The sequence below is a fragment of the Pseudomonas sp. P116 genome (assembly GCF_020149425.1).
Classification (GTDB): Bacteria; Pseudomonadota; Gammaproteobacteria; order Pseudomonadales; family Pseudomonadaceae; genus Aquipseudomonas; species Aquipseudomonas anatoliensis.
The window spans coordinates 575,389-690,731 of record NZ_JACVHB010000003.1; the positions used below are offsets into that span (position 1 = coordinate 575,389).

Genomic DNA, 115,343 nt, shown 5'->3' on the forward strand with positions numbered 1-115,343 from the left:
AAGCGGCCCCAAAAACTGCAATCGCAATGTATCCGGTACACCGCGCCGAATGGTTTTGCGACTGCTTCGCAGCCGATCGGGGATAAATCCCCTCGCCACAGGGTTTGCGTCAACAGAAAAGCAGTTCCCGCACAAACCCGGCACCGGTAACGCCGGGTGTTTCAAAGCTTCGTTTCGTCGCTTGCACCACTACCGTGCAGACGGGCGCGCCACTGATCGGTATAGTGCCGCCCCTCTTCGCGTGAGCGGTCGTCGATAACGAGGCCATAACCCATGCGAAACCCGAACTAATAACAAACCCGCGAAATGGATCCGGGACGAAACCTTCGCCTCACCTGTTGTGCCGCGCGCAAACCGGTGTAACGCGATGTTTCAGAACATCCAGCATTTGCTTACACAAAAAACAGCGAGGAAAAATCCATGCTCGAAGTCATTAACGACTTCCTCTCAGGGAAAGTACTGATCGTGCTCATTGTCGGGCTCGGTAGCTACTTCACGATTCGCTCGCGTTTCGTTCAATTGCGGCACTTCTTCCACATGTTCGCGGTGTTCCGCGACAGTCTCAAAAGCAGCGCCGGGCAGCTCAGCTCGTTCCAGGCCCTGATGCTCAGCCTCGCCGGCCGTGTCGGTGCAGGTAACATCGCCGGTGTCGGCATCGCCGTGACCCTCGGTGGGCCAGGTGCGGTGTTCTGGATGTGGGTAACCGCACTGGTCGGCATGTCCAGCAGCTTCTTCGAGTGCTCGCTCGGCCAGCTCTACAAACGCACCGACTCTGATGGCACCTTCCGTGGCGGCCCGTCCTACTACATCCAGCACGGTTTGCAGAAACGCTGGTTGGGTATGGTCATGGCGTTCCTGTTGCTGGTGACCTTCGGTTTCGCCTTCAACGGCCTGCAAGCCCACGCGGTGACACACTCGCTGAACGACGCTTTCGGCCTCGACACCACTTACACCGGCCTCGGTCTGGCGGTGCTGCTGGGTCTGGTGTTCGTCGGCGGGATCAAGCGTATCGCCAAGGTCGCTGACCTGTTGGTGCCGGTGAAAACCCTGGTGTACATCGGCGTGACCCTCTACGTGATCGTGCTGCAATTCGACCACGTCCCAGCCATGTTGATGACCATCGTCAAAAGCGCATTCGGTCTCGACCAGGCATTCGGCGGTCTGATCGGTAGCGCCATCGTCATGGGCGTGAAGCGTGGCGTGTTCGCCAACGAAGCCGGTTTGGGCAGTGCGCCGAACGTGGCGGCTGTGGCCTCGGTCGAGCACCCGGTCGCACAAGGTGTGGTTCAGGCGTTCAGCGTGTTCCTCGACACCTTCGTGATCTGCACCTGCACCGCGCTGCTGATCCTGCTGTCGGGCTTCTACACCCCGGGCTTCGAAGGCGATGGCATTGCCCTGACCCAGAACTCGCTGGCCGCTGTGGTGGGTGAATGGGGCCGGATGTTCATCTCGGTCGCCCTGGCGTTGTTCGTGTTCACCTCGATCCTCTACAACTACTACCTGGGCGAGAGCAACCTGCGCTTCCTGATCGGTGAAAACCGCAAGGCGCTGATCGGCTACCGCGCACTGGTATTGGTGTTGATCTTCTGGGGTGCGGTCGAAAACCTCAGCACCGTGTTCGCTTTCGCCGACATCACCATGACCATGCTCGCGTTCGTCAACCTGATCGCGCTGTTCCTGCTGTTCAAGATCGGCATGCGCATCCTGCGTGACTACGATGACCAGCGTGCGGCCGGCATCAAGACGCCGTTGTTCGATTCGAGCAAGTTCCCGGATCTGGACCTGGACCGCAAAGCCTGGCCGGCCAACCCGCCTGCTGCCGCTGGCAAGACCGAAGTCGAGCCGCAAGGCGTCCCTGCAGCGCAACGCTGACGGGAGATGACGGGCGCATCTCCTGCGCCCGTCAGTTATTGTGATGCAATACCTGTAGGAGTGAGCCTGCTCGCGATAGCCATCTATCAATCAGCATCTATGTTGAATGAATGACCGCTATCGCGAGCAGGCTCACTCCCACAATGTCATCTCTTGTGGAGACCTTCAGATGATTGCCAATTCCTATCCAGCCGCGCAGAACGTCATGGTGCTCTACACCGGTGGCACCATCGGCATGCAAGCCAGCGCCAATGGCCTGGCCCCGGCGTCCGGTTTTGAAGCGCGGATGCGCGACTATCTGCACAGCCAGCCAGAACTGGTCGTGCCGCAGTGGCGGTTTCGCGAGATGTCGCCGCTGATCGACAGCGCCAACATGACCCCGGCCTATTGGCAGCAACTGCGTGAAGCAGTGGTCGATGCGGTTGATGTACAGAACTGCGACAGCGTGCTGATCCTGCATGGCACCGACACCCTGGCGTACAGCGCCGCGGCCATGAGTTTCCAGTTGCTCGGCCTGCATGCTCGGGTGTGTTTCACAGGCTCCATGTTGCCGGCCGGCGTCACCGATAGCGATGCCTGGGAAAACCTCAGCGGCGCGCTGATCGCCCTCGGTCAGGGTCTGGCGCCGGGTGTGCATCTGTACTTCCACGGTGAACTGCTCGCGCCAACCCGTTGCGCGAAAGTGCGCAGCTTCGGTCGTCATCCGTTCAAACGCCTGGAGCGCCAGGGCGGCGGCGTGAAAGCTACTTCGATTCCTGAAGCGTTGAACTACAACCAGCCCAAGTTACTGGCGAACGTTGCGGTTCTGCCGTTATTCCCCGGAATCGGCGCCGCGATCCTCGACGGGTTGCTCGACAGCGGCATTCAGGGTCTGGTGCTGGAGTGCTACGGCAGCGGCACCGGGCCGAGCGACAATCCAGAGTTCCTCGCCAGCCTCGGCCGTGCGCGGGACAACGGCGTGGTGGTGGTCGCGGTGACGCAATGCCATGAAGGCGGGGTTGAGCTGGACGTGTACGAGGCTGGCAGCCGCCTGCGCGGGGTTGGCGTGCTGTCCGGTGGCGGCATGACCCGTGAAGCGGCGTTCGGCAAATTGCATGGGCTGCTGGGGGCGGGTCTTGAAACTGCTGAAGTCCGCCGACTGATCGAACTCGACCTGTGTGGCGAACTGATCTGACACCACACAACTCCCCTGTAGGGGTGAGCCTGCTCGCGATAGCCATCCATCATTCAACACTTATGTTGGCTGACTGAACGCCATCGCGAGCAGGCTCACTCCTACAGTTTGATTTTCGCTCGGCACATAACTTGCTCTCTTTTCCAGCATCCCAAGGCTGGAAGATCTTATGCTCCACTCCCACCTCACAACCCTTAACGCGGTCTCTCTGGTGCTCAACACCTTCAGGGATCAAGGCTTATCCAGCGAGGCGCTGCTGGCCGGCAGCGGCATCAGTGCAGCGGATCTGGCCCGGGCCGACACGCGCATCACCACCAATCAGGAGATGCAGGTGTGCGCCAACGCGGTCGCGCTCAAGCACGATATCGGTCTGGAACTGGGCCGACGCATGCACGTTTCCTGCTACGGCATTCTCGGCTACGCACTGCTGACCTGTGCCACCTTCGGTGACGCTTTGCGCTTGGCGATTCGCTATCCGGCGCTGTTGGGAACACTTTTCGAGCTGAGTCTTGAGGACGACGGCGAACGCGTCTGGTTTGTCGCCGCGGATTACCGCGAGAGCCCGGCGATGGCAGTGTTCAACGCCGAATTTTGCCTGGTGTCGCTGAAAGTCATTTGTGATGACCTGCTCGGGCATCCACTGCCCTTGCTCGCCACCCGATTCGAGCACACCGCGCCGGACTACCGCGACAGCTATGCCGAACACTTCGCCAGCCCGCTGCATTTTGCAGCCAAGGACAACGCGTTCGCCTTCGACCGCCACTGGCTGGACCAGCCGCTGCCGCTGGCAGACGCCATCACCCATCAAGCCATGGCTGAACGCTGTCGCAAGCAGAACCTCGAATTCACCGGACGTCAGGCCTGGCTGGGCCGTATCCGGCAGTTGCTCAGTGCCCAGTTGAACGCCGCACCGGGACTGGAAGGTCTGGCCCAGCAAATGAAATGCTCGCCGCGCACCCTGCGCAGGCATTTGAAGGACATGGGCAGCAGCTATCAGGAACTGCTCGATGAACTGCGCTTCGAGCGGGCCAAACAGATGTTGTGTGAGGATCAATTGCCAATCTACCGCATCGCCGAAACCCTGGGCTTCAGCGAGACCGCGAGCTTTCGCCATGCGTTTGTGCGCTGGAGCGGCGTCGCGCCGAGCCAGTTCCGACCGCATTGATATTCCAATGTGGGAGCTGGCTTGCCAGCGATGACTTCGGCATCGGCAACATTAATGTTGCCTGACACGCCGCTATCGCTGGCAAGCCAGCTCCCACAGGGTTTGTGTTTCATGTCTGTTGCTTGGACGGGCCTTTTCCAGCAAGGGGCGAATAGCGGTCAGAGGTTCTGGCCATATCGATCCCCTTTTGGCCTCTCCTGCCGTTTTCCAATTCGTCTCGCGCCGCAACACTGAAAGCAACCGAATCAGCCCCTGCGGAGAACAACAAATGCTGACGATCTACTCGGACGATCACCACCTTCACCATGGCCGCTGCGAATTGATCGATGGCCAGCTCAAGCCTTGCTTCGAGATGCCGTCGCGTGCCGACCATGTGCTGCAACGCGTGCAGCATCAACATCTGGGCCCGGTTGAAGCACCGCAGGACTTCGGCCTCGAACCGATCGCCCGCATTCACAGCCGCGACTATCTCGAATTCTTCAAAGACGCGTGGGCTCGCTGGACAGAATTCAACACCGACGGCGACTTGCTGCCCTACACTTGGCCAGCCCGCACACTGCGCGCCATCAAACCGACCAGCCTGCACGGCCAACTCGGTTACTACAGCTTCGACGGCGGCGCACCGATCACCGCCGGCACCTGGCAAGCAGCGTACAGCTCGGCGCAAGTTGCACTGACCGCGCAAGCGGCGATCCAGCGCGGCGCACACAGTGCCTTCGCGTTGTGTCGTCCACCGGGACATCACGCTGCCGGCGATTTGATGGGCGGTTATTGCTACCTCAACAATGCCGCCATCGCCGCCCAGGCCTTCCTCGATCAGGGCCACAGAAAAGTCGCAATCCTCGACGTCGACTACCACCACGGCAACGGCACCCAATCGATTTTCTACGACCGCAGTGACGTGTTGTTCACCTCGATCCATGGCCATCCGGAGGCCGAGTTTCCGTTCTTCCTCGGCTACGAGGACGAGCTCGGTGAAGGCGCCGGCGAGGGCTTCAATTTCAACTATCCATTGCCCGCCGGTTCCGGCTGGGACGCCTGGAGTGCGGCGCTGGATCAGGCCTGCAACGAGATCGACCGTTATGGCGCCGACATCATCGTCGTGTCGCTGGGTGTCGATACGTTCAAGGATGATCCGATCTCGCAATTCAAGCTCGATAGCCCGGATTACCTGGCGATGGGCAAGCGTATCGCCGCGCTCGGCAAACCGACGCTGTTCGTGATGGAAGGTGGCTACGCGGTGGAAGAAATCGGCATCAACGCGGTGAACGTGCTGGAAGGTTTTGAAGGCGCTCACTGAAGCAAGACCAGCCCGATCGACCCGCCCACGCGGGTCTTTTTTGCTCGCCAGATGTATGTACCGCACGCCGCTGCAACGCGATCCCTACCTTGCTCTGACCAGCCACCGCTCCCGGTGCGCCCCAACAGTCAAAGCAGGTATTGCCCATGTCCGAAATATCCCCACCCAGTTCGGTTGATGTACTGACCCAACTGGTCACCGGCCCTTCACTGCGAGAAGTCGCAACAGCGGCATTGCGTCCGGCACTCAAGACGCTTTACCCGCATCTGGACATCGACCCGCAACTGGCCATGGTCGTGACGCCGACCTGGGTCATCAGCGGTAAGCATGTCATCGCTGGCGTTGATAAAATCGAGTCGCTTACCGATGTGCTGGTGCGGCTCGGCCTGTCCGGTACGACAGTGACGTACCTCGACGAAGAACACTTCCTGACTCTTCAACCATACGTCACGCTGGCCATCCACTTGCCGGTGAAGATCGGTGCCATCGCCAGCCTGATCAACGAGCTCGCGCCGCTGCTGTTTGTTGCGTTCAAAGAACAGCAGATCGAGTACTGGAATAAAAACAGATCTGCGGATCAACCTCGCTGGTATGAGCTGTCGGATGCCTTGCGCAACCTGTGGAATGTACCGGCCAGCCTGGACTGGACTGCCGATGAACAAGCCATGGCCCTCGCCGTCTTCAACCACCCGGACAAGAAAGATCGAGCCGCGGACAAGTACAAGACATGCGCATACCTGATTGACCTTGATCGCGAAAAAGGAGAAGCCCCCAAACACCTGACGTTGCTCACCACCAGCGTGCTGATCGGGACGCTCGCAGAGCGCACGCTGATCATTACGCATTCGGTGGGTCGAGGCTTCCGGCGTTTCAACTCGGTGGACGATATTGGCAAGGCCTTGCCACAAAGATATCGGGATGAGGCCGCCGGTGATGGTCTGAGCTGGCGGTTGGTCGAGCCCGAAGGCAACTTCTTCGACCACATGGCCTGCACACTGGTTGCGATTGAAGCCGACGCCGTGGGTAAGCTCGATTTCTTTAAAGACTCGTCCGTCAGCAGGTTCTATCCCCACCCTGGCACGGAAGGTAATCATCAGCAGCCGCCTGCACGCCTCAAGCCGCACATCGATCAGTTGCGGCCCATGCTGCCCGAGTGGCTGGACACTGCCTCACCCGCTGATCAGACGTGCTACAGCCGACACTTGCTGGATCTGACCGTGGTGCAGCATGAAAACAATGGCAAGTCGTTTCAGAGCGAAGTCAAAGACCTGCACACGTTCACCCGTGAAGCGCTGACCACGCAGATCCTCAAAGATCACCCGAAAGCGACCGACGTGAAGATCGACGACATCGAGTTGACCATCGTCAGCCTGGTGATCTGGGGCACCTTCGTGGTGCCGTTCACCACTCAGACCCTTACCATGTCGCTCCCTGAACTCGCCCTGCAAAACCTCGCGGGCCTGCCCCTGGGCAATAAATCCGTGCGCTACAAGGATGGCAGCGCACTCCCCGCCTGGATGAGCGCTGCTTACCTGGAAAAACTGGTAACAACAGTCGATATCGGCAGCACCTACCCCGCCTACCTGAAAAAACAACTGGTCGACGACGCGACCCAGGCGCCCGCCCTGCGAGATCTCTACACCAGTCAGTTGCCTGTCGAGTTGCCGCTACTGGCGCTGCAACGCAAGATCCTTGGCGAAGCGGGAATCACTGAACAGGGTTACCGCTATGTCGTTGCGGCCTTGAGCAGCAATCCCTCGGAACGGCGGGTCGACGGGGAAGAGATCGTCATCCGGCCTCTGGCGTTCGTTGCTCACCGTAGCAGTGCCCACGCCGATACCGTGGTCAACATGTTCGTCATCGGTCCGCGTCAGTCGGAAAAGGGACCGTGCCTGCTCTATCGGCCGCTGTTCGAAAAAGTACTGATTCAATACCCGGGGCCGACCAACCTGCTATACGCGATCAGGCATGGGCGGGCACTGCGCGAATCGGTCCTGGCCTGGCTCCCGGATAGCGTACGGCTCAATTACAGCCAATACGTATTTACTGGCGAGCTGCCCTCGGCGTGGATTATTCCGGAACTGATTGTGCACCCGAGCAACGCCATTGATATGACGGGGCCCGTCGCTCTGGGCAGCGAAATCATCGAAACCGATACCCTGCCGACCCTGCACAAAACCAACGTGCAGGCGCTCATTACCCAGGCTGACCGGCAATCGGTTTCCAATGCAGAAGGCCGCTGGGCGACGCTCAAGCGCGGCGGCTGGATGCTCTTCAATGCGGCACTACCGTTTCTGGGACGCAGCCTGGGCGCAGCGGCCTGGATCTGGCAGATCATGGACGACCTGCAGGAAGTCACCGACGTGGCCAATGAGTCGGACAAGATCGCCTGGTCGGCGATTGCCGATATTCTGCTGGCGCTGGGCATGGCACTCGCCCATCGTGCAGCGGTCGGCCACAAACCGATCGAAGCAATCAACACGCTGGCAGAGGAAAAACCGTTAGAAGCTATCAGCCTGATTGAAGAGGAAGTTTCGAAGCCATCGTTACCCACTCCCGAGCCCGTAAAGACAGTGCGCTTACCTGATCTCACCCTGGCCGAGATTCCCACCGCCCACGCTTCCTCGGTCAACCATTTCGCGGCTCTGAAACGCTCGCCCGCTGGACTTGCAGCATTGCTGGACCGTCTGAAAACCGCCAAACCGCAGGGTATCGGTGTGGCAGCTGTCGAAGGGCGGCATCAACACCTCTATGCCCATGAAGGCAAATGGTACGCGCCAGTCGGTCAACGCTGGTTCCAGGTGCAGATCACGGAACATGAACACGTACAAATCATCGACTCGCGTGTGCAACCGCCAGCCGCAGGTCCATTTTTGACCTGCACCGCCGGCGGTGAATGGGTGCCCGACCTGCGATTACGCCTGCGTGGTGGCGGCTTGAGCGCTCGCCGCGAAGTGGAGAAAAAAAGGCGACGCGAGCAAGCGGACCAACTGAACAAAGATATTTCCACATTCGAAGAAACCATGGAGACCCGGTTGAGCGATCTCCAAAAAGCTCACTCGAACCTGATGGCGGCCAACGACGAGAACCGCGCAGAACTGACCCGCCTCTATCTCATCGAACTCGATTCGCAGCACAAGGAATACGGCGCGAACATCGAGAAAATCAAGGCACTGCAAATCGTCGAGGCATCACCCAGCTATCGCACGAGCATGATTCAAAACCTGCAGATGCAGCTGTTCTTCGGGCAGGAGTGGCTCGCCCTGCACAGCAGGGTCCAGGCAGCCGACGTGGCCACGGCAATGGCAATAGAGAGGTTTGGCAGCCCCGCCAATACCGACCGGCCGGCGTTTATCCAGACCTGTGAAAATCTGACCGATCAATGTCAGGCCATTATCGAAAAAATCGAGTCTGCCCATACCCGGTTTGCCGAACTGGAACGGCTCGGCAAAGGCGCCGTGGCAATTCTTAACGAATATCGACAAAAACTGCCCGACTACGATCTGAACAACCTGAAGCTGTTGCAAATCTTTCTCGGCAAGGAAATCTGCGTCAAGCCGGGCTCGGCAGCGATCGATGCCAAAGCGCAGGAAGCACTGGAGCTGCTCATTGAAGATGCCGATCTGAATGCTCAGAGTTCGCTGAACCTGATCGACGACGAAAGCCTCGACGACCTGCGCGACCGCCTCAAAGCCCTGAACAACGTCTCCAAGCAGTTTGGCGCAGTGGAGCAACGCTTTGACGATTTCGCCCTCGAGTTTGCCGAGCAACTTCAGACCGAGCGTCTCAAGAAGGTCCGAACGCGGGTGATCGAGTTCAAAAAGCGAACCGCTGAACGACTGGCCGACCTGCTGCGCAATAAACACCTGCTGGCGCCACAGTCTGGCCCGTCCAGACCGGCATCGAATCGGCGGATCATCCATACCAAATTCAAAGGCACGCAGGTCGGTGAGCGCAAGACGAGCACAGATGGCAAAGATACCCATCTGGTGGAAGTGCGCGGTGAGCTGACCGGGGTGATCGCAACCTTCCATGAGAAGTCGCCAGGTGAATGGGTCGAACATATCACCTCGACAGAGCCGGCGCCTGTGCCGGTGCCCAAGCCCAAAATGACCCTCAAGCAAAGCACTGCGGCAGGTCAGGCGCTGCTCGACGGGTTGGCAGAATTCAACCGACACACCGAGGCTTACATCGAACGAGCGCAACGGATTCCGGTCGAGGTTGAGGAAATCTACCATCGGCAAGCCACCCGCCTGCGCAATGCCAGTGAAGCGATCGATCAAGCATTGACCGCCAGCAATGAAACCACCAACCCGGCGAATCCGACGCTCAGCCACAGCTTGTCTGCATCGGCACAGGACCTATATGAAAAAGGTACCAGTGAACGTATCCGCCTCATCAAGCGACAACCGCCGACGGAGGCTGGCGTGCAGTGGCTGAACAGCAAGAATGAGGTGCGGATATCGCAAACCGTCACCCGGCGCAGGCTCAAGAGTCAGGCCAAAGACTTTCTCGACGAGTATGCGGTCAGCGATGCGAAGACCAATAAAGTGCTGTGGTACGCGCATTTCCACTACGCCCACGTCGACGACGCGGTCAACCTGTTTACCGCAGGACACCTGAAAACGGTGGCGCAGCAGCGCCTGGGTGGTGCCTTCACCACCCTGGGCGCCAGCAATCAGGAGCTCACCGCGATTTATCGCAGCGAAATCGGCAGTACATTGGCTCAGAGTCTGTTCTTCACAACTGCCACGCCTGGCGCAAGCGTGCCAACGCCGCTCTGATCGCCGGTTCAGGCACGGCGGCAAACCCCAGGACCAGTCCGGCGCGCTGATCCTGGGTAGTCACGGAGTCCGGCAACCAGTAATGGCTCAAGCCGCTGATTTCCACCTCCACGCCGGCGGCTTGCTCGATCAGTTGCTGCTCACGCTCGATGCTCTCCACCCTCACGGTCAGGTGCAGCCCGGCAGACACCGCCGGCAGGTCACCGACGCCGGGGATTGCCATTGGCCAGCCATCGAGCAACGTATTGCGCCGGTTTAACGCGGCGCGACGCATCCGGCGGATGTGCCGCTGGAAATGCCCGGCCGCCATGAACTCGGCCATCACCGCTTGCGTGCTCACCTCGGAATGCCGGACGTCCACCGCCCGGCGTTGCGAGAACGCTGGCACCAGCGCCGGTGGCAACACCAGATAACCGAGGCGCAACGCCGGGAATGCGACCTTGCCGAAAGTGCCGACATACAGCACGCGGCCCTGTCGATCGAGTGCCGCCAAGGGAGCCAATGGCGCGCCGGTGTAACGGTACTCGCCATCGTAGTCATCCTCGACGATCCAGCCTTGAGTCCGTTCAGCCCAGGCGAGCAATTCAAGACGCCGCGCCAGGCTCATCACCACGCCTGTCGGGTATTGATGCGAGGGCGTCACGTAGGCCACGCGACAATCACTGGCGGCCGACAGTGCCGAGCAATCCATGCCCTCCTCGTCCACGCCAATCCCGCGCAGAAGGCCACCCGCCACAGCGAATGCGTGGCCGGCCGCACGGTACCCCGGATTTTCGATCGCAACGCCATCGCCAGGCTCCACCAGCAGCTGTGCACAAAGGCTAATGGCCTGCTGCGCGCCACTGGTGATCACAATTTGCTCAGCCGAGCACTGCATCCCTCGCGAACTGCGCAGATAGGCCGCAATCAGGCTGCGCAGACGCGCATCGCCGGCCGGGTCGCCGTAGCACATCTGCTGAAGATCCGGTTTTCGCCAGAAAGCCCCGTTGAGCTTGGCCCAGACGTCAAACGGAAACAGATCGAAGGCCGGCACGCCGACCCGAAATGCCCGTGGCGGACCCGTGGGAGGCGTGGGTAAATGGTTGTACTCCAACCGCTGAAAAGCACCGCTGTGGATAACTTTACTGGATGAAATTACAGTGGAATTTGCCAAATTTGTGGATAAGGCTGTGGGTAAGCCTGTTGAAAACCCTGTGGATACTTTTGTGGATAGTTTTTTTGCCTTGAGCTGGTCTCGGGGCAGTTGCGCCACGTAAGTACCATCGCCCACCCGCCCTTCAATAAAGCCTTCGGCATAGAGTTGATCGTAGGCGCGAACCACACTGTTGCGGGAAATCGCCAGCGCTGCGGCCAGATCACGGCTGGCCGGCAAGCGCGTACCGCTAGCGAGCCGCCCGTCCAACACCCGCAGGCGCAGCGCCTGATAAAGCTGACGGCTCAAGCCCTGACGGCGATCAAGCTCGATTCCCGCCGGGTTGAAGGGCATGGACAACGTGGACGATTCAGGCATGACAATGGACCTATGAAATTGGTCATCAATGGCTCTTACAACAGACCAATAGCCTGCCTAGGATGCAGGCATTCGCCAAGGAAAATCTCTCCATGTACACGCCGCGCGCCTTTGCCATCGATGAGCTGTCCCAACTTCACGAACTGATCCTCGCCACTCGCCTCGCCATCCTGGTGACCCACGGCGAAAACGGTCTGCAAGCCAGCCATGTGCCGGTGCTGCTGCATTGCGAGCAAGGTGAATACGGCACGCTTTACGGGCACCTGGCCAGGGCCAACCCGCAATGGAAGGACCTGCGCGACGGCGCCGAAGCGATGCTGATTTTTGCCGGGCCGGATGCCTATGTCAGCCCGGGCTTTTATCCGAGCAAGGCCGAGCACGGCAAAGTCGTGCCGACCTGGAACTACATTGCCGTGCACGCCTACGGCCACGCCGAGACCTTCAGCGACGGCGGGCGGCTGCTCGACATCGTCAGCACCCTCACCGACCGCCATGAGGCTGGCCGCGCACAGCCTTGGTCCGTCGCCGACGCGCCCGCCGATTACATCGACAGCATGCTCAAGGCCATCGTCGGTTTCGCCATTCCCATCGACCGTCTGGAAGGCAAGCGCAAGCTCAGCCAGAACCGCAGCGCCGAAGACATCAAAGGCGTGCGCGAAGGGCTGGCCGCCAGTCCCGAGATCAATGATCAAACCCTCGCCCAATTGATGCGCTAAGGAAATCACCATGAATCAGATCGAGATCCGTCAGGTCACCGCCGACGACCACGCCGCCTGGCTGCCGCTGTGGCAAGCGTACCTGCGCTTCTACAACACCGAACTGCCGGAGGCGGTGACGAACAGTACCTGGCAGCGCTTCCTCGACCCGAGCGAACCGACGCACGCCGCCCTCGCCTGGGCTGACGGTAAAGCGCTGGGCATGGTGCATTACATCTACCATCGCTCGAACTGGAGCATCGAAAACTCCTGCTATCTGCAAGACTTGCTGGTGGCGCCTGAAACCCGCGGCACCGGCGTCGGTCGTCAGTTGATCGAGCACGTCTACGCGACCGCCAAGGCTGACGGCTGCTGCAAAGTCCATTGGCTGACCCACGAATCCAACGCCACGGCGATCCAGCTCTACGAGCGCATCGCCGAACGCCCAGGCTTCATCCAGTTTCGCAAAGCCCTTTAAGGAGACGCGCTCATGACCACCTCACCTGCCGACTGGAAAGGCGTGCCCGCGCCAACTACCACGTTGCTCGAAGGCCGCTTCATCCGCCTGGAAAGGCTCGACCCGGCGCGCCACGGTGACGACCTGTTCAATGCCCTCGAAGGCCCCGGCGCCGACCCGAAACTCTGGGATTACTTGCCCTACGGCCCGTTTCCCGAGCGCAGCGTCTTCAACGACTGGCTGAACAATCACGCGGCCAGCAGCGATCCGTATTTCTTCAGCGTCATCGACCGCGCCAGCGGCCAGGTACAAGGCATGCTCAGCCTGATGTCGATTGTCCCGGCCCATGGCCGTATCGAAATCGGCCACGTTAGCTTCGGCGCGCCAATGCAGCGTTCGCCAAAAAGCACCGAGGCTGTTTACCTGTTGGCCAAGCACTCCTTTGATCTGGGCTACCGTCGCCTGGAATGGAAGTGCAACAACGGTAACGCCCGCTCCAAATACGCCGCTGAACGCCTGGGCTTCAGCTTCGAAGGCGTGTTCCGCCAGCACATGGTGGTCAAGGGCCAGAACCGCGACACGGCGTGGTACTCGATTTTGGATTCGGAATGGCCGGCGATTGCGGTGGGGTTCGAGCGCTGGTTGAGTGATGAAAACCAAACCGCATCGGGGCAGGTGAAGGGTTTGGTCGAGTGCCGTACTTGAGCCTTTAAAAGCAAAAGATCGCAGCCTTCGGCAGCTCCTACACGGGAAAAAATGTAGGAGCTGCCGCAGGCTGCGATCTTTTGATCTTTAACTGATATCTCGCCGAATTCGCACAACGCCCATCTTCATCCCAAACGGACGAAACACGGCGTTCAACGATTTCAGCGTTTGATTACCCTCACCGTGTTCGATATGCACCAACGTGCGAACAGAAATTTTGCACATTTTCGCAAACTGGGTTTGGTGCAAACCCGTCACTTCCATACGCAAGCGGCGAACGGCTTCGCCGATCTCAAGCGTTCCCTGCGCCAGCGCTTCTCGTATGTTTTCAATAAGCACAGTGCGTTCGGCAACGGTCAGGCTCATTTCAGGTCCCACTCTTTCAATCGTTGCTCCAGATTTTTCAATGCAATGCCTGGGTGATTCATGGTTCGGTCCGGCAAGCCGCTCTCAGTCAAAATATCGGGAAGCGCCGCGAGGCGATGTGCGTCCTGACGCAGACGCTCGAACAAATCCGGCGCGCCAGCCAAAGCAGCCAAGGGGTCATCCGGATCAGCAATATCAGACAATGCGCGACAAACACCTCGCCAATCGACATCACCCGCTCTTTCCAACGCTTTCGGCCACTTTGTCGTCCGGGTAATGCCTTCATCGTCCATGACCATCGGCGCCAAATCATAAATTGGAGCAAGCCGAAACGAACTTATCCCACGAATAATCGCGGTATTGCGGCCATGGTTATCCGAGTTACCGAGAATTTTGTTGATCAGATCCCGACGCAAGTAGTCCGCCACCAGATCGGGAATCTGATTCGCTTGCCCTGCCTCACGCCAAAGACCGGCAAGCATGCGAATCACGTCCAAATGGTCCATCGCGCTGCCTGGTGTTGTCACGTTAGCCAGCGAATAAATCGATTCGACTGCGTAACGCTCAACACCTTGAGCGGTTACCCGACGGTCAAAACGCTGCATCCACAAGCTGGGTTTGGTCGCCTCTTCCAGTGCCAGCCCCTGTGATGCGACCGTTTCGATGCCTAACGTCTGAAGGGCTCTGTAGTAGTGGAACTCACTTCGCAAAATGTCCTGATCGGTCCGGTTACCTTTGTTGCGGGCAAATTTCACAAACCAGTGCTGACTGACGTCTGAATCCTCAAGGACTGCGTCGGGGAACAGGAGACCGGACTTGTCCTCTGCCAACAGAAGCTTCGGTGCTTCCCCCCCCGCCCCCGTCGCACCGCCAATGGCGGCACCCAGTTCATAGGCGTACTCGAGAAACCGGTTGTCACGCAGGATCACGTCCTGACGCTGAAACCCAATGGGCTCTCGCTCATCCACAGATTCGGCAGACTCCTTTATCCGCATGTTGCCGATCGGTGCCGCTGTACTTCGACCCAACAGATAAAGATCGGCGCTGATGCCTGCGGGTTTTTCTTGCCCCACGCGAGCGAGAAGAAAACGTTTCGCCGCACCGGCAGGAGCGATGTCATGGATGAAGGCTGGCACAGCGGATCGCCGGCTATCCCATTCCAATGGGAACCGTACACTCACAGCTTTTGAGAACGGCGACCCTATCTCGTCGAAGTTATCGAAGAGATAGGTGGTTTGATAACCGAAATCGCAGCGACTTTCGAAACCCTTTTCGGGGTCAGCGAAACTCAGAATCATCGCGTCATGCCATTGCCCTGCCGTGAATATCTGTAATGTCAGGTCGTACATGCGCTTTTCACCTGCATTTAAATGCACTTTAGCGAAGAGTTTTTCGTAATAACTGCAATATAGTGCATATTTAATTGAGAGCCACGAATACATCTGCAACAAAATGCAGAAAAGCACCCACAACGTCTTTCCCTATCCATGTGCTGGCGGACATGCGCATACACCGCCAGCGCGTTGATCACTCCGTTGGCACTAACCTGTCCAGCACCCGATTAACCGCCAGCTTTGCCAGCATCACCACCTGAGCGATGCCTTGCAGGGTTTTGCGGTGGGTACCTTCAACCTGCGCGATATGGTTGTTGATGATGACGGTGGCCGAGCCGAGGGTTTCACTGGCATCTGCCAGCAGCGACTCGTTGTCGGCCTCGGGACTTGCCATGTACAGCGTGTTGGGTTTGTAAGGCGTGGCCATGATGTCGGCCGCCGATGGGCGGAGATAGTGGTCGAGGGCGCGCTCGGCGGCTTCGTGAAGTTTCTTTGAATCGGGCGATTCGTAGGGGGATGCCGGATCTGTGACCGGCGGGTTAGGCGTTACTTTGAACATGGGGACTAACCTCTGGTAAGGCTGCGTCCTTCTCGCTGCTAAACGATTGGGTGGCAGCTGTGCGCAAGTTAGCAGACCGGTAGTCACCCAAAACCCGGCGCACCCGAAGGTGCCATGCGCACAGCCACCATCGAGCGCAGGCAAATGCCTGACTGGATGAGACTCGTACGACTGGGCAACTGCCGGGCTGCTAAACCCGATCACTGGGAATCAGTGACCCGATCAAGTTACGCAGCCCGCCCAGGGCGCACAAGCCGGCGGATTCTGGTGCATGCGTAGGCAGCGGCGCAAGGTTTTGTAGGTCGCAAGACGTAAAGCCAACAGGCTTTAAACAAGAGCGACGACAGAGGTTTACCGCACAAGAATAATTGGCGATTTATCTGTCTTGTTTCACCTACATGCCGATAAGGCACAGACTCAAGGAGTCGCAATGCGTCCGTCATGTGGGCTGGCTCCTACACCCTGTAGGAGCTGCCGCAGGCTGCGATCTTTTGATTTTGTCTTAAGCGAGTTTCTGCGCCAGCACCGCAATGTGCTCCGGGCCGATCCCGCAGCAACCGCCCAGGTGACTGGCACCACGCTGCTGCCAATCACGCGCCCAATGCAGATAACCCGGCGGATCGAGATCTTCGCGCAACGGATCGAGCCCGTCGTTGGCCGTGGCTTCTTTAGGCTGCGGCGGGAACGCATTGGCATACGCGCCGATGTGAATCTTCACCCCCAGACGTTCGAAGGTTTCACGCGCCGCATCAATCGCCGCGCCAATCACTTCCGGCTGGCTGCAATTGAATAGCAACGTTTCAACGCCCAACTCCGCTGCTACCGCAGCCGCTTCGGCCACAGGCTCGCCAGAACGCAAACGCGGTACGTCGTCAGTGTCTTCATCCTTCAAGGTAAACGACAGCCAGAACGGCTTGCCGTCCTGCGGCAGTCCGGCGTGGATGGCCCGCGCCTCGACAATCGAGCTCTGGGTTTCCGCCAGCCACAGGTCAACGTGCGGTGCCAGACCGTTGACCAATGGATTCAACAGTTCCGTGACCCGGGACGCGTCAAACAGATCAGGACGATATGAGCCGAACAACGGCGGCAACGAGCCTGCCACCCGCACGTTTTTGCCCGATGCCTGCACTGCACGCCACGCCAGTTCGCCGGCCAACGCTGCCAAAGCCTGACCTTCAGCGGCAAAACGCGCTTCGCCGATATGAAACGGCACCACTGCATAACTGTTGCTGGTGATCACATTGGCACCGCTGTCGATGTAGGCGGCGTGTACCGCTTCCACCGCTTGCGGCGCTTCGCTCAGCGCCAGTGCCGACCATTCGGGCTGCCGAAAGGGCGCCCCGGCTCGTTGCAACTCACGGCCCCATGCCGCCATCAAGAATAACCGTGCTCGCTGCGCCCATATGCTTTTCACTCATATGCTTATGAAAATAACTCACTATCAGAGTCGTTCTTATAACTATTTAATACGCACCAATCGGTTAATAACAACTTCTTTTTTATTCAGGGATCGCCTGTGAAACTGCAACCACTACTGGCCCTCGGCCTGACGATTCTGGCCGCCTCAACCCAAGCCTTTGGTGGCACCACGCTGGATCGCGTCGAGCAGAAAAAAGAAATGGTCGGCGTGTTGATGGAAAGCTATCCACCCTTCTCATTTCTCAACGATCAGAACCAGCTCGACGGCTTCGACGTTGATGTTGCCAAAGCCGTGGCGGACAAACTGGGCGTGAAACTGCGCCTGGAAACGCCGTCCTGGGACGTCATCGCCGCCGGCCGCTGGAGTGGCCGCTACGACATCTGCATCTGCTCGATGACCCCAAGCAAGGCCCGTGCTGAAGTGTTCGATTTCCCGGTCGAATACTATGCCTCGCCAGCCGTGATCGTGGTCAATGCCAAGGACGATCGCATCCACGGCGCCAAGGATCTGAGCGGCAAGAAAGTCGGCCTTACCAGCGCCTCCAGCTACGAAAGTTATCTCAACAAAAATCTGGTCATCGAAGGCGCGGAAGACACGCAGTTGCAGTACCCGTTCGAGGATGTGCAGATCGCCCCGTATGACACCGACAACGTCGCCTTCCAGGACTTGGGCCTGGGTGCCGGCGTGCGTCTGGATGCGATCCTCACCAACCTCGTCACTGCCCAGCCGCGCCTGAATGAAGACAAACGCTTCAAGCTCGCCGGCGAAGCGCTGTACTCGGAGCCGAACTCGGTCGCCATCGAGAAGGGTGATGCGCAGTGGGACGCCAAGGTCCGCGAGGTCTTTGCCCAACTCAAACAGGACGGCACCCTGAGCAAGCTTTCGCAAAAATGGATCGGCGCCGACATCAGCCAATGACTTCTTTCCCGGTACCTCCCAAGCCACCGCAACCGGTGGCTGAATCACGCCTGTGTCGGCTGTTCGGTTTTCGTACGCGGCTGTACCTGACCTGGGCGGTGATGTTCTGCCTGTTCGCGGGATTCTTTCTGAGCTTCGACCTGAAGTTTTCGATCATCCTCGACAAGCTGCCCAACCTGGTCGGCCTGAAACTGGCACCTAATGGTTTCTTGCAGGGGGCAGCACTGACGCTGTTTCTGTGCCTGTGCTCAATCGTTGCTTCGGTGCTGCTGGGTTTCGTGACTGCGCTGGCGCGACTGTCGAAAAGTGCGGTGGCCTTCGGCATCGCCAGTTTCTACGCCTCATTCTTTCGCGGCACGCCGCTGCTGATCCAGATACTGCTGATCTATCTCGGCTTGCCGCAACTGGGCATCGTGCCCGGCGCCATCGTCGCCGGGATCATCGCCCTGTCACTCAACTATGGCGCGTACCTCAGCGAGATCTTCCGCGCCGGTATTCTTGGCGTCCCGTACGGCCAGCGAGAAGCATCGCTGGCGCTGGGAATGCGCGACTCAGTCATTCTCTGGCGCATTACGCTGCCTCAGGCCATGCGCACCATCATTGCGCCGACCACCAATCAATTCATTTCGATGCTGAAAGACTCGTCGTTGATCTCGGTGATGGGCGTCTGGGAAGTGATGTTTCTTGCGCAGTCGTATGGACGTTCAAGCTATCGCTACATCGAAATGCTGACCACGGCGGCCATTATTTACTGGTTGATGTCGATTGGGCTGGAGCTGATTCAGGCGCGGATGGAGCGGCATTACGGCAGGGCATACGTTCGCCGTACTTGAAGTGATCAATAACGCGTCAGGAGTTGATTGGGCAGTGGCATCTGAGCTTTTGACTGCTGAACAGTCGGCGACGTCCCGATAGATTGTAGGAAAAGGAAGCGCTGGATTCGGGTAAAACCACCGGCTGCGGATCTGGTGGAAATTTTCCACAAAATGATGCGACGTCGCCTGCAACGCTTCGGGAAGCAGCCGACATCGGATTCTTCGGTGCATCAATAGAGTTGGGTCTTCTTTCAGCAGAGACTTTACTTGATGGATGCTCAACACAAGTACCAAGCAAAAAAACTCGCGTTGGCAATCGCGCTGACGCTGGGGTGCACGCCCTTCACTTTTGCAGAACTCGCCCCTGATCCAGTACCGAGCGCTGAAGAATTGATCGGTATGCTCGACCACTTCGTCGCTGATCCTGACACCGTCAAGCATGACCCCATCAAAGCAAAGGTCGCTGCAATCGACGGTGTTTCCCTGACGCTTGATGACCGTAATGATCTGCTTACTATAGGCAGCCGCGGCAATTTTGCCGGGCTGGTTGATGGCGCGGGCGGAGTGAATGTCCTACAACTCGATGGCGCGAGAGGAACGCTGGGGAAAACTGTTAACTTCAACGGTTTGCACGTCAAGCAAGGCACCTGGACTCGCAGTGGAGATGGCGATTTCGATCTTGGCGTTCTGGTCAGGTCAAAAGCATCATTGACCAATGATGGGAACATATTGGGGCAGGCAGTGACCGCGGGAATTCTGATCAACAAAGGGGCCATAGTTGGCGGAGCCACAGTATTGGGCGGCGGAGACCTTACCAACAAGGGACTGATTGACGGCACCGTCACCGTTCACGAAAAGGGACATTTCGCGGGTGGGGGCGCGTTGAGAAACCTGAACGTCCACGGGCGGCTTTCGGTTGATGAGGTGTATCACGCCCCGAAAGTGAGTGGAGACCTGAACCTGTCGCAAACAGCGGTTTTGTCCTACGCCGTTAATGCTGCGGGTAACAGTCCGACGATAGAAGTCGGCGGAACCGCCCGGCTTGGCGACGCAACCCTGAAACTCGTCACTGCCGGTCATTACCCTAAAAGCTCCGAGCACACCATTCTCAATGCAAAAAAAGTCGAAGGGCGTTTTGTCAGCATCGAGAACAACCTGGCCTTCATGACGCCAGAGGTGCATTACGAAGATCAAAAAGTCGGGCTGACTTATTCCCGCAATGAAGTAGAAATTGAAAGTCTTGCGAATACAGAAAACGGTCGTGCGGTTGGCGGAGCTATAGATGCGCCAACCGAACCAACGCCATCCGCGATACCAACACCAACACCAACACCAACACCAACACCAACACCGTTGACCACCTCGACACCAATATCATTGCCGGCACCAGATGTAGCTTCAGTGCCAGATTCCGTCACAGCTTTAGCTCCCGCTCCTGCGTCAGTTGCTGTTCCTGTTGCTGAGGTTGATGTTGATGTTGATGTTCCATCCGTAGTTGCAACATCGTCGACAACGCACTCTCCAGTGCCGGTTGAATCCTTTGTCGAGCGCGCCCCCCAAAACGTCGAACAACCGGCAGCTCAACCGCAAAAACCGGTAAATGCTGCGGTCACCGCGTTACTGGCCAGCGATAAAACTACTGCCCCCGTCGCCCTCGAACAACTCGCGGCCGGCAGCAACGCCAACCTCGCAAAAGCCACGTTAAGCAGCATCAACCCCGTGAGCGCTAGCATGCTGTCAGCCATGCGCCAACTCGACCATCGCACGGGCGCAGCTTACGGCTCGGGCAATTCACCTCGCGAAGCTGCCGGCAGTGCAGATTCCGGGCGAGTCTGGGTTCAGGCATTGGGCCATGGCGGCAAGGTTGATCGCGAGTACGACAGCACCCTGAAACACGCCACCCAAGGCTTGGTCATGGGCGCTGACTGGCGGCTCAATGAGCAATGGCATATCGGTCTGCTGGGTGGCAAATCCCAGACCAAATTCGATGCCCGCCAATACGATGGCGACCTCGACAGCTGGCACGTTGGCGCCTACGCCGTGCGCCAGGATGGTCCACTGGCCCTGCGCCTGGGTGCCACTTACGCCAACCATGACGGCAGCAGCAAACGTCGGGTGGCGTTCAACGGATTCAGCGATCGCCTCAAAGGCAACTACAACGCCAACACCCAGCAAGCCTTCGCCGAGCTGGGCTTCAACTTCGGCCGCAACGACGTGACACTCGAACCGTTCGCCAGCCTCGGCTACCAACGTTATCAACGTGACAGCCACAGTGAAAAGGGTGGTGATGCGGCGCTGAAAGTCTTTGGGCAAACCCGCGACAATCTCAGCAGTACCTTCGGCCTGCGCACGGCAAAAATCCACACACTGGACAACGGCATGAGCCTGACGCCGCGATTGAGCGCCGGGTGGAAACACACCTTTGGCGAACTCGACAGCGACACCGGCCAGCAACTGGTCAAGGGCGGTAAACGCTTCACCGTGACCGGTGCAGAACTGGATCGCAACAGCCTGGGCGTCGATGCGGGTCTGGACCTCGGACTGTCGACCAACCACACACTGGGCGTGGCAGTCACGGGCGAGTTCGGCAGCGAAAGCCGCAATCGCGGCGTGATGGGCCAGTGGCGCATGGCGTTCTAAGTCGCTTCCTGTAGGAGCTGCCGGAGGCTGCGATCCTTTGATCTTCGCTTTAAAAGATCAAAAGATCGCAGCCTGCGGCAGCTCCTACAGGTGAAAAATCAGAAAAAAAAGGGGAGCACATGCCCCCCCGAGGTTTAAAGCGTTGGATCGCGGCGGTTATCTCAGCCTTCGATCTCGATCAGGATTTCGCCCGGGTTCACCCGGTCGCCCTTGGCCACATGAATCGCCGTAACCTTACCGGCGATGGCGGCCTGAACTTCGGTTTCCATCTTCATGGCTTCGGTGATCAGCACAGCCTGGCCCGCCTTGACGGTGTCGCCTTCCTTGACCAGCACATCGACGATGTTGCCGGGCATGGTGGTGCTGACGTGGCCCGGTGCCGAGGCCTGTTTGCGCTTGCTGCTGCCGCCGCCGACGAATTCGTTAAGCGGTTCAAACACCACTTCTTCCGGCATGCCATCGATGGACAGGTAGAAGTGGCGCTTGCCTTCAGCCTTGACGCCGACACCCGTGATATCGACGCGGTAAGTCTCGCCGTGGACGTCGATGACGAACTCGGTCGGTACACCTTCGCCACCGGCCGACGTCACTGCGCCCGCCTCTGGAATCGGCAGCAGCACTTCCGGCACGAGAGTACCGGCGGCACGCTCTTCGAGGAACTTGCGACCGATGTCCGGGAACATGGCGAAGGTCAGCACGTCTTCTTCCGACTTGGCCAATGCACCGATATCGGCACGCAGCTTGGTCATTTCCGGTTTGAGCAGATCGGCCGGACGTACATCGATCACTTCTTCGCTGCCAATGGCCTGACGACGCAGTTTTTCGTTCACCACGCCCGGCGCTTTGCCGTAGCCGCCCTGCAGGTAGAGCTTCACTTCGTTGGTGATGGTTTTGTAGCGCTCGCCGGCCAGCACGTTGAAGAACGCCTGGGTGCCGACGATCTGCGAAGTCGGGGTGACCAGCGGCGGGAAGCCGAGGTCTTCACGCACGCGCGGGATTTCCGCCAGCACTTCAGCCATGCGGTTCAACGCGCCCTGCTCTTTCAACTGGTTGGCCAGGTTGGAAATCATCCCGCCCGGCACCTGGTTGACTTGCACGCGAGTGTCGACAGCAGTGAATTCGCTTTCGAACTGGTGGTACTTCTTGCGCACGGCGTAGAAGTACAGGCCGATCTCTTGCAGCAGTTCAAGGTTCAGACCGGTATCGAACTCGGAGCCCTTGAGCGCAGCCACCATCGACTCGGTGCCTGGATGGCTGGTGCCAGAGGCGAAGCTGGAGATCGCGGTGTCGATGTGGTCAGCGCCGTTTTCGATTGCCTTGAGTTGGCACATCGTCGCCAGACCGGCGGTGTCATGCGAGTGAATGAACACCGGCAGCGACTGTTCGGCTTTCAATGCCCGAACCAGTTCGCCAGTGGCGTACGGCGTCAGCAGACCGGCCATGTCCTTGATCGCTACCGAGTCGCAACCCATGGCTTCCATTTGTTTGGCTTGCGCCACGAAAGCGTCAATCGTGTGCACCGGGCTGGTGGTGTAGGCGATGGTGCCCTGAGCGTGCTTACCGGCAGCTTTCACCGCTTCGATGGCCACGCGCAGGTTACGCACGTCGTTCATCGCGTCGAAGATGCGGAACACGTCGATGCCATTGACCGCTGCCTTGGCGACGAACGCTTTGACCACGTCATCGCTGTAATGGCGATAGCCCAACAGGTTCTGGCCACGCAGGAGCATTTGCAGACGCGTGTTAGGCAACGCGGCGCGCAGTTGACGCAGACGCTCCCACGGATCTTCTTTCAGAAAGCGGACGCAGGCGTCGAAGGTCGCGCCGCCCCAGCATTCCAGCGACCAGTAGCCGACTTTGTCGAGCTTGTCGCAGATCGGCAGCATGTCTTCGGTGCGCATGCGGGTGGCGAGCAGCGATTGGTGAGCGTCGCGCAGGATGGTGTCGGTAACGAAGATCTTTTTGCTCATTGTTGTATTCCTCACAGGCCTGCGTGGGCGGCGATGGCGGCGGCGATGGCCAGGGCCAGCTCTTCGGGTTTGCGCTTGATCGAGTAGTTGGTCAGTTCAGGGTGGCTTTCAACGAAGCTGGTATTGAACTGGCCGCTACGGAATTCCGGATTGCGCAGGATTTCCTGGTAGTACGCGGCGGTGGTCTTCACGCCTTGCAGACGCATGTCGTCGAGAGCACGCAGGCCACGGTCCATCGCCTCTTCCCAGGTCAGTGCCCAGACCACCAGTTTCAGGCACATCGAGTCGTAGAACGGCGGAATGGTGTAGCCGGTGTAGATCGCCGTGTCGGTGCGCACGCCCGGCCCACCGGGGGCGTAGTAACGGGTGATCTTGCCGAAGCTCGGCAGGAAATTGTTTTTCGGGTCTTCGGCGTTGATGCGGAACTGCAACGCGAAACCACGGTGCTGAATGTCTTCCTGCTTGACCGACAGCGGCAGGCCGGACGCAATGCGGATCTGCTCGCGGACGATGTCGATCCCGGTGATTTCTTCGGTGATGGTGTGTTCCACCTGCACCCGGGTGTTCATCTCCATGAAGTACACCTCGCCCTCGGCGAGCAGGAACTCCACAGTGCCGGCGTTCTCGTAGCCCACGGCTTTGGCTGCACGCACCGACAGGTCGCCGATGTAGGCGCGCTGTTCCGGGGTCAGTTGCGGGCTCGGGGCGATTTCGATCAGCTTCTGGTTACGACGCTGGATGGAGCAGTCACGCTCGAACAGATGCACGACGTTGCCGAAGCTGTCGCCGAGGATCTGCGCTTCGATGTGCTTGGGATTGACGATGCATTTTTCCAGGAACACTTCCGCCGAACCGAAGGCCTTGGTGGCCTCGGAGATAACGCGGGGAAAATTCTGTTCGAGTTCTTCGCGACTGTTGCAGCGACGGATACCGCGACCGCCACCACCGGAGGTGGCCTTGAGCATCACCGGATAGCCGATGCGGTCACCTTCGGTCAGGGCTTCGGCGATGTCCGCCACGTTGCCCTCGGTGCCCGGCGTAACCGGCACGCCAGCCTTGATCATGCTACGGCGCGCTTCAGTCTTGTCGCCCATGCGGCGAATGACTTCTGCCGACGGGCCGATGAATTTGATTCCGCGCTCGGCGCAGATGTCTGCCAGTTCGGCGTTTTCCGACAGGAAACCGTAACCGGGGTGCAGTGCATCGCAACCGGTTTCCACCGCCAGATTTACCAGCTTGCGCGGGTTGAGATAACCGGCCAGTGGTTCGGCACCGATGCTGTGAGCCTCATCCGCACGCTTCACATGCAGCGCATGCCGGTCGGCGTCGGAAAAAATCGCAACAGAGCGAATGCCCATCTCGGCGCAGGCTCGCACGATTCGTACGGCAATCTCACCACGGTTGGCGATCAGGATCTTTTTTATCACTTGGAGGTTCCCTTGAGCCGGTGGCACCACGACCTGCTAGACCCAGGTCGACGCGTGACCAAATGTTTCAATCTGGTCGCGACTCCACACTAGCGCTCGCAAGGGATTAACAAAAATGAATAATTATTGGGTCAGGCATAAGTAAACACTTATAGTTGAAACATCCGCCCGCACCCAGAGCCTGAATAAAATGCGTAAGTCACTGATGCGTATGACATTACGCCAGTTACAGATCTTCAATGAAGTGTGTGATTTACGCTCCTACAGCCGCGCAGCCGAGGAAATGTCGCTCACACAACCGGCCGTGAGCCTACAGATTCGTCAGCTCGAAGAGCTGATCGGGCAGCCATTATTCGATTATGTCGGCAAAAAACTCTACATGACCGAGGCCGCCGAAGCCCTTCAGCGCGCCAGCCGAGACATTTTCGGGCGCCTGGAAAACCTCGACATGCAGTTGTCGGACATGCAGGGCTCGCTGCAAGGCCAACTGAAACTGGCGGTGGAATCGAGCGCGAAGTATTTCGTGCCGCATCTGTTCGCGGCGTTCAAGCGCCAGAATCCGGAAGTTAATCTGCAACTGACCGTGGTCAATCGCGGCCAGGTGATCCGGCGTCTTTCCGACAACCGCGATGATCTGGTGATCATGTCGATGGTGCCGCAAGACATGGGGTTGGAGTTCCTGCCGTTCCTCAATAATCCGATTGTCGCCGTGGCTCGCCCGGATCATCCGCTGGCGCATATGGGGCCGCTGCGTTTGCAGGATCTTGAGCCGTACACGCTACTGATCCGCGAACCCGGCTCGGGTACGCGACTGGCGTGCGAAGAGTATTTCAAAGAGAAGCGCGTGCATTTCACCCAGACTCAGGAAGTGGCCTCGGCCGAAGCGCAGCGTGAATGCGTGGCAGCGGGTCTGGGCCTGGCGCTGTTGACGCGCCACGCCCTGAACCTTGAGCTGGCGACCGGCGGCCTGGTCGAGTTGCCGGTCGAGGAGTTGCCGCTGCTGCGTAGCTGGTGCCTGGTGCAAGCCAAAGCCAAGCGCTTGTCACCGGTGGCGCACGCCTTCCTGGCGTTTATCCGCAGCGAACGCGTGCAGATCAGCGCGCTGGTTGAGCGCTTCGACGGGAAGCTGCCGGTGCTGCCTGCCAATAATTGAGTTCGACTTCCTCGGGAAAACCGCCAATTTCGGCCTGAAGCTGACGAAGTTCATAGCGATCTTCGATGGCGCGACGAAATTCCATACGGCGCTGGTCTTCCTGCTGACGACGGGTTTTCGCTGCGCTGTTGCGTTCTTCGTAGGGCTGAGCCATTTCGAGTCTCCCAAGGCGTTTACGGGAGTTTCACGATAGGCGCGGGGGATGACGGTTTGGCTGCGTCGTGGTTACAGACTGATGAAGGTTTGCATCGAAAAGCAAAAGATCGCAGCCTTCGGCAGCTCCTACAAGGGAATGTATACACCCGCAGGAGCTGCCGAAGGCTGCGATCTTTTGATCTTAGTCATCCAGTGCTTTCACAGCTTTTGGCGAGAGACGCAGGCTACGCAGACTGCGCTTCACGCTCTTGAGGTGGTTGACCAGGCTCGGACCACGCGCCATGGCCACGCCCATCGCCAGCACGTCGATTACCACCAGGTGAGCAATGCGCGAAGTCAACGGCGTATAGATTTCGGTGTCTTCGTGCACATCGATCGCCAGATTGACCGTCGACAGTTCCGCCAATGGCGTCTGGCTCGGGCACAGGGTGATCAGCGAAGCACCGCTCTCGCGCACAAGATTGGCGGTGATCAGCAAATCCTTGGAGCGCCCGGACTGGGAAATGCAGATCGCCACGTCAGTCGGCTTCAACGTCACCGCCGACATCGCCTGCATGTGCGGATCGGAATACGCCGCCGCCGTCAGCAGCAGGCGGAAGAACTTGTGCTGCGCATCCGCTGCCACCGCACCCGACGCGCCAAAGCCATAGAACTCGACGCGCTGCGCCTGCGACATCAAGCTCACCGCACGCTGCAATTCCACCGGATCGAGCTTCTCGCGAACCTCCATCAACGTGTGCAACGTGGTGTCGAAAATCTTCAGGCTGTAATCGGCGACCGAGTCGTCTTCATGGATCGCGAACTGGCCGAAGCTGGCACCGGCGGCCAGGCTTTGCGCCAGTTTCAGTTTCAGATCCTGAAAGCCGGAACAACCGATGGCGCGACAAAAGCGCACGATGGTCGGCTCACTGATGCCGACATTGTGGGCCAGGTCGGCCATGGAACTGTGCATCACTGCCGCAGGGTCAAGCAGCACGTGGTCGGCGACCTTGAGCTCCGACTTGCGTAACAGGTGACGTGACTGGGCGATGTGTTGCAGCAGATTCAAGGGGCTGGACTCTTCTTATGGTCGGGGATGTAGCAAGCTTGTAGTTATACTACATGAATTGGCTTTTTGCCTGCTCAATGCGTAACTCCATGTCCCCATATCAGGCGCGATGGCGTGCATGTAGCCCTTATAGCGGGTTTTCCTGTGCGCGCAAAAGCCCGGCCAGAGCGGCAGCTTCAACGGGCCGACTGATCAGATAACCCTGCACTTCATCACAACGCTCGGTGCGCAAAAACTCCAGCTGTTCCTCGCGCTCTACCCCCTCAGCCACCACTTTCAGCGACAGCCCGTGGGCCATGGCGATGATCGCCCGGGTGATTGCCGCATCTTCACTGCCCTCGCCCAAACCACGAATGAACGCTTGATCGATCTTCACGTAATCCACCGGAATACGTTTGAGATAACTCAGCGATGAATAACCGGTGCCGAAGTCGTCGATGGCCAGTTTCACGCCCAGATCGCGCAGTTGCTGGAACGTCGCGATGATGTGTTCAACGCTGTCGAGCAGCTGACTTTCGGTCAGTTCGAGTTCGAGGTAGTGCGGCGCCAGCCCGGTTTCTTCCAGGACTTGTCGCACCAGACTGACCAGCTTGCCTTGGCGCAACTGGTGCACCGACAAGTTCACCGAAACGCGAATCGGCGCGAGCCCCTGACGCTGCCATTCGCACGCCTGCCAGCAAGCCTGGCGCAGCACGAATTCGCCGATCGGCCCGATCAATCCGGTTTCTTCGGCCAGCCCGATGAAGTCCCCCGGCGGCACCTGACCCATGCTCGGATGATCCCAGCGCACCAGGGCTTCCGCCGCATTCAAGCGCCCCGACTCCAGGCACAGCTTGGGCTGATAGAACACCTGTAATTGCTTCTCATCGATGGCTTTGCGCAACTGGTTTTCCAGCTGCAATCGCTCAAGGGTGCTGGCTTGCAGGCTATCCGTGTAGAACTGGAAATTGTTGCCGCCCAGATGTTTGGCATGTTGCATGGCCATGTTCGACTGGCTGACCAGCGCGGAAATCTCCCGCGCATTGTCCGGCAGCATGCTAATGCCCATCGAGGCGCTGACCACCAATTCGTGCCCGTCCACGGTCAGCGGCAGGCGCAGCTTGGCCGACAGCCGTGTGGCGACCCGCGCCAGACTCGACAGGTTGCCGTAGGCATCGAACAGCACAGCGAACTCGTCGCCAGATAAGCGGGCGATCGTGTCGGCTTCCGGCAAGGCGTTGACCAATCGGCGAGCCATCTTCTGCAGCATCTGGTCAGCGATTTCATGGCCCAGGCTGTCGTTGAGCAGTTTGAAGCGATCAAGATTGATGTGCAGCAGCGCCAGACTGCGCCGTCCGCCCTGCCGAAACCGTTGGTGGGCTTCATGCAGCCGTTCGCGAAACAACGAGCGGTTGGCCAGACCGGTAAGTTCGTCGTAGTGCGTCAAATAACGCATGCGCTCTTCGGATTCACGCCGCGCGGAAAGATCGGCGAAGAAGCCGACAATGTGACTTACATTTCCCCGACTATCGCGCACCGCGTTGAGTTGAAGCCATTGCGGATACAGTTCGCCGTTCTTGCGGGTCTCCACCAATTCGCCCTGCCAACTGCCGTGCTGCTCCAGCGCGGTGCGGATGGCGACGTAGTGGCGGCGGGCATCGCGACTGCATGGCAGCTCGACCACGTTACGCCCGAGCATTTCATCAATGCCGTAACCGGTGACCCGGCTGAACGCCTGATTGATCGCGATCAGTGCGTAATTCGGGTCGAAAATCACAATGCCTTCGCTGGCCGCCTCGAACACCGTTGCCGCCAGGCGCTGCTGCTCTTCAAGGCTTTTGCTGGCGCTGATATCGCGGCGAGTGCCGACCATGCGGATCACCCGCCCGCTTTCACTGCGCTCTACGGCGCGGCCCCGGTCCTCGATCCAGACCCAATGGCCATCGCCGTGACGCACGCGATATTCGATCTGATAGTCCTCGCTGCGGCCCTTCAGATGCTCGATCAACGCCTGTTTGAGGGGCGGCACATCTTCGGGGTGCAGCCGCGGTTTGAGGTCGCGCAGGATGGCGGTGACGTATTCCGGAGCCAGGCCGAACAGTTCCTGGATCTGCGTGTGGTGGACTTCGTCGGTTTGCAGATTCCAGTCCCACAGCCCCAACTCACTGGCCTTCAACGCCAGCGCCAGACGTGTTTCGCTTTTGCTCAAGGCCTGATTGGCGGCGTCCAGCTCGCGGCTGCGCAGGGCGACGCGGTCTTCCAGCTCGACCTGAGCTTCGCGCAACTTGCCCTCGGCGCAGCGCCGATGGTCGATTTCTGTCGCCAGTTCCTGATTGAGCTGCTCGCTGCGCGCCTGTGTCTGTTGCAGATGCTCGATCAGGTGCTGGTTCTGGAAGCGCCGCAGCAAACCACGATCGATCAGACGATTGACCTGCCACGCCACCACGCTCAGCGATCCCAGCAGAATCAGCCCGAGCCAGCCCCAACCGCGCGCCAGCTCGTCGCCGCCCCAAAACAGATAACCGATCGCCGGCAGCAGACAGGGCAAGGTAAAGGACAGAAATGCCGGCAGGCTCACCGCGTAGGCGACACTGGCCGACAGGGTCGCGGCGCCGATCAGGCCGAAGACCCAGGCTTGTTGCATGAAGTTGTCGGCGGGCACCAGCGCGATGCCCGCACCGGCCAGGGTCAGGCCGGTCATGGTCGAGCCGAGCAGGAACATCCGGCGCCAGATTGGCTGGGCCTGCCGGTTGGGGATCGCGGAGTCGAACGCGGCTACCTGAATCACCCGTAAAGCCACCAGCGACAACAACCACACCAGCCAGACGCTGACCACGAAATAGCGCTGCGGGCTCCAGAGCAAACCGGCGCAGACCAGACCATTGATCAACATGAACAGCGTGGGCAATAAAGAGCCCTGATACAGCAGACGCGTGCGCTCGACCGCCATCTCGACGGCGTAGTGCTTGCGGATAACCCGGGGTTCCACAGAGGGGCCCGACAGTTCGGCGCTGAGGGTCATGGGCAACGTTCTTGTTCTTATAAGGGGGCGTGCGCCCGAAACGTGGACGGAGCATACACAAGCCGATCCCGTTGCCAAACTGCTGCGGATCACAATTTCATCGAAACTTTTCCCTCCCGTGGTGCCGACAGAACCCGCAGAGTGAGACGGGCTGACGCCTGTAGCCAGTGACCGACCGGTCGTCATTGACGGCACTTTCATCGGCTAATGCAAAGCTCGGTTTGCCCGGGCCTGCGGCGCACCCTAGAATGCCCCGATGCGCGATGACCTCTCCCTTCTGCTGAACTCCCTCAACGATGCCCAACGCCAGGCCGTAGCAGCCCCCGTTGGCCGTCAGTTGGTCCTGGCCGGTGCCGGCTCTGGTAAAACCCGAGTGCTGGTGCACCGTATCGCCTGGTTGATCCAGGTCGAAAACGCCTCGCCCCACTCGATCCTGTCGGTGACCTTCACCAACAAGGCCGCTGCCGAGATGCGTCACCGCATCGAGCAGTTAATGGGTATCAACCCGGCCGGCATGTGGGTCGGCACCTTCCACGGCCTGGCGCACCGCTTGTTGCGGGCGCACTGGCAGGAAGCCGGCTTGAGCCAGACCTTCCAGATTCTCGACAGCGACGACCAGCAACGACTGGTCAAGCGGGTGATCCGCGAGCTGGGCCTGGACGAGCAACGCTGGCCGGCCCGCCAGGCCCAATGGTTCATTAATGGACAGAAAGACGAAGGTCTGCGTCCGCAACACATTCAGGCCAGTGGCGACTTGTACCTGGCCACCATGCGCGGCATTTACGAGGCCTACGAGGCTGCTTGCCTGCGCGCCGGTGTTATCGACTTCTCCGAACTGCTGCTGCGCGCCCTCGACTTGTGGCGCGACCACCCAGGGCTGCTGGCGCATTATCAGAAACGCTTCCGGCACATTCTGGTGGACGAGTTCCAGGACACCAACGCCGTGCAGTACGCCTGGTTGCGCCTGCTCGGCAAGGGTGGCGACAGCCTGATGGTGGTCGGCGACGACGACCAGTCGATTTACGGCTGGCGCGGGGCGAAGATCGAAAACATCCATCAATACTCCGCCGACTTCCCGGACGCCGTGACCATTCGCCTGGAGCAGAACTACCGCTCCACCGCCGGCATCCTGAAAGCGGCCAACGCCCTGATCGCCAACAACACCGGACGTCTGGGCAAAGAGCTGTGGACCGACGGCGGCGACGGCGAGGCGATCAATCTGTACGCCGCGTTCAACGAACACGACGAAGCACGCTACGTTGTCGAAACCATCGAAAGCGCGCTGAAAACCGGCCTGGCTCGCAGCGACATCGCGATTTTGTACCGCTCCAACGCCCAATCACGCGTTTTGGAAGAAGCATTGCTGCGTGAACGCATTCCGTATCGCATCTATGGCGGCCAGCGCTTCTTCGAGCGTGCGGAAATCAAAAACGCCATGGCCTACCTGCGTTTGCTCGAAGGTCGGGGCAATGATGCAGCGCTGGAGCGGGTGATCAACGTCCCGGCTCGCGGCATCGGCGAGAAAACCGTCGAAGCGATTCGCGAGCATGCGCGCCACAGCGATGTGTCGATGTGGGAAGGCATGCGCCTGTTGGTCGCCAACAAAGGCCTGACCGGTCGTGCTGCGGGTGCGCTGGGTGCGTTTATCGAGCTGATCGAGAACCTCGCTGCCAAATGCGCCGAGATGCCGCTGCACCTGATGACCCAAACCGTTATCGAGCAATCCGGTCTGATCGCCTATCACGAAGCCGAAAAAGGCGAGAAAGGCCAGGCTCGGGTAGAAAACCTTGAGGAACTGGTCAGCGCCGCGCGCAACTTCGAGAACACTGAAGAAGACGAAGATCTGACGCCACTGGCAGCATTCCTCGGCCACGCTTCGCTGGAGGCCGGCGATACTCAGGCCGACGAGCACGAAGACAGCATTCAGTTGATGACCCTGCACAGCGCCAAAGGCCTGGAATTCCCTTACGTGTTCCTCGTGGGCATGGAAGAAGGCCTGTTCCCGCACAAGATGAGCCTGGAAGAACCGGGGCGTCTTGAAGAAGAACGCCGCCTGGCCTACGTCGGTATCACCCGCGCCATGCAGAACCTGGTGATGACCTACGCTGAAACCCGGCGCCTGTACGGCAGTGAAACCTACAACAAGGTCTCGCGTTTCGTACGGGAGGTGCCGAAAGGCCTGATTCAGGAAGTCCGTTTGTCGAACAGCGTCAGCCGTCCGTTCGGCGGCAACCAGTCGATGAGCGGCAGCAATCTGTTCAGCGGCAGCGAGATTCCCGAGACTGGCTTCAGCCTGGGTCAGGCAGTACGCCACTCGGTCTTTGGCGACGGCGTGATCCTCAACTTCGAAGGTGCTGGTGCACAGGCGCGGGTGCAGGTGAACTTCGGCGAAGGCAGCAAGTGGCTGATGCTCGGTTACGCGAAGCTGGAAGCGATTTAAACGCTGGCTCTGCTTTTCTGTAGGAGTGAGCCTGCTCGCGATAGCGTTCTGTCATTCAATGCATGTGTTGACTGACACCCCCTCATCGCGAGCAGGCTCACTCCTACAGGTTTCAATTTCTTTCTGAACCTATCTCCTTTTCCTACAGCCGAAAGTACATGGCCTTATTGCCCCGACGGAGCTGAACGTAACCTGTCAGGCAAAAGCCCGAAACACTCTCTCGCTAGCCAGCAACACTTCAGCTGTGCAACATGGCGCGCGTGTCTCCACAAACGGGAATTCCCTTTATGAAACGTTTTCTTAGCATCGCCATGGCGTTGTGCATCGGCCTGACGATGAGCCTCGACGCCAACGCCAAGCGCTTTGGTGGTGGCAAAAGCGCCGGCGCTGCGCCGTCGCACCAGACCAGCCAAATGGCTCCTTCTTCTCCAGCTGGCGGCGCTGCGGCGACCGCTGGTGCTGCCGGTGCCGCTGGCGCTGCTGCCAAGGCCGGCGGTGCTTCGAAATGGCTCGGCCCTCTGGCCGGTATCGCCGCCGGTGGTCTGCTCGCTTCCATGTTCATGGGCGGCGGCTTCCAGGGCATGCAGATCTTCGACATCCTGATCATGGCCGTGATCGCGTTCGTGATCTTCCGCTTCATCGCCGCTCGTCGCCGCAAGCAGCAGGAGCACCTGGCTCCGGCTGGCGCGCCGATGCAGCGTGAAGTGTTCGAGCAGAAGCCTGCCGGCATGGGTTCGATCTTCGGTGGTTCGGCTGCACCTGCTGCCGCCCGTCCGGTGATCAACGCACCGGCCTGGTTCAACGAGCAGAGCTTCCTTGAAGCTGCACGCAGCCACTTCCAGTCGCTGCAGCAGCACTGGGACGCTAACGAAATGGACAAGATCGCCGAGTTCGTGACCCCGCAGATGCTCGAGTTCCTCAAGCGTGAGCGTGCGGATCTGGGCGACGCCTTCCAGTCGACCTACATCGACAACCTCCAGGTTCAACTGGACGGCGTAGATGACCGTGCCGACAAGACCATCGCCACCCTGACCTTCAGCGGTGTGTCGAAGACCTCGCGTTTCGACCAGGGCGAAGTGTTCAGCGAAAGCTGGAACATGGAACGTCCGCAGGGCGAGAACCAGCCTTGGCTGGTGGCCGGTATCCGCCAGAACGGCTGATCCCCTCTGCGTTAAGCATGCGGTAACAAAAACCCCGGACTTGTCCGGGGTTTTTCTATTTCGCGGTTGCATCTATAGCAAGCTACTGTATAAACCGGCCCATATAAACCGCGCCATACAAGCAAGAGGATCCCGGACGTGGAAGAAATCATCGAACAACTGCGCGAAGCCAACGAACCGGTACCGGTTCCTTTGGAGTTGCCTGACGAAGACCTGCTGGTTGAAATCGAAGAACAACTGTTCATCGATATTCCGTTTGTCTTCAGGGAGTTTTTGCTGACGGTCAGCGACGTGGTTTACGGTAGCCTGGAGCCGGTAACTGTCACCGACCCGCAATCGCACACCTACTTGCCGGATGTCGCCGCCAACGCCTGGGATGCCGGCGTGGATCGCAGTCTGATTCCAATTTGCCAGGACGGCGACGACTACTACTGTGTCGAAGAAGACGGCACGGTGGTGTTATGGCAAGCCGAGGAAGAGCTGATTGCCGAAGAAACCTGGGAATCGGTCTGGCATTGGGCGCGGGACGTCTGGCTGGAAAGCTGATCGGCCAAACGCCCCGGGTGGTCACTGCCCCGACGACTCCTTGTGGTTGTCGAGGGTTTCCAGCAAGGCCACCTGCATCCGCGTGTGCACGCGGATGAACCAGCGCCAGAGCAGCGCCGCCACGGCGGCCGCGACCACGGCGATCAGCACCAGCAACTTGTTGGTCGGCAGAATACTGGCCGACAAGGCTGCCAGCAGCAGGAAAATCACCAGCAGCGAGAGAATCGGGATCACCTCGGAGATCACCCGGCGCACTCGCTGCGTGTGCCTTCCGGCCATCTCCGGCTTCACGCCCATCTCGGCCAACAGCATCGATAGCGCCTTGAGCTTGCGATAGGCCGCGATCAGAAACGGTAACGACACCAGCAAAGCCCCGCCCCAGATCAACGCTTTCTGCCAGCTCGGATCGCTGATCCAGTCTTGCAGATACGTCGAGATACGCTCGGCGAAGAACGCGCCCGAGAAGAAGATCGCAATGACCAGCGCCAGATTGACCCCGACCTGCAACAGGATTCGCCGGATGATCGACGCCAGCATCGCCCCCTCGCCCTGCGGCTGAATGCTGCGCAGCCATTCGCCGTACATCCCCAGCACCCGCCCCAAACGCTGCGGCATCGCGGCAGCCAGTTTGATCGACAGTGGATCGGCGGAGCGAATCAGGTACGGCGTCAGCAGCGTGGTAATCACCGAGACGGCCACGGCCACCGGATAGAGGAAGTTGCTGGTGACCTGCAGCGTCATGCCCAGCGCAGCGATGATGAAGGAAAATTCGCCGATCTGTGAAAGTCCCATCCCTACTCGCAGTGAGGTGCGTCCGTCATTGCCGGCGATAAACGCACCGAGCCCGCAGGACAGCATCTTGCCGAGCACCACAGCTACCGTGATCACGGCAATCGGCCACGCGTATTGCAGCAGAATCATCGGGTCGAGCATCAGGCCGATGGCGACGAAGAAGATTGCGCTGAACAGGTCGCGAACCGGTTCGATCAGTCGCTCGATTTTTAGCAGTTGCCGCGACTCGGCCATGATCGCGCCGATCAGGAATGCGCCAAGCACCATGCTGTATTCAAGTTTGACCACCAGCAGGCAAAAGCCGAAGCACAGGCCCAGCACGGTGATCAGCAGCATTTCGTTGCTTTCGAATTTGGCCACGTAAGCCAGCAACCGCGGCACCAGCAGAATGCCGATCACCAGCGCGACGATCATGAATAGCGACAACTTGCCGACCGTGGAAAACACTTCTCCGGAACTCACCGTGCCGCTGACCGCGATGCTCGACAGCAAGGCAATGATGCCGATACCGAGGATGTCCTCAACGATCAATACGCCGAAGATCAATTGAGCAAAGCGCTCATTCTTCATCTTCAGGTCGTTGAGTGCCTTGACGATGATGGTGGTCGAAGAGATCGCCAGGATCGCGCCGAGGAACAGCGAGTCCATGGTGTTCCAGTCGAACCAGCGACCGATCTCGTAACCAATCCAGATCATCAGGACGATTTCGAGGAACGCTGCGATGAACGCCGTGGCGCCCACCTTGAACAGCTTGCGCAGGCTGAACTCCAGCCCGAGGCAGAACATCAGGAAAATCACCCCCAGCTCGGCGAGGGTCTTGATGGTTTCTTCATCGTGGATCAGGCCGAACGGTGGGGTGTGCGGGCCGATGATGAAGCCGGCGACGATGTAACCGAGCACCACCGGCTGCTTGAAACGATGGAACAACACGGTCACCACGCCCGCGACCAACATGATCACTGCCAGGTCCTGAATAAAGCTGATGGCATGCATGGCGTGGGCTCCTTGAATGACGACGCTCGCAGTCAGGCATCAGAAAGGTCTGAGCGAGCCGGGGTAAAAATCCGCTTTTCGTGTGGGAATTGCCCTTGGGCAGGGCTTTTGCAGGTTAACACCGCGACTTCTCACTGGAAGGCGGTGCAATATTAGGAAACAGATCGATCCCGGCGTGACGACAGCCAGTCGCCCGGCGTCCCGATAACGGTGCTTTTGAAAAGTGACCAGGCACCCGCAGAGGTGCTTCCAGCAAACCAGCCTTGATCCGTGAGAACGTTATGGAACCCGGAAACGCCCAGCTGTCGATGACGGTACTGATGACCCCCGACATGGCCAATTTCTCTGGCAATGTCCACGGCGGCACCCTGCTCAAATACCTCGACGAAGTGGCTTACGCCTGCGCGAGCCGCTACGCCGGCCGCTACGTGGTGACATTGTCTGTGGATCAGGTGATCTTCCGCGAGCCGATCCATGTCGGCGAACTGGTGACATTCCTGGCGTCGGTCAACTACACCGGCAACACCTCGATGGAAGTCGGCATCAAAGTCGTCACCGAAAACATCCGCGAGCGCTCGGTGCGCCACACCAACAGCTGCTTCTTTACCATGGTCGCGGTGGATGACCAGCGCAAACCGGCCGCTGTGCCACCGTTGCAGCCGCAGAACAGCGAAGACAAGCGCCGCTACATGCAGGCGCAGCAACGCCGGCAGATTCGCCAGGAACTGGAAAAGCGTTATCAGGAGATCAAGGGCGACGCCTGACCTAAAAAACAAAAGATCGCAGCGTCCCGCAGCTCCTACATGGCAATCCAGAACCCTGTAGGAGCTGCGGAACGCTGCGATCTTTTCGCTTTTAAAGGCTTACAAACTGATCGCAGTGGCTTCGAACTTGACCCGCGGATGCGCAATGCGATCCTGCGCCCGCACCAGTTGCAGTTCGTAACTGGCGCACGCTTGCGTTTCCAGCAGCACCTCATGCACCGCTGCCGCCGTGAACTCGAACGCCGCCACCAGACTGTCGCCCAGCAGCACGCGCGCCAGGAACAGGCCGGACGTCAGATCGCCCACGCCCACCGGCTGACGCGGAAACGCCAGCAGCGGACGACGCAGGTGCCAACTGCCCTCGGCGGTCACCAACAACATCTCGAAACCATCCGCCGGTTTACCCGGGTAATCCAGATGCTTGACCAGGACGACTTTCGGTCCGCGAGCCAAAAGCGCCCGAGCCATTGCCAGGCAATCGAACAGCGATTGCGGCTTGCGCCCGGAAAAACTGTCCAGCTCCAATTGGTTCGGACACATGATGTCCGCCACAGCGGCCGCTTCTTCCAGCAGAAAATCGCTGACTTCAGTAGGTACGCTGCAACCCTTCTCTGGATGGCCCATCACCGGGTCGCACAAATACAGCGCTTTCGGATTGACCGATTTGATGCGCGCCACGCCACTGAGAATCGCCCGGCCCTGCGCTGCGCTGCCGAGATAACCGGACAGCACCGCATCGCAATTGCCCAGCTCGCCAATGGCCGCAATGCCTTCGACCAGTTCGGGAATCTGTTGCGGCGCCAGCACTTCGCCGGCCCACTGGCCGTACTGGGTGTGATTGGAAAACTGCACCGTGTTGAGCGGCCAGACATTCACCCCGACCCGCTGCATCGGAAATACTGCGGCGCTGTTGCCGGCGTGGCCGAACACCACATGGGACTGAATGGCGAGCAGATGAGGCGTACGTTTCATTCGGGCTTTTCCGTAAAACGATTGAAATTCAAGCCGCGCAGTATGCGACGAAACGCAGCCTGTACGACAGACCGGCGACGCAGTTAAGCTGGCGCTAACTTTTGGAGTTCATTGTTGATGCTGACCCTCGAAAACATCTTCGTGCTGATACTGTTCGCCGCCGCTGGCGCGTGGCTATGGCACAACCACGGCTTGCGCGAGCGGGCGCTGGAGCGGGTCAAACAGCATTGCATCAACGTCGGTGTGGAGCTGCTGGACGGCAACGTCGCTTTGAAGAAGATTGGTTTTATCAAGGATGCCAGCGGTCGCCGGCGACTGGCGCGGGTCTACAACTTCGAGTTCACCGTGACCGGCGAAAGCCGACACAACGGCACCATCACCCAGTTCGGCGCACACAGTGCGCAGATTGAATTGGCGCCCTACCCGGCACCTTTCGACGATACGCCGCCAGTTGTTGAAGTTCACAAGCCACGGGCGGAGGTGATCGAGCTGAGTCAGTGGCGGCAGGAACACACCAAGTGGAAGCCGTAGAAATCAAAAGATCGCAGCCTTCGGCAGCTCCTACAGTGGATTTATGTGCACTGTGTAGGAGCTGCCGAAGGCTGCGATCTTTTGATCTTTTGATATTTAATTCACCAGACAACCCGCTAACGACTTCTGCAAAACGCCAACATCCTGCGCCTCACTGAAAATCAGCTCGATCCGCGAATCGCGCCGCCATTCACTGGCCTGCCAATGCAGATCAGCGTTCTCCAGGGCATTCGCTGAAACCCAGCCATTCGTGCTGTGGATAACCAGTTTCGCCCTTTTCCAGACAAGACTTTCCAGCCAGGCTGCGACCTTTTGTGAGTCGAACGTCTGGCTCGGATGCCAACGCCAACCGATACTCCAACCACCGTCCTGGGCCTGGCTCAGGCAAATCGGCAGTGTCGGATCGCTCCAGACCGCCGGCATCTGCGCCAATCCTTTGGGCACGATCAGCTTATCCACAGCCGCCACCGCTCGCGCGGCCAGCCCCGGCAATTCGCTCAAGGGCAATTGCGCTTGTTGCGTCCAGACGAGCCTGACTGGCGGCAACTGACTGGCAATCTTCTGTCTGCCAGTTTCAGAAAGGTTTTCGGCCTTGTTCAACACCAGTAAACCAGCGCTGGCCAACGCATCCTGCTGCGCTGCCGGCAACGCTTTGCCCGCATTGAGTGCTTGGGCATCCAGCACCAGAACACACGGCTGAACCGCGAGCACACCCAGCCATGGCGCTTCACTCAACTGCTTGAGCAACTGCGCGGGGTGGCCCAGTCCAGAGGGCTCGATAAACAGCCGATGCGGTTTCGCCTTGCGCAATAAACGTCCAAGGCCAATCTGAAACGGCGCCCCGTTGACGCAACACAAACAGCCCCCGGCCACTTCCCCCAGTGCGATACCATCGCCGTCGCGGGTCAGTAGAGCGGCGTCGAGGCCGATCTGGCCGAACTCGTTGATCAGCACCGCCCAGCGCTCGCCTTCAGGGCGTTGCGCCATGAGCTGGCGGATCAGGCTGGTCTTGCCGGCGCCGAGTGGGCCTGCGATGACGTGGACAGGAATGTTCTGCAACATGGCCGGGGATTTTCTAAGGAAAGTTTCTGAGGAGATTGAAGATGCGTTGGATGGGATGGTCGTTGCTGTTGCTGCTGGTGTCCAGCGAGGTGTTGGCTCAGGCCTGCGTGGTGCACAGTCAGGGCGAGCGGCTCGACGTGAAAGTCTGCCAGCAGAACCGCAACATCCCGGCAAAACTGTTCAGCGACGGCTTCTGCCAGCCAGCACTGGCCGGACAGAAAGTCGAGGTGCAGTACGTCGATCAATGCCCCAACGGCGCTTTTGGTGTGTGCAGCAACGCACAAGTCGCCAATATGCCCTATCGCCAAGACATCCACTATTACGGCGTCGCCACTGACGCCGCTTATCTAAAGCCTTACTGCGAAGGCCAGAGCCAGGGCACATGGCTCAAGCCATGAGGCGTTAACCAAGCCAGTCGAGGGTCAGAATCAAACGGCGCTCGCCCTGAGCCGGTTGCGGCGAGCGGTGGATCAAGCCAAACCCTTCATTGCCGTGCCATTTTTCACCTTTTAGCAGTGCCACTTCGCCGCTCTTGAGTTGCTGGATCTGTGTGGTGCCCGTCGGCTCGGCGTTGGCCTGACCGAGTTGGCGTCGATCCATGACGCCCTCCTCCAGCCACTCACTGCCAATTCCCGCGCAGGTGGTGATCAAGCGCACCGGCACGTGATCGACGTGGAACCGCGGGCACATGGCTTTATCCAGCACCCGCAGGCGCAAACCGATACGCCGCGCACCGAGCAGGCAAGCGAAGGCACTGACCAGCCATTTCAGATCGGCGATAAAGCCATCGTAGCCTTCCAGATCGCGGAAGCCTGAGGCCAGTCCGCAGAGATCAGGTTCGGCGTCTTCGTCGGCCAGTTCCAGGCATAACGACTCTGCCAAGGGCTCGTTTAGCGAAAGTAATAACCTTGCGAATTCGGCGATGTGCAGCGGCATATGTCGCTGCCAGACGGCGAGGTTGATATCGTCGTCAAGAATTCGGCTCAGCGCTTTGGGAGTAGGGCCCTGATGCTGTGAGCGCGTACGCTCTTGCAGCAGCTTAATCGCAAGCATCAGGCGGCCTCCTCGTGCCACGGACCGAATGGATCCGGCAGCAATCGCCAGCCTTCCGCACCCAGCGCCATTTCATCGTCGGTCAGCAGACACCCATCGAGCTCGCTAGATAGCTGTACGAAATTGATGTTCTGGCCGATAAACACCAGCTCCTGACGGCAATCTCCGACACTCGGCGTCCAGTTTTCCATGATCGCAACGGTACTTTCCTGATCCTGCGGCCATTGGCTTTTCGGCACGAAACGCCACCAGCGCCCGGCAAAACCATGGCGCATCAAGCCACCGGCCTGCGACCAACTGCCGGCATCGTTGGGCTTGCTTGCCAGCCAGAAGAAACCTTTTGAGCGCAGCAGCTTGCCGTTGAGCCATGGACGATCGATGAAGTTGAAAAAGCGTTGCGGATGAAAGGGCCGACGCGCCCGGTAGGCGGTGGAGGCAATCCCGTACTCTTCGGTTTCCGCGACGTGCTCACCGCGCAACTCCTTCAACCAGCCGGGTGCTTGCGCAGCTTTTTCGAAGTCGAAGCGGCCGGTGTTGAGAATCTTCTCCAACGGTACTTCGCCCATCACCATCGGGATGATTTCGGCTTGCGCGTTGAGCCGCTTGAGGATGGCGGTCAATTCCTCGCGCTCGTGCTGGCTGATCAGGTCGATTTTGCTGATCAACAGCACGTCGGCAAACTCGATTTGCTCGATCAGCAAGTCGGTGATCGAGCGCTCGTCCTCGTCACCAAGCGTTTCACCACGAGAGGCAAGACTTTCGGCGGCCTGGTAGTCGAGCAGGAAATTCACGCCGTCGACTACAGTCACCATGGTGTCCAGACGGGCGATGTCGGCGAGGCTTTGGCCTTGCTCATCGCGGAAGGTGAAAGTCTCTGCGACGGGCAATGGCTCGGAGATACCGGTGGATTCGATCAGCAAGTAATCAAACCGCCCTTCTCGCGCGAGTTTGCTGACTTCTTCGAGCAAGTCTTCGCGTAACGTACAGCAGATACAGCCGTTGCTCATTTCCACGAGTTTCTCTTCAGCGCGGTTCAGGCTGACATCGCGCTGAACTTCGCTGCCATCAATGTTGATCTCGCTCATATCATTGACGATGACCGCCACGCGCAAACCCTTGCGATTACGTAGTACGTAATTCAAAAGTGTACTTTTTCCGGCACCAAGAAATCCTGAAAGAACGGTCACAGGCAGTTCGGCTGACATTGGGTAATCCTCTTTAAATGGCAGCCGATAGCGCTTTTGCGTAGCGCGTGACGTTCTGGCTTCACACGGAGCTTCGCAGAAGGTAAACGTTTGAAATCGGCCGAATCAGGCTCAGTTCAAACTGATGTTATAGTATAACAATAGAGAATGGCTAGCCCTGCTCTTTCTCTTATCTACAAACAGACGAAAGCTGCCTTCAAGTTCAGGCTCGGAAAATGTGATGAAAAATGCGCTGAAATGCTTGGCTTTAAGTGCCCTGTTGTTAACTGTAGCCACCGCATGGGGACAAACCTCAGCGCTCGCCTCCTGCACGCGTAGCGCCAATCTGCTGGCCTGCGCGGATGCCGATGGCAACACCTACAGCGTTAACACGGTCGGCAACACGCTTTACCTGCGCGGTTTTGAAAAGAACGGCAAGCGATATTGGGCGCAGACCAATAGTCGGTTTGGGCAAATGACGTTCTTCACTGGCATCGCTTCCGACGGTGAAGCCTGGGTCGGCTATACCCGGCGGGTGGGATGGACCACCATCAATCGATTCTCCAGCTCAGGTGGCAGCAGCGCGAAATTCACCTGTAGCCGATTGTCCGGTTGCTAATCCGCCCAAGTCATCGACATGTCGAGGATACGACCACGATGATGTCTCGCTCGGAATAGGTGATTTTCCCGAGTGTTTCACGTGGAACCCTAGGCGGAATTTGCGCGTACATATGAAAACCTGTTCATGAAAAAGACATCGTGATTCGAATTGTTATAATGTAACATCGAATTTAATCAACACGATGGTCCCGATCATGAATTCGCTGACACTTCCGGATATCGCCGCGCAGGCCGCTCGCCAAGCCTTGCCACTCGAATGGGTGGGCATGCGCGGCATCGCGTTGCCTGTTTTTCTGGACGGCCAACGCCTGAGTGCGAAAGCTGATGCGGGTGTAAGTCTTGATGATGGTGAGGCGCGCGGTATTCATATGTCGCGCTTGTATCTGGCACTCGAAACCCTTGAACAACGCAACATTAGCCCAGCGCTGCTTCACCAGATTCTTGTGCATTTCCTCGATAGCCACGCAGGTTTGTCCAGCAACGCCTATTTGAAAATTCACACGGATTTACTTCTAAGGCGACCCGCATTGATCAGCCCTCTGGCCGGATGGAAATCCTATCCAGTCACCATTTCGGCCAGCCTGAAAAACAGAATGTTCCACGTGGAACTAGAAATTGAAGTGCCTTACTCCTCGACATGTCCGTGCTCGGCAGCGCTTGCGAGACAGCTTATCCAGCAACAATTCATTGATGACTTTGCCAACAAACAACTGAAACACGCCGAAGTTTTAGCGTGGCTGGGCTCACCCCAAGGCATTGTCGCAACGCCCCACAGCCAACGAAGCTTCGCGCAACTACACGTTCATCTCGACGAATTCATCGATGAACTGCCATTGAGCGCGATCATCAACGATGCCGAAGCCGCCCTCGGCACCGCCGTTCAGACTGCGGTCAAACGCGCGGACGAACAAGCCTTCGCCCTCGCCAACGGGCAGAACCTGATGTTCTGTGAAGACGCCGCACGCCGACTGAATCTTGCGCTACGTCGCTCACCTGGAGTCAGCGCATTCCACCTGCGAGTGACCCACGCCGAAAGCCTGCATGCCCACGATGCTGTCGCCGAAAGTCACTGGCACCGGGAGCAGGCATGATCCGTTGCCAAGCCTTGAGTTGGGGCGCACCTGGCCAACCGCTGACTTCGCCCCTGACCCTCGAATTCGAAAGCGGCAGCCTGACGGCAATCATCGGCGCCAATGGCTGTGGCAAAAGCAGCCTGCTGAAAGTCATCGCCGGGCTGCAAAGGCCTTTGGCAGGCAAGGTCTCGTTAAGTGTTCCACGGCAAAGCGGAATCTCCTTCCTCCCCCAACAACAGCACCTCGATCGCCAGTTCCCGATCAGCCTCGAAGAGCTGGTGGCCGCCGGTTTCTGGGGACGTCGATTGTCCACACAACTGCGTGCACAGCGCCTCGCTGCAGCCTTGGAAAACTGGCACCTGAACGGACTTGATCAACGCCCCTTGATGGCCTTGTCCGGCGGCGAATTACAACGCGCGTTGCTCGCTCGATTGAGTCTGACCGACGCTCCTGTTTTGCTACTCGACGAACCGCACGCTGCACTCGATGAATTGGGCCAACAGTTGCTCTGGCAACACATCCACGCCTGGCACGCCGAAGGTCGAACATTGATCGTGGTGTGCCACGACCTCTACGCCGTTCGCCAACACATTCCAAAAACGCTGCTGATAAAAAACAGCGCCTGCGTATTCGGCACAAGCGAAGAACTCATCCAGCAGTCACCGCATACGCAGGTGGCCTGATGCTCACCGTCGCACACTTCTTTCAGCCGTTTAGCGAGTTCGTGTTCATGCGCCGCGCCCTGCTCGGTGGTTTGGTGCTGGCCTGCAGCACCGCTCCCCTCGGCGTGTTTTTGATCTTGCGGCGTATGAGTCTGATTGGCGACGCCGTTGCCCACGGCATCCTGCCCGGTGCCGCATTGGGCTTCTGGTTCGCCGGCCTCAGTCTGCCTGCGCTCACCATCGGGGGTCTCGGCGCGGGCCTGAGCATGGCCGGACTCGCCGCATGGATCACTCGCAAAACGGGTTTGCGAGAGGACGCCAGCCTCGCCGCGATCTATCCAATATCGCTGGCAGGCGGTGTGCTGATTCTTGGCATCGCCGGCAAACGCCTCGACCTTTTGCACCTGCTCTTCGGGTCGGCATTAGCGGTCGACGGACCGACCCTCAACGGCATGCTGTGGGTATCGAGCTTCAGCCTGATTGCCATGGCACTCATCTATAAATCGTTACTGCTCGACACCCTCGACCCATTGTTCCTGAGAACCGTCAGCCGACTTGGCCCACTCGCCCATGGTGTGTTCCTGACCCTGGTGGTGCTGAATCTGGTGATCGGATTTCAGGCGATTGGCGCACTGATGGTCGTTGGACTGATGATGCTGCCCGCCGCCAGCTCGCGATTCTGGAGTCGCCGCCTGCCGATCCTGATTGCTATAGCCGCCCTCCTCGGCTGCCTGTCGGTGTGGCTCGGATTGCTGCTGTCGTTCTACTTCTCGCTGCCCAGCGGGCCGGCCATCGTGCTGGTCGCGGGGGCCGGATATTTGCTCTCCGTGGTGTTCGGACCGGTTCACGGTTTGCTGCGCCGCCCACCGTTGCTTACATCCCAATGAGGTGTTTCCCGATGCGCGTTCTATTAGTGCTGTTCAGCCTGATGCTGTCGATGTCATTGTCGGCGGCTGAAAAATTGCCGGTGGTGACCAGCTTCAGCATCCTCGCCGACATGGTTCATCAGGTCGGTGGCGAGCATATCCAGATCACCAACATGGTCGGCCCGGACGCTGACGCGCACACCTATGAGCCGACCCCGGACGATGCCAAAGCACTGCTCAAAGCCAAACTGATCATCAAGAACGGTTTGGGTTTCGAACCGTGGCTGGATCGATTGGTCACCAGCACCGAAACCAAAGCCACGGTAGTCAATGCCAGTCACGGAGTGATCCCGCGCTCGCTGGATGAGGACGGTGAAACCGTTCCCGATCCGCACGCCTGGCACAATCTGGCCAACGCCGAGTTGTACGTCGCCAACATCACCAAAGCGCTGGTCGCCGCCGACCCGACGAACAAGGCCGACTACGAGCGCAACAGCCAAACCTACCTGAAACAGATCTACGCCCTGCTCGCCGAAGCCAAGGCCAAACTCGGTTCCCTGCCAGCGGGCAATCGCAAAATCGTCACCAGCCATGATGCCTTCGGTTACCTGGGCCAGGCGTACAGCATCGACTTCATGGCCCCACAAGGATTGTCCACCGAGCGTGACCCCTCGGCCGCCGAAGTCGCGGCGCTGATTACCCAGATCCGCCAGGCGAAAGTCAAAGCGGTGTTCATGGAAAACATCAAGGACGCGCGATTGCTCAAGCAGATTGCCGATGAAAGCGGCGCGCACATTGGCGGCACGCTCTACTCGGACGCCCTCGCCGCCAGGGGCCCGGCCAGCACCTTTATCGGGCTGTTCGAATACAACCTCAACACCCTTTACAAAGCGCTGAGCCAACCATGATCCGCAAGAATCCTTCAGGCGATCTGCCACAGATCGCCGAGTCAGCCTACGTCGATAAAACCGCGATCATTTGCGGCAAGGTGGTGATTGGTGAAAACGTGTTCGTCGGCCCCTACGCCGTCATTCGCGCCGACGAAGTGGATGCTTCAGGCGAGATGGAGCCGATCACCATCGGCGCCAATTCGAACATCCAGGACGGTGTGGTGATCCACTCCAAATCCGGCGCGGCGGTGACCATCGGCGAGTTCACCTCCATCGCCCATCGTTCGATCGTGCATGGTCCGTGCGTGGTCGGCGACCGGGTGTTCATTGGCTTCAACAGCGTGCTGTTCAATTGCGTGGTTGGCGACGGCTGCGTGGTGCGGCACAACTCGGTGGTCGACGGACGCGATTTGCCGGACGCCTTCTACGTGCCCTCCACCACCCGCATCGGCCCGAACACCGACCTCTCGCAATTCCCCCCGGTGAGTGTCAGCGCTTCGGAGTTTTCCGAAGACGTGGCGCGCACCAACGTTGATTTGGTGCGCGGTTACAAAGCCTTGCAGAACGAGTTTTAGACCATGAGCAGTGTGCTGATTCGCAATGCAAGAATGATCAACGAAGGACGTGAGTTCGATGGGGATCTATTGGTCAGCAACGGTCGTATCGTCAAGATTGCGCGCAGCATCGAAGGTGAAAATGCGAGCGTCGAAATCGACGCGGCCGGTCAGTGGTTGTTGCCGGGGATGATCGATGACCAGGTGCATTTCCGCGAACCCGGTGCGCCGGCCAAGGGCAGCATCCACACCGAATCTCGCGCGGCGGTTGCGGGAGGCATTACCAGTTTCATGGACATGCCCAACACCAGCCCCGCCACCCTCAGCCTCGAAGCGCTGGCGGATAAAAAACGCCGGGCGGCGCTCAGCTCTGTGGCCAATTACGGCTTTCACTTTGGTGTCAGCCAGGACAACCTCGACACCGTCGCCGCGCTTAATCCCTGCGAAGTGGCCGGCGTCAAAGTGTTCATGGGCGCCTCCACCGGCAACATGCTGGTGGATGATCCGAAGATTCTTGAACGGTTGTTTGCCGAAGTGCCGACGATCTTGCTGGCTCACTGCGAGCACACGCCAAGCATCAACGCGAATGCGGCCAACCTGAGCGATCTGTTTGGTGAGCATCCGCCGCCCGCCGCCCATGCGCTGATTCGCAATGCCGAGACTTGCTATCGCTCGTCTTCGTTGGCGGTGGAACTGGCCAAGCGTCACGGCACACGACTGCACGTTCTACACCTCACCACCGCTCGTGAACTGGAGTTGTTCGAAGACAAACCACTGGCGCAAAAACGCATCACGGCAGAGGTCTGCCTGCATCACTTGCTGTTTGATGATCGCGACTATCCCGCGCTCGGCAACCTGATCAAATGCAATCCGGCGATCAAGACTCAGGCCGACCGCGATGCCTTGCGCGAAGCGTTGAACTCCAATCGACTGGACGTCATCGGCAGCGATCACGCGCCGCATACCTGGGCGGAAAAGCAAAGACCTTACACTGAAGCACCTTCGGGTTTACCGCTGGTGCAGCATGCATTGCCGGCGTTGCTGGAACTGGTGGCGGACGGCGTACTGTCAATCAGCACTCTGGTGGCGAAGACCAGTCATCGCGTGGCGGATCTGTTTGCGATTCCGGATCGAGGCTATTTGCGTGAAGGGTACTGGGCGGATCTGGTGTTGGTTGAGCGGCGGACTTTCGAGGTGTCTCGGCAACCGATTCTGTCGCAGTGCGGGTGGACGCCGTTTGCCGGGAGAAGCTTTCGACATCGGGTCAGTACGACGCTGGTGTCAGGTCAGATCGCCTGGTGCGATGGTCGGGTGAATGAAGGCTGTCGCGGTTTGCCGTTGCGGTTTATGCGCTGAGTGATCTTCGCCAGCCATCACACCTAGTCCCCTGTAGGAGCATTCGAGTGAAACGAGGCTGCGATCTTTTGACCCTGGCTTTCAAAAGCAAAGTCTAAAGATCGCAGCGTGCCGCCGCTCCTGCATTAATACCGCGCAATGCCGGTAACGCAGCTTTTAGGCACGAGGTTTCACGGCGCCGCAATCCTGACCCAGCCACACGGCGCGGGTTTCCAGGCTGCCCTTCTGGTTGATGCCGATGGCATTGAACGTGCCGTTGGCGACGGTGTTGAATTCCCGATCACTGAGGAATGTCGCCACACCGGTACCCTGTGCTTTAGGGCAGCTGAAACGGAATTTCCACTGGTTGCCGTTGCGTTCGGTGATCTGCTGTTTGCAGCCCGATTGCGGGTCGGCCAGCGGAATATCATTGGTCGCCACTTGCTCAGGCGTCAGGCACGCGCGGATGCCCTTGCCGCCGATATTGATGCCGTTTTTCTCCAGCGCCGCCCGCTGCTGCGGGGTCATCTGGCCTTGCAACTGGCCGAGGATTGATTGCACGTCCATCGGCTGATCATCGACTTTGACGTTACTCGACGTCATTTCCCACAGCCCCGGCTGCAGCATCTGCGCCTGAGCACCCACCGGCAATGCCAAACCCAGGCCCAGCGCCAAACCCAGCAGACGAATGTTCATCGAAAAACTCCTGATCAGTAGTGGCCGTTAGACGTCGGCCAATTGCTTCGGTTCATGCACCAATTAAATAGCGACATTCGCGGCGGAACATGGTCTGTTAAGCATTGAATCTTCCGGAGCAAGGCTGCCCCATGGATTATTTTGGACCGCATATTTTCGGTTATCTGATCGCCCTGATACACACCCTCGGCTTGATCGCCGCCGTTCACGCGGTGCTCACCGTGCGCACGGCTCAAGGCTCGATCGCCTGGGCATTGTCGCTGATCTTCATTCCCTACCTCACGCTTATTCCGTACCTGGTGTTCGGTCGCAGCACCTTCGATGGCTACATCAAGGCGCGGCGCCAGGCTAACGAACAGATGCGCCAGGCCATCTCCGAATTGAACTGGCGGCCGTGGGTGGAAGAAGCCCTGACCGCGCGCGCTTCGAACGCCTACGCATCATTGCGCGCCATGCCGAAACTGGGGCGAATGCCGTGTCTGGCCAATAACGAAGTGCAGTTGCTGGTCAACGGCAAAGCGACGTTCGAGGCGATTTTCCAAGCCATCGACACGGCGAAGGAAGCTGTGCTGATCCAGTTCTTCATCATCCACGATGATCGGCTCGGTCAACGCCTGCGTGATCTGTTGCTGAAAAAGGCCGGCGAAGGCGTGGCGATTCATCTGCTCTACGACCGCATCGGCAGTCACGCGTTACCCCACGACTATGTTCAGGCATTGCGCGATGGCGGCGTCGAGGTGAAAGCGTTCGCCAACCGCAGCGGCTGGCTGAATCGCTTTCAGGTCAACTTCCGTAACCACCGCAAAATCGTGGTGGTCGACGGGGTGATCGGATTTGTCGGCGGGCACAACGTCGGCGATGAGTACATGGGAGAAAAACCGCCGCTGGCACCGTGGCGTGACACTCATGTAATGGTGCGCGGTCCGGTGGTCGCGTGCATGCAGGAATCCTTCGCCGAAGACTGGTTCTGGGTGGCGCGCACACTGCCACCGCTGATTCTGCCCGACGAGTACCCGGAAGACGGCGTTCTTTGCCAATTGCTTGCCAGTGGCCCGGCAGATGCCTACGAAACCTGTTCGCTGTTTTTCGTCGAAGCTATCCACGCCGCGACGCAACGGGTGTGGATCACCAGCCCCTACTTCATTCCCGATGAGGCCGTGTTCGCTGCATTACGCCTGGCGGTGTTGCGCGGTGTCGACGTGCGTTTACTGCTGCCTTCGCGCCCCGATCACCGCATCGTCTACGCGGCGTCCAGCCTGTACGCCTTCGAAGCTGTGCGCGCCGGTGTTCGGGTGTTCCGTTACGAACCCGGATTCCTGCATCAGAAAGTGGTGTTGATCGACAGCGAGATCAGCGCCATTGGCAGCGCCAATTTGGATAACCGCTCGTTCCGCTTGAACTTCGAAGTGATGCTGCTGACGGTCGACAGCGACTTCTCCGCCAACGTGGAACAGATGCTGATCGAGGATTTCGAGCAATCTTACGAGATCGCCAAAGAAGAAAGCCGGGAGATCCACCGCCTGCAACAAGTCGGCATGCGGATCGCCCGGCTTATTTCGCCGATTCTCTGACATTCCCCTGCCCTGTGCGGAGGGCAAGGGGATACAGGAAATCACGGGTGGTAGATGTCGTCGCGAGTCCACGGCAATTCATGGCTGCCATCGGCGTGCGCTTTTACCGCGAGGATCTGGTGCAGATTGATCCAGCCGCGCGCGAAGGCGTAAGCACAACCGGCCAGGTACAACCGCCAGATGCGCAGCGCCTGCTCCGGCACTAGCTTCGCTGCGGTTTCGAGGTTGTCTTCCAGACGCTCGCTCCAGTGGTCGAGGGTACGTGCGTAGTGCAGGCGCAGACTTTCGACGTCGACAATTTCCAGCCCGGCTTCACTGATCTCGGCAGAGATCATCGACAGATGCGGCAACTCGCCATTGGGGAATACGTATTTTTCGATGAACTCGCCGGCACCACGTCCTACCGGGCGGCCATCGGTGTGCTTGGCCGTGATGCCATGGTTCATCACCAGCCCCCCCTCCTTCACCGCACCGAACAGCGTTTTGCAGTACTCGGCCAGGTTGGCGTGACCGACGTGCTCGAACATGCCGACACTGACCACTTTGTCGAAGCGACCGTCCTGGGGCAGATCACGGTAGTCCAGCAGTTGCAGTTCGATCTGGTCTTGCAGACCTTCTTCTTTGACACGTTCGCGGGCCAGTTCCAGCTGTTCCTTGCTCAGGGTGATGCCGAACACTTTCGCGCCGAATTCCCGCGCGGCGTACCGCGCCAATCCACCCCAGCCACAGCCGACGTCCAGCAGATAGTCGCCCGGCTGCAAACGCAGCTTGCGGCACAGATGACGGAATTTGGCTTGTTGCGCCTGTTCCAGGGTTTCACTGCCGGTTTCGAAATACGCGCAGGAATACGCCATGTCGCTGTCCAGCCACAGCTGGTAGAACGCATTGGACAGGTCGTAATGGTAGGAAATGGCTTTGGCGTCGGTTTCCTTGTCATGCACCGAACGCACGGGATGACTGTCGTCGTCTGCACCGAGCAACGCATTGCTCAATTCGTCGCAGAGCCGGATGACCTCGCTGATCGAGCCCTCCAGTTCAAGCTTGCCTTCGACGAACGCCGCCCCTAGCGCATCCAGACTTGGATGGGTGAACTGGGTGACCATCTGGGGATCCTTGACCACGATGGTGACGCTGGGCGTTGGGCCCAGATTGAATTCATGGCCGTCCCAGAGTCGCAGGCGAAGCGGTAGCTGCAGATTCTGTAAGGCCGGTGGAAGTTGCGCGAGCATGGAAAATCCCCCCTTGTTTCAGACGTCTGATCTGAGGGTAGACCATCCTTGAAAAATAGCAGGCTATCGATTTGATTGGCCGAATCTACCGTTCCAGACGCTCCAACAGGCCATCCTGCACCCACTGTTTCAGCCAGGTGACGGCTTGAAGTGCAGCGCCCTCACCATAAATGACTGCCAACGCCGCACACAGTTCGGCGAAACTCCAGCCTTCGTTGAGCAGCCCGTTCAGGGCCGAGGCTTCGGCAGCTTCCAGACTGCGGTAATGACAGATCAGATCATTACGCCAGATCAGGCAGAGCTGAGGGGCAGCAAGCGCCATGCTTGCGGGGAATTCGCTTTCTTCCTTCACCGAGCGCCACAGCGAGAGACTGTTGAATTTGCACTCCAGCCTTTGCAGCGACGGTGTGGGTTTGAACTGCAACCCGGGCCAATCTTGCGGAGCAAGCGACGCCATCGTTTCGAGGGTTAACGGCGAACCTGCGGGCGTATCAAAGGCCAGCGTGAACGCCCATTCCAGCGCAGCCAATTCGGCCAGTGGTGCGCCCTGCTCCGGCACCAGGTACTCACAGACAAAACTGGCGAACCCTTTGCCCAACCAGCGCAGGCTGTAGTGTGCCGACGGGCATTGGCGGATATACGCGGTAGCCAGCAGGTCGAATTCTTCGTCGCCCATCCAGTGCCAGATCGTCGGGTAATCCGTGCGCAACACTTCCAGTAAACGCGCCTTGTAGGCGTTGTGATAAATCGCCAGACCGGTGTCGATATCCAGCGTCGGGCCGCCGATCAGGCTCTTTCCCAATGCCAGGTTGGCCGTCGCTGCGTCATCCAGCAGAAACGACTCGAATGCCAACTGCCATTCCCTCAGGCGCATTGCTGCCTCCCGGCCAAGACATGGCTACCGAGCTCGCGAGCCTTTTGCAATTCATCGAGCATCTCTTCAAACGGCGGAAAGTGATCGTCACGTTCCAGCAATGTCGACACCGGCCCGAAGTGTTCAAGTGTGCGCTGATACAGCGCCCAGACCGGGTCACTCACCGGATGATCGTGGGTGTCGATCACGTAGTCGCCGTAATCGCTATGCCCTGCCAAGTGCAACTGGCGCACTTTGTTCTTGGGCAGGCTTTCAATAAAGCTCCACGGATCGAAGCCGTGATTGCGCGAACTGACGTAGACATTGTTAACGTCCAGCAGCAACTCGCAGCCGCTCACCCGGCTCAGTGCGGCGAGAAATTCCCACTCGGTGAAATCATCCGAGGCGGCGCGCACATAGCTGGAGACATTCTCCAGCACCAATGGACGCTGCAACACATCTTGAACCTGAGCCACTCGGCCAGCGATGTATTCGAGGCTCTCAGCGGTGTACGGCAACGGCAGCAGATCATGCAACTGGTGAGCGTTGCCGCGGCTCCAGCAAAGATGGTCGGAGATCCACGCCGGTTTGAGCCGATCGGCCAATTGCTTGAGTTGTTTGAGATAGTCCGGGTCGAGGGCATGCGGCCCGCCGATGGACAGGGAGACGCCATGCATCACCAGCGGATAGCGCTCGGCGATGGCGTCCAGGTAATACAGAGCCTTGCCGCCCTGCACCATGAAATTTTCCGAGACCACTTCGAACCAGTCGACGTCGGGCGACTGTTCAAGGATCTGCTGGTAGTAAGCGCTGCGCAATCCCAGGCCGTAGCCGAGGAAAGGAAGTGAGGCAGACATGTGCGGGCTCCTGATAAAAGTGGCCGCAGTGGCGCTTACCACTGCGGCGGCACTTACCGGTCAGTTATTCGCCGACCTTGCCACCTGCTTTATCGCAAGCCGCTTGAGTCATCGATTTGAAGCCCTGGCCTTTGCAAGCGCCCATGCCTTTGCAAGCGTGGTCTTGGGTTTTGCAATCGTTCTGGCCTTTGCAGGCGGTCACGCCGTAACAGTGCACGTTGGCCTCGCTGGCTACCGCATTGGTGGCTACACCGGCAAACAGGGTAGCGGCAGCCAAAGCGAGAGCGGCACCAGCAGCAGCGGTCTTGATCGTCATTTTTCTTATCCTCGGTAAGCATCAGGGATGTCGGCTGGAAGGTTGTTCAGTCCCGACACAGCACTAGAGAACGCTGCCCTGATGGCGTTACAGCGGGGCGAAAAATAATTTCAGATTTCTTCCTTGAGCTTGAGCGGCGGCTCTTGAAAGCGCAGCAATCGCCCGGCATTGCCCAACACCAGTAACGTGCTGAAGTTGTGCAGCAACGCAGCGATCATCGCCCCGGCGGCTCCGAGCCAGCCGAACGCTGCGAACACGACAATGGCCAGCGTCCAGCCCAGCCCGATGATCACGTTGACCTGCAAGGTTCGTCGGCATTGGCGACTGAGCCGCACACAAGTGCCGAGCCGACGCAGATCGCTGCCGATCAGCACGATATCGGCCGAAGCCAAGGCGATGTCTGCCCCGCCCGCGCCCATCGCCACACCGACCACGCCAGCCTTGAGCGCCAGCGAATCGTTGATGCCGTCGCCCACCACCATCGGCCGGAAACCGTCGTTGATTTCTTTCAGCACACGATTGAGTTTGTCCTCGGGCAACGCCTGGGCTTCGACTTCCTTCAGACCGACTTCGCGAGCCAGTGTCCGGGCCACGCTTTGCCGATCGCCGGTCAGCAACAGTTGCCGCCCAAGGCCCAACTCACGCAGTTCACTGAGGGCAAATCGGGCTTCCGGTTTGACACTGTCAGCCAACAGCAGCCAGGCGAGAAACTCACCGTTCAACGCCAGGCCGGCAATCGGTCCATCGTGTTCAGGGACGGTCGTCGTAGTGATGCCCAGTTGTGCGAACAACTCCGGACGGCCAAGCGCCGCTTCGCCCTGCCCGGTCATGGCGACTACGCCGAGGCCCTGCCGTTCGTGAATATCGGACAGAGGCAAACAGTCGTCCTGACTGACCAACCCCGCCAGCGCACGACTGACCGGATGACTGCTCGCCGCGCCCAGACTGGCGGCGAGCGCCATGACCGTCGACTGATCCGCGTACGAGCTGTTGATCGACTGCAAGCGCAAGGTGCCGTAAGTCAGGGTGCCGGTCTTGTCGACGACCAGCGAGGTGAGATCGGCCAGCTCTTCGAGGAACGCCGAGCTGCGGATCAGAATCCCGTGCCGCGCCGCCACCGCCACGCCGGCAATCGCCGTGGCCGGTGCCGACAACACCAAGGCGCAAGGACATGCGGCGACCAACACCGCGAGCATCGCTTGCGCATCATTGGTGATGAACCAGGTGACGGCCGCCAACAGCAACACCAGCACCATGTAACTACCGGCATAGCGCTCAAGCAACCGGGTGATCGGTGGTTTCGAACGCTCGGCGTTTTGCATCAGCGCGATGACTTTGCCCAACGTCGACTCGTCGCCGGTGCGGGTCACTTCGATGCGCAACAAACCGTCGAGATTGATCGCCCCGCCAAACACCGTCATGCCGACGCTTGCTTCCACCGGTACCGATTCACCGGTAATCGACGCGGTGTCGAGACTGGCCTGGCCGGACAAAACGCGACCGTCCGCCGGCACTCGATCACCCGCGCGGACCTCGACGGTGTCACCGGATTTGAGCGTGCCGTTGTCGACTTCAACGATCGAGCCGTCAGCCTGAATCTTGCGTGCATGACTGCGGGTCAATTGACCGAGTGCGTGAATCGCTTCCTGCGAGCCAATGACGCTGCGTTCCTCCAGCACATGGCCGAAGATCATGATGATCGGCAGCAACGCGGCGGTCAGCAGATCGCCAGTCGCCCACGCCCCGAGCATCGCCAGGGCAATCAATTGGTCGGTGATGCCATGCAGACTTGGATAACGCGGGCTGAACCACGCCGAACGCATCACCGGAACGGCGACCAATAAAGAAGCAACACCCAGCAGTAACTGACTGACACCGGTTTGTTCCGGCAGCAGCCAACGCCAGATCAGACCGAGGCCGAGCAAACCAAGCGCGAGCATGGCCAACGTCAGTTGACCCGCGGCGCGACGTTGTTCGGCTGAGGACAAAAGGCCCGGTGCAGCGGTGGTCTCGCTCATTGACTGGCTCCCTGAATGATCAGGCGGGAATCGTCTTTCGGATCGACCGTAGTCACTGATCCGGCCTGGCCAAGAATTTTCGGCATGCGCTCGCGATACAGGCGCAGGAACATTTGCGGGTCAGTGCCATTCAATTGGGCCTTGGCCAGACTCGACACCGTAGCGGTGTCAGCAGACGCTTTGGCCAGGCGCTCACCCGCCTGAGCGTGAGCGACTTGCAGCGTACGATCGGCTTGTTCGTTGGCGGACTGGGTGAGTTTCTCGGCATCAGTGCGAGCGTTGGCCACGGCTTTGTCGGCTTGTTGGCTGGCGGTCAGCACCGCGTTGAACGCGCTGACGGCGAGACTGGGCAGACTGGACTGCACATCAACCCGTGCCACCTCGATGCCTATGCCCTGCCCGCTGGTTTTCAGTTCAGCCAGGCGTTGGTTGATGCCTCGGACCAGATCACCGCGCAAGCGCTCGCGACGTTCGGCAGCCTGATTATCGGCACCGATCAATTCCGGTCGGGCCACCAGAATGGTGTCCAGATCCCGCGCGGCGGTCAGTGCCACGGCGCTGCGAGTGACCAGCCGATCAAGCGCTGGCAGCACATGATCACCCTGCAGCACGAAGTCATAGGGATCGGTCACTTTGTAAAACACTCGCACATCCAGTTGCACGACGCCGGCGTCACCGGTCAATAAATAACCAGATCCAGCCAGTGCATCACTGAGCGGCGTGGCAAACGTGGCGACCCGATCAGCCTTCAAGGCCTCATCGTTGCGCAGCAGATTTTCCACGCGACGCTCTATCACTCGATCTGCCGCTGGCAGCAAAACCACCTGCTCGAATGGCTGCGGCCAAGCCAACAGCAAACCGGCATTCTGGATGCGATCCAGCGCACCAAAGTGCAAAACCACGGCGCGATTCTGCGGATCAATCTGCCGGACATTCGAGAATGCCCACGCCACCGCGGCCAGCACGGTCACGGCGTAGAGGGCAAAAAACGCCAAACGTCCGGCCTGAATCCACGGACTGTTCAGCGAATATGTTCCACGTGGAACTTCTTCACTCATGGTTGCGATCCGGTTTTGCTGTCGAGATTCGGCGGGCCGTCGACCAGCACACGGAATGGCGCGGCATCGGTGCGCAGAATCAGCTTGGTGTCTGGCGTGACGATGGTGCCGAGGGTGTCCAGCGAACGCAGCAAGTTATACAACTGCGGTGAACTGGCGTAGGCGCGACCGTAGATCTGCGCGGCCTCGACGCGAGATTGAGCTTCGATATCCGCGGCTTTCACCGTGGCATCTGCTTGAACAATCCGCGCATCACGCTCGGCGGCAGAGCGAATTTGCGCGGCTTCGCGCTTGCCGATGGCGGTGCGTTCGGTGGCAATTGTTTCACGCTCGGCGCGCATCCGATCGACCGTGGCGGTGAGTGTCACTGACGGCAAGGTCAACCGCTCGATACCCACCTGCACCACTCGCACGCCGTAAGTCGCGAGGAGTTGCTGATCGATTTGCTGACGCAGCTGTGCCTCGAATTCGGCGATGTGTACCTGACTCGCATCGGTGTTAACCAGATTCGCCAGATCAAAACTGCTGGCGGTGGTTTCCAGTGCCGAGCCTACAAACGTGCGAATCTGCCGTGCTGCTTCGTCCGGCTGGTTCTGCACGGCGCGCATGAAGCGCTGCACATTGTCCGGATCGCCCTGCACCTGCCACGCCACATAAGCCTGGACGATGATGCGCAAACCATCCCGGGTACCAACATCCTGCAAACCGCTGGAGGTGGTACGCAAGCGCAGATCCACCGGGATCGCTGCTTCGAACGGCGCGGGCCAGCGCCAGCTCAAACCGGGATCGAGCAACACCCGCGACGGATTACCGAACCGGGTAATGACCGTGGCTTCGCCGGAGCGCACTTGCACCAGGCTCGCCGCGGCGATGGCGAACGCCACCAGCAATGCCGCCCAACCCATGCGCCGCCATGGAAAAGGCCCCGCCTCTTCCGGCGCGCCGTGGTGATGATGGTGATGTCCGCCGTGGCCATGGCCGTGATCGTGGCCGCCGTGGTCATGATGATCGTGAGTGTGCGACTGGCTCAATGGGCGACTCCTGGTTGAGCGGTAGAACGTGCGGGCGTCGGATCGACCGGCAGCGTGAACGTACGCAGATCGATAGTCGGCGCGTTATTGCTACCGCCCAGTCGATGGTCGAGTACCAGCAATTTGGCTTTGCTCAGGCCTTGGCTGAGCTGACTGAGGTATTGCTCAAGGACGAACGCCTGACCCGCGCTGGCGTAGGCTTTTTGTTCAGCACTGAATTTCAGGTCCGCAGCCTGCGCGGCGGCGCTGATTTCACGCGCGTTGGCGCTGGCCTGATCGCGAGCGAGGCTGGCCTGCAATTGCGCCTGATTACTCGCTTGCGCTGCGGCGCCACGTTCGCGGGAGATCAACGCCTGCGCCCCGATCTGCGCCGCTTGCACGCCGTGATAGGCATTGGCTGCTCCGGCCGGCGGATGAATCGCCTCAACGACCGTGGCGAGAATTTCCACGCCGCTGTCGAGTTGTTGCAGATCGCTTTGCACCGCTCGGCCGATTTCTTCACCCAGCCCTACCCTGTCCGCACCGAGCAAGCCGTCGAGGGTGCGCGAGGCAAAATCGTGGACCAGAATTCGGCTGGCGGTGCTGCGGATCAGCGTCGGCACATCGGCGCTGTTGTAGGTAGCCGCCAGCGCTGCCTGGTCGGTGAGGCCGATGCGATAGACGAAACGCACATCCATGTTGACGATTTGAAAGCTCTGCTGCGCGCCACGGCTGCTGGCGATGACTTGAGATTTATCATTTACATGGCTGGCGTCCCACAAGCGGTTGGCTGTGGACGGCGCCGGGCCTTCAGCGGGAACAGCTTGAACCGGCGCCGGATTTTCGCCAACGCTGGTCGCGAGTTCATGCACCACGCCGTTTTCAACGCTCAATACCCGGCCCAGTGGCCACGGCAATCCTGCGTGCAAACCAGGGCCGAACACTTGCACCGGTTTGCCAAAACGTTCGTAGATGCCCCGACCTTGCAAGGGGATCTCATGCAGCCCGGTCATCAACCAGCCGATTGCCAAGACCAACGCCAGCACCGGCAAAAACGCCCGGCGCATGTAGCTGAACGCCCAGATCTGGCGCAGATCAATGCCAAAGCGATTGTGTAACTCGTGCTGTAGCGCCTGCAAAGGCTGGGGCGGCCAGCGCAGCATGTCGGCGACAAAACTGCGCGCGAGCAGCGTCGGTTCAAGCTGTTCACGTTGAGGGCTGAACACCAACAGAACGGCGCGCAATAGCAGCTCGATCGCAACCAAACCCGGCAAGATCCCGATCAGTACCGCCAGACGAACCGGCCAAACGGAAGTTTCTGCGGCGAACAACAAACACAAAGCGCCCAATACCAGACTGATGATCGCTACACGCGTCAGTTGGGCCAGCGAACTCGCTTCAGGCCATTGCGCAGGGTTTTCCTGAGCCAGTTGCCGCTCCAGCACCAATAAGCCAAACGCCAATAACAACGCCAAAGCGGCGCCGACTGTGGCCGGGACACCGACAGCCGCGGGCGGCAATGTCAGGTTCCAAACCTGCTCGATGCTGAGCACAATCAGCAACGCCCAACCGCCCAGCCACAACGTCGCTGCGCCGATCAGTCCAAGCAGATGCACGCTGCGCCGGCTCAAGCGATCGAGCAGGCGTTCATACCAGCCATCCGCCGCGGGCTGCTCATCAACAGTCAATGGCATGGCTGACAGTGGATTCATCACCCGTGCACGCCACTGCGTCACCCACCAGGCCGATTGCAGCCCGGCAACCACCACCAGCAATGCCGCGCTCTGGTTGATCAGCAGCGGCAGCCACAACGACTGCGGTGCAAATAACCCGACAAAAAATGCCAGCACCCACCCCGCCCCGGCCAGCCCACCAAGGCCGATCGCCAAACGACGCAACCTTCGGCCCTGCGCGGCCGCCTGCTGAAAGCGCGGCAGTCCGGTCACTTGCGTGCCTTCAACCTCCAGATCGACTTGCATATCACCCCAAAGCCATCGGCTCACTGCTCATATCGTTACGATATAACGAAAACCGTGAAATATTTGTGCACAAATTGCGCTTATCTAAAGATGCCTGACCTGTCGCCTGCCTGAAGCCTTGACCGAAATGTCTGCAAGCGCACATATTACGTTCGTAATTTTGTGCGATGACTACTTTTAACGATCTGCATCCATCCATCAGGAGCAAGCGCATGAGCAACTATGACGTGGTGATTCTGGGCGGCGGCCCCGGTGGTTATAACGCGGCAATCCGCGCCGGGCAGTTGGGCCTCAAGGCTGCCTGTGTCGAAGGCCGGGCAACCCTCGGTGGCACCTGCCTGAACGTCGGTTGCATGCCCTCGAAAGCCTTGCTGCATGCTTCGGAGCTGTACGAGGCGGCCATGGGTGCGGAATTCGCCAACCTCGGCATCGAGGTCAAACCGACCCTCAATCTCACGCAGATGATGAAGCAGAAAGACGAGAGCGTGACCGGCCTGACCAAGGGTATCGAGTTCCTGTTTCGCAAGAACAAGGTCGACTGGATCAAGGGCTGGGGCCACATCGACGGCCCGGGTAGAGTCACCGTCACCGACGATAAGGGCAGCAAGACCGAACTGACCGCCAAGGACATCATCATCGCCACAGGTTCCGAGCCCACTCCCCTGCCCGGTGTCGAGATCGACAACCAGCGCATCCTCGACTCCACCGGCGCGTTGTCGCTGAGCGAAGTGCCCAAACATCTGGTGGTGATTGGTGCTGGCGTGATCGGCCTCGAACTGGGATCGGTGTGGCGGCGTCTCGGCGCGCAGGTCACCGTAGTCGAATACCTCGACCGCATCTGCCCCGGTGTCGATGGCGAGGCCGGCAAAACCCTGCAGCGCTCGCTGAGCAAGCAAGGCATTGCCTTCAAATTGAGTTCGAAAGTCACCAGCGCCACCACTTCGGCAAACGGCGTGCAGCTCAGCGTCGAGCCTGCGGCGGGCGGCAGCGCCGAATTGCTGGAAGCCGATTACGTTCTGGTCGCCATCGGCCGCCGCCCATACACCCAAGGCCTGGGCCTGGAAAACGTCGGGTTGAGCACCGACAAGCGCGGCATGCTCGCCAACCAGCAGCATCGCACCGAAGCCGCGGGGGTCTGGGTGATCGGCGACGTGACGTCCGGGCCGATGCTCGCGCACAAGGCTGAAGACGAAGCCATGGCCTGCGTCGAGCAGATCCACGGCAAGGCTGGCGAGGTCAATTACGACTTGATCCCCAACGTGATCTACACCAGGCCGGAGCTGGCCAGCGTTGGCAAGACCGAAGAGCAGCTCAAGGCCGAGGGACGTGCCTACAAAGTCGGCAAGTTTCCGTTCACCGCCAACAGTCGGGCGAAGATCAATCACGAGACCGAAGGGTTTGCCAAAGTCCTCGCCGATGAGCGCACGGACGAAGTGCTTGGCGTGCATCTGGTCGGGCCGAGCGTGAGTGAGATGATTGGCGAGTTTTGCGTGGCGATGGAGTTCAGCGCTTCGGCCGAGGACATTGCCCTGACGTGCCATCCGCATCCGACGCGCTCCGAGGCATTGCGCCAGGCGGCGATGAATGTGGAGGGGATGGCGACGCAGATGTAGAAGATCAAAAGATCGTCCGAACGCGGCCCGAGCCTTCGGCAGCTCCTACCTGGCATGCGTACTCTGTAGGAGCTGCCGAAGGCTGCGATCTTTTCGGTTTTCAGGACGGAAGATGCCCCAACGGCAACGCCCCCGGGGTCTTCACCGTATGAATCGCAAAGTTGCTGCGAATATCACTCACCCCAGGCAGTTTGAGCAGGCAACCGCTGAGAAAACGGTCGTACGCACGAAGGTCTGGCACCACCACTTGCAGCAAGAAATCCGACTCCCCCGATACCAGAAACGCTGAAATCACCTCCGGCAATGCAGTGACCGCTTTGTAAAAGGCTTCGGCCTGTTCATCGTTGTGCCGCTCGACCTTTACCCCGACAAACACCGTCAAACCCAGCCCCACTTCATCGCGATCCAGATTGGCCTGGTACCCACGAATCACCCCGGCCTCCTCCAGCATCCGCACGCGCCGCAAGCATGGCGACGCCGACAGGCCGATCTCGTCCGCCAGCTCGACATTGCTCAGGCGTCCGTCCCGTTGCAGCGCGGCGAGAATCTTGCGATCAAAAGCGTCGAGTTTCATGGTTGGCAGATCCCGATTGTGTCAGCAGAAAAAACAAGCAGGTTATGCCAATCACGATGGATTTTGAAGCGGACTACGCAAGCACCTGCCCCGCACTTCGGCCCTAGACTGACCTCACCAAATCGACAACGAAAGGGGTGTGGCATGGCGAGTCTCTGGCTGTTTTTCCTGGCATTGGCCGTGGTTTTTCTTTTGCCTGGGCCGGACATGATCCTGTTGCTGCAAACCGGCGCCCGTCAGGGTCGCGGTGCGGCACTGGCCACCGCCATCGGTCTTGGGATTGCCCGGGGTTGTCATGTCGCGTTGGCGGCGTTGGGGCTGGCGACGCTGTTCAAGGCTGCGCCGTGGACGTTCGAAGTGGTGCGGCTGGCCGGGGCGGCGTATCTGCTGTGGATCGGCATTCAATGCCTGCGCAGCACGCTGGTGCCAAACCTGAATGGCGAGGATGTTGCCCAGACTCAGGGTCATTGGCGTGAAGCGGTCCGGCGCGGCTTGCTGACCAATCTGCTTAATCCCAAAGCGCTGCTGTTCTGCTCGGTGCTGTTGCCACAATTCATCGTCGCCGACGGTGCGCCCGTGCTGACCCAGTTCGCCATGCTCGGCGTGCTACTGGTCGGTGTCGGCTTGCTGTTCGACAGCGCCTACGCCTTGACCGGCGCCGCGCTGGGCCGTTGGCTGCAACACAGTCCAACGGCCCAACGGGTTCAACAATGGCTGTTCGGCAGCCTGTTGATCGGCTTTGCGCTGCGCCTGACGTTCATCCAGCAGGCTTAGCTTTTGCGTGCCTTGCGCTGCCGGCGAGTGATCAGCAACAAAGCCGTGCCAACCACCAGCAGGATCGCAGCAATCTGCACCGGCCATTTGTACGGCCGCAGCGTGGCGCGCACCGAATCGGTCACTTGGGTGACATAACGCTTGTCAGCCTTTTCGAAATCCGGATATGGGCATTGATTGCCAAAATCCACCGCCCACGGCACGTAAGGCCCTTCCTTCACGTAGCGTTGATACAGCGCGCTTTGTTCTTCCAGGCTGCTGTTGAAACCAACGGCATTGCACAACACGGCGGCGAACGCCTGACTGGTGTGCGGCAAATTATCGGCAGCACGACCGGCCAGAGCGGTGGCGACAAACCGATAGTGAAAGCGCTGATCCGGCTGAGCTTCACTGGTTTTCTGGCGTTGCAACTCGGCTTCGCTCACCAGCGGTCCGACTTTCAACTCCGTGTTTTCCAGGCTGAAGCCGCCACCAAACACCGCGTAATCCGGCGCCATTTCATAACCGAGAATGTCCATGCCCCATTCGCGGGCGGTCCACGCCGCGTTATACAGCGCGCTGGCGCGTCTGGTTGGCCACCACGCGGCATCAGCCTTGAGCCGCTGCTCGGCATAAAGACGAGCCTTGTGTTGCAGATCGGGGTTGTCGAAATAGCTGATCGCCGCCTCGTAATGTCCTTCGCGCAACAAACGTCGGCCCAACAAATTGCGCAGCTTCGCTGCCACTGAAAGGGGTACGTAGTTTTCACGTTCCTCCTGGGTCAACACCGCAGGAGCCGGAACCGTTTCGTCGACATACTGCTTGAGTTCGTCGACCGTCAGCACCCGCTCGGCGACTGCTGCAGCATCGAACCAGTAGACGTCATTGCTGCGATACAACTGCACGAAAGCCTGCAGGTATTCACCGCGTTGCAGTGCAAGAATTGCGCTTTCACCCTCGACCCGACATTTCGGCTGGACCGTTTCATAGGCCCAGTCTGTCGTACGTCGGTAGCCCCAATCCTCGGTCTGCGGGAAGGCCTGCGCGGCTTTGGCGTAGGCTGCCGCGGCGGCATTTTTATCGCCGTCGCGCAGCGCCAGTTTCGCCCGCAACCACCAGGCGAGTCCGCCGTCGCCGGCATTTTCGAGGAAGGCTTTGGCGCTGGCGTAGTCACCCTGTTGATAATTCACAGCGGCCAGCCGATCGGCGTTTTCGAGGCTGCCACGAGTGCTGTTTTGCAGGAGCTTCACCAGTTTTTTCTCGTTCGGCGGTTCATCGCCGAACGACCAGCCCTGACGACTGAGCAACGATGCGGTGACAAGTTGCTGCACCGGTTTGTGTTCCAGCAATCGTGCCAGCTCAACCTCAGGCAGTTGCGCCAGTTCATTCATCAACTGCTTCAGTGAAGTGTTGCCAACCGCAGAGCCGTGCAGGTTCTGCGCTTCATACAGTTCGATCGCGCCGGCCCAGTCGCCAGTGGTGCGCAATATCCGCGCTTCTTCCCCGAGGCTGGCGACGCCGAGCTCCAGCGGATCGCTGAAACCGTCGATGCTCAGTTGGCGAGTCTGACGAAATGCTGCGCGAGAGTGCTCCAGCGCCTCGACCGCGTCGGGTGCCTCGGTGCTCATGGCAAACCAGGTGCGCCCCAGGGAGTACGCGGCCCACGTGCTGCGCAAAGAACGCTGATCCGCTGGCAGCGCCAGCAGCTTGTCGAAATATGCCACCGCCAGTTGATGTTCGCCCGTCGCAAACGCCACCGCGCCTGCCACATATAGACGAATCTCCGCTGGCAGACTGGCACCCTGCACCTCGACCTGACGCGCATCCGTCAAACCGCGCAGCTGTTTCACCAGCGCCTGTTGTTCAGGCGTGAGCCCGGCCTGCTCGGCCTTGTCACGCTGTTCGACCGTTTCAGTCGACTGCGCATAGGATTCGTTCGGGTTATAGGTCGCGGCGGTGACGTTCTTCAGCCCGGCGATGGTTTTACCCAGGCGACTCAGCTCAAAGTTGAAGTTGCCCTCCGGCAGCTCCGCCATCGTCTGCCCGCGATTATCGAGCAGGCGCATCGGGAAGTCCGGGCCGCAGGCCAGCGCCGAACCCAGCGGCAGGCTGAGGCTCAGGCAGAGCAGATGGCGGGGCCAGTTACGGGTCAACATGCGAACCTCCTTGATCAATATTTGCGCAACGCGCCCAACCAATGGCGCGCTGCCCGTTCGCCGGCAATCGGCCGTCGCGAAGGCGGGTGAAGGTAAGCAGATCCGGGCTTTGTTGCAATGAGTAACCGGCGAGCGCGTCAGCACCTTCGCAATCACGGGCCTTCAGGGTGATCTGCGCGGGCCAGGCGCTGTCGAGGTTGCCGGTGTTGTTGAGCTTGATATCGTAGAGGCCGCCCTGCTCGCTAAACGTCACGTCGAGTTGGCTGTGCAGCGTATCGCCCCGCGCTACGGCGCGCAGCGTGGTCAAACTCCAGGCGCGACGGTCGTTGACCAGCGGCAGACGAAACCAGATCAGGCCGGCCAGGTGTTTTGGCGGATCGTCACGCAGCGTTTTACCCAGTCGGCTCAGTTGCAGCGGATCGGCCAGCAATTCGCGGCGCTCACCGCCACGTTCAAGCTGAACCTCGCTTTCTACAACGGGGGCGCCGGCGATATCCGGCAACAGCGCCACGCCATAGGCCGGTAGCGCCAGGTAGAACGGTTTGTCGGTGAGCCGCGCCCAAGCCTTGGCCCACTTCAACGCTTGATCAGGATCAAACAAGCCTCGCCGTGGATCGCTGACCGCATGCACTTGCAGCACGCTGCTGTCGACCGTGGCCAGCAACGCAGGCAGCTGCGAACTGTCGAGCCACGCGGGCAGCGCGGTGATGCTCAACGGCAACGTCGTCGGCAACGCGGAGCGCAGATGAGTAAGGAATTGTGCGTAGGCCGGCAGCCGCGCATTGCCGGCGTCGTGGTCGATCTCCACGCCACTCAGAGTCAGACCTTGCGCCTGCCAATCTGCAACGACCTGAAGAATCTGCGCCGTGACCTGTTGCTGATCCAGCGCCTGGAGTTGGCCGTCGAGGCGAATCACCGCGATCAACGGACGACCATCGTTTTTCAGCAACGGCGCATCGATGCGCGCCCGGCTCCATCCTTCATGGGGGAAGGCCTGCAACGCCAACACGCGCAGAGTGGAAAAATCACTTCGGCTGTCGCGCAATGCCGCCTCATGGGCAGGCGTCCATTGGCGTTGCCAGACGTAGAGCTGCTGATCGAGTGGCGGTGCGGTCTGCTGATCGCACCCCACAAGTAACAGCAACGTGATCAGAATCGAATAACCAAACCGCATGAAGTCGCTAATCCCTGCCGACAAAAAATGCAGGGTACACAACATCCTGTAGGAGCTGTCGAGTGAAACGAGGCTGCGATCTTTTGATTTTGATTTTTGAAATCAGGATCAAAAGATCGCAGCGTGCCGCAGCTCCTGCAGTGAGATCGAGCGATGACCTTGAGGTAAGCGGCTCAAGGCTTGCGGGCGATGATCACCTGACTCTTCGCCACCACCGTTTCCAGCGCATCTTTGATCTGTGCACCGCGGGGTGACGAGAGCAAGGCTTGCCAGGTATTGGCCCAGTGGTTGAGCAGCGGGTGATCGGGGTTACTCAGGTCAACCTTCGCCTCCCAGAACAGCAGCATCCACATCGACCAGTAAAAGCCGTACTGACTGTGGCTGATGACCTCAAGGCCGGCATCACTGACCATGGTCTTGAACTGTTCTTCGCTGATGATGCGTATGTGATTGGGTTTCTCGTAATACGCCGGCGCAGCAATGTCTTTTTGCAGGTCTTCGGAGCTCGGGTGCGGCACGCTCAACAGATACAACGCCCCCGACTGGGCGACGCGCACCAGTTCAGCGAGGAACTGCGCCGGATCGTCGACATGCTCGAGGACTTCGGTGGAGACCACGCGGGTGGCGGTGGCATCGGCAATCGGCAGCGGATTGCCGTCGGTGACGTGGCACTCGACACTACGCGCCGGGGTCTCGCTCAAGCGCTGGCGGGCCTGTTCGATCTTGTCGCCGTCAATGTCGGCGACAATCAGCCGCGCCCCACGCCTGCCGCAAAACTGCATGTTGCCGCCGTCACCGCAGCCGACATCGATCACGATGTCATCCGCCGATACCGGGAAGCCTTTATATAGCTCTCCCGTCTCCTCGTTGAACCAGCCACTGAGCTGGGCATCGTGCAGACCGAGCATGAACGGATCGACCTTCTCGGCGACCGGCGTGACCGCAGCGACGGGCGCAGCAACCGGGGCGGGGGTCGCCGCTGTGAGTTTTCTCAAAAAGCTCAGCATGAGGTGGCTCCAAAATTGATATTCATGAACCGTTCTTCGCTCATGGCGTCTGTCCCGCGTCCAGCGGCTTGCGGGCGATGATCACCTGGCTCTTGGGCATGAAACGGTCAAGCGTCTGCTTGATGGCGAGACCTTCGGGTTGATCGAGCAAGTCTTGCCAGGTTCTGGCCCAGCTCTCCATCAATGGCATGAACGGCTCCTGGATTCGATCCCGTACCGCACCGGCAGGATCCCGACCGGCCGCACGTTCGCCGGCCCAGAAAAAGATCATGCCCATCACCCAGAAAAAGCCGTTGGCCTGACGATGCTCGATCACCAGACCTGCGTCCTCTACCAACGCGGCGAAGCGCTCCGCGGTATAAATCTGCACATGATTGGGTGATTGGTAGTAGCTGGCCGGAGCAATGCCTTTTTGCAGATGTTCGCCAACCGGCGCCGGCACGCTGAGCAGATATTGCGCGCCGGGACGGCCCATGCGCACCAGTTCGGCCATGAACGGCTCAGGCTGGTCGATATGCTCCAGCACTTCCATGCACACCACTTTGCTCGCGCAACCATCGGCCAGCGGCAACGGCAAACTGTTGCTGACCAGCCCGAGATTCGACTGGCGGCTTTGCGCTTCGACCTGACGAGCGAGGTCGCGCACCTTGTCCAGTTCACTGTCGGTGAAGATCACCGAGGCGCCTTGGCGGACCGCAAACAGTGTCGCTACACCTTCGCCGCAACCAACGTCGAGCAGCGTATCGTCAGCCGTGATTGCAAAGCCCTTGAGCAGCTCACCGCTGTCACCCAAAAACCAGCCGTCGAGGACGGCGTCACGCAAACCGACGTCGCGCGGCGACACCGTATCGCGCAGTGCAGGCGCCGGCTCTGGCAAGGAGGCCGGTACAGGCGCCGGGCGAAAGCGGGCGAGCAGACGCCGGATCATGCGCCCGAGGCTTCCACGGATACCGCCTCGGCGGTGGCTGAGCGCTGGGAAAAAAACGCCCGCAAACGCTGTTCGGCGGTGGCCTGGCTACAAAACCGTTGCAGGCTGCGCACGGCTTCGGCCGACATCGCGGCGTAACGCGGCTGATCGGTTTTCGCCACCTCATAACTGGCGCGATAGGCCACACACAGCGAATCCCAATTGGTCATGTAACGCATCGTGCGGTAGGCGGCGCGTGGGTCATGCGGCCAGGCCGTCAGCTCTTCGGTGAAGTCGACGATGAACGCGTTGTCGCTGTTCACGTAGTCGGCCATCGCCGTGTTCAGCGGCGCGATGGCCGGTTTGCCGCATGACATGAATTCCATCAGCGGCAGGCACTGGCCTTCACCATAGGAACTGTTGACCACGTAGCTGGTGGCTTGCACCAGCCGTTCGTAATCACCGTCCGCCAGATAGCCGTGAATCAGCACGATCCGGCATTGGTAGGACTGGTTCTTGTACAAGTGGTGGAGCATGTCGGTAAGCGCATTGGCGATGTCGTGGTGCGTGAGTTTCAGCACCAGCGTCGCATCGGGAGTGTCGCGGAACGTGGTACAGAACGCGCTGATCATGTCTTGCCAGTTCTTGCGCCCGTCGTAAGGATTGAACACCGAGGTGTAGACCACGCCTTCGAGTTGCAACGGACAATCCTGCGCCGGCGCGGCAAAGGACATCGGCGTGCCTTCGCAGCGTCCGGGTGGCCCGTAAGGCCGCAAGTCGACGGTGCGACTGTCGATCAGCAGCCCACGCAGGTTCAGCGTGACCGGCTCGACCACAGGGCGTCGTTCCAGATGTTCACCGCGTGCGGCGAAGCGATCCCACACCGGCGCAGGGATCGCGCAGACCGGATAGTCGTCGCCCATCACATCGCGCACGGTGTTGACCGTAAATGTCGAATGGGTAATCGCCCGGCCACAGGCTTCAAGCACCACACGCCAGTCGTGGCGCGGTTCGCCCTGCCAGCTCTCGGTGGGAATGGTGCTGAACTCCCAGGCAAACACCGGGATGGTCGGGCAGGCGTAATGAATCGGCGTGCGGTGCGGCGGCGAGAACGACAGGTAGACGCACTCTTCACCCCGGCTCAGACAGTCGAAATACAGGCGATCCACCAGTTCGTCGGGGTTGCTGACTTCGATGACCTGACCAATGCGCTCCAGCACCGGGCGAAACTCCTTGAGCACAAAGTAGTAGCTGTACTCGGGCCGTCCGAGGTTCTGCTGGATGTTGCTCTTGTTGGTTTCCGAATGAATGATGATCAACATGAGGCGGCCCTCGACTCAGCCGTCAGCGGCGTGGTTTCGCCCTGCGCCTTGAGCTCGAAAAACTGCATCACGCGCTGCTGAACCGGGGCAAAGCCGCAGTAATCGCGCATGCGTTCATTGGCTGCCGCGGCCATCGCCTGATACGCATCCGGATGGTTTTTGGCCATGGCGTAACTGTCCTCATAGGCGGCTTTCAGCGAGCCCCAGTCCGGGCGATGGCGCAAGGTGCGGTAGAGGATGCGCACATCCTCCGGCCAGATCGTCGGCTCATGGCTGGACTTGACGACGAATCCGACCTGCTCATCGATATAGTCGCGCATCGCCGTGTGGTTCGGGGCAATCACCGGTTTGGCGCAGGCCATGAATTCCATCAGCGGCAGGCACAAACCTTCGCAGCGCGAAGCGTTGACGTAGAAACTCGCGGCACCGTAAAGCCTGGCGAACTCCTCGTCGTCCAGATAGCCATGCATGACCACCACCCGACAGGCAAACGGCGAGAGTTGCGAGAGCAAGGTGATCAAGTGAACGTAGTAGCTCGACAAGTCGTTCTGGGTGATTTTCAACACCAGCGTGGCGTCTTCGTTGTCACGCATGGCCCAGCAGAAGGCGGTGATCAGGTGATGCCAGTTCTTGCGACCGTCCGCGGGATTGAACACGCTGACATAGACCACGCCACTGACGTCGATCTGTACCTGCTCGCTGGTGTCGGGCAACGCCGCTTGCGGATGCGCGTCAGGCTTCATCGCCTCGCTCACGGTGGTGGGCACTGGCAAGGGTGCTGCTGGCGGGGGCGGCGTGCGCAATTTGGTCAGTTGCTGACGGACAGCGTCCGGCACCACATCGCACACGGCTTCGCGATACCACATCAGCAGGTTGTGCTTGAGTAAAAACAACGGCGGGTGTTCGGCAGGCGCCGTCAGCGCCCGAAAGCTTTCGCGCAAGTAGTGTTTGGAAATGAATACGCGTCGGCGCAAGGTCAGTGGCACAGGTGCTTCGGGTTGGGGTTCCGGTTCCGGTTCTGGTTCTGGTTCCACCAGGCCGCGAGTTTCCAGCTCCTGCTCATTGAATATCGGCGCGATCAAGCCATCGGCGGACAGCCCCAGCGCGCGGCTGTCGATGATGCAGCCCTTGATCTGCAGCGTAGTGCCCGGGTTAACCGGGACACTTGGATAGTCTCTGCGCACGTGCGCAAAGCGCTCCCACAACGGTGTGGGCAGCACCAACACGGGGAAGTCTTCACCCAAAGTCCGGCGGATCGCCCGCGCGGTATGAGTGGACAAGGTAATCACCCGGCCATGACGTGCCAGGGTCTGGCTCCAGTCCTGCCGAGGATCGTCGTCGCAGCACTCGGACGGGATCGAGTCATACTCCCAGGCAATCACGCAAACCATCGGGCACTGCAGATCAATCGGGGTCTTGTGCGGTGGCGTAAACGAAAGGAACAGGCATGCCTGACCGGCCTCGCTCAACTGCCGGTACAGCGGATCGACCTCGTCGACCGACGCCACCACATGCACGCGGCCAAGGCTTTCCAGCACCGGCCGATAAGCCTTGAGCACGAAGTAGTAACTGTATTCGGGACGCCCGAGACTCTGGCTGATGGAACTGTCGTTGACGTCCGAGTAAAGAATGAAATTCATGGCATCCCACGATGAAGCAGCCATCCCGACCGCTTCATGCTATGACGGCCCGACGTCGGATCAAGTCGGCATCACCGGGGCTTGAGCTTCATCTACAGGCACGTCTTCGTTCTTGTTTTAGTGGTTGGTTTCACCCTGTTGCGCAACACCCACGGTGAACTTTGGGGCATCGCGACGAAGGGCATTCTAAACACATCCGTCGAGGATTCGTGAACCGCACGAGGAGAATAATCTGACTACGCTAACGAGAACTGACCAGTCACGGTTTGCCTGTTGAAATTGCCGCGCAATTGGCACAGATTGGCACCAAACAACTACAACAACTGACTTCGCCTGCCGTCCTGCCGATTTTTTCTATCGGTCTGACAGACTTCCTCTCAAAGCATGTGGGAAAGTGGCGCAAGTTCAAGACCAAGGGGTCGCGGTTTGAAAAAGCGTCTGTTCATTACGGGCCTCAGTGGCTTCGTGGGACAACATATTCAGTCACGATTGGCGCTACCCGATTCGTCGTGGGAGCTTCTGCCTGCCGCAACGCCCTACGACCTTACGGACGCGGGCAGTCTCGTCGATCTCTGGCCTCAACTGCCCGACGCGGTCATCCATCTGGCCGGGCAGACGTTCGTCCCCGAAGCCTTTCGCGATCCGGCGCGCACACTCGACATCAATCTCTTCGGCACCCTCAACCTGTTGCAGGCCCTCAAGGCCCGCGGCTTCGCTGGCACCTTCCTGTATGTCAGCTCCGGCGACGTCTACGGCCAAGTGGCCGAAAGCGCTCTGCCGATCACCGAACTGCAACCGCCCTGCCCGCGCAACCCTTATGCGGTGAGCAAACTCTCGGCGGAGTTCCTCAGCCTGCAATGGGGCCTGAGCGAACAGTGGCCGGTGCTGGTAGCGCGGCCGTTCAATCACATCGGCACCGGGCAGAAAGACAGCTTCGTCATCGCCAGTGCCGCCCGCCAGATCAGTCGCATCAAACAAGGCCTGCAAGCGCCCCAACTGGAAGTCGGCGACATCGACGTGACTCGCGACTTCCTTGATGTCGGCGACGTTATTTCGGCCTACTTCGCGCTGCTTGAGAAAGGCCAACCGGGGCAGGTCTACAACATCTGCTCGGGGCGCGAGCAAAGTATCCGCAGCCTGATCGAGCAGTTGGCAGATCTGGCCGAAGTCGAGATGCAACTGGTTCAGGATGCAGCGCGCATGCGGCGTGCCGATCAACGCCGTGTTTGCGGCAGCCATGCAAAACTGTCCACAGCCACCGGATGGTCGCCAGACATCACCACACAACAATCCCTGCGGGCGATCCTGTCCGACTGGGAGAAGCGAGTACGACAAGAATGACAAAAAGTGCACTGATCACAGGGATCACCGGCCAGGACGGCGCGTATCTGGCCAAACTGCTGCTCGACAAGGGCTACAAGGTTTACGGCTTCGTGGCACGGCGCAGCAGCGATTCACGCTGGCGCCTGCGCGAGATGGGCGTCGAGGCCGACATCGTCTACCTGGACGGTGACATGGCCGACGCCTGCTCGGTACAGCGCGCCGTGATCAAGTCGACCCCGGACGAGGTGTACAACCTGGCGGCACAAAGCTTCGTTGCCGCCTCCTGGGATCAACCGGTGACCACTGGCATCGTCGATGGCCTGGGCGTTACTCACTTGCTCGAAGCGATCCGCCAGTTCAGCCCGCACACCCGTTTCTATCAGGCCTCGACCAGCGAAATGTTCGGTCTGATCCAGGCTGAGCAGCAGGACGAGAACACGCCGTTCTACCCGCGCAGCCCGTACGGCGTGGCCAAGTTGTACGGCCACTGGATCACCGTCAACTACCGCGAAAGCTTCAACCTGCACGCCAGCAGCGGCATCCTGTTCAACCATGAATCGCCGCTGCGCGGCATCGAGTTCGTCACGCGCAAGGTGACCGACGCCGCCGCCCGTATCAAGCAAGGCAAACAGCAGGAGCTGAGCCTGGGCAACATCGACGCCAAACGCGACTGGGGTTTTGCCGGCGATTACGTCGAAGCCATGTGGCTGATGCTGCAACAGGACAAGCCCGACGATTTCGTGGTCGCCACCGGCGTCACCACCACGGTGCGCGAAATGTGCCGCATCGCCTTCGATCACGTCGGCCTCAACTACCGTGATTACGTGAAGATCGACCCGGCGTTTTTCCGCCCGGCCGAAGTCGAAGTGCTGCTCGGCAATCCGGCCAAGGCTCAGCGCGTGCTGGGCTGGAAGCCGAAAACCGACCTGGATACCTTGATCCGCATGATGATGGATGCGGACATGAAACGCGTCGCCAAGGAGTAGGCCATGCTGATCCCCGTGATTCTGTCCGGCGGTGCCGGCACCCGTTTGTGGCCGGTGTCCCGCGAGGGCCATCCCAAGCCGTTCATGACCCTGCCCGACGGTGAGTCGCTGCTGGGCAAGACTTACCAGCGTGCGGCAGCGTTGCTCGACGGTTGGGGCGACATCGTCACGGTGACCAACCGCGAGTACTACTTCCAGAGCAAGGATCACTACTGCGCCGCCCACGTGTCGCGCCATCGCGGGCACTTCCTGCTGGAGCCGACCGGGCGTAACACGGCTCCGGCCATCGCTGCGGCGGCGTTGTCGCTGCAAGCCTTGCATGGCGATGACGCGATCATGGTGGTGATGCCGGCCGACCATTTGATCGTCAATCAGGACGCGCTGAAAAGTGCGGTCGAGCACGCCGTCAATCTGGCGAAAGACGGGTATCTGGTGACCTTCGGCGTGATCCCGACAGCCCCGGAAACCGGCTTCGGCTACATCGAAACCGGTGCGCCACTGGACGCCAGAGGCGCGGCCAAAGTGCAGCGCTTCGTGGAAAAACCTGACCTGCAAACGGCCACGCATTATCTGGAGAGCGGCAACTTCCTGTGGAATTCGGGCATGTTCTGCTTCACCACCGCGACGGTGATTGCCGAACTGCAACTGCACGCACCGCAACTGCTGGAGCAGACCCGCGCCTGCATGGCTGCCAGTGCCCCGGTGGAAACCGTTGGCTGCCTGCAGCAGGAATTGTCGCCGGCGCTGTTCGCTGAAATTACCGACATCTCCATCGACTACGCGCTGATGGAGCGCTCGGAAAAAGTCGTGGTGGTGCCCGCCGGTTTCGACTGGAGTGATATCGGTTCGTGGAACGCCGTGGCTGCACTGGTGCCGGCCGATGCCGACAACAACCGCGCCAGCGGCGAAGCGATTTTCATCGACAGCCACAACAACTTCGTCCAGAGCGAAGGTCGGCTGGTGGCCGCCGTGGGTGTGGATAACCTGATCGTGGTCGACACCGCCGATGCCGTGCTGATTGCCCACGCTGACCGCGCGCAGGATGTACGGCGCGTTGCCAAGCAGCTCAAGGACAAATCCCACGAAGCCTATCGCCTGCATCGTACGGTCAGCCGCCCCTGGGGCACCTACACCGTGCTCGAGGAAGGCCCGCGCTTCAAGATCAAGCGCATCGTGGTCAAACCCGGCGCCAAGCTGTCCCTGCAAATGCACCATCACCGCAACGAACACTGGGTGGTGGTCGAAGGCATGGCCAAGGTTACCAATAACGGCAGCGGCACGACGCTGGTGGCCAAGAACGAATCAACCTTCATTGCCGCCGGCCACAAGCATCGCCTGGAAAACCCCGGCGTGATCGACCTGGTGATCATCGAAGTGCAAAGCGGCGAATACCTGGGAGAGGACGACATCGTCCGCTTCGAAGACCAATACGGCAGGACGGTTTGAATGCTGCTTTCCCTGTACCGCTCGCTGCGCAGCTACCGTGGATTCATCCTCGGTAGCGTCAAGCGAGAGTTTCAAGCGCGGTATCGCAACTCGCTGTTTGGTGCGCTGTGGACCGTACTCAATCCGCTGTCGATGATCATCGTCTACACGGTGATCTTTTCCCAGATCATGCGCGCCCGCCTGCCCGGGGTGGACGATGGCCTGGCCTACAGCGTCTACCTCTGCGCCGGCCTGCTGACCTGGGGCCTGTTCGCCGAAATCACTACGCGCAGCCAGAGCATGTTTCTGGAAAACGCCAACCTGCTGAAGAAAATCAGCTTCCCGCGTATTTGCCTGCCAGTCATTGCGCTACTCAATGCCGGCATTAACTTCGCGATTATTCTTGGGCTGTTTTTCGGCTTTCTGCTGATCAGCGGACGCCTGCCCGGCATGGCCTTGCTGGCGCTGATACCGCTGTTGATTCTGCAAGTGGTCTTCGCCGCCGGACTCGGCATGCTGCTGGGCATTCTCAACGTGTTCTTTCGCGATGTCGGGCAAATGTTCGGCATCTGCCTGCAATTCTGGTTCTGGCTGACACCGATCGTGTATCCGCTGTCGATCCTGCCGCCGGGCATCCAGCACGTGATCAGCCTCAACCCGATGACGGCGTTGATGACCAGTTACCAGAATGTATTCCTCTACAACCAATGGCCGGACTGGTCCTCCCTGACGCCGTTGCTGATCATCGGACTCGTGCTCTGCGCCATGGCGCTGCATCTGTTCCGCCAACGGGTTGGTGAAATGGTGGATGAACTCTGATGGGGCACATACGCGTCAGTGGCCTGGCCAAGGCCTACAAACAGTACCCCAATCGCTGGAGCCGGTTGTTTGAATGGCTGGTGCCGTTTTCCCGGCCCCGGCATCACTTGCACTGGGTCTTGCAGGACGTTGATTTCGAGATTCAGCCCGGCGAAGCCGTGGGCATTGTCGGCGTCAACGGCGCGGGCAAAAGCACCCTGCTGAAAATGATCACCGGCACCACTCAACCGACCCGCGGACAGATCCAGTTGCAAGGTCGGGTCGCCGCGCTGCTGGAACTGGGCATGGGTTTCCACCCCGACTTTACCGGTCGCCAGAACGCTTTCATGGCCGGCCAGTTGCTGGGGATGCAGGTTGAAGAGATCGACGCATTAATGCCGCAAATCGAAAGTTTTGCCGAAATCGGCGAAGCCATCGATCAGCCGGTGCGCACCTACTCCAGCGGCATGCAGATGCGTCTGGCGTTCAGTGTCGCCACTGCGCGGCGCCCGGACATCCTTATCGTCGACGAAGCGCTGTCGGTCGGCGATGCCTATTTCCAGCACAAAAGCTTCGAGCGCATCCGCAGCTTCCGCAAGGCCGGCACCACGCTGCTGATTGTTTCCCACGACCGCTCGGCCATCCAGTCGATCTGCGATACCGCGATCCTTCTGGAAAACGGGCGCCTGGCCATGCGCGGCAAGCCCGAAGAAGTCATGGACTACTACAACGCCATGCTCGCCCAGCGCGAAGGCCAGATCGTCCGTCAGGAGATGCTCGCCAACGGCCAGGTACAAACCATTTCCGGCACTGGCGAAGCCGCAATCATCAGCGTGCGCCTGCTCGATGCGCAGGGGCGCAGCCTCGAAGTGGCGGAAGTCGGCCAACCCGTGGTGCTGGAAGTTCAGACAGAAGTACGTGAAGACATCGAACGGCTGATTCTCGGCTTCATGATCAAGGATCGCCTGGGCCAGGCGATTTACGGGATCAATACCCATCGCCTCGACAAACCGGTCGTCGAGCTCAGTGCAGGTGATCGCGTAACGTTCCGCTTCGCCTTTGACATGCGCCTGGGCAAGGGCAGTTATTCGGTGGCGCTGAGCCTGTCGCGGCTGGATTCACACCTGGATCGCAACTTCGAGTGGCGCGACTACGGCTTGATCTTCCATGTGATCAACAACCGTCAGGAAGACTTCGTCGGCTGCGCCTGGCTGCAAGCGCACACCGAAATCACTCGCATCAGTAAAAACCTCACGCCAACGCCTGATACGGAGAGCTCGCGATGACGCGATTGTTGGTGGAATGCACTTACGTCTTCGAACACCCAAACGCCAACTCGGGTATTCAGCGCGTGGTCCGCAACGTCATCCAGCAATTGCCGGCCGCCGACGAGAACGTTGAATGCATTCCGGTGGTGATGATCGGTGGTGGTCTGTATCAGGTTAAGAGCCTGGCGCCACTTAAATCGCCAAAGCTGGATCTGATCGGTCTGAGGGTGAAACTCGAGCAATGGGCCAATGGTTTCTGGTTGCGCCACCGTGCATTGGAGCGCCGCCACCCGTTCAACCAATCGCATTTCGCTCGCCGCGTGTTGTACGTCGGTTGCCGGCTGAGCGCTTTCGCCTGTTTCAGCCTGCCGATGCGCCTGCTGGAGCGAGCCCTCAAGGGCAAGCAAATCCCCGAGCGCTGCGTGCCGTTACAGCATCGGGCCGGCGATCAACTGGTACTGCTCGATTCATCCTGGCACGCCAATTTTTTTCCTCTGGCCGAGCAACTCAAGCGTGACGGGGTCGGTATCGTTTCGGTGATCTATGACCTGATCCCGCTGACCCATCCGCAGTTCTGCGATGCCGGGCTGGTCAAAGTGTTCAATGACTGGTTCGACTGGATCGCCCGCACAGCGGACGGCTATGTGGCAATTTCGACGACCATCCGCGATCAGGTGCGCGAGGAAATGCTGCGGCGCATCGGTTCGCAACAGGTCGCACAGCGCTGGTTCGATTATTTCCACCTCGGCTCGGAACTGGACTTGAGCGACGCCGATACCAAAGTCGATCAGGGCTTGTTGCATATGTTCAAAACAGCGGAGCCGGTGTTCCTCATGGTCAGCACCATCGAGCCGCGCAAAAACCACGCTTACCTGCTCGATGCCTTCGAGCGCGCCTGGGCCACGGGGTCCAAAGCGCGGTTATGCATCGTCGGCAAGATCGGCTGGAAGTGCGAAGCGTTGATCGAACGCATCCGCCGGCATCCCGAGCTGAACCGCCGCCTGTTCATGTACAACACACTCTCGGACAAGAGCCTCGAACACGCCTACTCCCATGCGACGGCGCTGGTTTTCCCGTCCTACGTCGAAGGGTTCGGTCTGCCACTGGTGGAAGCGATGCAACGCGGGTTACCGGCGATGGCCAGTGATATCCCGGTGTTTCGCGAGATCGGCGGCGATTACATGGCGTATTTCGACTTGGCCAACCCGCAGAGCCTGACCCACCTGATCACCGACATGGAACGCAGCCAGGTCTTTCCCGCACCGCTGAGCCTGGGACAGTGGCGCTGGCTGAGCTGGCGCGAAGCGAGTGCGCAACTGGTTGAACGCATCGAGCGCAATTTGCATCCTTCGCCGGCAACCCCGGAGAGCCAGCATGCGCATTGCTCTTAACGCCCGGATTCTGCAGGGACCGCGCACCGGCATCGGCCACTACGTCGCCGAACTGGTCAACGCCTTGCGCAGCGAACCCGACGTTGAAGTGACGCTGTTTCATGGCTGGGGCTGGAGTTCGGCGCTACCGGAAGCGGCAATGCCCGGTTATTCGCGTTTGACGCCACTGCTGCGGCAGATTCCCGGAGCCTATCAGGCACGGCGCTGGATGGAGCAAAAGCGCTTCGATCAGGGCCGCGCGCAAGGCATCGACCTGTATCACGAGCCCAGTCTGTGGCCGCTGGCTTTCGACGGCCCGACGGTGATCACCCTGCACGATCTGACGCATCTGCATTTTCCCGAGACTCAGCCGTCGGCACGGCTCAAGGAAATCGAGCGACGGCTGGCACTTGGTGTCGAGCAAGCGCAGGTGATTCTGACTGACTCACAGGCAATTGCCGACGAGGCGCAAGACTATTTCGGACTGCCCGCCGAGCGTTTTGTTGTGGCGCCACTGGGCGTCGCCGAGCGGTTTCATCCACGCGAAGCCGACACGATCAGCGCGGTACTCAAGGCGCATGCCGTGCAGGCTCGCGAGTATTTCCTGTGTGTCGGCACGCTGGAGCCACGCAAGAACCTGAGCCTGGCGTTGCGCGCCCATGCCCTGCTGCCGGAAGCAGTGCGCGAACGCTTTCCGCTGTTGATCGTCGGCATGGCCGGTTGGCAGCGTGAGCAGTTCAGTGACGAGCTGCGCCTGGCGTTGGCCAGTGGAAATGTTTGCCTGCTCGGCTACCTGCCTGATGAGCAAGTGGCGCAACTACTGGCCGGCGCTCGGGCACTGATTTTTCCTTCGCTGTATGAAGGCTTCGGCCTGCCGGTACTGGAGGCGATGGCCAGCGGCACGCCGGTGGTGATCACTCGCTCTTCGGCAATGCCGGAAGTGGCGGGGGCTGCCGGCAACTATATCGACGCCGACGATGCAGACGGCTTGCGCGATGCGATGAGCCGACTGATCGACGATCAAATACATTGGCAGGCATGCCGGGAAGCCGGCTTGCAGCAGGCCCGGCTTTTTTCCTGGCAGCGTTGCGCACAGGCCACGACCGGTGCCTACCGCCAGGCCATGGGAGGTTGAATGCGCGTTCTTCATTTCTTCAAGACGTACCTGCCTGATTCGGTCGGCGGCATCGAACAAGTAATCTTCCAACTGTGCGAAAGCGGCGCCCAGCACGGCATCGACGGGCAAGTGTTGACCCTCAGCGCTGACCCGAGTCCCCCCGTGGTGAAGCTGGGTCAACACGAAGTGCATCGGGCAAAACTCGATATTCAGTTCGCCTCCACGGGATTTTCCTGGAGCGTGTTCAAACAGTTTCGCGAGATGGCGGCCGAGGCCGACGTGGTCAATTACCATTTCCCGTGGCCCTTCATGGACCTGGTGCACTTTGCCAGCGGCATGAACAAACCGAGCGTGGTCACCTACCACTCGGACATCATCCGCCAGAAGCACCTGCTTAAACTCTATCGGCCGCTGATGAACCGCTTTCTCGCCAGCGCCGACCGAATTGTCGCGGCCTCGCCGAACTACCTGCACACCAGTGATGTGTTGCAACAGTTTCAAGACAAGACCCGAGTAATTCCCTATGGCTTGAACAAGGCAGGTTATCCACAGCCTGATAACGAACGAATCAACCGCTGGCGCCAGCAGCTTGGGGATAAGTTTTTCCTCTTCGTCGGGGTCATGCGCTATTACAAAGGACTGCACATCCTGCTGGATGCCATGAAGGACGTGGATTATCCGGTGGTCATCGTCGGCGCGGGTCCGCTGGAACAAGCGCTGCACGCCCAGGCCGCCGCGTTGGGTCTGCGCAACATTCACTTCCTTGGGCGTCTGGGAGATGAAGACAAAGTCGCGCTGCTGCAATTGAGCTACGCCATTGTTTTCCCATCGCATCTGCGCTCGGAAGCGTTCGGCATCTCGCTGCTCGAGGGCGCGATGTATGGCAAACCAATGATCTCCAGCGAGATCGGTACCGGCACCAGCTACATCAATATCCACAACGAGACCGGGCTGGTCGTACCGCCAAGTAATCCACAGGCGTTCCGCGAAGCCATGCGCACCTTGTGGGAAAACCCCGATCGCGCAGCAGCAATGGGCGTCAAGGCCGAAGCCCGTTACCGGCAGTTGTTCACAGCCGATGAAATGGGCCGCAAATGGACAGAGTTGTACCAAGAGCTGCTGGAAGAAAAATCTCTGTCCTATGCCTGATCCCTATCGGCCACCAATCCCCTGTAGGAGCTGCCGAAGGCTGCGATCTTTTGATCTTGAAAAGCAGAATCAAAAGATCGCAGCCTTCGGCAGCTCCTACACGGGGATAGGGGTTAAAGGTCAAGGATCAGCGGCTGCTCACTCTGCGCCGGCACCGCACAACAAATCAGCACATGCCCCGCCTCCGGCACTTCAGCCGGTGGCTGTGGATAATTCACCGCGCCGCTGACCAGCCGTGTCTTGCAGGTACCACACGAACCGCCGCGGCAACTGAACTCGGGGCGCAATCCGCGACTTTCCGCCAGCTCCAGCAAACTGCTGCCATCCGGTTGCCAACGCGCTTCCTTGGCCGAACGTTCGAACACCACCGGCACGGATGTGGTGGCTGCGGGCGGTTGTTCAATGACAATTGCATCCGGATCGGCGCGACGCTTGAGTGTAGAAGGGCCGAACGTTTCGGCGTGAATCTGCGCGTCGCGCACATCCAGCTCACGCAAGCCGTCGTACAGTCCTTGGGTAAAACCGCCGGGCCCACAGACCACGAAATCGATTTGATCGTAGTCCTCGACCTCCAACAGATCCCTCAATACCGCGCCGTCGATCCGCCCGCGCAGGTCGAAATCCTCGCCCTCGTGTGCGTCCGCTTCCGGCTGGCTGAGCAACCGCAGGACCCGCACTGCATCGCCAGCGCTTTCCAACAAGCGATCCAGTTCCTTGCGAAAAGGTTGATCTGCCAGGCTGCGTGAACTTTGCAGCAACCACGTCGGACGAATCCGCCGCGTGCGCAAGCCTTGATAAACCACCTCGCGCAGCATCGACAGCAGCGGCGTAATGCCGACCCCGGCGGCCAACAACACCAGTGGCCGTCGCTCCAGCGGCGCCACGGTGAAATGCCCCTGAGGCGCCCGCGCCTCCACTACATCACCCACCTGGATCTGCTCGTGCAGATGGGTCGACACGCGACCTTCGCGCTTCACACTGATCCGATAAAAACCATCCGATGGCGCACTCGACAGGCTATACGTGCGGATGTGCACCTCGCCGTCGAGGGTAAATCGCACAGGCAAATGCTGGCCCGCAAGAAACACCGGCAAACCGGCGCCATCGTCTGGCTCCAGATAAATCGAGCGGATGCTGTGGCTTTCCATTTCGATCTTCGCCACGCGCAACGGCCGCCATTGGTTACTCAGGGCTTGCGCCTGCAAACGCGCATCGGCTTGCGCCCAGTTTCCGGTCAACAGACTGGTGGGCGACATGCCGTCGAAGCGCCAGCGCAAGGCCAGCGCCGCCGGACGTCGCACCAGTTTCTCCACCTCGAATGTCCACAACCGTTCGGCGCCCTGAAACGCCTCGATCTGCGGCCCTTCCAGGATAATTTCGGTACGCCCGCTAAGTTGCAGCAGATCGCCTGTGGAAAAGTCGATGAACAGCAAGCCCGCCTGGGGGTTGAGCAGTAGATTGCCGAGGGTGTTGAAGTGCAGATTGCCGGCAAAATCCGGGATGGTCAGACGATTGCCTTCCACCCGGACGAACCCGGGCTGACCGCCGCGATGGGAAACGTCCACCGAACGTCCGCCTTCGGTATCGACATAACTGGCGACAAAGAATGTATCGGCGCCTTCGATCAGGGCCGTGGCGGCATCATCGAGACTGTCGAGATGCTGAGGTGGGCGCGTCTGCGGATCACTCAGTGGCACACGCTGGAACTGGCGCAGTTGAATATATTGCGGACAGTTGCCGAAGGCTTGATCGACGCTCACATCGAAACCGTTAACGCCTAGATCACCGACATGGCCGTTGAGGCGATTGCGCCGCCGCGTATGCAGTTCAATTCCGAGCAAACCGATGGGCTCGCCGTTGCGCAACTGCGCCGGATCATCTCCAGCGGGCAACGTCGTAAAACGCAGATGCTCAGCATCGGGCGAATGGGCAAACCCCGGCGCGCCTTCGAGCACGCTGGCCCACGGACGACCCTCGGCATCGACCGCGCCGTACAGCATGAAGGGAAGTTGCTGATAGAACTCACGGTGCTGGTCCGGCATCCAGGTGCGAATCACCTTACGCCCGAAAGCCTCCATGCGTTCGGCAACGCCGACATGGGCCTGTAACTGTTGCTCGCCAGCGTGCCACGGTGAACGCTCCATCACGACCTCTCCCCTGCGCCCTCGGCGCAACGTGGATTGCGGGAATCAGACTGCGGTTTGCAGACCGGCGACGGTGCGCGGCATGCCGACGAAACCGGGCAGCGCTTCGACCCGGGCCAGCCAGGCGCGAACATTGCCGTAGTCGTCCAGCGAGACATTGCCTTCCGGAGCGTGGGCGATATAGCTGTAGGCCGAAATGTCGGCGATGGTCGGTTCATCACCTGCCAGATACGCGGTTTTCTCCAGCTCAGTGTCCATGACCGTGAGCAGGTTGTGGGCGCGCGTGATCAGTTCTTCAGCGTTCAGTTTGGCCCCGAACACCGTGATCAGTCGCGCTGCCGCCGGGCCAAATGCAATCGGCCCGGCCGCGACCGACAACCAGCGCTGTACCCGCGCAGCACCTACCGGATCGCTCGGCAACCAACGACCTTTGCCGTACTTCTGCGCCAGATACACCAGAATCGCGTTGGAATCCGCCAGTATCACGCCGTTGTCATCAATGGCCGGGACCTGACCAAAACTGTTGATTGCCAGATACGCAGGCTGCTTGTGCTCGCCCTTCGCCAGATCGACCAGAATGGTCTCGGTCGGCAATTGCAGCAGCGACAGCATCAGTTCCACCCGATGGGCGTGGCCGGAACGCGGGAAGTTGTAAAACTTGATCGGTTGCATGGTCGACTCCACTGGATGACCGCACCACCTGAGGGTTGGCAGCGCTGATGGGAGCCATCTTCCACCTATCTGCAAAGCAACAGAATCACCAGCATTCGCAATCGATTATTTCATCTCATGCAATAACGCTGCGTTCTTCAGCGACGGATGCTCACGCAGCGCGTTCACCGTGAAATCAACAAAGCTGCGCACCCGCGTCGGCGCTTTGCGCCCGCCCTGATACACCACATGAATCGGCAGCGGCGGCAGTTCGAAGTCGGCCAGGACGATCTCAAGTTCACCTGCCGCCACTTTGTTCGCCACCTGATAGGAAAGCACCCGCGTCAGCCCCAGGCCGAGACACGCGGCACTGATCGCCGCCTGATTGGCGGTGACCACCAACCGCGGCTCGGGGCGCACGATCAGCGGTTGACCACCCTCAAGGAATGGCCAGTTGCGCATCTGGCCGGTGGCTGCTGTGGCCACGACGGACAATCCATTCAACGCTTGAGGATGCTGCGGTCGACCATGCTCGGTCAGATATTGCGGCGAACCACAGACGACGCGTCTGACCTCACCCACCCGAATCGCATGCTGATTACTGTCCGGCAGCTCACCGATGCGCACCGCCACATCGACCCCCTCCTCGACCATGCTCACTACCCGATCGACCAACAACGCGTTGATCGAAACGTCCGGATACTGCGTGAGATATCCGGCCATCACCGGTGTGACAAACAACTCGCCGAACAACACCGGCGCCGTCACCGTCAGTTGCCCACGAGGCTCGGCGTGACTGCCTGCAGCCGAATCCTCGGCTTCCTGCACCTCGGCAAGAATTCTCCGACAGTCCTCCAGGTACCGCTGACCCGCTTCGCTAAGGTGCACGCTGCGCGTGGTACGGATCAGCAACTGCGTGCCGATTCGCTGCTCCAATGCAGCAACGGCACGGGTGACGCTGGCAGCCGACAAACCCAAGCGTCGCGCGGCTGCGGAGAAGCCCTGGTCTTGGGCGACAGCGGCGAAGACCTGCATTTCCTGGAAGCGATCCATGGCGAAGACCTCGATTCAAAAGCAAAAGATCGCAGCCTCCGGCAGCTCCTACAGGTGAAACATGATTCCCCATGTAGGAGCTGCCGAAGGCTGCGATCTTTCCGGCTGGTTACCAACAACATAGTTTGACACAGCCCCTCCCGTAAATCGGGGTCTGTAGGATGATTCGGGGTAAGACAACAGCAACATAGATTGACACAGACAGGTCGTACTTCAAATACGGGGCTCGATTGGTAACAACATAGATTGACACAACAGCGAGAGTGTTCATTCAGGCAGAAATACTATGTGAGCGCGACCGGTCACTCACCTGTGCGGAAATAGCGTTTTTTCAGCACAGGCTCAGTGCGATGTCTAAATGCGTGCGCAACCTTCTACCGGTCCCCATCAGCACATAAACTGTGTTTTTTGTTTGAAATAAGCAGTCATGGGTGAAGGAAACACCCAGCGTTGTTCGGACCCAATCACCAGGCGGGAAGCGGCCTTTACTGTCTTGGATAACAGTCAAAGCGTAAACGAGAGCAGGTATTAGCTGTCTATCCGTAATGGCTTTTCGCTGACGCGGTGTAATGTCGAGATCAAATATTGCCCAATCAGCAACAAGACAACAGGCACTGGAAGGAAAATGCAGACTAGCGAGATCCACAGCATCTGAGGTGGTGAGTTGGCAACCATCTATTTTCTCACCCGCAGAAAGCACTGAAACATAATCTGCGAAATTCATTTGTACCTCCTGCCGATCAAAAAACCGATTCGAACGAGAAGCACCATTCAGCTTAGCTCCCAGCGGATCACCAGGTTCCGATGCCGACGGATAGCAGCAGGGTGATCTCATGGCTGTTCCGTCTTCTCCCTGCATCTCACTGAACGGGATGATTTCTATCGAGCTGTCACCGATTAAAGTGGTTTGCGCCAGTACCCAGCTATGCCATTGCCGCGCTTGAACCTTACCTCGCGGTAGGTGCCGATGTGGGTGAAGCCCAGTGCTTCATGGATGCCCGTGCATGCCGTATTCGGGAAGGCGACGCCGGTATAGGCGCATGAAATCCATGTTACTCAAAGAGCGGCAGAAGCCGTTAGGCTGCGGCTGAATCAAAATGACATGCCCTCAGACACTTGAATCAGCATTTCTTCGACTAGATGTGTGCCAAAGGTTGTAGTGACCATCGCCGATGGACTTTCTCCCAAAAAACGGGCTTTGGGTTTGGAAAGCCATTGTTTGGCCTTCCCTTTGTCACCGAAGATCACCTCTGCCATGGCGGTAATATGTGCAAACAGGAACAGGCGATCGCTCTCATGCAACGTTAAAAGCTGATTGGCTGATAGTTTTGTTTTGAGCGTTTTGGGTTGAATGATTCTGTCGCGTTCTTCGTCGCTGAGGGTTCCATCATCACAAAGCATTTTGATCAGGCTGACCGAGAAGCCAGCTACTATCATGTCGTGAATGTCCAGATCCGAAGCATTGACGGAGATATGAAGAAGTGCCTCCAGACGCGAGCGGTAAGCATGATAAACATCCTGACGCAGGGCGGCAGCCAACACGGGCCGCATTGATGTTGCGTTGTGCATGGGCGCCAGCACTAATGTGCCATTCTTTACCGTGAGCTCCAGGTCGTCCCCAATACCTAACCCCATTTGGTCAAGCAACTCTTGAGGCAGATCAATGATGATGTCGCCAGTACCGTCTTCAGTATTCTGACATTTGGCTATCCAACGCTCAGTTTCACTCATGATCGTCCGGCCCTCGTCCGCCATCAGAGAATGACACACATCATTATGCTCTGGCGCAGAGCTGACCAAAGGAACGCGCAAGCCGCTGATAGAAATGCACTGCCGCTGCTCGAACGCCGGATAGCGAGTGAAACATCAAAAAAATCGGTCAATGACTTTGCCTGCCTTTCCGCCTTCACATGGTTAAGAGCCTGAGCGTAATCAGGTAACTACACGAAAAAGGATATGACATGCCCCCTGATGAGCTTTATGTTTCCGTCGACGTCGAGACTTCTGGGCCTATACCAGGCGAATACAGCCTGCTTTCCATTGGAGCCTGTCTTGTAGCCCAACCTGCAACGTCCATCTATCTTGAACTACGACCTGACAGTCCAAAACACGACCCAGAAGCACTGGCAGTATCGGGGCTGAGTCTGGAGAAGCTGGAGCGCGAGGGACTTACTCCGCAACAGGCGATGCTGACATTTGGTGAATGGCTGAAATCATGCTGCCAAACGGGGCAGAAGGTCATTTTCGTAGGACTCAATGCACCGTTTGACTGGTCATTCGTCAACTACTACTTCCACAAATACTTGGAAACCAACCCCTTTGGTTTTACCGCTATCGACATGAAGGCCTACTTCATGGGAGCTGTAGGTTGCAGCTGGCAGGAAACAAAATCATCCAAAATGACCGCTGCGCTGAAGCCACTCAGCGAACCGAACCATAACGCGTTGGATGATGCCCGCTTTCAGGCAGAGCTCTTCGCCCTAATGCTAGCGGGTAAAGGTAAACGCTGACCTGCCTCCCACCGCACGGACTTGAAGCTCATCTGACCCAGGTTGCCTCAACATATCTGCCGCCCCTGAACGACCATGCCTTGATACCTTCTGGTTTTTCGGACTTGCCGACGATAACGGCTATTGGGTGCGGCAGATCCTGCGTGTAACGTGCAGCAAATCTGGAGAAACTTCCGATGTCTGCCGGAGAGATCACCGGAACGGATTGGGGATGCGTATGCCAATAGCCCACCAGACGTAACCCTTGTTCGTTGGCAGCCTGGATCTCCTGACGGCACCGCTCCGCATCCAGCTCTAGCCAAGACCAGCCTGACCGATCGGCGCGATGAGGCAACGTGGCCAAGGCCAGCAGCAACCCTTTCGGATTAACCGGGTTGACGAATAATTGTCCCCCTCGCTCCACGCCAAAAAGGCCCTGCCGATGACTATCCAAGATGTCCGCGACAGCTTGCGACACCAATAGCTCGGAATCCACCTCCGCCCATCTCCAGCGCCAAGCGATATCCGTCATACCATTTCATCCTTAGGCTCCGGCCATCCGCGCTCGAGTAGGAGTTGCTGCGCCCCCTCTGGCAGTTTGGGCCCATGGTATTGGCCTCCTAGGCTCGGCACATCTTCAGGCCTGTAGATACTGCTGACCCAAGATGCAGTGGCAATGTTGCCGGTCAATGCGCGTAAAGCCGTGTGCGACACCATAGAGGCAATATTGGTCATCCCCAGTGATCCGCCTGGAATAAAGCTCTCCCCACACGCCGGCAGTGGAACCACACCTCCTCCCGGCCACTCTGTAAACTTATGAAGAAAATCGCCGATGTCCGTGAATAAATGACGGCCATCAAAGGTACCGGCTGGTGCGAATAGCGCGTGGCCTACCTGGGTATACGGTTCGCTCCAGGCTTGTAAAAGTCCCCAAGAAACGCCGCTGGATTTGGCTCGCCATACAGTGACCTCCGACTGCCAGTCTGCTGTCGTAATCACCACAAGATCTGCGTTATCGAACACTTCTGGTTTGCTGCTCATAACTACTTCGGCGAAAGTCGAATAAGCGGTGCATTCTGTCGTCGGAAGATCTAACAGAATCTTGTCCCTCAACGCTGAGGCTTTCAGTCTCCCTAGGCTATCCGCTCCCAGAACGTGCCGCCCCAGATTGGCTGACACCAAAGTGTCAGGATCGATGAGGGTAAGGTGGCCGACACCGGATCGTGCCAATTGTATTGCCACCGCACTGCCTAATGAGCCAACGCCAACACAAACGACTCGAGCATTTTCAAGGTGCTGTGCAGTGCCACTTATATCGCGGGACAGAATGGACGCTCGATCAAGCACGTCCAGGGCAGTTGCGCGGACAAGTGCCGGAGGATGTGCATTTGCGATAGCTGGCCGCCGGCGCGCTGTACGCAAGCCGAATTTTGCCCCCCGCTCCTGCTGTACGCCGAGCGAGCGCACATTGAGACAATATGTTGGAGCACCTGCCCCTCCTGGAAGCTCCAGAACAATCCATCGACTCGCCAACGTTCCATGCAGCTCAAACCATGCCAGCAATTGCTCGGCATCGTCAGGTTGAAGGTGTGGCTTTAGCCACAGCAATAAATCTTCTGGATCCGGGGTGCGGATATCCGGATAAGTCTGAAGCTTGACGTAAAAACCGGGAGTTTCGGCCGCGCGAATGACAGCGGAGCGCCCGACAACCCGCCGGTAATGCCCTTTGAGTGCTGCTACATTCGATGCTAACCAAACCGTTTCCTGACCGGATGGCACAGCCCGGCGCGGATCGCTGAGCGCAAACAACTGCGAGGCAGTCTGAGGTCGATCCAACAGTAAGAGGTTCTGGAATGACTGACCGTGCTGAAACGACCAGTAGGTAGTGATCTCATTCTGAAATTCGATATCGCGCGTTGCCTGGCTTGATCCCATCTTGGACAACGAAACAATCTGGGCCAAGCGAGCAAGGCTGTCCTCTACCACGACCTCTGGGGAGCCCATGATGGGGCGTTCCTGAAAGCCATGAAGGCAAAGCCCCGACTTGGTGGCATGCGGCCAAACCAGCCATGGAGAGGGTTCGACGTTCAGCCGCAAGAGTCCACGGGGAAAGTTGGAGGGGAAACCAATACGCAGACGCCGCTCCTGCCCCGTGTAATCGATGGGCAAGGGGAAGTGAAAGCACGCCGCTTCGTCAGCCCGCATGGGTGCGAGCTGGAGCAATGCATCGGCTGCATCCTGACCTAGGGTATTTCGCAGCGCGGCGATTCCGCGCTGCAATGGCGTCTTAAGAGGATCAGCCAAGGCGTCCAACTGGCTTTACGCTCGACTGAGAGGTTCCGCCACCGCTGGCCCCTCCGAAGAGCGAACCCATCGAAGCAGAGTTTCGAGTAGTGCCATCCGGTCGGCCGGGCATAGTCCAATTCGCAGGGATCTCATTGTTCACTGCCGTAATGAATGCCGGTGCAATACCGAAATTCTTTTTCACTGCCTCGGCAAAGGAATCGTTGGATTCAAAACTTTCCAAACCCAATGAAACAGATGCACTGGCGTCCGCATGCCATTTGGCAAATGCTTGGCGATAGCCTTGCCCCTCGCCCGGTCGATTCCACTTCTCTGCAAAGTTTTCGCCGTTATCGGCAGGGTTGCAGACATAGCAGTCGCTACCTCTCTGCCCGATGTGCTGCGGCATCCTGCGAACGATTTCCAAAATTGCATCGAGCGGTGCCAGAGGCTTCGCCTGCGACTCCTTTACGACATCCAGGTATGCGTGCGTGGCCAGGGTGGTGATGACCGCAGATATTGGGCGAGTATCAGCGCTCCTTGTCTTAATGGCCCATTCATCGCGATGCCGCTTGAGCAGCTTAATGGTTGCACGCAGGGGATCTTGATCGATGTAATCCTGATAATGCGGCAAAGGATCTTGTGTCGCGGCATCAAGCATCCGCTGGCTTTTGGCAACTACCAAGCTTTCCAGAGAGATCTCTTGGGCAGAAGCAACCTGCAACCAATTCGAGTAAGGGATAGGGCTGCTTGCTTTCCACCCTGTGACCCGATCCGGAACCTCCAGCTTACCTTCGCCGTTTGCTTCGCCATTTCCGTTGATCGCGCGGGCAGGCGTGACATCGATGTGGAAACCTGGATTTTCGTCGGCATAAACGATCCGGATGCCACGACGTAATTGCTTAACTTCTTCTTGGACGCGGGAGCCTTCCCTAAAACGCTGCTCAATCGCTTCTAGAACTTCCTTCGCACTAGCGCCTTGAGCGTGAGGGAGCCAGATAATCGCGTCCGCATCAATGGTGTCCAGATCCGCAGGCGCGCCGGGGATTGGCTTGATGGTCGTTTTCAGCCGCATCGAGCCTTGCACAAAGATATGGGCCTCAGCGAGCAGCGGGTTGTCGGAAGCCGAGAGGATTTTTTCCAGTTGGGAGTAGCGGTCATTAATTTTTTCGTACTGCGCTTCCGACAGCGAGATTTCCCGCGCAGCGCGAAGCAGAAAATATTCCCAACTGCTGCGCTTGGTCTGTTCGTTGCTCAAAAGCATTTACCTAGCCTCCTGGGCCACCAAGCCCAATTGCAGTGTTTGCGTAAACCGATCTTGGTTTTCTTTGTCCCGATCGAAGATCAGGTATGTATGTTGATGCTGTGTTGTGAGCAACGCGCCAAACTCGATGGCCAATGCCGCAGGAATGGCGGCGAAGACGTGGATAGGGTCAGGAGTCAGAGCCTCAAGCTGGCTCAGTCGTATTTGAAGTGCGTCACGAAAGGCATGAATCACCCGACGGTTTTGTACCATCGCATAGCTTGGCTCTGGGATCGACAGCTCTGCAATACGTGCACCGGGCAGAGCTTCGGCCACGTCGCGAACTGGAACTTGCGCAGAAATGGAGAGCACAAGCGCCAGTGGCCCGTCGCCGTCGGGGGGAGGTGTAAACAAAAAAGCGGGCGGCTCAGCGGACTGATCTGGCCAGCGCAAAAGATGCTCGCGGTGAAAGGAGAAGATCAAGCGCTTGGAACGGTCGCCGATACTCTGGCCCAACATCATCAAAGCCGGAATGTCGGCCAAGCCGACTACTGCTAGCGCAGGCGAGTCGCCATAGGTGCCGCCGCGACGCTTGAGTTGCTGCTCCAGCTCATACTGGACGCTGTCTTTGACGTTCTGCCAATAGGTAGTGTCCCTGCCACGTGGTCCGGGCGCAGCGAAGGTGATTTTGATGCCTTGATCGAAGGCGGTTAATCCCTCGGCGGACATCGCAGTCAACAGATCGCGAACGGGGATATCGTTGATCGTCTGAAAATGCTGACTCTGGACGATGAGCGGAATGGCTCTGCCACCATCGGGGGTCGTTGCCGCGAGCCGGATGCGTTCCAGGTACGCTTGGTGTAAACCACTCAAATCATTTTCAGGATACCCATCTGCGTCACGATCAATTTTGTCATGACAACCTGGGCACAGGAGCATCAGATTAGCGGTATTGTTTGTGTGCGCCTCAGCATCATGATCCGCGCGTCCCCGAGGGCCTTTGGGACTGGCGGGCAGGATATGCGCCACTTCGCCCCATTTCATTGGCTTGCCGGCACGATAATCGAACGTCAGATCCGTGCCGCACAGTTCACAATGACCAGCGGTCTGTGTCCATACGATCCGCTTCGTCTCATCATTTGTGTTGAAGCGCCCGCTTGCGGGTTTAGCGTCTTCTTGTTCTGCCATTCCGACCTACCCCAGAGAAACATCCATGATTGAAAACGATGATGGCAAGATAAGATCATATTAAGGTCATTCGCCTCGATTTCAAGAGTGATCTGAGGGTGACGAATGCTGAGTCGGCTTTGAGCAGGATGCTGTTTGTGGCTCATCGAAACACAGTAGGGCAGCGTTCGTTTTTCTGGCAAGTGCTGGTGGGTAACGGCACTGACCACAGCGTATGTATCGAAATTAGCGAGTTTATGCAAAAGACATAAACTTGCTAATTTCGATACATACCGCGCGTAGGACTGATGAAAACGGGCTGTGCAGTTCAAACGAGGCTGCAAGCGCAGCCCCTTTTGTATGCATTTTTACGCGTCAGTGCTTGCCAGGCTCAACGGACAAGTGTCGACGACGCATGAGGTGATAGGCCGCCGGGATCACAAACAGCGATAGCAAGGGCGCCGTAACCATACCTCCAATCATCGGGGCGGCAATGCGGCTCATCACCTCGCTGCCGGTACCGCTTCCCAAAAGTATTGGCAACAAACCAGCGATAACCACCGCAACGGTCATGGCCTTGGGTCGAACGCGCTGCACAGCGCCTTCACGAATCGCGGCCATTAACCCGTGTTCTGTGTTGTCACCGAGGTCTTGACGCTCGGCCCAGGCATTTTTCAGGTAGAGCAGCATGATCACGCCAAATTCTGCAGAAACACCGGCCAAGGCGATAAAGCCGACCCCGGTGGCGACCGACAGGTTGAATCCCAACAGATAGAGAAACCATGCCCCGCCCGTGAGAGCGAATGGCAGCGTGGCCATAATCAGCAAAGCCTCATCAAGGCGTGCAAATGTCAGGTAGAGCAACACGAAGATGATCAACAGCGTGGCAGGCACCACCAGTTTGAGTCGTGCGTTGGCCCTTTCAAGAAACTCGAACTGACCTGAGTAGCTTAAGCTCATGCCGGGCTGCAACTTTACCTGCTCACTGACGACCCGGCGTAGATCGGCCACCACGGAGGCAATGTCCCGGCCATGCACGTCGATGTACACCCAGCCTGAAGGCCGTGCGTTCTCACTCTTGAGCATTGGCGGCCCGTCGTTGACCTTGATCTTCGCCACGGTGCCAAGGGTGATCTGGCTGCCTAGTGGGGTGTAGATCGGTAACTGCTCCAAAGCACCGAGCGAATCCCGCCACTCCCGAGGGTAGCGGACGTTGATTGGGAAGCGTGCAAGCCCTTCAATGGTCTCGCCGACATTTTCACCGCCGATAGCGCCGGCCACGATCGACTGCACATCGGCGATATTCAGTCCGTAGCGGGCGGCGGCTTTTCGGTCGATATCCACGTCGATGTAACGCCCACCGGTTAATCGCTCGGCCAAAGCCGAACTGACACCGGGTACGCCCTTAGCCACTCGCTCGACCGCCTGAGTCGCGGCATCAATCTCCGTCAGATTGGTGCCGGCAACTTTCACCCCAACAGGACTCTTGATCCCCGTAGCCAGCATGTCGATACGGTTGCGAATCGGCGGTATCCAGATATTGGTCAGCCCAGGAACTCGCACCACTCGATCCAGCTCTTCCACTAGCTTTTCCTGAGTCATGCCTGGACGCCAATGCTCCTGCGGCTTGAACTGGATGGTGGTTTCGAACATCTCCAACGGCGCCGGGTCGGTGGCAGTTTCAGCACGACCGGCTTTACCAAAGACATGTTCGACCTCCGGCACGGTCTTGATCAGGCGGTCGGTCTGTTGCAGCAGTTGCGACGCTTTCTGCGCCGACAATCCCGGCAGAGCCGAAGGCATATAGAGCAGGTCGCCCTCGTCCAACGGTGGAAGAAACTCGCCACCCAAGCGCGACATTGGCCATAATGCGCTGATAAAAACCAGCAACGCGACCAGCAGCGTGATCTTCGGTCGTCGCAAGACTGCATCCAGAGCCGGCTGGTAGATCCGGATGAGCCAGCGGTTCAACGGGTTCTGTTGTTCACTGGGAATTCGTCCCCGAATCCAGTAGCCCATCAACACCGGCACCAAGGTCACTGACAATCCCGCCGCCGCGGCCATGGCGTAGGTCTTGGTGAAAGCCAGCGGGCCGAATAGCCGCCCCTCTTGCGCTTGCAGGGTGAACACCGGAATGAACGACAGCGTGATGATCAACAAACAGAAGAACAGTGCTGGTCCTACCTCCGCCGCCGCTTCAGTCATCACGTGCCAATGACGTTCACCTTTCAGTTCCTCCCCAGGATTGGCCGCGTGCCAGGCCTCAACCTTCTTGTGCGCGTTTTCAATCATCACCACGGCAGCGTCGACCATGGCGCCGACGGCGATGGCAATCCCGCCCAGGGACATGATGTTGGCGTTGATCCCTTGATAGCGCATCACGATGAAGGCAATCAGTACCCCCACCGGCAGGGAGATGATTGCCACCAGAGATGAACGCAGGTGCCAGAGAAAGATCCCGCAGACCAACGCGACGACGATGAACTCTTCGATTAGCTTGTGGCTGAGATTTTCCACGGCGCGGTCGATCAGCTTGCTGCGGTCGTAGGTGGTGACGATTTCCACCCCCGCCGGCAAGCTGCTTTTCAACTCGTCGAGTTTGGTCTTGACCGCCGCAATGGTTTCGCGAGCATTCTTGCCGCTGCGCAGAATTACCACACCGCCAACCGTCTCGCCTTCGCCGTCGAGTTCGGTGATGCCACGCCGCATTTCCGGACCCAACTGGATCGTGGCGACATCGCTAAGGGTCACCGGCACACCGCCCGATCCCAGCTTGAGTGGGATCGCCCGAAAATCATTGAGCGTTTTCAAGTAGCCGGAAGCCCGCACAATGAACTCGGTCTCTGCCATCTCTAGGACGGCGCCGCCGGTTTCCTGATTGGCCTTGCCGATCGTTTCGGTCACCTCGGCCTGCGTGATACCGAGGCTGGCCAATTTGAGTGGATCAAGCTGCACCTGGTACTGCTTGACCATCCCACCCACGGTGGCCACCTCGGCAACATTGGGCAGAGTCTTGAGTTCGAACTTGAGGAACCAGTCCTGAAGTGCACGAAGTTGCGCCAGATCGTGTCCGCCACTGCGATCTACCAGCGCGTACTGGAAAATCCAGCCAACGCCTGTCGCATCTGGCCCCAACGCCGGTTTGGCGCTGGCCGGCAAGCGACTTTGTATTTGGCTCAGGTACTCCAACACCCGCGAGCGGGCCCAATACAAGTCAGTACCGTCTTCGAACAGCACATAGACAAAGCTGTCACCAAAGAAGGAGTAGCCGCGCACGGTCTTGGCGCCAGGCACCGAAAGCATGGTGGTGGCCAACGGATAGGTCACCTGGTTCTCGACAATCTGCGGTGCCTGTCCCGGATACGGGGTGCGGATGATCACCTGAACATCGGAGAGATCCGGCAGCGCATCAATGGGCGTGCTCTGCACCGACCAGATGCCCCAAGCCGTGACAAAAAGTGTCGCCAGTAGCACCAGGAATCGGTTGGCCACTGACCAGCGAATCAGGGCGGCGATCATGGCTGGCTCCCCGATTTGTCTAGACGCTCAACACGCAGGCCATCGTCGGTCTGACTCACCGCAACCCGAACCTTATCGCCCGTTTTGAGGCCCAGCATCAGCGCCGGAGTAGCGAGTGGGAACGTCATCGTCATGCCAGGCATGCCCAACGTTTTGAAGGGACCATGGGCGAGTGTGACTTCTTTGTCGTTGATCTCAACGATCTGCCCATCCGCCTCATGAAAACTGGAGACTGCTGCGCTGGGTGGTGACTCTTCCTCCGAGCTTGCAACGATGCCCTTGAGACTGGCCTCCGAGTCGAGCAGGAACTGGCCAGAGGTAACCACCTTCTGGCCCTCTTCCAGACCTTTCAAGATCGCCGTCTTGTCATCGTTTTCCTGCCCGATCAACACTTCAACAGGACGATAGCGGCCAGCGTCTTCAGCAAGCATCACCAGAGCACGTCGACCGGTGCGAATGACGGCCTCGCTCGGCACCCACAACACACTTTGCTCCGTTGAACGATTGAGGCTCACTCGTGCGGTCATACCCGGCCTGAGACGGCCTTCTGGGTTGGGTAACTCGACGCGTACGCGAAGGGTGCGGCTATCCGGATTGGTTTCCGGAAGAATCGCGCTGACGACGCCCTTGAGCACAACCCCAGGGAACGCGGGCAAATGCGCCTCTGCCGTTTGCCCCATGAGGATCGATCCAGATTCAGTCTCCGGAACGGCCAAGGCCAGCCAGACGCTACTCAAACCATTAACGCGTGCCAGTGTCTCGCCGGCGGCCACCGTCATACCCTCGCGCACATTGAGCTCTTGCAGCACACCACTAATAGGGCTGGTGAGGGTCAGGTTTGGTTGGACTTTGCCACTGCGCTCTACTTGAGCAATTGATGCCGCCGGCATCCCGGTGAGCCGCAAGCGCTGGCGAGCCACTGCCAGCAAGCCTGTATCGCCACTGCGCTTGAGTGCGAGAAATTCCTCCTGAGCCGCAGCCCACTCAGGTACAAGGATATCCGCCATGGCGGCATTGGCTTTGATCACGTCGCCAGGAGCATGGGCATACACGCGCTCGACGAAACCCGCCGTACGGGCTTGAATGACGGCGACGTCCCGTTCGTTGAAAGCCAACACTCCGACAACGTCCAGACTCGAAGCAAACACACCTCGACTGACGGTAGCCAGTCGCACACCGAGGTTCTGGGTCAGGCTTGGATCAATGCGAACAGTGTCACTGTCCCCCTTGCTATCCGCGTACTGAGGGACCATTTGCATGTCCATGAAGGGCGACTTACCCGGCTTATCGAATTTCTGTTGTGGGTACATGGGGTCGTACCAATACAGAACTTTGCGATCGACTGATGACTCAGGCTTCTGCTCCGGTGCTGCATCCGGTACCGAGCTCACCCTCGGTTGGGCCAACCAGTAACCACCGGCAACCCCCAAAGCAACTGAGATGCTGACAACAAATACCCCTTTCCGTGTTCTAGAGATCATTGAGCGGACTCCCCATAGGCGAAATACAGGCGAGCGCTGGTGAGAGCACGCTGCTCTTCAACATCAATCTGCTTGAGACGGGCTTCGATAAGCTCGCGCCGAGCAGCCACGACGGAGTTCAAATCGCCTTTGCCGGCGCGGTAGCTGGCCATGCTGAGCTCGACCTTCTCCTTGGCCAGAGGCAGCAGACTGTCCAGGGTTCGGCGAACGGCACGATTCAAGCGTTCATAATCGGCCAGATCGTCCTCCAGTTGCTGGGTATGCTTGCGTGACAGGGCTTCCCGCTCGGCCTCTAGCTGGTTGAGTTCAGCGTGCTTGGCCGCAATTTTGGGGTTTTGCCGAGAGTCAGGAAACAGTGGTAGATCCCAGGAAAATTGCACGCTGACCATGTCGCCGAACTGTCGGCCGCGATTCTGATAGTCGACTTCCCAGCTCCAATCCGACTGTTTTTCCGCTTCGGCTTCACGGACCTTGGCTTGCGCTTCGCGGGTCATTGGCGCAAAAGCTGCCAATTCTGGGTGATGTTGCAGCTTATGAGAGTAGTCAGAGGCTTCGACAGGCCATTCAGGCAAGCTGCCCACAGGTTTGTCATTGGCGGCTGGTCCAATCCAGCGCTTCAGGGCAGCTCGGGCCTGCGCTCTCTGACGAATCAGATCGTCCTGCTGCTCTTCCAGTTGTGCCGCTTCCTGTTTGGGCGTTACTGCATCAGCAGGTTGAGCGCGGCCACCGGCAATTTGTGCCCGGACGGTATCGGCCAGCAGACGGTTTTCTTTGTAGAGGTCCTGAAACAGAGTGTCTTTACGCTCAACCGAGTAGCTGTTGATCCAGGCCAACGCCGTGGCCTGACGAACCTTTAGACGTTCGACCCGGCGCTCAGCGGCGGCGCGTTCAATGGCCGCATCAGCGACCTCGATTCGGGCTTTGCGCTTAGCGCTGCTGGGCATCTCCTGACTGACTCCGACCATTCGCATAGTCATGAAGTCTTGGTCGATGCTCCAGCGATCCGGCCCCCCAATGGGGTAGTTCTGTACGCCTAGCAGCAACTTGGGATCGGGTAGTTCACCAGCGGGGATGGCCGCACTACTGGCAGCCTGAATTTTCGCGTCTTGTGCAGTCAGCGACGGCGCATTGTTTTCAGCCAGCTGCAAAGCTTCATCGAGTGTCAATGCGGCAGCGAGACTCGGCAATGCCAGTACGCTTGCCGCCAGGCCGGCCACGAGGGACCACCCTGTGCAATAGCACTTGGAGTTCATGTTCACGATTCCTGTGATGATCCACTGCGCGCTTCATCAGACATGCACGCAGATATGCCATCCCGCTAACGCGGAATGAGGCTCAGTGTGGTACAGGAATCAAATGCGGGGCGGTCGCCATACCCCTGAAGGGGTTTGGACAGGATGGGAGTCTATGGAGATGGACGCTTCGAGGGGGCTAGATAGGGGGACCAGAGGCTTGATGATAGAGACTTGCAGCATGCCGCCGGTCTTACACTCCTGGCCCGGCTTGCAGGGTTTACCATGCTCGGTGGGACTTTTCATGTCATGGCAGCAGTCTTGGCCCATGCCGTCCATCATCGCCATGCCCATGGTTTGCATGGGACACGGCTCTGTCGGCGCCTGAACACCCGCCATCCCACTGAGGGGAAGCGCCAAGCTAATCAGGAATATCAGGCAAAACCGTACATAGCGTGTCATGGACTGAAGTGTAGCCAGTAGAAATGGTGCTAACAATCCCGTTCCCGGCTTCTTGGTTAGCTGCCAGAAACCTCTATTGCGCGCTCATTTCCATTTCAGGACTTAGCGTGCCTAACCATGCGACCAGACAGATGATGAGGATTGCCATCAGGAATTCGAATTTCATGCTGCGGCGCAAGGCATTAACCGCTACAGAGTATTGACCATTGCGAACTGAGCGCTCCAACTGCGGGCTTAAGTGAAAGCGGTTCAGTGTGGCTAAAACGATCATCCCGGCAAAGAGCAGGATCTTCAAAAACAGCAGCTGACCATAGGTACTCAGCATGACCTCATCAAGGTTTGGACCGACGATGAAAAGGTAATTCACGACTCCCGTTACGCTTATGATCGCAACAATCACACCGCCGGCCGACTCAAAGCCAGTCAGCACGCGGGCAAGAATTCGTGCTTCCTCCTCGCCCTTCAGCGATTTCAACCGCAGCAGTAGAGCGAAGGCCGCTAGAGCACCCAACCAGCCACCTGCCGCTAATAAATGGAAAATATCGCTCAGAAAATGCCAGTAGCGGCGGCTGCCTTCGTCCATGGCACCGTGCCCTGTCCAGGCTAGCGTGGCCAACGCGATTGCTCCACACACGGTGACGATCCAGAGGCTGGGTGTCGGAAATCGTTTGTTCAACGCGACGCCCATAATTGCCCCAACCAAGGCGGCTATTCGGACCATCCAGGTCAACCCAACGTCGGTGCCCATGATGACCATTTCAAAAATGTGGTGATGTAGCTCCATAAGCTCCGATACACCGCTCATTGCTTTCGCAAGCAACAACATCGAGGCAAGGGACAGAGCTACACCTGCAACAGAAGTACCGTAAAGAAGCGACTCAAAATTCAAGACCGTGCCCGATACCCTTTCTTTTCCCCTGAGACTGTACAAGCCAAATATGGCCAATCCAAATAACAACATCAGGTCAAAATAGAGAGCAAAGCGAACCACAATATTTATTGAGTCGCTCATGGATCATTTCACTTTGAAGGAAAAGTTGCCGGTGATCGGGTGGGTGTCCGAGGAGACTGCACGCCATTCAACTTTGTAGGTACCGGTCGTCAGAGGTGCAGCCGGCGTAATCACCATCGTTTTCGGATCACCGCCAGCAGCGACGGCGGCCTTTACACCCATTGGAGAGTTCGGCATGCCAGGCATATCAGTCATGATCAGTTTTGCACCGGAAAACTGAGTGGTGAGATTCTCGGAAAAGTGCAGTTCAATTTTCGAAGGGGCCGCCGCATCCGAGCCTTCCGCCGGAGTGGAAGAAAGGAGCTTTGGATGTGCTTGAGCTACGGCACTCAGAAGCAAACCAGCAGTAAGTGCAACAGCTACGGTCGTAGTTTTAAGGAATGACATGCAAGACTCCTCACAGCAAGAGCTGTTGATTTGAGGTTTGTTTGGGAAGAACTAGTTTGTAATTTTCAATTTAAAACCACTGATGGTTAACTCGGAGCTTCCATCTCTAGTGCAGGTTGAACACGAAAATCTCGCTAAGCCCCAACGTCACAGTGCAAGAACACGATGCCACACGAACGCAAACTGTTCGATTACATTTCAGTCAGCTTGACACGCTGTTTGGGATCGAATTGGCGAAGGTCGCAAGTCTTAGAAACGAGACCGCACGCCGCAAATACTGGGGTATTCACTCATTCAAAAAATTACGAAACTGGATGCAGGCCCAAGTCGCGCTAACGCCGTTGATCACAAATGCGGCATTGCTCAGCTGACCTGCAAGTCAACACTAGGAAACTCGAGATGAAAGGCCGTTTTACCGTCACATGACGTACACCAGATTTTGCCATCATGCGCCTCAATAATTGATCGGGTAATCGACAAACCTAGCCCTGCGTTGCTTGGGCTTCCTTCCCTGCGCGCTGGGTCCACGCGATAAAAACGATCGAAGAGCTTTTCAAGATGTTCGGGGGCAATGGGTTCACCCTGGTTCTCCACGACGACCAATACCGACATCTCCTTCTGGAGGATTTCGACACTGATCATCTTCCCTTCCGAGGTGTAGCGAAGCGCATTAGAGAGCAGGTTAGATATAGCTCTGTGGAGCATAAGGACATCGCCTCGGACGCTGCCCCTTCCTGAAACCTTCAGTTCTATCCCTCGCTCATCTGCCAAAAGACGGTAGTATTCAAGCAGTTTCTCCACGACTTCCACCAAATCTATTGGTTTGTTCTCGTGGGTGATCAGACCATTGTCTGACTTCGCCAGAAATAGCATGTCATCAATCATCCGACTCATACGCTTCAAGTCATCAAGATTTGAGTACAGGTTGTCTTCGTAGTCTTCTATATCCCTTTTTCTTGAAAGCACGACTTCGGTGTGGGTCATCAAGTTGCTTACAGGAGTCCGTAGTTCGTGGGCAATGTCTGCGGAAAAATTCGATAACCGGACAAATGCATCGTCGAGTCTGGACAGCATTGCGTTAAAGGACAGCACCATTTGCTGAAGTTCTTTAGGAACAGGCGCTAAAGGGATGCGCTCTTTTAGTGATTTTGCTGACATAGAGGCGGCGACCCGCGTGACCTGGCGAATAGGCCGCATGCCACTGCTTGCTACCATCCAGCCAAGCGCCGCACTGACCAGCGCGCTAATTACCAGCCCTATCCAAAACCAGCGCTCAAGCGTCTCGAAAAAGGACATATGCTGAGTAACGTCAAAGATCAAAATGACTGTCAACGGCTTGTCTTGCCCCGTCACAACGGCTTGTGCTGTCACGCCACGGAACATCTGCTCTTGCTCCCGCCACTCCCAGACGTTGTTGTTTGTGGTTGTGCGGAACTCCTTCGGAATATCTACCGGACCGGGATCTGCGAACAGCAGCTTGCCTTCACCATCGATTATTAGGGCCGTCAAATCCCGGTGAGCACCCAGCAGCGCTTCCAGCTCAGGCTTAAATTCGCTGAATTGATCGATGGTGTTCAACCCGGACAAAATTCTCTGGGTCGAGTGGAGCTTTTCGTTCAATGCCTGCTGATCCAGCATCTTAAAGTGATGCCGACTGAGGTTGTTGAAACTAAGTCCGGCGACCGTAAGCACGGCCGTTACCGCGAGCATGAACATCAGACTCATGCGAGTTGTCAGGGACATCCGATTCATTCCGACTCCGAATCAGGCGCGTCTAGCATGTAACCCATTCCCCTCGAGGTATGAATCAACTTGACCTCAAAGTCGTCATCTATCTTGGCCCTCAACCGTCTAACCGCAACCTCGATAACGTTGGTGTCGCTATCGAAGTTCATATCCCAAACCTGGGAAGCGATAAGTGACTTTGGCAGCACCTCCCCACGACGTCGCAGCAACAGCTCAAGCAACGCAAACTCTTTGGCCGTAAGGTCGATGCGCTTACCTGCACGAATGGCCCGACGCTTGAGTAGGTCCACCTCCAGATCAGCCAATTTCATGTAGGTTTGCGAAGGCGCGCTGTTACCGCGACGCAGCAACGTTCTGACTCGAGCAAGCAATTCAGAAAATGCGAAGGGTTTGATCAGGTAGTCATCTGCGCCGAGTTCAAGTCCTTTAACTCGATCTTCAACGCGGTCTCTCGCTGTGAGAAAGAGTACGGGGACGTCTTTCCCGGAAGCGCGAACCTTCTGCAGAACTTCCCAGCCATCCAATCCAGGCATCATGACGTCGAGAATCAACAGGTCATACGCTTCGCTCAAAGCGTGCTGAAGCGCCTCTTTTCCATTAGTAAAACGATCAACATTGAACCCCGCCTCGGTGAGTCCTTGCTGCAAATAGATACCTATTTTTGGTTCGTCTTCAGCGACAAGAAGTCTCATGAGGTCGTTCTCTGATAGTGATGAAGCGGAGTCTGCAACGAAAACCGGCAGCCAACCAGCAACTGACAGAAAAGTAATATTGGCTTCAGGTAGATGTCAGCGAGCGCTGTCTAGGGTTCAAGCATGAGTACTTCCTAGTGCTCGACCGACTCTTCAGCATGAAACGTTTAGGAGCCGGAAAACAATTCCATAAGGAGTTGCCCCATGAATCGCCTGAAAATTCTGTTTTTTGTGAGCTCAATACTCGTCTCAGCTTCTGTATGGGCTGAAAGTGGCGGAGACCGGGTTATAGAGCGTATGGAGGGTCTGCGCAACAAGGCAGAAGCTGTCCTGATACAAGCTGAAAACGCTCCTGAAGGTCAGCGTCATGTCCACATGACTGAGCATATGAAGATGCTGGGAGAGCTCATGAGCCAACTCCATAAAGATCATCCAGACGCCTCAATGTCTCCTCAGCAGCACCTCGCCTGGATGGAAAAGCACGACAAAATCGTCGATGACGTTTTGAACCAAATGCAGCGCGAGCACAAATTGATGCTTTCAGAGAATCATCAGTGAAAACCGGCTTCCAATGGGCTTTTTGAACAGTAACGTTAAATACGGCGTCATTTGGACGCCGTGCTTTTTTGAAAACTGACAGAAATGTAGTGTTCAGGTCAGTTAACTGGCAGCTCCATGTCTTTAGCATAGCCAGTGCTCCCACTCCTCTTACTCTCGAGGTCACTATGAAAGCTAAGCTCGTTACCCCTGTCATCGCAGCAATCACTCTCCTCTTCGGTGCTACGGCTATGGCCAGCGCAGGGCATGGGAAAGAGGACATCGGCCAGCCTGGAGTCGCCTCTCAGGTTACTCGTACGGTGGAGGTCGAGATGGGCGATATTTTCTTCAAACCTGAAAGCATCGACGTTAAGCCTGGTGAAACCATTCGATTTGTCCTTCGCAATGATGGTTCGCTGCTGCACGAGTTCAACATCGGCAAAGCCTCTGCTCATGCAGCACACCAAAAAGAAATGGCAAGCATGTTCCAGAACGGGACGCTTAACCCCACCGGTACCGGAAAAACGATGAGCGGTATGAGCCACAGCATGGGTGGAATGAAGATGGTCGGAATGGAGCACAACGACCCGAACAGCGTCCTGATTGAGCCTGGCGCAACCCAAGAGCTGATCTGGACCTTCAACAACAGCACAGGCCTTCAGTTTGCCTGCAATGTGCCCGGACATTACCAATCGGGAATGGTCGGTCAGTTTGACCTGAAATAAGCCTAAGCCGGCTTCTCCCACCGCTTCGACACAGGAGTTGGCTACGCTCTGTTGCAGAGTACACAGTGAGGCTTAGATCATGAGTAACCATCAGCGCCTGGATGGAAACACCACCGCACCATATTGGAGGCGCAAAACAGGCGTTGTCCTAATCATGCTCATTGCGATTGGTGCCTTCTACGTGTTGCGGGAGCATTTCAGCCACGTTTATCCATTTTGGCCTTATCTGATTCTGTTGATCTGTCCATTAATGCATTTTTTTGGACATAGCCATGGCGGACATAGCCATGGCGATCAGGCAGCAACCCACAAGGACAAAGAAGGGAAATAGACATGCCTAACATATCGAGCCACCACGACCACAGTCACGCCCATGCTGCTCCGCTAAATGACGATGATCTACGTGACCCGGTGTGCGGAATGGCAGTCACTTCATCAAGTAAATTTGGTGAGTCTTATCAGGGACAGAAGTATCAATTCTGTAGCCTGAAATGCCAGGAGAAGTTTCGAGCTGATCCTGAACGCTTCAGCAGTAATGTTTCGAGCGCCGAGTCCCGCGTCACCACTCCAGAGCCTGCGGTACAAACAGGCACTGAGTTTACCTGTCCGATGCACCCGGAAATACGCCAGCCCGGACCCGGCAACTGCCCTAAATGTGGCATGACATTAGAGCCGGTCATACCCGCGCTCGATGAAGAAGAAAATCCTGAACTCCGGGATTTCGCCCGCCGCTTTTGGTGGTCGCTGCCATTAACCGTGATAGTGACCTTGCTCGCCATGGCGGGACACACGTTACAACTTTTCCATGGCCCGATCCAAAACTGGATCGAGCTGGCTCTGGCGACACCGGTGACCTTGTGGGCAGGTTGGCCTTTTTTTGTCAGAGGCATAGCATCTATTAGAAATCGCAGCCCAAATATGTGGACACTGATTGGGTTGGGTACCGCCGCAGCATACCTTTACAGCGTCATGGCAACGCTCTTACCTCAAAGCTTTCCGGCCACCTTCATGCAAGATGGACGCATCGGCGTCTACTTCGAAGCCGCAGCGGTCATCATCTCACTCACCTTGCTTGGGCAGATTCTTGAGCTCAAAGCACGATCGCAAACCTCCGCCGCCATCAAGTCCCTTCTCGGCCTGTCGCCCAAGACAGCACGCCGGATCAATACCGATGGACAGGAAGAAGACATTCCTCTCACCCATGTCCACCTTGGAGACCATCTACGGGTCAGACCCGGTGAAAAGGTTCCAGTTGATGGCTCAGTACTGGAAGGTGAAAGTGCGGTGGATGAGTCCATGCTTACTGGCGAACCAGTGCCGGTAATGAAGAGAGCTGGAGATAGTCTGATCGGTGCCACGCTCAATACACATGGGAGCTTAGTAATGGAGGCGCAGAAGGTCGGCGCCGAGACCATGCTGTCACAGATCGTACAGATGGTCGCTCGGGCTCAGCGATCCAAAGCACCAATGCAACGAATGGCCGACTCGATTGCCGGCTACTTTGTGATGGGTGTTATCGCGATTGCGATACTGACATTTGTTGGTTGGGGGCTTTTTGGCCCTGAGCCCAGCTGGGTGTTTGGTCTGATCAACGCTGTCGCCGTGCTGATCATCGCTTGCCCCTGTGCGTTGGGTCTTGCTACGCCCATGTCGATCATGGTTTCGACAGGTAAAGCAGCCAGCATGGGCGTGCTGTTCAGGGATGCCAGTGCCATCGAAAACCTATGCAAGATCGACACACTGATTGTCGATAAGACAGGCACCCTGACAGAGGGACGGCCAGTGTTTCACAGTGTGGAGGCCACACCCAGTTTCAATCCCCACGATGTTCTTCAGCTTGCTGCCAGCCTTGATCAGGGCAGCGAACATCCCTTGGCTCATGCAATCGTCGATCACGCCCGAACCGAGAACATTAAGCTCACCAAGCCAGGATCCTTTGAGTCTGGTTCAGGTATCGGGGTCAGTGGCATCGTTGATGGCAAGAAGATCCAACTGGGGAACACCGCGTTGATGGAAGCCGCAGGTGTCAGCACCAAGCCCCTACAAAAGCGTGCAGAGTTGTTGCGACTTGACGGCATCAGCATCATCTACCTCGCAGTCGACGGGGTATTGGCAGGGTTGTTGGCAGTATCAGATCCGATTAAGCCGACCTCCAAAGAAGCAGTCACCAAGCTCAAGGCTGATGACATCAAAATCATCATGGCTACTGGCGACGGGCTCACCACCGCTCGGGCTGTCGCCAGGGAGATGGGGATTGAAGAAGTCCACGGTGAAGTGAAACCTCAGGACAAGGAGCGTCTGGTCGCAGACCTTCAGCAAAACGGCCGGAAGGTCGCCATGGCCGGTGACGGTATCAACGATGCACCAGCCCTGGCGCGAGCAGATGTGGGCATTGCCATGGGGACAGGGACTGACGTTGCGATGAATAGCGCGCAACTCACGCTAGTAAAAGGCGACCTGATGGGGATTTTGCGAGCAAGGGCTCTTTCGGTCGCAACAGTAAAAAACATGCGGCAAAACTTGGGTTTCGCCTTTCTTTACAACTCGATGGGTATCCCCCTTGCCGCAGGCTTGCTCTATCCACTGACGGGACACCTCTTGTCGCCAATGATCGCTGCCATAGCCATGAGCGTCAGTTCTGCATCTGTAGTTTTCAATGCATTGAGACTGAGGAATACCCGAATTGACTGAACTTCAAAATTGCAGCGCACTTGCCATGCGTTTGCATAGAACCTGACCAGTCATTCGCATTTGACTGATCTGTGATTGAGAATTTGACCAACCAGACATCAAAGCTGAGGGGCTCATAACGACCCAAAGCGGTAAATCTGGGCAAGGGACTACCCATGTGTTTTCTTCAGTCCTTCAAGCGCACACTCGCCCTTTGCACAGCGGCCATTTTTTCAGGCCGCTTCATGCGTTTCCATTTTCTGATGTCTTCCTTGCTTCGCCCACAGCTCATACACAGATCACCACTGAGTTGACAAACTGAGATGCAGGGATTCTCGATTTCTTTAGCCATTGTCAGCCACCTTTGGACACACGTATTGAGTCAGGCGGGTGTTCCAGTAACCTCCGTGAGTTCGCTGACACTCCTCCTCAGAGTCGAAGTGGACGCTGTGGTCTGAAGGGGTCAGGACGATGTCGGCCTCCTTCAACGCGATAGCCGTCAGCTCAAAGATGCGCGCCTTCGCGTCAAACAAGGCGAGCTTTCTATCCGCCAAGGTTTCGAATACCCAGATGACCTTCAGGGTTTCAGCCAGCGCGTTGAGGTCAGCGGTATGGGTGAGCCAGATAAAGCCTTTGATTTCACCTTTTGCTGTTTCACACGCTTCGGTGAGCCTGGTAATCAACCGGCGTTCTATCCGCGCCAGTTCGCGTTTCCCTGGTGGCATTGCGGGTTCCTTTGGAGACAATGGAGGGCAGGCTCTGAATCAGGCCGGTCGAAACTCGACCGTCAGATGGCTGACTTCGTGAACCGGCTTGAGACGTTCACGAATGCTGTCGGCGTTCGCAGTGGCCTTACCAACGACGCTGACGATGGCCGCATGGGCTTGCGGCCCAATCCGCCAGACATGCAAGTCAGTGATGATGGCATCCCCCGGCTTCTCAACCAGTTCGCGGATTTCCTCGGCAACGTGCGCATCTGTCTGATCCAGCAGCACACCTGCGGTGCCCCCCATCAAGGTCCAGGCCCAACGCGCGATAACAATGGCGCCGATGATACCCATGACCGGATCCAGCCAAACCCAACCGAGATAACGCCCGGCGAGCAGTGCCGCAATGGCCAGAACTGAAGTGAGCGCGTCCGCGATAACGTGGACGTACGCAGATTTCAGGTTGTTGTCGTTCCCGTGACGGGCATGGGCATGGGCATGATCATCATGGTCGTGCTCATGACTGTGCCCGTGGCCCAGCAACAACGCACTGACAATGTTGACAATCAAACCGGTAATCGCGATGAGCGTAGCGGTGCCGAACTGAACTTCCGTTGGCTGCAAGAGGCGCATGACAGACTCAATGCCAATTCCCAGGGAGACCATACCGAGAACCAGTGCCGAGGCGAATCCGCCCAAGTCTCCAACCTTTCCGGTACCGAAACTGTAGCGCTCGCTGGAAGCATGGCGTTTTGCATATCCGTAAGCGGCCGCCGCGATGCCTAATGCGCCGGCATGGGTTGCCATGTGGAAGCCATCGGCCAGTAACGCCATCGAACCCGTAATATAGCCGGCGGTGATCTCGCCGACCATCATCAGCACCGTCAGTGCCACAACCCAAAGCGTACGCTTGGCATTTTCGTCGTGCGCTGAGCCAAGGAACACGTGGTCGTGTGTGTAATTGATGTTGGTGTTGCTCATGAGTGTGTACCTAGATGCGTTCACTTAGCGTAACGGCGAATGGCTTCAAGAAGCTCTTCGACGCCCCTGTTACGCTCTTCTTCGCTGAGCGCAGGGTTCGCGACATGCTCCCGCGCGTGGTCCTCGATGATTTCCTCCATTAAGCCGTTGATTGCTCCGCGAGTGGCAGCAACAAGGTGTAATGTTTTTGCGCAATCGAGATCCGATTCCAATGCTCGTTCAACGGCTTGGATTTGTCCGGCTATGCGTTTTACGCGTTTGAGAAGATTTTCTTTGTTTGCTGCAATATGGCCCATGGGATACCCCACCTACCTATGTATTGCGCATGATAGGCATACCCCCTATGCCTATGCAAGATCATAGAGCGGAGAGAGCATCTACAGTCCCTGGCAGAAAAGAGGCCTCAAGTGCGAGCGAGGAGCGAGAGGAGCTGTAATGTCCGCCTCTAACCGTTCTCTGCCGGCGATGGCCAAAGTCGAATACGCTGCAAATGGTTGGTCAGGTCAAATGCAAACGAGTGGTCAAGTCTGCCCAACTACCCATCACAATGACGGTCACAACCCGAAACAGATAACTGTTGACCTTGCCATCGTGTCAACGTCGATGCTGTTGGTGCGGCGAAAAGAAACCGCTCAGCTTGAGAGGTAAAAAACCATGTTCGTTTTAAATGTTTCCGGCATTGGTTGCGGCAGTTGCGTCAGCAAAATCACCAAGGCGATTCAGTCAATGGATAACGAAGCTACGGTTTCCGTGGATCGGTCAGCCGGTAAGGTGAGAGTTGAAAGCAGCGAAAGCCCAGAGCAGATTCGTAAAGCTGTCGAGGCGGTAGGTTTTCCTTGCCAGATCAGCGCTTGAAGCGCTGACAGCTGCCCCTGGTCAGACGCCCGTTGCAGGGGGGATCCACTTGGTGAACATTCAGGGATACCATAGCAGCGTCGACCACAATTACCGCTCGCAAGCCCCTGCGCTACTAATCACCTCGCAGAGCTTTGAGCAAACCTTTGAATGCTCCATTCAACCGAGTAAAAGCGGCGTCGAAACGTATTCCATTTTCTGTGTACTTTGCGACCTCAACCTGCTGATCGACAGTATTTTGGTCAATGGCAGGTTGAGCCGGTGTACTGTAAAGCAAACTAATTCCATAAATATCGCTTACGGATTCTATTCCGGCAATGTGTTTTACATTTGTTGTTTCCAAAGAAAATAGAGTGGCAGGTGTTTTTTCTATTTCGCGGGCGAGCACAGTAGAAAAATCTAAATCTCGGGCCTTGTAGTTCGGCGTATCAGCATTTGCGATGTTGTTACTCAGGATTTCGGCTCTTTGGCTACGAAGATTCAAAGCTCTTTCCGCTACGCCGACCGCTTTTTCGAAACTAATACTCAAGCAATAATCCTCAACAAGCTCACTTATTTACTACGCGATACCTCCGGATTCACATCTCCGACCAATAGAGGTTCAAAGACATAGTCACCTTGAGTAACGAAAACCTACAAAGGTTCGCCCGTTGATATTATTGGTGAGTAATATCGATGCGCGCTGGAAGACCGAGACCTTAAGGACTAAATACGATGTTCTTCAAGAGAAATATCACAACCTGACGCAACTGTAATATTGGCCTAAGCTTCCCGACAGCGGGTGACCCTTATAGTCCTATTGAGCCTAATGCTCACCCGCTACGAATCAATGCACGATTGGATTCAGGGGCGGCCAGTACTGATCTGAGGAAACCCCAAATGAACACTATCAAATCCTTGTTCGTCATCGCTGCTCTGAGCATTTCATCTTTGGCTATGGCTGAGGGCGGTGGTGATCGGACTTTCGCACGTATGGAATTGGCCAAAAATAATTCGATGGAATCGTACCAGGTAGCTCAAACGCAGAGCTCTCAACCGCCTGTCGCTGAGAGCAAAGCGAAAGCGATGGATCATAAAAACTGCTGAACGATTAGGCACGCGGCCAACCTGACAGAAATGTAATCACTAAGGTGGTTTAGATGTGGCAATTTCTGAGCTCGCTTGCTGTAAAAATTCGTCTTTTTAACGGTAAGCGAAGCTCATCTTGCCAACTCACGGGTTGTTTTGAACGGCTCCCTTTTGACTGATTGGAAATAAACGGCATGCATTCCAAAACCTCTAGACGGACATTCGTTAAAGGCCTGGCCGCCGGTGGCATCCTTGGCGGCCTTGGTCTGTGGCGCACTCCTGTATGGGCAGTGACCAGTCCAGGCTTGCCGAGCGTCCTCACCGGCAACGAATTTGATCTGTTTATTGGTGAAACCCCTGTAAACATCACCGGCTCGCCGCGCACGGCCATGACCATCAATGGATCATTGCCAGGACCCTTGCTGCGTTGGCGCGAAGGAGAGACAGTCACACTGCGTGTGAAAAATCGTTTGGACCAGGACACTTCCATCCATTGGCACGGGATCATCCTGCCGGCCAATATGGACGGCGTACCCGGATTAAGCTTCCATGGCATCGCACCCGACGGTATGTACGAGTACAAATTCAAGATCCATCAGAACGGTACGTATTGGTATCACAGCCACTCGGGCTTACAGGAGCAGGCAGGCGTTTACGGGCCAATCGTTATCGACTCGAAAGAACCTGAACCTTTTCAATACAACCGCGACTACGTGGTGATGTTGACTGACTGGACCGATGAAGATCCTAGTCGCGTCATGGCGAAGCTTAAGAAGCAATCTGACTACTACAACCACCACAAACGTACCGTTGGCGATTTCATCGACGATGTCAGCAAGCAAGGCTGGTCATCTACCGTAGCCGACCGAAAGATGTGGGCAGAAATGAAAATGAACCCCACTGACCTCGCAGACGTCAGTGGAGATACTTACACCTACCTCATGAATGGCCAGGCGCCCAACGGTAACTGGACCGGTATTTTCAAACCAGGTGAGAAGCTGCGCCTTCGTTTTATTAACGGCTCGGCGATGAGCTATTTCGACGTTCGAATTCCTGGCTTGAAAATGACCGTTGTGGCCGCCGACGGCCAACACGTCAAACCGGTCAGCGTCGACGAATTCCGCATCGCCGTAGCTGAAACGTATGACGTGATAGTTGAGCCCGCCAGTGAAGAGGCTTACACCATCTTCGCCCAGTCTATGGACAGAACCGGGTATGCACGCGGAACCCTCGCAGTTCGCGAAGGATTAAAGGCACAAGTGCCTGCGATCGACCCTAGGCCTCTTTTGTCCATGGATGACATGGGAATGGGCGGTATGGCTGGTATGGACCATGGCAGCATGGCTGGTATGGGCAGCGGCGACATGTCCGGCATGGCTGGCATGGATCACAGCAAGATGGCGGGCATGGACCAAAGTGACATGACCGGGATGACCGGCATGGACGGCGGTGATATGACTAGCATGGCTGGTATGGATCACAGCAAGATGGCTGGTATGGACAAAGGCGACATGGCCAACATGGCTGGCATGGACCATAGCAAGATGGCGGGCATGGACAAAGGCGATATGTCCAACATGGCCGGTATGGACCACAGCAAGATGGCTGGCATGGGCGGTATGGGTGGAGAAATGCAGACTCACCCAGCCTCCGAAACCAACAACCCCTTGGTTGATATGCAAGCCATGACCCCGACGCCAAAGCTAAACGATCCAGGCATCGGTTTGCGGAACAATGGTCGTCGAGTCCTCACCTATTCAGACCTGAAAAGCACTTTCGAGGACCCTGATGGCCGCGAGCCCAATCGCACCATTGAGCTACATCTGACCGGTCACATGGAAAAGTTTTCCTGGTCCTTCAACGGCATCAAATTTTCTGACGCTGAGCCCCTTCGTCTCAAGTATGGGGAGCGTCTTCGCATCACCTTGGTAAACGACACCATGATGACGCACCCCATTCACCTTCACGGAATGTGGAGCGACCTTGAAGATGAAAACGGCAAGTTCATGGTGCGCAAGCACACAATCGACATGCCACCAGGTACCAAGCGCAGCTATCGAGTCACCGCCGATGCCTTAGGTCGCTGGGCCTATCACTGCCACCTGCTTTTCCATATGGAAATGGGCATGTTCCGTGAAGTACGGGTTGATGAGTAAAGGAGACGATCTGTGAGCACATACCTAAATCGTAAATCGCTGGTCGGTTGCCTCTTTGCCGTCGGCTTGATGGGTGGACTCTCGTCCGTGGCGCTGGCAGTCGAGGATAGTAGTGTTCATTCACCTGCTACTCCTGCGGAGCCAACGAGCAAGCCTGCAACTGCGACAAAAGAATCAAAGCCCGATCACGGATCAATGGATCACAGCAAGATGAGCCATGAGTCGATGGGTCATGACCAAAAAACCAAAAAGGCAGATTGAGATCATGACCAGTAAGTTTTTACGTCCAACGTTGATGGCACTGGCAGTCTCTACCAGTCCTGCTTTCTCTTTCATGGCCCAGGCGGCAGAAGAGATGGATCACTCCAAGATGGATCGCGGCTCGATGGGAGCTATGGACCATAGCAAGATGGGGGCAATGGATCACAGCAAGATGAGCATGGACAATGGAGCAATGGACGGTATGGAAAGTATGGATGGAGGGGCTACCACCACCAGCCGAACTCCAATCCCTGTACTGACCGACGCTGACCGTGCAGCCGCGTTCCCTGATGTGGCTGGTCATGGCGTTCACGACAAGAAGGTCAACTCCTTCATGCTGCTGGATAAGTTTGAGTACCAGGATGCTGACAACGGTAGTGCGTTGGCCTGGGATGCAAAAGGATGGATCGGCGGTGACGTTGACCGACTGTGGTTGCGTTCGGAAGGCGAACGTACCAATGGCGTAACGGAAAACGCTGAACTCTCAGCCCTTTGGGGGCACTCCATCGGTCCATGGTGGGATGTCGTCACCGGCGTACGACAAGACTTCAAGCCCGGATCACCACAAACTTGGGGAGCGCTCGGTATTCAGGGCATGGCCCTCTATAACTTTGAAGCCGAAGCGACTGCCTATATCGGTGAGAACGGTCAAACCGCTGCTAGATTGGAAGGCGACTACGACATTCTGCTGACCAATCGCCTGATCTTGCAGCCAACGGCCGAAGCCAATTTTTACGGAAAAAATGATCCTCAACGCGGCATTGGGTCTGGATTGGCAAACACCGAAGTAGGGCTCCGATTGCGTTATGAGATTGTTCGCCAATTTGCCCCTTACATTGGGGTTAGCTGGAGCCGCTCCTACGGCAATACGGCAGACCTGGCCAGCGATGAAGGAGAGCATGCGAACGAGGCGCGATTTGTCGCCGGTATTCGGATGTGGTTTTAAGAGCCTGACATGAAAAGAACGTTGAAAACATTGACTGCTGCCGGGGTGGTTGCCGCAATAACAGGTGCCGGCGTGGTTTATTTTGGTGTGATCAATGTTGGGGCGGATGAACCACACTCCGATCCCGTTTACGCGCTACTTTCCACCGCTCGGGATCGCTCGATCGAAGTGCGCTCACGCGACATTAAAGTCCCCGACCTGAGCGAAGAAGCTCTAATCCGCGCAGGTGCTGGCAACTACAACTCTATGTGCATCGGTTGCCATCTCGCTCCGGGTATTGAAGGAACCGAGTTAAGTAATAGCCTTTACCCCGCACCTCCGAATCTTTCAAAACTGGGCGTTGATGGAAACCCTGCCGCAGCTTTCTGGATCATCAAGCATGGAATCAAATCCACAGGCATGCCCGCTTGGGGTAAAAGCATGGCCGATCCCTACATATGGGGAATGGTCGCATTTCTCCAGCAGCTGCCTTCAATGGATGCAGAGCAATACAAAGCTCTCGCAACCAGCAGCGGTGGTCATCAACACGGTGGCGGCGAGAGCAAAATGCATAACCATGAAGGCCAGCATGAGGGCCAAAAAGGCGCTGTCGCGGGGCATCATGATGCGGGTACAGGCGAAGAAATAGCCGAAGCAGGCGACCATCATGGCGAGAGAAACAGCGCTCATGCCCATGAGGCGGCCGAAGCGCCTTCTCAGGATGAAAGTACCGAACACGCCCATCCTCAGGTTGTGGAGGCTTCACATGACGCCCCTGCAACTCCGGCCACTCAGCCAAAAACTCATACCCACGCTGATGGGAAGGAACATACCCATGCGAAATAACTTTCTTCGTCCCGGTCGGGCACTTCGCCTCGCTGCATTTGCGGCTCTGTTTATCAGTTCAGCTGGTCATGCAGCAGAGTCGCTGACGATCGACGTCCATCGTGACGCTAACTGTGGATGCTGCAAGAAGTGGATCCAGCACCTTGAAGCTAACGGCTTCACCGTCGTTGATCATGTAGAAACCAACATGAGCGCGGTCAAGCAGGATCTCGGTGTTGCTCCACGACTCTCGTCCTGCCACACAGCAATGATCAATGGAAAGTTTGTTGAAGGTCACGTGCCCGCCGAGCAAATCATTGCGATGAGCAAACGTGACGACCTTCTCGGGATCGCCGTTCCTGGCATGCCGGCTGGATCCCCGGGCATGGAAGTCAACGGAAAACATGATGCTTACCAGGTAATCGGTTTGTCCAAAGCAGGCGCAGACCAGGTCATTGCTGAATACCCCGGAAACTAATCTGGCCCCTCAATCCTGTCCCTGCGTGGTTAGCGACATAGCCATGCAGCGGGACACATACTGTCCATTCCGCGCTCAAGTAACACGCAAAGACAATGAGCTACTGTTGGCCGTCTCTCCTGCTGTTCCCCCCAGCCCCACTCTATAACGCCCTCAGCTAAACGATGCGCACGCAGTCGAAGTGAATATCGACGATGACTCTGCACCTTCAGTCTCAGTTATGAATGGAGATTGCCTGTCAACGGATCAAAAGCTCCTAGACAGCAGGTTTGCCAAGCGGGGCGAACACAGGTACTGACAACAGGACGTCCCGCACTTATGTCAATCCACACAAAAAAAGGCGCCACTAGGGCGCCTAAGCCGCCTCCCAAACCAAAGGAGAAACAAGGAGACGGGGTGTACCTGGTAGTCGAACAATTGGTGCCGCAGGTTAGCGCTCGTTAAAGCAGTTGCAGTGGGTACTCGACAATCAGTCGGACCTCATCCAAATCAGATTCGAAATCGGTAGCACGCGTGGTTGCTTGGCGAACACGCAGCGACATGTCCTTCAGAGAGCCTGACTGGATGATGTACTTAGCCTCAATGTCTCGCTCCCAACGCTTTTGGTCTTGCAATGGCGCTCCATCTGCTCCGCGACGCATATACACGCTGTTCGCGTTGGAATAATCAGCGTCCCACCCCTTCGCGTAGCGGGTCATGAAGCTAAGGCCTGGGATGCCGAACGCTTGCATATCCAGGTCGTAGCGAAGCTGCAAGGATTGCTCTTTCGGTGAGTTGAAGTCGCTGTACTGGATGGAGTTATCCAGAAAAATCGAGTCCGATTGGCGCAGGTAATCAAAGTCGTCATTGCCGTTGCTGCGCTGATAGCCAACGGTCACCGTGTGGACGCCGAATTTAACCCCGGCTTTGCCACTCCAGATATTGTTATCAAAGCTGTCCAGGAGTTTTTTACCCTCGTCGACCGCGCGGTAGTAATTAAATCCACCGATCAACGCGACGCTCTCTGAGAGCGGGTAGCTCAGGGAAGTGCCTGCGTAATACTGATTCCAAACATCCTTAAATTGGCTGGCGTAAAGACTCACACCAACATGCTCATTAACGGTGTAATCGCCCCCAAGGTAAGCAATCCATGGAGCATCAACAGCACCGGCATAGAAAGTCGAAAAGCCGTCACGCATGCTGCTGGAGTTGGGTTGGCTCATCGCATGCAGCCGCCCCCCCTGAATGGTCAGGTCTTTAATGGTGGTGTTGGTGAACGTTGCCCCCTTAAAGCTCTCTGGCAGCAGTCGAGAATCGCCATATGCCACGACAGGCGTGGATGGAAAGACATCTCCTACTTTGACCACCGTATCCATAAAGCGAGCCTTCGCGGCTCCGCCTACTTTTGAGTAAGAGTCTTCAGGTTGGCCTTTGCTGTTGTAGGGCATGACATCCACTGAGCTTCGAGCCCCCGAGCGC

101 protein-coding genes and 2 pseudogenes (1 of these 103 running past the window's edge) are annotated in these 115,343 nt (G+C 58.1%); 49 read left to right on the forward strand and 54 right to left on the reverse strand.

The window, feature by feature from the left end:
- The first annotated feature begins 420 nt into the window (after positions 1-420).
- The 5 genes from ICA15_RS13090 (at position 421) to ICA15_RS13110 (ending at position 10,295) form a co-directional block, all read left to right on the forward strand.
- Positions 421-1,872 (forward strand): alanine/glycine:cation symporter family protein, encoded by a 1,452-nt coding sequence (locus ICA15_RS13090; RefSeq protein ID WP_210553322.1) that lies wholly within the window; start codon positions 421-423, stop codon positions 1,870-1,872.
- Positions 1,873-2,041: 169 nt separating this feature from the next.
- Entirely contained in the window at positions 2,042-3,046 is a 1,005-nt protein-coding gene (locus ICA15_RS13095; RefSeq protein ID WP_210553321.1) for an asparaginase, read from the forward strand.
- 169 nt (positions 3,047-3,215) lie between these two features.
- Positions 3,216-4,211, forward strand: a complete 996-nt coding sequence (locus ICA15_RS13100) for an AraC family transcriptional regulator (protein WP_210553320.1) — start codon at positions 3,216-3,218, stop codon at positions 4,209-4,211.
- 268 nt (positions 4,212-4,479) lie between these two features.
- Positions 4,480-5,511, forward strand: a complete 1,032-nt coding sequence (locus ICA15_RS13105) for a histone deacetylase family protein (protein ID WP_210553319.1) — start codon at positions 4,480-4,482, stop codon at positions 5,509-5,511.
- Between the two features lie 146 nt (positions 5,512-5,657).
- A complete protein-coding gene (locus ICA15_RS13110) occupies positions 5,658-10,295 on the forward strand; it encodes a dermonecrotic toxin domain-containing protein (RefSeq protein WP_210553318.1) in 4,638 nt (1,545 codons plus the stop codon).
- Here ICA15_RS13110 and ICA15_RS13115 read toward each other — a convergent pair.
- Entirely contained in the window at positions 10,252-11,805 is a 1,554-nt protein-coding gene (locus tag ICA15_RS13115; protein WP_210553317.1) for a PLP-dependent aminotransferase family protein, read from the reverse strand. The two genes, ICA15_RS13110 and ICA15_RS13115, sit on opposite strands and share 44 nt — an antisense overlap.
- 92 nt (positions 11,806-11,897) lie before the next feature.
- Here ICA15_RS13115 and ICA15_RS13120 point away from each other — a divergent pair, with 92 nt between their 5' ends.
- The 3 genes from ICA15_RS13120 to ICA15_RS13130 are packed head-to-tail and all read left to right on the forward strand — an operon-like array spanning position 11,898 to position 13,662.
- Positions 11,898-12,521 (forward strand): FMN-binding negative transcriptional regulator, encoded by a 624-nt coding sequence (locus tag ICA15_RS13120; protein WP_210553316.1) that lies wholly within the window; start codon positions 11,898-11,900, stop codon positions 12,519-12,521.
- 10 nt (positions 12,522-12,531) lie between these two features.
- Positions 12,532-12,978, forward strand: coding sequence for a GNAT family N-acetyltransferase (locus ICA15_RS13125; RefSeq protein WP_210553315.1), 447 nt, complete (start codon positions 12,532-12,534; stop codon positions 12,976-12,978).
- 12 nt (positions 12,979-12,990) lie between these two features.
- Positions 12,991-13,662 (forward strand): GNAT family N-acetyltransferase, encoded by a 672-nt coding sequence (locus tag ICA15_RS13130; RefSeq protein WP_210553314.1) that lies wholly within the window; start codon positions 12,991-12,993, stop codon positions 13,660-13,662.
- 87 nt (positions 13,663-13,749) lie between these two features.
- Here the strand turns inward: ICA15_RS13130 and ICA15_RS13135 are convergent, their stop codons facing one another.
- The 4 genes and pseudogenes from ICA15_RS13135 to ICA15_RS13150 form a co-directional block, all read right to left on the reverse strand.
- Positions 13,750-14,028 (reverse strand): helix-turn-helix domain-containing protein, encoded by a 279-nt coding sequence (locus tag ICA15_RS13135; protein WP_150603600.1) that lies wholly within the window; start codon positions 14,026-14,028, stop codon positions 13,750-13,752.
- The gene (locus tag ICA15_RS13140; RefSeq protein ID WP_210553566.1) at positions 14,025-15,377 is read right to left on the reverse strand and encodes a HipA domain-containing protein; all 1,353 of its coding nucleotides are present in this window, start codon (positions 15,375-15,377) and stop codon (positions 14,025-14,027) included. The genes ICA15_RS13135 and ICA15_RS13140 overlap by 4 nt, the downstream gene beginning before the upstream one ends.
- Before the next feature lie 178 nt (positions 15,378-15,555).
- Positions 15,556-15,921, reverse strand: coding sequence for a DUF6124 family protein (locus ICA15_RS13145; protein ID WP_210553313.1), 366 nt, complete (start codon positions 15,919-15,921; stop codon positions 15,556-15,558).
- Positions 15,922-16,423: 502 nt separating this feature from the next.
- Positions 16,424-17,324 (reverse strand): annotated as a pseudogene (locus tag ICA15_RS13150) (homocysteine S-methyltransferase family protein).
- A 113-nt stretch (positions 17,325-17,437) separates the two neighbouring features.
- Between ICA15_RS13150 and ICA15_RS13155 the strand changes: the two are divergent.
- From ICA15_RS13155 to ICA15_RS13165, 3 genes are all read left to right on the forward strand, one after another.
- On the forward strand, positions 17,438-18,259 hold the full coding sequence (locus ICA15_RS13155) for an ABC transporter substrate-binding protein (RefSeq protein ID WP_210553312.1): 822 nt from the start codon (positions 17,438-17,440) through the stop codon (positions 18,257-18,259).
- A complete protein-coding gene (locus ICA15_RS13160) occupies positions 18,256-19,092 on the forward strand; it encodes an amino acid ABC transporter permease (protein ID WP_210553311.1) in 837 nt (278 codons plus the stop codon). The genes ICA15_RS13155 and ICA15_RS13160 overlap by 4 nt, the downstream gene beginning before the upstream one ends.
- Before the next feature lie 252 nt (positions 19,093-19,344).
- Entirely contained in the window at positions 19,345-21,714 is a 2,370-nt protein-coding gene (locus ICA15_RS13165; protein ID WP_210553310.1) for an autotransporter domain-containing protein, read from the forward strand.
- 161 nt (positions 21,715-21,875) lie between these two features.
- On the opposite strand, the gene oadA is transcribed toward ICA15_RS13165, so the two are convergent.
- Positions 21,876-23,684 (reverse strand): sodium-extruding oxaloacetate decarboxylase subunit alpha, encoded by a 1,809-nt coding sequence (gene oadA / locus ICA15_RS13170; protein WP_210553309.1) that lies wholly within the window; start codon positions 23,682-23,684, stop codon positions 21,876-21,878.
- Positions 23,685-23,695: 11 nt separating this feature from the next.
- The gene (locus ICA15_RS13175) at positions 23,696-25,111 is read right to left on the reverse strand and encodes an acetyl-CoA carboxylase biotin carboxylase subunit (RefSeq protein ID WP_042561843.1); all 1,416 of its coding nucleotides are present in this window, start codon (positions 25,109-25,111) and stop codon (positions 23,696-23,698) included.
- Positions 25,112-25,301: 190 nt separating this feature from the next.
- Here ICA15_RS13175 and ICA15_RS13180 point away from each other — a divergent pair, with 190 nt between their 5' ends.
- The gene (locus ICA15_RS13180; RefSeq protein ID WP_150603607.1) at positions 25,302-26,264 is read left to right on the forward strand and encodes a LysR family transcriptional regulator; all 963 of its coding nucleotides are present in this window, start codon (positions 25,302-25,304) and stop codon (positions 26,262-26,264) included.
- On the opposite strand, the gene ICA15_RS13185 is transcribed toward ICA15_RS13180, so the two are convergent.
- From ICA15_RS13185 to ICA15_RS13195, 3 genes are all read right to left on the reverse strand, one after another.
- Positions 26,206-26,418 carry a PA3496 family putative envelope integrity protein gene (locus ICA15_RS13185; RefSeq protein ID WP_047304266.1) on the reverse strand — a complete coding sequence of 71 codons (213 nt, stop codon included), beginning with the start codon at positions 26,416-26,418 and terminating at the stop codon, positions 26,206-26,208. The two genes, ICA15_RS13180 and ICA15_RS13185, sit on opposite strands and share 59 nt — an antisense overlap.
- 183 nt (positions 26,419-26,601) lie before the next feature.
- The gene (gene hexR / locus ICA15_RS13190) at positions 26,602-27,468 is read right to left on the reverse strand and encodes a transcriptional regulator HexR (RefSeq protein WP_150603608.1); all 867 of its coding nucleotides are present in this window, start codon (positions 27,466-27,468) and stop codon (positions 26,602-26,604) included.
- 127 nt (positions 27,469-27,595) lie between these two features.
- On the reverse strand, positions 27,596-30,469 hold the full coding sequence (locus ICA15_RS13195) for a putative bifunctional diguanylate cyclase/phosphodiesterase (protein ID WP_210553308.1): 2,874 nt from the start codon (positions 30,467-30,469) through the stop codon (positions 27,596-27,598).
- Positions 30,470-30,725: 256 nt separating this feature from the next.
- On the opposite strand from ICA15_RS13195, the gene uvrD reads away from it, so the two are divergent.
- From uvrD to ICA15_RS13210, 3 genes are all read left to right on the forward strand, one after another.
- Entirely contained in the window at positions 30,726-32,909 is a 2,184-nt protein-coding gene (uvrD, locus tag ICA15_RS13200; protein ID WP_150603610.1) for a DNA helicase II, read from the forward strand.
- Between the two features lie 287 nt (positions 32,910-33,196).
- Positions 33,197-34,069, forward strand: coding sequence for a Tim44 domain-containing protein (locus tag ICA15_RS13205; protein WP_150603611.1), 873 nt, complete (start codon positions 33,197-33,199; stop codon positions 34,067-34,069).
- Positions 34,070-34,207: 138 nt separating this feature from the next.
- Positions 34,208-34,615, forward strand: coding sequence for an SMI1/KNR4 family protein (locus ICA15_RS13210; RefSeq protein WP_003187120.1), 408 nt, complete (start codon positions 34,208-34,210; stop codon positions 34,613-34,615).
- A gap of 21 nt (positions 34,616-34,636) precedes the next feature.
- Here ICA15_RS13210 and ICA15_RS13215 read toward each other — a convergent pair whose 3' ends face one another.
- Positions 34,637-36,400 carry a cation:proton antiporter gene (locus ICA15_RS13215; protein WP_210553307.1) on the reverse strand — a complete coding sequence of 588 codons (1,764 nt, stop codon included), beginning with the start codon at positions 36,398-36,400 and terminating at the stop codon, positions 34,637-34,639.
- Positions 36,401-36,681: 281 nt separating this feature from the next.
- On the opposite strand from ICA15_RS13215, the gene ICA15_RS13220 reads away from it, so the two are divergent.
- Positions 36,682-37,164, forward strand: a complete 483-nt coding sequence (locus ICA15_RS13220) for an acyl-CoA thioesterase (RefSeq protein ID WP_003229693.1) — start codon at positions 36,682-36,684, stop codon at positions 37,162-37,164.
- Between the two features lie 99 nt (positions 37,165-37,263).
- Here the strand turns inward: ICA15_RS13220 and pdxY are convergent, their stop codons facing one another.
- Entirely contained in the window at positions 37,264-38,136 is an 873-nt protein-coding gene (gene pdxY / locus ICA15_RS13225; protein ID WP_210553306.1) for a pyridoxal kinase PdxY, read from the reverse strand.
- A gap of 117 nt (positions 38,137-38,253) precedes the next feature.
- Between pdxY and ICA15_RS13230 the strand changes: the two genes are divergently transcribed.
- Positions 38,254-38,667: a DUF3301 domain-containing protein gene (locus ICA15_RS13230; RefSeq protein ID WP_042561850.1), complete on the forward strand. Its 414-nt coding sequence runs from the start codon at positions 38,254-38,256 to the stop codon at positions 38,665-38,667.
- 96 nt (positions 38,668-38,763) lie between these two features.
- Here the strand turns inward: ICA15_RS13230 and ICA15_RS13235 are convergent, their stop codons facing one another.
- Entirely contained in the window at positions 38,764-39,729 is a 966-nt protein-coding gene (locus tag ICA15_RS13235; protein ID WP_210553305.1) for a CobW family GTP-binding protein, read from the reverse strand.
- A 41-nt stretch (positions 39,730-39,770) separates the two neighbouring features.
- On the opposite strand from ICA15_RS13235, the gene ICA15_RS13240 reads away from it, so the two are divergent.
- Positions 39,771-40,127, forward strand: coding sequence for an NADH:ubiquinone oxidoreductase (locus ICA15_RS13240; protein ID WP_210553304.1), 357 nt, complete (start codon positions 39,771-39,773; stop codon positions 40,125-40,127).
- Between the two features lie 4 nt (positions 40,128-40,131).
- Here ICA15_RS13240 and ICA15_RS13245 read toward each other — a convergent pair whose 3' ends face one another.
- Complete coding sequence (locus tag ICA15_RS13245; protein WP_210553303.1) at positions 40,132-40,782, reverse strand: DUF1826 domain-containing protein; 651 nt, start codon at positions 40,780-40,782, stop codon at positions 40,132-40,134.
- Positions 40,782-41,987 carry a zinc metallochaperone GTPase ZigA gene (gene zigA, locus ICA15_RS13250; RefSeq protein WP_210553302.1) on the reverse strand — a complete coding sequence of 402 codons (1,206 nt, stop codon included), beginning with the start codon at positions 41,985-41,987 and terminating at the stop codon, positions 40,782-40,784. The genes ICA15_RS13245 and zigA overlap by 1 nt, the downstream gene beginning before the upstream one ends.
- Before the next feature lie 220 nt (positions 41,988-42,207).
- On the opposite strand from zigA, the gene ICA15_RS13255 reads away from it, so the two are divergent.
- The 7 genes from ICA15_RS13255 (at position 42,208) to ICA15_RS13285 (ending at position 47,988) form a co-directional block, all read left to right on the forward strand.
- Positions 42,208-42,585, forward strand: coding sequence for a glutamine synthetase (locus ICA15_RS13255; RefSeq protein ID WP_210553301.1), 378 nt, complete (start codon positions 42,208-42,210; stop codon positions 42,583-42,585).
- A gap of 196 nt (positions 42,586-42,781) precedes the next feature.
- The gene (gene folE2 / locus ICA15_RS13260) at positions 42,782-43,678 is read left to right on the forward strand and encodes a GTP cyclohydrolase FolE2 (protein WP_210553300.1); all 897 of its coding nucleotides are present in this window, start codon (positions 42,782-42,784) and stop codon (positions 43,676-43,678) included.
- Positions 43,675-44,343, forward strand: coding sequence for a metal ABC transporter ATP-binding protein (locus ICA15_RS13265; RefSeq protein WP_150616933.1), 669 nt, complete (start codon positions 43,675-43,677; stop codon positions 44,341-44,343). Before folE2 ends, ICA15_RS13265 begins: the two co-directional genes overlap by 4 nt.
- A complete protein-coding gene (locus ICA15_RS13270; RefSeq protein WP_210553299.1) occupies positions 44,343-45,209 on the forward strand; it encodes a metal ABC transporter permease in 867 nt (288 codons plus the stop codon). The genes ICA15_RS13265 and ICA15_RS13270 overlap by 1 nt, the downstream gene beginning before the upstream one ends.
- A gap of 11 nt (positions 45,210-45,220) precedes the next feature.
- Positions 45,221-46,096, forward strand: a complete 876-nt coding sequence (locus tag ICA15_RS13275; protein WP_210553298.1) for a metal ABC transporter substrate-binding protein — start codon at positions 45,221-45,223, stop codon at positions 46,094-46,096.
- The gene (locus ICA15_RS13280) at positions 46,093-46,653 is read left to right on the forward strand and encodes a DapH/DapD/GlmU-related protein (protein WP_150616936.1); all 561 of its coding nucleotides are present in this window, start codon (positions 46,093-46,095) and stop codon (positions 46,651-46,653) included. Before ICA15_RS13275 ends, ICA15_RS13280 begins: the two co-directional genes overlap by 4 nt.
- A 3-nt stretch (positions 46,654-46,656) precedes the next feature.
- Positions 46,657-47,988, forward strand: a complete 1,332-nt coding sequence (locus tag ICA15_RS13285; RefSeq protein WP_210553297.1) for a dihydroorotase — start codon at positions 46,657-46,659, stop codon at positions 47,986-47,988.
- 156 nt (positions 47,989-48,144) lie between these two features.
- Here the strand turns inward: ICA15_RS13285 and ICA15_RS13290 are convergent, their stop codons facing one another.
- Positions 48,145-48,663: a DUF3617 domain-containing protein gene (locus ICA15_RS13290; RefSeq protein WP_210553296.1), complete on the reverse strand. Its 519-nt coding sequence runs from the start codon at positions 48,661-48,663 to the stop codon at positions 48,145-48,147.
- Positions 48,664-48,794: 131 nt separating this feature from the next.
- Between ICA15_RS13290 and cls the strand changes: the two genes are divergently transcribed.
- Complete coding sequence (gene cls / locus ICA15_RS13295) at positions 48,795-50,234, forward strand: cardiolipin synthase (protein ID WP_210553295.1); 1,440 nt, start codon at positions 48,795-48,797, stop codon at positions 50,232-50,234.
- A 41-nt stretch (positions 50,235-50,275) separates the two neighbouring features.
- Here the strand turns inward: cls and cfaB are convergent, their stop codons facing one another.
- The 8 genes from cfaB to hflK (ICA15_RS13335) form a co-directional block, all read right to left on the reverse strand.
- Entirely contained in the window at positions 50,276-51,463 is a 1,188-nt protein-coding gene (cfaB, locus tag ICA15_RS13300) for a C17 cyclopropane fatty acid synthase CfaB (RefSeq protein WP_150603626.1), read from the reverse strand.
- A gap of 85 nt (positions 51,464-51,548) precedes the next feature.
- On the reverse strand, positions 51,549-52,337 hold the full coding sequence (locus ICA15_RS13305; protein WP_210553294.1) for a DNA-binding domain-containing protein: 789 nt from the start codon (positions 52,335-52,337) through the stop codon (positions 51,549-51,551).
- Positions 52,328-53,173: a DUF692 domain-containing protein gene (locus tag ICA15_RS13310; RefSeq protein ID WP_210553293.1), complete on the reverse strand. Its 846-nt coding sequence runs from the start codon at positions 53,171-53,173 to the stop codon at positions 52,328-52,330. Before ICA15_RS13310 ends, ICA15_RS13305 begins: the two co-directional genes overlap by 10 nt.
- A gap of 64 nt (positions 53,174-53,237) precedes the next feature.
- On the reverse strand, positions 53,238-53,489 hold the full coding sequence (locus ICA15_RS13315) for a hypothetical protein (protein ID WP_150603629.1): 252 nt from the start codon (positions 53,487-53,489) through the stop codon (positions 53,238-53,240).
- A 110-nt stretch (positions 53,490-53,599) separates the two neighbouring features.
- Positions 53,600-55,507 carry a cation-translocating P-type ATPase gene (locus tag ICA15_RS13320; protein WP_210553292.1) on the reverse strand — a complete coding sequence of 636 codons (1,908 nt, stop codon included), beginning with the start codon at positions 55,505-55,507 and terminating at the stop codon, positions 53,600-53,602.
- A complete protein-coding gene (gene hflK, locus ICA15_RS13325) occupies positions 55,504-56,565 on the reverse strand; it encodes a protease modulator HflK (protein ID WP_150616943.1) in 1,062 nt (353 codons plus the stop codon). The genes ICA15_RS13320 and hflK (ICA15_RS13325) overlap by 4 nt, the downstream gene beginning before the upstream one ends.
- The gene (hflC, locus tag ICA15_RS13330; RefSeq protein WP_210553291.1) at positions 56,562-57,596 is read right to left on the reverse strand and encodes a protease modulator HflC; all 1,035 of its coding nucleotides are present in this window, start codon (positions 57,594-57,596) and stop codon (positions 56,562-56,564) included. Before hflC ends, hflK (ICA15_RS13325) begins: the two co-directional genes overlap by 4 nt.
- Entirely contained in the window at positions 57,593-59,554 is a 1,962-nt protein-coding gene (hflK, locus tag ICA15_RS13335; protein ID WP_210553565.1) for a protease modulator HflK, read from the reverse strand. Before hflK (ICA15_RS13335) ends, hflC begins: the two co-directional genes overlap by 4 nt.
- Positions 59,555-59,766: 212 nt before the next feature.
- On the opposite strand from hflK (ICA15_RS13335), the gene lpdA reads away from it, so the two are divergent.
- Positions 59,767-61,167, forward strand: coding sequence for a dihydrolipoyl dehydrogenase (gene lpdA / locus ICA15_RS13340; protein WP_210553290.1), 1,401 nt, complete (start codon positions 59,767-59,769; stop codon positions 61,165-61,167).
- A 100-nt stretch (positions 61,168-61,267) separates the two neighbouring features.
- Here lpdA and ICA15_RS13345 read toward each other — a convergent pair whose 3' ends face one another.
- Positions 61,268-61,741 carry an Lrp/AsnC family transcriptional regulator gene (locus ICA15_RS13345; protein WP_210553289.1) on the reverse strand — a complete coding sequence of 158 codons (474 nt, stop codon included), beginning with the start codon at positions 61,739-61,741 and terminating at the stop codon, positions 61,268-61,270.
- Positions 61,742-61,885: 144 nt separating this feature from the next.
- On the opposite strand from ICA15_RS13345, the gene ICA15_RS13350 reads away from it, so the two are divergent.
- Positions 61,886-62,515 carry a LysE family translocator gene (locus ICA15_RS13350; RefSeq protein WP_210553288.1) on the forward strand — a complete coding sequence of 210 codons (630 nt, stop codon included), beginning with the start codon at positions 61,886-61,888 and terminating at the stop codon, positions 62,513-62,515.
- Here the strand turns inward: ICA15_RS13350 and ICA15_RS13355 are convergent.
- From ICA15_RS13355 to ICA15_RS13380, 6 genes are all read right to left on the reverse strand, one after another.
- Positions 62,512-64,650 (reverse strand): hypothetical protein, encoded by a 2,139-nt coding sequence (locus ICA15_RS13355; protein WP_210553287.1) that lies wholly within the window; start codon positions 64,648-64,650, stop codon positions 62,512-62,514. The genes ICA15_RS13350 and ICA15_RS13355 overlap by 4 nt on opposite strands.
- Complete coding sequence (locus ICA15_RS13360) at positions 64,637-65,824, reverse strand: DUF3142 domain-containing protein (RefSeq protein ID WP_210553286.1); 1,188 nt, start codon at positions 65,822-65,824, stop codon at positions 64,637-64,639. The genes ICA15_RS13355 and ICA15_RS13360 overlap by 14 nt, the downstream gene beginning before the upstream one ends.
- Positions 65,825-65,997: 173 nt before the next feature.
- Positions 65,998-66,831: a class I SAM-dependent methyltransferase gene (locus tag ICA15_RS13365; RefSeq protein WP_210553285.1), complete on the reverse strand. Its 834-nt coding sequence runs from the start codon at positions 66,829-66,831 to the stop codon at positions 65,998-66,000.
- A 40-nt stretch (positions 66,832-66,871) separates the two neighbouring features.
- Positions 66,872-67,759, reverse strand: coding sequence for a class I SAM-dependent methyltransferase (locus ICA15_RS13370; protein ID WP_210553284.1), 888 nt, complete (start codon positions 67,757-67,759; stop codon positions 66,872-66,874).
- Positions 67,756-69,060: a glycosyltransferase gene (locus tag ICA15_RS13375; protein WP_210553283.1), complete on the reverse strand. Its 1,305-nt coding sequence runs from the start codon at positions 69,058-69,060 to the stop codon at positions 67,756-67,758. The genes ICA15_RS13370 and ICA15_RS13375 overlap by 4 nt, the downstream gene beginning before the upstream one ends.
- Entirely contained in the window at positions 69,054-70,700 is a 1,647-nt protein-coding gene (locus ICA15_RS13380; protein WP_210553282.1) for a glycosyltransferase, read from the reverse strand. The genes ICA15_RS13375 and ICA15_RS13380 overlap by 7 nt, the downstream gene beginning before the upstream one ends.
- Positions 70,701-71,126: 426 nt before the next feature.
- Here ICA15_RS13380 and ICA15_RS13385 point away from each other — a divergent pair, with 426 nt between their 5' ends.
- The 8 genes from ICA15_RS13385 to ICA15_RS13420 are packed head-to-tail and all read left to right on the forward strand — an operon-like array spanning position 71,127 to position 80,136.
- The gene (locus ICA15_RS13385; protein ID WP_210553281.1) at positions 71,127-72,041 is read left to right on the forward strand and encodes a GDP-mannose 4,6-dehydratase; all 915 of its coding nucleotides are present in this window, start codon (positions 71,127-71,129) and stop codon (positions 72,039-72,041) included.
- On the forward strand, positions 72,038-73,009 hold the full coding sequence (gmd, locus tag ICA15_RS13390) for a GDP-mannose 4,6-dehydratase (RefSeq protein WP_150593353.1): 972 nt from the start codon (positions 72,038-72,040) through the stop codon (positions 73,007-73,009). The genes ICA15_RS13385 and gmd overlap by 4 nt, the downstream gene beginning before the upstream one ends.
- A 3-nt stretch (positions 73,010-73,012) precedes the next feature.
- Complete coding sequence (locus tag ICA15_RS13395) at positions 73,013-74,455, forward strand: mannose-1-phosphate guanylyltransferase/mannose-6-phosphate isomerase (protein ID WP_150616954.1); 1,443 nt, start codon at positions 73,013-73,015, stop codon at positions 74,453-74,455.
- A complete protein-coding gene (locus tag ICA15_RS13400) occupies positions 74,456-75,253 on the forward strand; it encodes an ABC transporter permease (RefSeq protein WP_150603644.1) in 798 nt (265 codons plus the stop codon).
- A complete protein-coding gene (locus tag ICA15_RS13405) occupies positions 75,253-76,518 on the forward strand; it encodes an ABC transporter ATP-binding protein (protein ID WP_210553280.1) in 1,266 nt (421 codons plus the stop codon). The genes ICA15_RS13400 and ICA15_RS13405 overlap by 1 nt, the downstream gene beginning before the upstream one ends.
- The gene (locus tag ICA15_RS13410) at positions 76,515-77,891 is read left to right on the forward strand and encodes a glycosyltransferase family 4 protein (RefSeq protein ID WP_210553279.1); all 1,377 of its coding nucleotides are present in this window, start codon (positions 76,515-76,517) and stop codon (positions 77,889-77,891) included. The genes ICA15_RS13405 and ICA15_RS13410 overlap by 4 nt, the downstream gene beginning before the upstream one ends.
- A complete protein-coding gene (locus tag ICA15_RS13415) occupies positions 77,875-79,005 on the forward strand; it encodes a glycosyltransferase family 4 protein (protein WP_210553278.1) in 1,131 nt (376 codons plus the stop codon). Before ICA15_RS13410 ends, ICA15_RS13415 begins: the two co-directional genes overlap by 17 nt.
- Complete coding sequence (locus ICA15_RS13420; protein ID WP_210553277.1) at positions 79,006-80,136, forward strand: glycosyltransferase family 4 protein; 1,131 nt, start codon at positions 79,006-79,008, stop codon at positions 80,134-80,136.
- 113 nt (positions 80,137-80,249) lie between these two features.
- On the opposite strand, the gene ICA15_RS13425 is transcribed toward ICA15_RS13420, so the two are convergent.
- From ICA15_RS13425 to ICA15_RS13450, 5 genes are all read right to left on the reverse strand, one after another.
- Complete coding sequence (locus ICA15_RS13425) at positions 80,250-82,280, reverse strand: pyridoxamine 5'-phosphate oxidase family protein (RefSeq protein WP_210553276.1); 2,031 nt, start codon at positions 82,278-82,280, stop codon at positions 80,250-80,252.
- 45 nt (positions 82,281-82,325) lie between these two features.
- Positions 82,326-82,952, reverse strand: a complete 627-nt coding sequence (locus tag ICA15_RS13430) for a glutathione S-transferase family protein (RefSeq protein ID WP_210553275.1) — start codon at positions 82,950-82,952, stop codon at positions 82,326-82,328.
- Between the two features lie 105 nt (positions 82,953-83,057).
- Positions 83,058-83,984 carry a LysR family transcriptional regulator gene (locus ICA15_RS13435; protein ID WP_210553274.1) on the reverse strand — a complete coding sequence of 309 codons (927 nt, stop codon included), beginning with the start codon at positions 83,982-83,984 and terminating at the stop codon, positions 83,058-83,060.
- Positions 83,985-84,315: 331 nt separating this feature from the next.
- Complete coding sequence (locus tag ICA15_RS13440) at positions 84,316-84,708, reverse strand: DUF6957 family protein (protein WP_210553273.1); 393 nt, start codon at positions 84,706-84,708, stop codon at positions 84,316-84,318.
- Between the two features lie 368 nt (positions 84,709-85,076).
- Complete coding sequence (locus ICA15_RS13450; protein ID WP_224450880.1) at positions 85,077-85,715, reverse strand: antitoxin Xre/MbcA/ParS toxin-binding domain-containing protein; 639 nt, start codon at positions 85,713-85,715, stop codon at positions 85,077-85,079.
- Positions 85,716-85,945: 230 nt separating this feature from the next.
- On the opposite strand from ICA15_RS13450, the gene ICA15_RS13455 reads away from it, so the two are divergent.
- Positions 85,946-86,494 (forward strand): 3'-5' exonuclease, encoded by a 549-nt coding sequence (locus ICA15_RS13455; RefSeq protein WP_210553272.1) that lies wholly within the window; start codon positions 85,946-85,948, stop codon positions 86,492-86,494.
- 28 nt (positions 86,495-86,522) lie between these two features.
- On the opposite strand, the gene ICA15_RS13460 is transcribed toward ICA15_RS13455, so the two are convergent.
- From ICA15_RS13460 to ICA15_RS13515, 12 genes are all read right to left on the reverse strand, one after another.
- Positions 86,523-87,005: a Mov34/MPN/PAD-1 family protein gene (locus ICA15_RS13460; protein WP_210553271.1), complete on the reverse strand. Its 483-nt coding sequence runs from the start codon at positions 87,003-87,005 to the stop codon at positions 86,523-86,525.
- On the reverse strand, positions 87,002-88,786 hold the full coding sequence (locus ICA15_RS13465) for a ThiF family adenylyltransferase (protein WP_210553270.1): 1,785 nt from the start codon (positions 88,784-88,786) through the stop codon (positions 87,002-87,004). The genes ICA15_RS13460 and ICA15_RS13465 overlap by 4 nt, the downstream gene beginning before the upstream one ends.
- Positions 88,770-90,020, reverse strand: coding sequence for a nucleotidyltransferase (locus ICA15_RS13470; protein ID WP_047297384.1), 1,251 nt, complete (start codon positions 90,018-90,020; stop codon positions 88,770-88,772). The genes ICA15_RS13465 and ICA15_RS13470 overlap by 17 nt, the downstream gene beginning before the upstream one ends.
- Positions 90,021-91,187, reverse strand: a complete 1,167-nt coding sequence (locus ICA15_RS13475; RefSeq protein ID WP_042556862.1) for an SAVED domain-containing protein — start codon at positions 91,185-91,187, stop codon at positions 90,021-90,023.
- 354 nt (positions 91,188-91,541) lie between these two features.
- Positions 91,542-94,685, reverse strand: coding sequence for an efflux RND transporter permease subunit (locus ICA15_RS13480; RefSeq protein WP_042556863.1), 3,144 nt, complete (start codon positions 94,683-94,685; stop codon positions 91,542-91,544).
- The gene (locus tag ICA15_RS13485; RefSeq protein ID WP_042556864.1) at positions 94,682-96,166 is read right to left on the reverse strand and encodes an efflux RND transporter periplasmic adaptor subunit; all 1,485 of its coding nucleotides are present in this window, start codon (positions 96,164-96,166) and stop codon (positions 94,682-94,684) included. The genes ICA15_RS13480 and ICA15_RS13485 overlap by 4 nt, the downstream gene beginning before the upstream one ends.
- Entirely contained in the window at positions 96,163-97,419 is a 1,257-nt protein-coding gene (locus ICA15_RS13490) for a TolC family protein (protein ID WP_042556865.1), read from the reverse strand. Before ICA15_RS13490 ends, ICA15_RS13485 begins: the two co-directional genes overlap by 4 nt.
- Before the next feature lie 99 nt (positions 97,420-97,518).
- Complete coding sequence (locus ICA15_RS13495) at positions 97,519-97,860, reverse strand: hypothetical protein (protein WP_080896087.1); 342 nt, start codon at positions 97,858-97,860, stop codon at positions 97,519-97,521.
- Between the two features lie 73 nt (positions 97,861-97,933).
- Positions 97,934-98,872 (reverse strand): copper homeostasis membrane protein CopD, encoded by a 939-nt coding sequence (gene copD, locus ICA15_RS13500; protein ID WP_042556867.1) that lies wholly within the window; start codon positions 98,870-98,872, stop codon positions 97,934-97,936.
- A gap of 3 nt (positions 98,873-98,875) precedes the next feature.
- Complete coding sequence (gene copC, locus ICA15_RS13505) at positions 98,876-99,259, reverse strand: copper homeostasis periplasmic binding protein CopC (protein WP_042556868.1); 384 nt, start codon at positions 99,257-99,259, stop codon at positions 98,876-98,878.
- Between the two features lie 363 nt (positions 99,260-99,622).
- Positions 99,623-101,011: a heavy metal sensor histidine kinase gene (locus ICA15_RS13510; protein ID WP_086794046.1), complete on the reverse strand. Its 1,389-nt coding sequence runs from the start codon at positions 101,009-101,011 to the stop codon at positions 99,623-99,625.
- The gene (locus ICA15_RS13515) at positions 101,008-101,697 is read right to left on the reverse strand and encodes a heavy metal response regulator transcription factor (protein ID WP_042556870.1); all 690 of its coding nucleotides are present in this window, start codon (positions 101,695-101,697) and stop codon (positions 101,008-101,010) included. Before ICA15_RS13515 ends, ICA15_RS13510 begins: the two co-directional genes overlap by 4 nt.
- A gap of 204 nt (positions 101,698-101,901) precedes the next feature.
- On the opposite strand from ICA15_RS13515, the gene ICA15_RS13520 reads away from it, so the two are divergent.
- The 4 genes from ICA15_RS13520 (at position 101,902) to ICA15_RS13535 (ending at position 105,650) form a co-directional block, all read left to right on the forward strand.
- On the forward strand, positions 101,902-102,255 hold the full coding sequence (locus ICA15_RS13520) for a co-regulatory protein PtrA N-terminal domain-containing protein (protein ID WP_042556871.1): 354 nt from the start codon (positions 101,902-101,904) through the stop codon (positions 102,253-102,255).
- A 167-nt stretch (positions 102,256-102,422) separates the two neighbouring features.
- Positions 102,423-102,959 carry a plastocyanin/azurin family copper-binding protein gene (locus ICA15_RS13525; RefSeq protein WP_042556872.1) on the forward strand — a complete coding sequence of 179 codons (537 nt, stop codon included), beginning with the start codon at positions 102,423-102,425 and terminating at the stop codon, positions 102,957-102,959.
- 79 nt (positions 102,960-103,038) lie between these two features.
- On the forward strand, positions 103,039-103,290 hold the full coding sequence (locus tag ICA15_RS13530; RefSeq protein WP_080895976.1) for a DUF2933 domain-containing protein: 252 nt from the start codon (positions 103,039-103,041) through the stop codon (positions 103,288-103,290).
- Positions 103,291-103,292: 2 nt separating this feature from the next.
- Positions 103,293-105,650 (forward strand): heavy metal translocating P-type ATPase, encoded by a 2,358-nt coding sequence (locus ICA15_RS13535; protein WP_080895977.1) that lies wholly within the window; start codon positions 103,293-103,295, stop codon positions 105,648-105,650.
- A 149-nt stretch (positions 105,651-105,799) separates the two neighbouring features.
- On the opposite strand, the pseudogene ICA15_RS13540 reads toward ICA15_RS13535, so the two are convergent.
- The 4 genes and pseudogenes from ICA15_RS13540 to ICA15_RS13555 form a co-directional block, all read right to left on the reverse strand.
- Positions 105,800-105,981 (reverse strand): annotated as a pseudogene (locus ICA15_RS13540) (DUF1289 domain-containing protein).
- Positions 105,974-106,354 carry a hypothetical protein gene (locus tag ICA15_RS13545; protein WP_042556874.1) on the reverse strand — a complete coding sequence of 127 codons (381 nt, stop codon included), beginning with the start codon at positions 106,352-106,354 and terminating at the stop codon, positions 105,974-105,976. Before ICA15_RS13545 ends, ICA15_RS13540 begins: the two are co-directional and overlap by 8 nt.
- 39 nt (positions 106,355-106,393) lie before the next feature.
- Complete coding sequence (gene dmeF / locus ICA15_RS13550) at positions 106,394-107,317, reverse strand: CDF family Co(II)/Ni(II) efflux transporter DmeF (RefSeq protein WP_210553269.1); 924 nt, start codon at positions 107,315-107,317, stop codon at positions 106,394-106,396.
- Between the two features lie 20 nt (positions 107,318-107,337).
- Positions 107,338-107,613 (reverse strand): metal/formaldehyde-sensitive transcriptional repressor, encoded by a 276-nt coding sequence (locus ICA15_RS13555; protein ID WP_042556876.1) that lies wholly within the window; start codon positions 107,611-107,613, stop codon positions 107,338-107,340.
- 139 nt (positions 107,614-107,752) lie between these two features.
- Between ICA15_RS13555 and ICA15_RS13560 the strand changes: the two genes are divergently transcribed.
- Positions 107,753-107,965: a hypothetical protein gene (locus ICA15_RS13560; protein WP_140396035.1), complete on the forward strand. Its 213-nt coding sequence runs from the start codon at positions 107,753-107,755 to the stop codon at positions 107,963-107,965.
- A 6-nt stretch (positions 107,966-107,971) separates the two neighbouring features.
- Positions 107,972-108,172, forward strand: coding sequence for a heavy-metal-associated domain-containing protein (locus ICA15_RS13565; protein ID WP_080895979.1), 201 nt, complete (start codon positions 107,972-107,974; stop codon positions 108,170-108,172).
- A 115-nt stretch (positions 108,173-108,287) separates the two neighbouring features.
- On the opposite strand, the gene flgB is transcribed toward ICA15_RS13565, so the two are convergent.
- Positions 108,288-108,701, reverse strand: coding sequence for a flagellar basal body rod protein FlgB (gene flgB / locus ICA15_RS13570; protein WP_042556877.1), 414 nt, complete (start codon positions 108,699-108,701; stop codon positions 108,288-108,290).
- 350 nt (positions 108,702-109,051) lie between these two features.
- Between flgB and ICA15_RS13575 the strand changes: the two genes are divergently transcribed.
- From ICA15_RS13575 to ICA15_RS13600, 6 genes are all read left to right on the forward strand, one after another.
- Entirely contained in the window at positions 109,052-109,258 is a 207-nt protein-coding gene (locus tag ICA15_RS13575) for a co-regulatory protein PtrA N-terminal domain-containing protein (protein ID WP_042556878.1), read from the forward strand.
- 176 nt (positions 109,259-109,434) lie between these two features.
- Positions 109,435-111,396, forward strand: a complete 1,962-nt coding sequence (locus tag ICA15_RS13580; protein WP_042556879.1) for a copper resistance system multicopper oxidase — start codon at positions 109,435-109,437, stop codon at positions 111,394-111,396.
- A gap of 12 nt (positions 111,397-111,408) precedes the next feature.
- The gene (locus ICA15_RS13585; protein WP_176393382.1) at positions 111,409-111,657 is read left to right on the forward strand and encodes a hypothetical protein; all 249 of its coding nucleotides are present in this window, start codon (positions 111,409-111,411) and stop codon (positions 111,655-111,657) included.
- A complete protein-coding gene (locus ICA15_RS13590) occupies positions 111,629-112,603 on the forward strand; it encodes a copper resistance protein B (RefSeq protein ID WP_042556880.1) in 975 nt (324 codons plus the stop codon). The genes ICA15_RS13585 and ICA15_RS13590 overlap by 29 nt, the downstream gene beginning before the upstream one ends.
- 9 nt (positions 112,604-112,612) lie before the next feature.
- Positions 112,613-113,428, forward strand: coding sequence for a c-type cytochrome (locus tag ICA15_RS13595; RefSeq protein ID WP_080963326.1), 816 nt, complete (start codon positions 112,613-112,615; stop codon positions 113,426-113,428).
- Entirely contained in the window at positions 113,418-113,885 is a 468-nt protein-coding gene (locus tag ICA15_RS13600; protein ID WP_042561924.1) for a DUF411 domain-containing protein, read from the forward strand. Before ICA15_RS13595 ends, ICA15_RS13600 begins: the two co-directional genes overlap by 11 nt.
- A gap of 440 nt (positions 113,886-114,325) precedes the next feature.
- Here ICA15_RS13600 and ICA15_RS13605 read toward each other — a convergent pair whose 3' ends face one another.
- Positions 114,326-115,343 carry the 3' portion of an OprD family porin gene (locus ICA15_RS13605; protein ID WP_042556881.1) on the reverse strand. It continues 308 nt past the right edge of the window, so the window shows 1,018 of its 1,326 coding nt (coding positions 309-1,326); its start codon lies beyond the right edge, outside the window; the stop codon is at positions 114,326-114,328.

What these genes read in the sequence shown, in the direction of transcription:
- ICA15_RS13090 (WP_210553322.1), top strand. Translation starts at nt 421, where the DNA reads ATGCTCGAAGTCATTAACGACTTCCTCTCAGGGAAAGTACTGATCGTG.
- ICA15_RS13095 (WP_210553321.1), top strand. Translation starts at nt 2,042, where the DNA reads ATGATTGCCAATTCCTATCCAGCCGCGCAGAACGTCATGGTGCTCTAC.
- ICA15_RS13100 (WP_210553320.1), top strand. Translation starts at nt 3,216, where the DNA reads ATGCTCCACTCCCACCTCACAACCCTTAACGCGGTCTCTCTGGTGCTC.
- ICA15_RS13105 (WP_210553319.1), top strand. Translation starts at nt 4,480, where the DNA reads ATGCTGACGATCTACTCGGACGATCACCACCTTCACCATGGCCGCTGC.
- ICA15_RS13110 (WP_210553318.1), top strand. Translation starts at nt 5,658, where the DNA reads ATGTCCGAAATATCCCCACCCAGTTCGGTTGATGTACTGACCCAACTG.
- ICA15_RS13115 (WP_210553317.1), bottom strand. Translation starts at nt 11,805, where the DNA reads ATGCCTGAATCGTCCACGTTGTCCATGCCCTTCAACCCGGCGGGAATC.
- ICA15_RS13120 (WP_210553316.1), top strand. Translation starts at nt 11,898, where the DNA reads ATGTACACGCCGCGCGCCTTTGCCATCGATGAGCTGTCCCAACTTCAC.
- ICA15_RS13125 (WP_210553315.1), top strand. Translation starts at nt 12,532, where the DNA reads ATGAATCAGATCGAGATCCGTCAGGTCACCGCCGACGACCACGCCGCC.
- ICA15_RS13130 (WP_210553314.1), top strand. Translation starts at nt 12,991, where the DNA reads ATGACCACCTCACCTGCCGACTGGAAAGGCGTGCCCGCGCCAACTACC.
- ICA15_RS13135 (WP_150603600.1), bottom strand. Translation starts at nt 14,028, where the DNA reads ATGAGCCTGACCGTTGCCGAACGCACTGTGCTTATTGAAAACATACGA.
- ICA15_RS13140 (WP_210553566.1), bottom strand. Translation starts at nt 15,377, where the DNA reads ATGTACGACCTGACATTACAGATATTCACGGCAGGGCAATGGCATGAC.
- ICA15_RS13145 (WP_210553313.1), bottom strand. Translation starts at nt 15,921, where the DNA reads ATGTTCAAAGTAACGCCTAACCCGCCGGTCACAGATCCGGCATCCCCC.
- ICA15_RS13160 (WP_210553311.1), top strand. Translation starts at nt 18,256, where the DNA reads ATGACTTCTTTCCCGGTACCTCCCAAGCCACCGCAACCGGTGGCTGAA.
- ICA15_RS13165 (WP_210553310.1), top strand. Translation starts at nt 19,345, where the DNA reads ATGGATGCTCAACACAAGTACCAAGCAAAAAAACTCGCGTTGGCAATC.
- oadA (WP_210553309.1), bottom strand. Translation starts at nt 23,684, where the DNA reads ATGAGCAAAAAGATCTTCGTTACCGACACCATCCTGCGCGACGCTCAC.
- ICA15_RS13180 (WP_150603607.1), top strand. Translation starts at nt 25,302, where the DNA reads ATGCGTAAGTCACTGATGCGTATGACATTACGCCAGTTACAGATCTTC.
- ICA15_RS13185 (WP_047304266.1), bottom strand. Translation starts at nt 26,418, where the DNA reads ATGGCTCAGCCCTACGAAGAACGCAACAGCGCAGCGAAAACCCGTCGT.
- ICA15_RS13195 (WP_210553308.1), bottom strand. Translation starts at nt 30,469, where the DNA reads ATGACCCTCAGCGCCGAACTGTCGGGCCCCTCTGTGGAACCCCGGGTT.
- uvrD (WP_150603610.1), top strand. Translation starts at nt 30,726, where the DNA reads ATGCGCGATGACCTCTCCCTTCTGCTGAACTCCCTCAACGATGCCCAA.
- ICA15_RS13205 (WP_150603611.1), top strand. Translation starts at nt 33,197, where the DNA reads ATGAAACGTTTTCTTAGCATCGCCATGGCGTTGTGCATCGGCCTGACG.
- ICA15_RS13215 (WP_210553307.1), bottom strand. Translation starts at nt 36,400, where the DNA reads ATGCATGCCATCAGCTTTATTCAGGACCTGGCAGTGATCATGTTGGTC.
- ICA15_RS13220 (WP_003229693.1), top strand. Translation starts at nt 36,682, where the DNA reads ATGGAACCCGGAAACGCCCAGCTGTCGATGACGGTACTGATGACCCCC.
- pdxY (WP_210553306.1), bottom strand. Translation starts at nt 38,136, where the DNA reads ATGAAACGTACGCCTCATCTGCTCGCCATTCAGTCCCATGTGGTGTTC.
- ICA15_RS13230 (WP_042561850.1), top strand. Translation starts at nt 38,254, where the DNA reads ATGCTGACCCTCGAAAACATCTTCGTGCTGATACTGTTCGCCGCCGCT.
- ICA15_RS13235 (WP_210553305.1), bottom strand. Translation starts at nt 39,729, where the DNA reads ATGTTGCAGAACATTCCTGTCCACGTCATCGCAGGCCCACTCGGCGCC.
- ICA15_RS13240 (WP_210553304.1), top strand. Translation starts at nt 39,771, where the DNA reads ATGCGTTGGATGGGATGGTCGTTGCTGTTGCTGCTGGTGTCCAGCGAG.
- ICA15_RS13245 (WP_210553303.1), bottom strand. Translation starts at nt 40,782, where the DNA reads ATGCTTGCGATTAAGCTGCTGCAAGAGCGTACGCGCTCACAGCATCAG.
- zigA (WP_210553302.1), bottom strand. Translation starts at nt 41,987, where the DNA reads ATGTCAGCCGAACTGCCTGTGACCGTTCTTTCAGGATTTCTTGGTGCC.
- ICA15_RS13255 (WP_210553301.1), top strand. Translation starts at nt 42,208, where the DNA reads ATGAAAAATGCGCTGAAATGCTTGGCTTTAAGTGCCCTGTTGTTAACT.
- folE2 (WP_210553300.1), top strand. Translation starts at nt 42,782, where the DNA reads ATGAATTCGCTGACACTTCCGGATATCGCCGCGCAGGCCGCTCGCCAA.
- ICA15_RS13265 (WP_150616933.1), top strand. Translation starts at nt 43,675, where the DNA reads ATGATCCGTTGCCAAGCCTTGAGTTGGGGCGCACCTGGCCAACCGCTG.
- ICA15_RS13270 (WP_210553299.1), top strand. Translation starts at nt 44,343, where the DNA reads ATGCTCACCGTCGCACACTTCTTTCAGCCGTTTAGCGAGTTCGTGTTC.
- ICA15_RS13275 (WP_210553298.1), top strand. Translation starts at nt 45,221, where the DNA reads ATGCGCGTTCTATTAGTGCTGTTCAGCCTGATGCTGTCGATGTCATTG.
- ICA15_RS13280 (WP_150616936.1), top strand. Translation starts at nt 46,093, where the DNA reads ATGATCCGCAAGAATCCTTCAGGCGATCTGCCACAGATCGCCGAGTCA.
- ICA15_RS13285 (WP_210553297.1), top strand. Translation starts at nt 46,657, where the DNA reads ATGAGCAGTGTGCTGATTCGCAATGCAAGAATGATCAACGAAGGACGT.
- ICA15_RS13290 (WP_210553296.1), bottom strand. Translation starts at nt 48,663, where the DNA reads ATGAACATTCGTCTGCTGGGTTTGGCGCTGGGCCTGGGTTTGGCATTG.
- cls (WP_210553295.1), top strand. Translation starts at nt 48,795, where the DNA reads ATGGATTATTTTGGACCGCATATTTTCGGTTATCTGATCGCCCTGATA.
- cfaB (WP_150603626.1), bottom strand. Translation starts at nt 51,463, where the DNA reads ATGCTCGCGCAACTTCCACCGGCCTTACAGAATCTGCAGCTACCGCTT.
- ICA15_RS13305 (WP_210553294.1), bottom strand. Translation starts at nt 52,337, where the DNA reads ATGCGCCTGAGGGAATGGCAGTTGGCATTCGAGTCGTTTCTGCTGGAT.
- ICA15_RS13310 (WP_210553293.1), bottom strand. Translation starts at nt 53,173, where the DNA reads ATGTCTGCCTCACTTCCTTTCCTCGGCTACGGCCTGGGATTGCGCAGC.
- ICA15_RS13315 (WP_150603629.1), bottom strand. Translation starts at nt 53,489, where the DNA reads ATGACGATCAAGACCGCTGCTGCTGGTGCCGCTCTCGCTTTGGCTGCC.
- ICA15_RS13320 (WP_210553292.1), bottom strand. Translation starts at nt 55,507, where the DNA reads ATGAGCGAGACCACCGCTGCACCGGGCCTTTTGTCCTCAGCCGAACAA.
- hflK (WP_150616943.1), bottom strand. Translation starts at nt 56,565, where the DNA reads ATGAGTGAAGAAGTTCCACGTGGAACATATTCGCTGAACAGTCCGTGG.
- hflK (WP_210553565.1), bottom strand. Translation starts at nt 59,554, where the DNA reads ATGCAAGTCGATCTGGAGGTTGAAGGCACGCAAGTGACCGGACTGCCG.
- lpdA (WP_210553290.1), top strand. Translation starts at nt 59,767, where the DNA reads ATGAGCAACTATGACGTGGTGATTCTGGGCGGCGGCCCCGGTGGTTAT.
- ICA15_RS13345 (WP_210553289.1), bottom strand. Translation starts at nt 61,741, where the DNA reads ATGAAACTCGACGCTTTTGATCGCAAGATTCTCGCCGCGCTGCAACGG.
- ICA15_RS13350 (WP_210553288.1), top strand. Translation starts at nt 61,886, where the DNA reads ATGGCGAGTCTCTGGCTGTTTTTCCTGGCATTGGCCGTGGTTTTTCTT.
- ICA15_RS13355 (WP_210553287.1), bottom strand. Translation starts at nt 64,650, where the DNA reads ATGTTGACCCGTAACTGGCCCCGCCATCTGCTCTGCCTGAGCCTCAGC.
- ICA15_RS13360 (WP_210553286.1), bottom strand. Translation starts at nt 65,824, where the DNA reads ATGCGGTTTGGTTATTCGATTCTGATCACGTTGCTGTTACTTGTGGGG.
- ICA15_RS13365 (WP_210553285.1), bottom strand. Translation starts at nt 66,831, where the DNA reads ATGCTGAGCTTTTTGAGAAAACTCACAGCGGCGACCCCCGCCCCGGTT.
- ICA15_RS13370 (WP_210553284.1), bottom strand. Translation starts at nt 67,759, where the DNA reads ATGATCCGGCGTCTGCTCGCCCGCTTTCGCCCGGCGCCTGTACCGGCC.
- ICA15_RS13375 (WP_210553283.1), bottom strand. Translation starts at nt 69,060, where the DNA reads ATGTTGATCATCATTCATTCGGAAACCAACAAGAGCAACATCCAGCAG.
- ICA15_RS13380 (WP_210553282.1), bottom strand. Translation starts at nt 70,700, where the DNA reads ATGAATTTCATTCTTTACTCGGACGTCAACGACAGTTCCATCAGCCAG.
- gmd (WP_150593353.1), top strand. Translation starts at nt 72,038, where the DNA reads ATGACAAAAAGTGCACTGATCACAGGGATCACCGGCCAGGACGGCGCG.
- ICA15_RS13395 (WP_150616954.1), top strand. Translation starts at nt 73,013, where the DNA reads ATGCTGATCCCCGTGATTCTGTCCGGCGGTGCCGGCACCCGTTTGTGG.
- ICA15_RS13400 (WP_150603644.1), top strand. Translation starts at nt 74,456, where the DNA reads ATGCTGCTTTCCCTGTACCGCTCGCTGCGCAGCTACCGTGGATTCATC.
- ICA15_RS13405 (WP_210553280.1), top strand. Translation starts at nt 75,253, where the DNA reads ATGGGGCACATACGCGTCAGTGGCCTGGCCAAGGCCTACAAACAGTAC.
- ICA15_RS13410 (WP_210553279.1), top strand. Translation starts at nt 76,515, where the DNA reads ATGACGCGATTGTTGGTGGAATGCACTTACGTCTTCGAACACCCAAAC.
- ICA15_RS13415 (WP_210553278.1), top strand. Translation starts at nt 77,875, where the DNA reads ATGCGCATTGCTCTTAACGCCCGGATTCTGCAGGGACCGCGCACCGGC.
- ICA15_RS13420 (WP_210553277.1), top strand. Translation starts at nt 79,006, where the DNA reads ATGCGCGTTCTTCATTTCTTCAAGACGTACCTGCCTGATTCGGTCGGC.
- ICA15_RS13425 (WP_210553276.1), bottom strand. Translation starts at nt 82,280, where the DNA reads ATGGAGCGTTCACCGTGGCACGCTGGCGAGCAACAGTTACAGGCCCAT.
- ICA15_RS13430 (WP_210553275.1), bottom strand. Translation starts at nt 82,952, where the DNA reads ATGCAACCGATCAAGTTTTACAACTTCCCGCGTTCCGGCCACGCCCAT.
- ICA15_RS13435 (WP_210553274.1), bottom strand. Translation starts at nt 83,984, where the DNA reads ATGGATCGCTTCCAGGAAATGCAGGTCTTCGCCGCTGTCGCCCAAGAC.
- ICA15_RS13440 (WP_210553273.1), bottom strand. Translation starts at nt 84,708, where the DNA reads ATGAATTTCGCAGATTATGTTTCAGTGCTTTCTGCGGGTGAGAAAATA.
- ICA15_RS13450 (WP_224450880.1), bottom strand. Translation starts at nt 85,715, where the DNA reads ATGAGTGAAACTGAGCGTTGGATAGCCAAATGTCAGAATACTGAAGAC.
- ICA15_RS13455 (WP_210553272.1), top strand. Translation starts at nt 85,946, where the DNA reads ATGCCCCCTGATGAGCTTTATGTTTCCGTCGACGTCGAGACTTCTGGG.
- ICA15_RS13460 (WP_210553271.1), bottom strand. Translation starts at nt 87,005, where the DNA reads ATGACGGATATCGCTTGGCGCTGGAGATGGGCGGAGGTGGATTCCGAG.
- ICA15_RS13470 (WP_047297384.1), bottom strand. Translation starts at nt 90,020, where the DNA reads ATGCTTTTGAGCAACGAACAGACCAAGCGCAGCAGTTGGGAATATTTT.
- ICA15_RS13475 (WP_042556862.1), bottom strand. Translation starts at nt 91,187, where the DNA reads ATGGCAGAACAAGAAGACGCTAAACCCGCAAGCGGGCGCTTCAACACA.
- ICA15_RS13480 (WP_042556863.1), bottom strand. Translation starts at nt 94,685, where the DNA reads ATGATCGCCGCCCTGATTCGCTGGTCAGTGGCCAACCGATTCCTGGTG.
- ICA15_RS13485 (WP_042556864.1), bottom strand. Translation starts at nt 96,166, where the DNA reads ATGATCTCTAGAACACGGAAAGGGGTATTTGTTGTCAGCATCTCAGTT.
- ICA15_RS13490 (WP_042556865.1), bottom strand. Translation starts at nt 97,419, where the DNA reads ATGAACTCCAAGTGCTATTGCACAGGGTGGTCCCTCGTGGCCGGCCTG.
- ICA15_RS13495 (WP_080896087.1), bottom strand. Translation starts at nt 97,860, where the DNA reads ATGACACGCTATGTACGGTTTTGCCTGATATTCCTGATTAGCTTGGCG.
- copD (WP_042556867.1), bottom strand. Translation starts at nt 98,872, where the DNA reads ATGAGCGACTCAATAAATATTGTGGTTCGCTTTGCTCTCTATTTTGAC.
- copC (WP_042556868.1), bottom strand. Translation starts at nt 99,259, where the DNA reads ATGTCATTCCTTAAAACTACGACCGTAGCTGTTGCACTTACTGCTGGT.
- ICA15_RS13510 (WP_086794046.1), bottom strand. Translation starts at nt 101,011, where the DNA reads ATGAATCGGATGTCCCTGACAACTCGCATGAGTCTGATGTTCATGCTC.
- ICA15_RS13515 (WP_042556870.1), bottom strand. Translation starts at nt 101,697, where the DNA reads ATGAGACTTCTTGTCGCTGAAGACGAACCAAAAATAGGTATCTATTTG.
- ICA15_RS13520 (WP_042556871.1), top strand. Translation starts at nt 101,902, where the DNA reads ATGAATCGCCTGAAAATTCTGTTTTTTGTGAGCTCAATACTCGTCTCA.
- ICA15_RS13525 (WP_042556872.1), top strand. Translation starts at nt 102,423, where the DNA reads ATGAAAGCTAAGCTCGTTACCCCTGTCATCGCAGCAATCACTCTCCTC.
- ICA15_RS13530 (WP_080895976.1), top strand. Translation starts at nt 103,039, where the DNA reads ATGAGTAACCATCAGCGCCTGGATGGAAACACCACCGCACCATATTGG.
- ICA15_RS13535 (WP_080895977.1), top strand. Translation starts at nt 103,293, where the DNA reads ATGCCTAACATATCGAGCCACCACGACCACAGTCACGCCCATGCTGCT.
- ICA15_RS13545 (WP_042556874.1), bottom strand. Translation starts at nt 106,354, where the DNA reads ATGCCACCAGGGAAACGCGAACTGGCGCGGATAGAACGCCGGTTGATT.
- dmeF (WP_210553269.1), bottom strand. Translation starts at nt 107,317, where the DNA reads ATGAGCAACACCAACATCAATTACACACACGACCACGTGTTCCTTGGC.
- ICA15_RS13555 (WP_042556876.1), bottom strand. Translation starts at nt 107,613, where the DNA reads ATGGGCCATATTGCAGCAAACAAAGAAAATCTTCTCAAACGCGTAAAA.
- ICA15_RS13560 (WP_140396035.1), top strand. Translation starts at nt 107,753, where the DNA reads ATGTCCGCCTCTAACCGTTCTCTGCCGGCGATGGCCAAAGTCGAATAC.
- ICA15_RS13565 (WP_080895979.1), top strand. Translation starts at nt 107,972, where the DNA reads ATGTTCGTTTTAAATGTTTCCGGCATTGGTTGCGGCAGTTGCGTCAGC.
- ICA15_RS13575 (WP_042556878.1), top strand. Translation starts at nt 109,052, where the DNA reads ATGAACACTATCAAATCCTTGTTCGTCATCGCTGCTCTGAGCATTTCA.
- ICA15_RS13580 (WP_042556879.1), top strand. Translation starts at nt 109,435, where the DNA reads ATGCATTCCAAAACCTCTAGACGGACATTCGTTAAAGGCCTGGCCGCC.
- ICA15_RS13590 (WP_042556880.1), top strand. Translation starts at nt 111,629, where the DNA reads ATGACCAAAAAACCAAAAAGGCAGATTGAGATCATGACCAGTAAGTTT.
- ICA15_RS13595 (WP_080963326.1), top strand. Translation starts at nt 112,613, where the DNA reads ATGAAAAGAACGTTGAAAACATTGACTGCTGCCGGGGTGGTTGCCGCA.
- ICA15_RS13600 (WP_042561924.1), top strand. Translation starts at nt 113,418, where the DNA reads ATGCGAAATAACTTTCTTCGTCCCGGTCGGGCACTTCGCCTCGCTGCA.